The 115,343-nt window shown below is 45.4% G+C and carries 100 protein-coding genes, 1 tRNA gene and 2 rRNA genes (1 of these 103 running past the window's edge); 56 read left to right on the forward strand and 47 right to left on the reverse strand.

Annotated elements, in window-relative coordinates; translation table 11 throughout:
- Positions 1–114 (forward strand): 23S ribosomal RNA (locus G395_RS0121095); the annotation flags it as partial.
- A 96-nt stretch (positions 115–210) separates the two neighbouring features.
- Positions 211–322, forward strand: a 5S ribosomal RNA gene (gene rrf / locus G395_RS0121100).
- A 189-nt stretch (positions 323–511) separates the two neighbouring features.
- On the opposite strand, the gene G395_RS0121105 is transcribed toward rrf, so the two are convergent.
- The 3 genes from G395_RS0121105 to hpt all read right to left on the reverse strand — a co-directional run bounded on the left by G395_RS0121105 (position 512) and on the right by hpt (position 2,611).
- Positions 512–595: transfer RNA gene (locus G395_RS0121105), tRNA-Leu, on the reverse strand.
- A 73-nt stretch (positions 596–668) separates the two neighbouring features.
- Entirely contained in the window at positions 669–2,069 is a 1,401-nt protein-coding gene (locus G395_RS0121110) for an MBL fold metallo-hydrolase RNA specificity domain-containing protein (RefSeq protein WP_026631894.1), read from the reverse strand.
- 14 nt (positions 2,070–2,083) lie between these two features.
- Positions 2,084–2,611 carry a hypoxanthine phosphoribosyltransferase gene (gene hpt, locus G395_RS0121115; protein WP_026631895.1) on the reverse strand — a complete coding sequence of 176 codons (528 nt, stop codon included), beginning with the start codon at positions 2,609–2,611 and terminating at the stop codon, positions 2,084–2,086.
- 173 nt (positions 2,612–2,784) lie between these two features.
- On the opposite strand from hpt, the gene G395_RS0121120 reads away from it, so the two are divergent.
- The gene (locus G395_RS0121120) at positions 2,785–4,011 is read left to right on the forward strand and encodes a tetratricopeptide repeat protein (protein WP_026631896.1); all 1,227 of its coding nucleotides are present in this window, start codon (positions 2,785–2,787) and stop codon (positions 4,009–4,011) included.
- 65 nt (positions 4,012–4,076) lie between these two features.
- Here the strand turns inward: G395_RS0121120 and G395_RS0121125 are convergent, their stop codons facing one another.
- From G395_RS0121125 to G395_RS0121145, 5 genes are all read right to left on the reverse strand, one after another.
- On the reverse strand, positions 4,077–5,447 hold the full coding sequence (locus tag G395_RS0121125) for a dipeptidase (protein ID WP_026631897.1): 1,371 nt from the start codon (positions 5,445–5,447) through the stop codon (positions 4,077–4,079).
- Between the two features lie 104 nt (positions 5,448–5,551).
- On the reverse strand, positions 5,552–6,208 hold the full coding sequence (gene plsY / locus G395_RS0121130) for a glycerol-3-phosphate 1-O-acyltransferase PlsY (protein WP_026631898.1): 657 nt from the start codon (positions 6,206–6,208) through the stop codon (positions 5,552–5,554).
- 154 nt (positions 6,209–6,362) lie between these two features.
- Positions 6,363–11,045 (reverse strand): hypothetical protein, encoded by a 4,683-nt coding sequence (locus G395_RS0121135; protein WP_026631899.1) that lies wholly within the window; start codon positions 11,043–11,045, stop codon positions 6,363–6,365.
- Positions 11,046–11,055: 10 nt separating this feature from the next.
- Positions 11,056–11,886, reverse strand: coding sequence for a 50S ribosomal protein L11 methyltransferase (gene prmA, locus G395_RS0121140; protein WP_026631900.1), 831 nt, complete (start codon positions 11,884–11,886; stop codon positions 11,056–11,058).
- A 99-nt stretch (positions 11,887–11,985) separates the two neighbouring features.
- Positions 11,986–13,800, reverse strand: coding sequence for a glycosyltransferase family protein (locus G395_RS0121145; RefSeq protein ID WP_026631901.1), 1,815 nt, complete (start codon positions 13,798–13,800; stop codon positions 11,986–11,988).
- 380 nt (positions 13,801–14,180) lie between these two features.
- On the opposite strand from G395_RS0121145, the gene G395_RS0121150 reads away from it, so the two are divergent.
- Positions 14,181–15,698 carry a glycoside hydrolase family 10-like protein gene (locus tag G395_RS0121150; protein ID WP_051350293.1) on the forward strand — a complete coding sequence of 506 codons (1,518 nt, stop codon included), beginning with the start codon at positions 14,181–14,183 and terminating at the stop codon, positions 15,696–15,698.
- A gap of 3 nt (positions 15,699–15,701) precedes the next feature.
- Entirely contained in the window at positions 15,702–16,919 is a 1,218-nt protein-coding gene (locus G395_RS0121155) for an NADH-quinone oxidoreductase subunit D (RefSeq protein WP_026631903.1), read from the forward strand.
- Between the two features lie 137 nt (positions 16,920–17,056).
- Here G395_RS0121155 and G395_RS0121160 read toward each other — a convergent pair whose 3' ends face one another.
- Positions 17,057–18,067, reverse strand: a complete 1,011-nt coding sequence (locus G395_RS0121160; protein WP_026631904.1) for an aspartate-semialdehyde dehydrogenase — start codon at positions 18,065–18,067, stop codon at positions 17,057–17,059.
- A gap of 150 nt (positions 18,068–18,217) precedes the next feature.
- Positions 18,218–18,799 (reverse strand): 5-formyltetrahydrofolate cyclo-ligase, encoded by a 582-nt coding sequence (locus G395_RS0121165; RefSeq protein WP_229204246.1) that lies wholly within the window; start codon positions 18,797–18,799, stop codon positions 18,218–18,220.
- 156 nt (positions 18,800–18,955) lie between these two features.
- Here G395_RS0121165 and G395_RS0121170 point away from each other — a divergent pair, with 156 nt between their 5' ends.
- The 4 genes from G395_RS0121170 to G395_RS0121185 all read left to right on the forward strand — a co-directional run bounded on the left by G395_RS0121170 (position 18,956) and on the right by G395_RS0121185 (position 24,033).
- The gene (locus G395_RS0121170) at positions 18,956–20,167 is read left to right on the forward strand and encodes an NADP-dependent isocitrate dehydrogenase (RefSeq protein ID WP_026631906.1); all 1,212 of its coding nucleotides are present in this window, start codon (positions 18,956–18,958) and stop codon (positions 20,165–20,167) included.
- Between the two features lie 114 nt (positions 20,168–20,281).
- Entirely contained in the window at positions 20,282–21,523 is a 1,242-nt protein-coding gene (locus G395_RS0121175; RefSeq protein ID WP_026631907.1) for a BamA/TamA family outer membrane protein, read from the forward strand.
- 116 nt (positions 21,524–21,639) lie between these two features.
- The gene (locus G395_RS0121180) at positions 21,640–22,869 is read left to right on the forward strand and encodes a pyridoxal phosphate-dependent aminotransferase (RefSeq protein ID WP_026631908.1); all 1,230 of its coding nucleotides are present in this window, start codon (positions 21,640–21,642) and stop codon (positions 22,867–22,869) included.
- Positions 22,870–22,965: 96 nt separating this feature from the next.
- The gene (locus G395_RS0121185) at positions 22,966–24,033 is read left to right on the forward strand and encodes a ferredoxin--NADP reductase (RefSeq protein WP_026631909.1); all 1,068 of its coding nucleotides are present in this window, start codon (positions 22,966–22,968) and stop codon (positions 24,031–24,033) included.
- A 65-nt stretch (positions 24,034–24,098) separates the two neighbouring features.
- Here the strand turns inward: G395_RS0121185 and G395_RS31230 are convergent, their stop codons facing one another.
- The 6 genes from G395_RS31230 to G395_RS0121215 all read right to left on the reverse strand — a co-directional run bounded on the left by G395_RS31230 (position 24,099) and on the right by G395_RS0121215 (position 31,641).
- Positions 24,099–26,030 carry a M56 family metallopeptidase gene (locus G395_RS31230; RefSeq protein ID WP_026631910.1) on the reverse strand — a complete coding sequence of 644 codons (1,932 nt, stop codon included), beginning with the start codon at positions 26,028–26,030 and terminating at the stop codon, positions 24,099–24,101.
- 2 nt (positions 26,031–26,032) lie between these two features.
- Positions 26,033–26,407, reverse strand: a complete 375-nt coding sequence (locus tag G395_RS0121195; RefSeq protein ID WP_026631911.1) for a BlaI/MecI/CopY family transcriptional regulator — start codon at positions 26,405–26,407, stop codon at positions 26,033–26,035.
- A 253-nt stretch (positions 26,408–26,660) separates the two neighbouring features.
- Positions 26,661–27,785 (reverse strand): DNA polymerase III subunit beta, encoded by a 1,125-nt coding sequence (dnaN, locus tag G395_RS0121200; protein WP_026631912.1) that lies wholly within the window; start codon positions 27,783–27,785, stop codon positions 26,661–26,663.
- Positions 27,786–27,893: 108 nt separating this feature from the next.
- A complete protein-coding gene (gene gldG / locus G395_RS0121205) occupies positions 27,894–29,546 on the reverse strand; it encodes a gliding motility-associated ABC transporter substrate-binding protein GldG (protein WP_026631913.1) in 1,653 nt (550 codons plus the stop codon).
- A 109-nt stretch (positions 29,547–29,655) separates the two neighbouring features.
- Positions 29,656–30,663 carry a phytanoyl-CoA dioxygenase family protein gene (locus G395_RS29920; protein WP_051350288.1) on the reverse strand — a complete coding sequence of 336 codons (1,008 nt, stop codon included), beginning with the start codon at positions 30,661–30,663 and terminating at the stop codon, positions 29,656–29,658.
- An 84-nt stretch (positions 30,664–30,747) separates the two neighbouring features.
- Entirely contained in the window at positions 30,748–31,641 is an 894-nt protein-coding gene (locus tag G395_RS0121215; protein WP_026631914.1) for a 3-keto-disaccharide hydrolase, read from the reverse strand.
- 167 nt (positions 31,642–31,808) lie between these two features.
- Between G395_RS0121215 and G395_RS32190 the strand changes: the two genes are divergently transcribed.
- Positions 31,809–31,985 (forward strand): hypothetical protein, encoded by a 177-nt coding sequence (locus G395_RS32190; protein WP_157486766.1) that lies wholly within the window; start codon positions 31,809–31,811, stop codon positions 31,983–31,985.
- Entirely contained in the window at positions 31,982–32,200 is a 219-nt protein-coding gene (locus G395_RS0121225; RefSeq protein WP_026631915.1) for a hypothetical protein, read from the forward strand. The genes G395_RS32190 and G395_RS0121225 overlap by 4 nt, the downstream gene beginning before the upstream one ends.
- Here the strand turns inward: G395_RS0121225 and rnr are convergent, their stop codons facing one another.
- Genes rnr through lipB form a run of 4 tightly spaced genes read right to left on the reverse strand, consistent with a single transcriptional unit; the run spans position 32,201 to position 36,550 of the window.
- On the reverse strand, positions 32,201–34,594 hold the full coding sequence (rnr, locus tag G395_RS0121230; RefSeq protein WP_026631916.1) for a ribonuclease R: 2,394 nt from the start codon (positions 34,592–34,594) through the stop codon (positions 32,201–32,203).
- Between the two features lie 56 nt (positions 34,595–34,650).
- Positions 34,651–35,385: a 3'-5' exonuclease gene (locus G395_RS0121235; RefSeq protein ID WP_026631917.1), complete on the reverse strand. Its 735-nt coding sequence runs from the start codon at positions 35,383–35,385 to the stop codon at positions 34,651–34,653.
- A 27-nt stretch (positions 35,386–35,412) separates the two neighbouring features.
- A complete protein-coding gene (locus tag G395_RS0121240; protein WP_026631918.1) occupies positions 35,413–35,826 on the reverse strand; it encodes a hypothetical protein in 414 nt (137 codons plus the stop codon).
- Positions 35,827–35,836: 10 nt separating this feature from the next.
- A complete protein-coding gene (gene lipB / locus G395_RS0121245) occupies positions 35,837–36,550 on the reverse strand; it encodes a lipoyl(octanoyl) transferase LipB (RefSeq protein ID WP_026631919.1) in 714 nt (237 codons plus the stop codon).
- Between the two features lie 89 nt (positions 36,551–36,639).
- Here lipB and G395_RS0121250 point away from each other — a divergent pair, with 89 nt between their 5' ends.
- Positions 36,640–36,999 (forward strand): YraN family protein, encoded by a 360-nt coding sequence (locus tag G395_RS0121250; RefSeq protein WP_026631920.1) that lies wholly within the window; start codon positions 36,640–36,642, stop codon positions 36,997–36,999.
- A 19-nt stretch (positions 37,000–37,018) separates the two neighbouring features.
- On the opposite strand, the gene G395_RS0121255 is transcribed toward G395_RS0121250, so the two are convergent.
- Positions 37,019–37,888, reverse strand: a complete 870-nt coding sequence (locus tag G395_RS0121255) for an AraC family transcriptional regulator (RefSeq protein WP_051350289.1) — start codon at positions 37,886–37,888, stop codon at positions 37,019–37,021.
- Between the two features lie 136 nt (positions 37,889–38,024).
- On the opposite strand from G395_RS0121255, the gene G395_RS0121260 reads away from it, so the two are divergent.
- The 3 genes from G395_RS0121260 (at position 38,025) to G395_RS0121270 (ending at position 39,754) form a co-directional block, all read left to right on the forward strand.
- Positions 38,025–38,843 (forward strand): phytanoyl-CoA dioxygenase family protein, encoded by an 819-nt coding sequence (locus G395_RS0121260; RefSeq protein ID WP_026631922.1) that lies wholly within the window; start codon positions 38,025–38,027, stop codon positions 38,841–38,843.
- Between the two features lie 78 nt (positions 38,844–38,921).
- Complete coding sequence (gene rhaM / locus G395_RS0121265; protein WP_026631923.1) at positions 38,922–39,242, forward strand: L-rhamnose mutarotase; 321 nt, start codon at positions 38,922–38,924, stop codon at positions 39,240–39,242.
- Positions 39,243–39,307: 65 nt separating this feature from the next.
- Complete coding sequence (locus G395_RS0121270) at positions 39,308–39,754, forward strand: barstar family protein (RefSeq protein ID WP_026631924.1); 447 nt, start codon at positions 39,308–39,310, stop codon at positions 39,752–39,754.
- Here G395_RS0121270 and pnuC read toward each other — a convergent pair.
- A complete protein-coding gene (gene pnuC / locus G395_RS0121275) occupies positions 39,736–40,350 on the reverse strand; it encodes a nicotinamide riboside transporter PnuC (protein WP_026631925.1) in 615 nt (204 codons plus the stop codon). The two genes, G395_RS0121270 and pnuC, sit on opposite strands and share 19 nt — an antisense overlap.
- 52 nt (positions 40,351–40,402) lie before the next feature.
- Entirely contained in the window at positions 40,403–40,588 is a 186-nt protein-coding gene (locus tag G395_RS32195) for a hypothetical protein (RefSeq protein WP_157486767.1), read from the reverse strand.
- 42 nt (positions 40,589–40,630) lie between these two features.
- Here G395_RS32195 and mfd point away from each other — a divergent pair, with 42 nt between their 5' ends.
- Together mfd and G395_RS0121285 are read left to right on the forward strand one after the other, a co-directional pair.
- Entirely contained in the window at positions 40,631–43,984 is a 3,354-nt protein-coding gene (gene mfd / locus G395_RS0121280; RefSeq protein ID WP_026631926.1) for a transcription-repair coupling factor, read from the forward strand.
- A gap of 147 nt (positions 43,985–44,131) precedes the next feature.
- Positions 44,132–45,403, forward strand: a complete 1,272-nt coding sequence (locus G395_RS0121285) for an SUMF1/EgtB/PvdO family nonheme iron enzyme (RefSeq protein ID WP_026631927.1) — start codon at positions 44,132–44,134, stop codon at positions 45,401–45,403.
- Positions 45,404–45,458: 55 nt separating this feature from the next.
- Here the strand turns inward: G395_RS0121285 and G395_RS0121290 are convergent, their stop codons facing one another.
- Positions 45,459–46,151, reverse strand: a complete 693-nt coding sequence (locus tag G395_RS0121290) for a ComF family protein (protein WP_026631928.1) — start codon at positions 46,149–46,151, stop codon at positions 45,459–45,461.
- Positions 46,152–46,199: 48 nt separating this feature from the next.
- Here G395_RS0121290 and G395_RS0121295 point away from each other — a divergent pair, with 48 nt between their 5' ends.
- Positions 46,200–47,561, forward strand: coding sequence for a dihydroorotase (locus G395_RS0121295; RefSeq protein WP_026631929.1), 1,362 nt, complete (start codon positions 46,200–46,202; stop codon positions 47,559–47,561).
- Here the strand turns inward: G395_RS0121295 and G395_RS0121300 are convergent.
- The 3 genes from G395_RS0121300 to G395_RS0121310 all read right to left on the reverse strand — a co-directional run bounded on the left by G395_RS0121300 (position 47,544) and on the right by G395_RS0121310 (position 51,894).
- Complete coding sequence (locus G395_RS0121300) at positions 47,544–47,969, reverse strand: (deoxy)nucleoside triphosphate pyrophosphohydrolase (protein WP_026631930.1); 426 nt, start codon at positions 47,967–47,969, stop codon at positions 47,544–47,546. The two genes, G395_RS0121295 and G395_RS0121300, sit on opposite strands and share 18 nt — an antisense overlap.
- An 83-nt stretch (positions 47,970–48,052) precedes the next feature.
- Positions 48,053–49,078, reverse strand: a complete 1,026-nt coding sequence (gene ruvB / locus G395_RS0121305; protein ID WP_026631931.1) for a Holliday junction branch migration DNA helicase RuvB — start codon at positions 49,076–49,078, stop codon at positions 48,053–48,055.
- Between the two features lie 53 nt (positions 49,079–49,131).
- Entirely contained in the window at positions 49,132–51,894 is a 2,763-nt protein-coding gene (locus G395_RS0121310) for a PKD domain-containing protein (RefSeq protein WP_051350294.1), read from the reverse strand.
- Between the two features lie 332 nt (positions 51,895–52,226).
- On the opposite strand from G395_RS0121310, the gene G395_RS0121315 reads away from it, so the two are divergent.
- From G395_RS0121315 to G395_RS0121325, 3 genes are all read left to right on the forward strand, one after another.
- Positions 52,227–53,258 (forward strand): PorP/SprF family type IX secretion system membrane protein, encoded by a 1,032-nt coding sequence (locus tag G395_RS0121315; protein WP_026631933.1) that lies wholly within the window; start codon positions 52,227–52,229, stop codon positions 53,256–53,258.
- A gap of 99 nt (positions 53,259–53,357) precedes the next feature.
- On the forward strand, positions 53,358–54,149 hold the full coding sequence (locus G395_RS0121320) for an NIPSNAP family protein (RefSeq protein WP_035361854.1): 792 nt from the start codon (positions 53,358–53,360) through the stop codon (positions 54,147–54,149).
- Between the two features lie 12 nt (positions 54,150–54,161).
- A complete protein-coding gene (locus G395_RS0121325; RefSeq protein WP_026631935.1) occupies positions 54,162–55,172 on the forward strand; it encodes a zinc-binding dehydrogenase in 1,011 nt (336 codons plus the stop codon).
- 3 nt (positions 55,173–55,175) lie between these two features.
- On the opposite strand, the gene murQ is transcribed toward G395_RS0121325, so the two are convergent.
- Positions 55,176–55,979 carry an N-acetylmuramic acid 6-phosphate etherase gene (gene murQ, locus G395_RS0121330; RefSeq protein ID WP_026631936.1) on the reverse strand — a complete coding sequence of 268 codons (804 nt, stop codon included), beginning with the start codon at positions 55,977–55,979 and terminating at the stop codon, positions 55,176–55,178.
- A gap of 319 nt (positions 55,980–56,298) precedes the next feature.
- Between murQ and ilvD the strand changes: the two genes are divergently transcribed.
- The 14 genes from ilvD to G395_RS29935 all read left to right on the forward strand — a co-directional run bounded on the left by ilvD (position 56,299) and on the right by G395_RS29935 (position 71,245).
- A complete protein-coding gene (ilvD, locus tag G395_RS0121335) occupies positions 56,299–57,984 on the forward strand; it encodes a dihydroxy-acid dehydratase (protein WP_026631937.1) in 1,686 nt (561 codons plus the stop codon).
- Positions 57,985–58,205: 221 nt separating this feature from the next.
- Complete coding sequence (locus tag G395_RS32935; protein ID WP_262485400.1) at positions 58,206–58,340, forward strand: hypothetical protein; 135 nt, start codon at positions 58,206–58,208, stop codon at positions 58,338–58,340.
- A gap of 227 nt (positions 58,341–58,567) precedes the next feature.
- Complete coding sequence (ilvB, locus tag G395_RS0121355) at positions 58,568–60,328, forward strand: biosynthetic-type acetolactate synthase large subunit (RefSeq protein WP_026631939.1); 1,761 nt, start codon at positions 58,568–58,570, stop codon at positions 60,326–60,328.
- 18 nt (positions 60,329–60,346) lie between these two features.
- Complete coding sequence (gene ilvN / locus G395_RS0121360) at positions 60,347–60,880, forward strand: acetolactate synthase small subunit (protein ID WP_026631940.1); 534 nt, start codon at positions 60,347–60,349, stop codon at positions 60,878–60,880.
- Between the two features lie 61 nt (positions 60,881–60,941).
- Complete coding sequence (ilvC, locus tag G395_RS0121365; RefSeq protein WP_026631941.1) at positions 60,942–61,988, forward strand: ketol-acid reductoisomerase; 1,047 nt, start codon at positions 60,942–60,944, stop codon at positions 61,986–61,988.
- Positions 61,989–62,079: 91 nt separating this feature from the next.
- Complete coding sequence (ilvA, locus tag G395_RS0121370; RefSeq protein ID WP_026631942.1) at positions 62,080–63,336, forward strand: threonine ammonia-lyase; 1,257 nt, start codon at positions 62,080–62,082, stop codon at positions 63,334–63,336.
- 2 nt (positions 63,337–63,338) lie between these two features.
- Positions 63,339–64,187, forward strand: a complete 849-nt coding sequence (locus G395_RS0121375; RefSeq protein WP_026631943.1) for an AraC family transcriptional regulator — start codon at positions 63,339–63,341, stop codon at positions 64,185–64,187.
- A gap of 51 nt (positions 64,188–64,238) precedes the next feature.
- Positions 64,239–64,526 carry a nucleotidyltransferase family protein gene (locus tag G395_RS0121380; protein ID WP_035361856.1) on the forward strand — a complete coding sequence of 96 codons (288 nt, stop codon included), beginning with the start codon at positions 64,239–64,241 and terminating at the stop codon, positions 64,524–64,526.
- On the forward strand, positions 64,519–64,851 hold the full coding sequence (locus tag G395_RS0121385) for a HepT-like ribonuclease domain-containing protein (RefSeq protein WP_026631945.1): 333 nt from the start codon (positions 64,519–64,521) through the stop codon (positions 64,849–64,851). Before G395_RS0121380 ends, G395_RS0121385 begins: the two co-directional genes overlap by 8 nt.
- 199 nt (positions 64,852–65,050) lie before the next feature.
- Positions 65,051–66,454, forward strand: coding sequence for a 3-isopropylmalate dehydratase large subunit (leuC, locus tag G395_RS0121390; RefSeq protein ID WP_026631946.1), 1,404 nt, complete (start codon positions 65,051–65,053; stop codon positions 66,452–66,454).
- Positions 66,455–66,472: 18 nt separating this feature from the next.
- Positions 66,473–67,069: a 3-isopropylmalate dehydratase small subunit gene (gene leuD, locus G395_RS0121395; protein ID WP_026631947.1), complete on the forward strand. Its 597-nt coding sequence runs from the start codon at positions 66,473–66,475 to the stop codon at positions 67,067–67,069.
- Between the two features lie 23 nt (positions 67,070–67,092).
- Positions 67,093–68,664 (forward strand): hydroxymethylglutaryl-CoA lyase-like TIM-barrel protein, encoded by a 1,572-nt coding sequence (locus tag G395_RS29930; RefSeq protein ID WP_051350290.1) that lies wholly within the window; start codon positions 67,093–67,095, stop codon positions 68,662–68,664.
- Positions 68,665–68,753: 89 nt separating this feature from the next.
- On the forward strand, positions 68,754–69,824 hold the full coding sequence (gene leuB, locus G395_RS0121405) for a 3-isopropylmalate dehydrogenase (protein ID WP_026631948.1): 1,071 nt from the start codon (positions 68,754–68,756) through the stop codon (positions 69,822–69,824).
- Between the two features lie 263 nt (positions 69,825–70,087).
- Complete coding sequence (locus G395_RS29935; protein WP_084439757.1) at positions 70,088–71,245, forward strand: 2-isopropylmalate synthase; 1,158 nt, start codon at positions 70,088–70,090, stop codon at positions 71,243–71,245.
- 138 nt (positions 71,246–71,383) lie between these two features.
- Here the strand turns inward: G395_RS29935 and purU are convergent, their stop codons facing one another.
- Entirely contained in the window at positions 71,384–72,193 is an 810-nt protein-coding gene (purU, locus tag G395_RS0121415) for a formyltetrahydrofolate deformylase (protein ID WP_026631949.1), read from the reverse strand.
- 140 nt (positions 72,194–72,333) lie between these two features.
- Between purU and msrC the strand changes: the two genes are divergently transcribed.
- A complete protein-coding gene (gene msrC, locus G395_RS0121420; protein WP_026631950.1) occupies positions 72,334–72,819 on the forward strand; it encodes a free L-methionine (R)-S-oxide reductase MsrC in 486 nt (161 codons plus the stop codon).
- Positions 72,820–72,881: 62 nt separating this feature from the next.
- Here the strand turns inward: msrC and G395_RS0121425 are convergent, their stop codons facing one another.
- Positions 72,882–73,178 (reverse strand): muconolactone Delta-isomerase family protein, encoded by a 297-nt coding sequence (locus tag G395_RS0121425; RefSeq protein ID WP_026631951.1) that lies wholly within the window; start codon positions 73,176–73,178, stop codon positions 72,882–72,884.
- A 283-nt stretch (positions 73,179–73,461) separates the two neighbouring features.
- Here G395_RS0121425 and G395_RS0121435 point away from each other — a divergent pair, with 283 nt between their 5' ends.
- The 5 genes from G395_RS0121435 (at position 73,462) to G395_RS0121460 (ending at position 78,974) form a co-directional block, all read left to right on the forward strand.
- Positions 73,462–74,031 carry an RNA polymerase sigma factor gene (locus G395_RS0121435; RefSeq protein WP_026631952.1) on the forward strand — a complete coding sequence of 190 codons (570 nt, stop codon included), beginning with the start codon at positions 73,462–73,464 and terminating at the stop codon, positions 74,029–74,031.
- The gene (locus G395_RS0121440) at positions 74,000–75,559 is read left to right on the forward strand and encodes an outer membrane beta-barrel protein (protein ID WP_229204248.1); all 1,560 of its coding nucleotides are present in this window, start codon (positions 74,000–74,002) and stop codon (positions 75,557–75,559) included. Before G395_RS0121435 ends, G395_RS0121440 begins: the two co-directional genes overlap by 32 nt.
- Positions 75,560–75,637: 78 nt before the next feature.
- On the forward strand, positions 75,638–76,873 hold the full coding sequence (locus G395_RS0121450) for a serpin family protein (protein WP_026631954.1): 1,236 nt from the start codon (positions 75,638–75,640) through the stop codon (positions 76,871–76,873).
- 193 nt (positions 76,874–77,066) lie between these two features.
- A complete protein-coding gene (locus G395_RS0121455) occupies positions 77,067–78,362 on the forward strand; it encodes an LVIVD repeat-containing protein (RefSeq protein ID WP_026631955.1) in 1,296 nt (431 codons plus the stop codon).
- 24 nt (positions 78,363–78,386) lie between these two features.
- The gene (locus G395_RS0121460) at positions 78,387–78,974 is read left to right on the forward strand and encodes a hypothetical protein (RefSeq protein WP_026631956.1); all 588 of its coding nucleotides are present in this window, start codon (positions 78,387–78,389) and stop codon (positions 78,972–78,974) included.
- Here G395_RS0121460 and G395_RS0121465 read toward each other — a convergent pair.
- Both G395_RS0121465 and G395_RS0121470 read right to left on the reverse strand, forming a co-directional pair.
- Positions 78,971–80,083 carry a glycosyltransferase family protein gene (locus tag G395_RS0121465; RefSeq protein WP_026631957.1) on the reverse strand — a complete coding sequence of 371 codons (1,113 nt, stop codon included), beginning with the start codon at positions 80,081–80,083 and terminating at the stop codon, positions 78,971–78,973. The genes G395_RS0121460 and G395_RS0121465 overlap by 4 nt on opposite strands.
- Complete coding sequence (locus G395_RS0121470) at positions 80,080–80,952, reverse strand: UDP-2,3-diacylglucosamine diphosphatase (protein ID WP_026631958.1); 873 nt, start codon at positions 80,950–80,952, stop codon at positions 80,080–80,082. The genes G395_RS0121465 and G395_RS0121470 overlap by 4 nt, the downstream gene beginning before the upstream one ends.
- Positions 80,953–81,129: 177 nt before the next feature.
- On the opposite strand from G395_RS0121470, the gene G395_RS0121475 reads away from it, so the two are divergent.
- From G395_RS0121475 to G395_RS0121495, 5 genes are all read left to right on the forward strand, one after another.
- A complete protein-coding gene (locus G395_RS0121475) occupies positions 81,130–82,581 on the forward strand; it encodes an energy transducer TonB (protein WP_026631959.1) in 1,452 nt (483 codons plus the stop codon).
- A gap of 131 nt (positions 82,582–82,712) precedes the next feature.
- A complete protein-coding gene (locus G395_RS0121480) occupies positions 82,713–83,576 on the forward strand; it encodes an SPFH domain-containing protein (RefSeq protein ID WP_026631960.1) in 864 nt (287 codons plus the stop codon).
- A 1-nt stretch (position 83,577) separates the two neighbouring features.
- Complete coding sequence (locus tag G395_RS32200; RefSeq protein ID WP_157486768.1) at positions 83,578–83,736, forward strand: type II toxin-antitoxin system antitoxin; 159 nt, start codon at positions 83,578–83,580, stop codon at positions 83,734–83,736.
- Positions 83,737–83,813: 77 nt separating this feature from the next.
- Complete coding sequence (locus G395_RS0121490) at positions 83,814–85,994, forward strand: S9 family peptidase (protein WP_026631961.1); 2,181 nt, start codon at positions 83,814–83,816, stop codon at positions 85,992–85,994.
- Between the two features lie 31 nt (positions 85,995–86,025).
- A complete protein-coding gene (locus G395_RS0121495; RefSeq protein WP_035361857.1) occupies positions 86,026–86,763 on the forward strand; it encodes a hypothetical protein in 738 nt (245 codons plus the stop codon).
- 110 nt (positions 86,764–86,873) lie between these two features.
- On the opposite strand, the gene G395_RS0121500 is transcribed toward G395_RS0121495, so the two are convergent.
- The 3 genes from G395_RS0121500 to G395_RS0121510 form a co-directional block, all read right to left on the reverse strand.
- Positions 86,874–88,397, reverse strand: a complete 1,524-nt coding sequence (locus tag G395_RS0121500; protein ID WP_035361858.1) for a M28 family peptidase — start codon at positions 88,395–88,397, stop codon at positions 86,874–86,876.
- Positions 88,398–88,435: 38 nt separating this feature from the next.
- Complete coding sequence (hemB, locus tag G395_RS0121505) at positions 88,436–89,416, reverse strand: porphobilinogen synthase (protein ID WP_211237794.1); 981 nt, start codon at positions 89,414–89,416, stop codon at positions 88,436–88,438.
- 138 nt (positions 89,417–89,554) lie between these two features.
- Entirely contained in the window at positions 89,555–90,241 is a 687-nt protein-coding gene (locus G395_RS0121510; protein WP_026631965.1) for a response regulator transcription factor, read from the reverse strand.
- A 63-nt stretch (positions 90,242–90,304) separates the two neighbouring features.
- Between G395_RS0121510 and G395_RS0121515 the strand changes: the two genes are divergently transcribed.
- From G395_RS0121515 to G395_RS0121525, 3 genes are all read left to right on the forward strand, one after another.
- Positions 90,305–91,324, forward strand: a complete 1,020-nt coding sequence (locus G395_RS0121515) for an alpha/beta hydrolase (RefSeq protein ID WP_026631966.1) — start codon at positions 90,305–90,307, stop codon at positions 91,322–91,324.
- A 112-nt stretch (positions 91,325–91,436) separates the two neighbouring features.
- Entirely contained in the window at positions 91,437–92,258 is an 822-nt protein-coding gene (locus G395_RS0121520; protein WP_026631967.1) for an enoyl-ACP reductase FabI, read from the forward strand.
- A gap of 144 nt (positions 92,259–92,402) precedes the next feature.
- A complete protein-coding gene (locus tag G395_RS0121525; RefSeq protein WP_084439761.1) occupies positions 92,403–93,218 on the forward strand; it encodes a hypothetical protein in 816 nt (271 codons plus the stop codon).
- A gap of 6 nt (positions 93,219–93,224) precedes the next feature.
- Here G395_RS0121525 and G395_RS0121530 read toward each other — a convergent pair whose 3' ends face one another.
- From G395_RS0121530 to G395_RS0121545, 4 genes are all read right to left on the reverse strand, one after another.
- Positions 93,225–93,899 carry a Uma2 family endonuclease gene (locus tag G395_RS0121530; RefSeq protein ID WP_229204249.1) on the reverse strand — a complete coding sequence of 225 codons (675 nt, stop codon included), beginning with the start codon at positions 93,897–93,899 and terminating at the stop codon, positions 93,225–93,227.
- 41 nt (positions 93,900–93,940) lie between these two features.
- Complete coding sequence (locus tag G395_RS0121535) at positions 93,941–95,482, reverse strand: YifB family Mg chelatase-like AAA ATPase (protein WP_026631970.1); 1,542 nt, start codon at positions 95,480–95,482, stop codon at positions 93,941–93,943.
- A 93-nt stretch (positions 95,483–95,575) separates the two neighbouring features.
- Positions 95,576–96,424, reverse strand: a complete 849-nt coding sequence (locus G395_RS0121540; protein WP_026631971.1) for a TIGR01459 family HAD-type hydrolase — start codon at positions 96,422–96,424, stop codon at positions 95,576–95,578.
- A gap of 45 nt (positions 96,425–96,469) precedes the next feature.
- A complete protein-coding gene (locus G395_RS0121545) occupies positions 96,470–97,510 on the reverse strand; it encodes an aminoglycoside phosphotransferase/kinase family protein (protein ID WP_026631972.1) in 1,041 nt (346 codons plus the stop codon).
- A 149-nt stretch (positions 97,511–97,659) separates the two neighbouring features.
- Between G395_RS0121545 and G395_RS0121550 the strand changes: the two genes are divergently transcribed.
- Positions 97,660–98,634 (forward strand): 1-acyl-sn-glycerol-3-phosphate acyltransferase, encoded by a 975-nt coding sequence (locus G395_RS0121550; RefSeq protein WP_026631973.1) that lies wholly within the window; start codon positions 97,660–97,662, stop codon positions 98,632–98,634.
- Between the two features lie 42 nt (positions 98,635–98,676).
- Here G395_RS0121550 and G395_RS0121555 read toward each other — a convergent pair whose 3' ends face one another.
- Entirely contained in the window at positions 98,677–99,732 is a 1,056-nt protein-coding gene (locus G395_RS0121555; protein WP_026631974.1) for a VOC family protein, read from the reverse strand.
- Positions 99,733–100,027: 295 nt separating this feature from the next.
- On the opposite strand from G395_RS0121555, the gene aroB reads away from it, so the two are divergent.
- Both aroB and G395_RS0121570 read left to right on the forward strand, forming a co-directional pair.
- A complete protein-coding gene (aroB, locus tag G395_RS0121565; protein ID WP_026631975.1) occupies positions 100,028–101,062 on the forward strand; it encodes a 3-dehydroquinate synthase in 1,035 nt (344 codons plus the stop codon).
- A gap of 90 nt (positions 101,063–101,152) precedes the next feature.
- Positions 101,153–101,728, forward strand: coding sequence for a DUF4136 domain-containing protein (locus tag G395_RS0121570; RefSeq protein WP_026631976.1), 576 nt, complete (start codon positions 101,153–101,155; stop codon positions 101,726–101,728).
- An 89-nt stretch (positions 101,729–101,817) separates the two neighbouring features.
- On the opposite strand, the gene mraY is transcribed toward G395_RS0121570, so the two are convergent.
- The 5 genes from mraY to rsmH form a co-directional block, all read right to left on the reverse strand.
- Positions 101,818–103,032: a phospho-N-acetylmuramoyl-pentapeptide-transferase gene (mraY, locus tag G395_RS0121575; protein WP_026631977.1), complete on the reverse strand. Its 1,215-nt coding sequence runs from the start codon at positions 103,030–103,032 to the stop codon at positions 101,818–101,820.
- Positions 103,033–103,116: 84 nt separating this feature from the next.
- A complete protein-coding gene (locus G395_RS0121580; RefSeq protein ID WP_026631978.1) occupies positions 103,117–104,595 on the reverse strand; it encodes a UDP-N-acetylmuramoyl-L-alanyl-D-glutamate--2,6-diaminopimelate ligase in 1,479 nt (492 codons plus the stop codon).
- 7 nt (positions 104,596–104,602) lie between these two features.
- Entirely contained in the window at positions 104,603–106,747 is a 2,145-nt protein-coding gene (locus G395_RS0121585) for a PASTA domain-containing penicillin-binding protein (RefSeq protein ID WP_026631979.1), read from the reverse strand.
- Between the two features lie 60 nt (positions 106,748–106,807).
- The gene (locus tag G395_RS0121590) at positions 106,808–107,233 is read right to left on the reverse strand and encodes an FtsL-like putative cell division protein (RefSeq protein ID WP_026631980.1); all 426 of its coding nucleotides are present in this window, start codon (positions 107,231–107,233) and stop codon (positions 106,808–106,810) included.
- Positions 107,234–107,254: 21 nt separating this feature from the next.
- On the reverse strand, positions 107,255–108,172 hold the full coding sequence (rsmH, locus tag G395_RS0121595) for a 16S rRNA (cytosine(1402)-N(4))-methyltransferase RsmH (protein ID WP_035361860.1): 918 nt from the start codon (positions 108,170–108,172) through the stop codon (positions 107,255–107,257).
- A 139-nt stretch (positions 108,173–108,311) separates the two neighbouring features.
- Between rsmH and G395_RS0121600 the strand changes: the two genes are divergently transcribed.
- From G395_RS0121600 to G395_RS0121615, 4 genes are all read left to right on the forward strand, one after another.
- On the forward strand, positions 108,312–109,559 hold the full coding sequence (locus G395_RS0121600; RefSeq protein WP_026631982.1) for a peroxiredoxin family protein: 1,248 nt from the start codon (positions 108,312–108,314) through the stop codon (positions 109,557–109,559).
- Between the two features lie 148 nt (positions 109,560–109,707).
- Positions 109,708–110,172 (forward strand): MarR family winged helix-turn-helix transcriptional regulator, encoded by a 465-nt coding sequence (locus G395_RS0121605; RefSeq protein WP_026631983.1) that lies wholly within the window; start codon positions 109,708–109,710, stop codon positions 110,170–110,172.
- A 16-nt stretch (positions 110,173–110,188) separates the two neighbouring features.
- Complete coding sequence (locus tag G395_RS0121610) at positions 110,189–112,594, forward strand: 3-hydroxyacyl-CoA dehydrogenase/enoyl-CoA hydratase family protein (RefSeq protein WP_051350291.1); 2,406 nt, start codon at positions 110,189–110,191, stop codon at positions 112,592–112,594.
- A 181-nt stretch (positions 112,595–112,775) separates the two neighbouring features.
- A complete protein-coding gene (locus G395_RS0121615) occupies positions 112,776–113,225 on the forward strand; it encodes an RrF2 family transcriptional regulator (protein ID WP_026631985.1) in 450 nt (149 codons plus the stop codon).
- Here the strand turns inward: G395_RS0121615 and G395_RS0121620 are convergent.
- Positions 113,220–114,827 carry a hypothetical protein gene (locus G395_RS0121620; protein WP_026631986.1) on the reverse strand — a complete coding sequence of 536 codons (1,608 nt, stop codon included), beginning with the start codon at positions 114,825–114,827 and terminating at the stop codon, positions 113,220–113,222. The two genes, G395_RS0121615 and G395_RS0121620, sit on opposite strands and share 6 nt — an antisense overlap.
- A gap of 5 nt (positions 114,828–114,832) precedes the next feature.
- On the reverse strand, positions 114,833–115,343 hold the 3' portion of the coding sequence (locus G395_RS0121625; protein WP_026631987.1) for a glycosyltransferase. The gene runs 437 nt beyond the window's last position; only the last 511 of its 948 coding nucleotides appear in the window; its start codon lies beyond the right edge, outside the window; the stop codon is at positions 114,833–114,835.

The following is a 115,343-nucleotide window of genomic DNA, read 5'->3' on the forward strand; positions in this document are numbered from 1 at the left end:
AAGATGAATCTTCCACATAAGGGTCGTTGTAGACTACGACGTTGATAGGCTGCAGGTGTACGTGTAGAAATACATTCAGCTGAGCAGTACTAATTACCCAACAGCTTGCACATTAACATCTTAACACTTTTTGATCTCTTCTACTTCCAATATGACATTGATTATACACTCACCAAAATATTGTTGAAAACAAAGACCAACAACGACCTTGTTGGTGGCTATTGGCCTGGTGTTCACCTCTTCCCATCCCGAACAGAGAAGTTAAGCCCAGAACCGCCGATGATACTTGGATCAAACCTGGTAAAGTAGGTAGCCGCCACAATAACATTTAAAGACCATCTCATAAGGATGGTCTTTTTTTGTGCTTAAGAGCTAGCAGGAAACAGGAATGTCTTATAACAGATTTGAAGTTGCGGAACGAATAAGGCCTTCCTGTGTCAACAAGAACTTTTGCTTAGACACAAAAAAACCTCAACTCGCTATCATCTAGCTTATTGAGGTTCTAATATTGTGCCGAAGATGGGACTCGAACCCACACAGGGCAACCCCCACACGCCTCTGAAACGTGCGTGTCTACCAATTTCACCACTTCGGCATAAAAAACTGGTTGGCAAAAATAGTAATGTTTTCTTTTTAACCAGCTGGAAGTAGCTAAAAAATAGAAACTTTTATAGTTTGATATTCTCGAACTGAGCTGGAATCAGAATGTCTTTAAATCCTGCCGCTTGCAGCTTCAACTTGAAAGCAACCTGCGTTTCATATTCCCCGTGAACCAGAAAAACTTTCTTGACCCGCTCCGGTGTCTGGCAAGAAAGGAAGTCAAGCATTTCATTGTAATCGCCATGCCCGGAAAACGACTCCATGGATTTTACCTGACATTCCACCTCAAATTGCTGACCAAATATATTTACCTGCTTATCTCCTCTTTTCAACGCTCCTGCCAGTGTATTGCCAGACGCGTAGCCCACCAATAGAATGGTTGACCGGGCATCCCCAATGTTGTTTTTGATGTGATGCTTAATCCGCCCTGCTTCGGCCATTCCGGATGCAGAAATGATGATGCACGGTTCATCCTTATCGTTGAGCGCAATGGATTCATTGACGTCTGAAATGTATTTCAGATAAGGGAAAGCAAATGCATCGCCATCTTTCTCAATGTAGGCCAGGATTTCCGGATTGAAGCATTCGTCGTGCTCCTTCATAATCTTAGTCGCACGAATTGCCAGGGGGCTGTCGATGTAGACCGGGATCTGCGGCAATTTTCCTGAGCTTGATAATTGGTCTAATGCATATATCAGCTCCTGCGTGCGGTCAATGGCGAATGCGGGAATGATCAGTTTGCCTTTCCTTACCACACATGTCTCATGAACGATCTCCAAAAGATGGCCCTGCATGTCTGTCTGCTTCTCGTGTAGGCGGTCGCCGTAGGTTGATTCGCATATAATGAAATCTGCTTGCGGGAAAGCGTCGGGTTTACGGAGAATTCTGTCTTCGGGGCGTCCAATATCACCGGTGAATGTTACCTGCTTATATGTACCTGCGTCGGGAATGGTCATATGAACCGCGGCGCTGCCCAGCAAATGTGCGGCATCCGTTAATACAACTGCAACTTCTTTATCTTCTCCCAGATAGAATGTCTGGCCATACTGCACACTTTTAAACAAGCTTAGTGCATGCACGGCATCTTCGGTATTATAAAGCTCATCCAGCAACGGGCGGCCTTGTTTTTCCCTTCGCCGATTAATCCGCTCCAAATCTTTTTCCTGAATATGCGCGCTATCTAACAGCATAACCCTGCAAAGGTCTACCGTGGCAGCTGTACAATAAATAGGGCCTGAAAAACCTTGCTTGACCAGGCGTGGAATCAAACCTGAGTGATCAATGTGCGCGTGAGATAAAATCAGGTAATCCACCTCGGATGGCTTGAAGCCGAATTTCTCATTCAGCTCGTCGGTCTGGATGCCCTGAAACAGACCGCAATCCAGTAATATTTTAGTCCCTTTTTCAGTCGTGATCAGATGTTTGCTACCAGTTACGGTTCTTGCGGCTCCGAAAAATTGTATGTTCATAATATAATCTTAAATCAGGCTAAAACGTAAATAGCATCCAGATTGCGGCCCATGCCGTCATAATCGAGCCCATAGCCCACCACAAATTTATTATCAATGTTAAAACCTGTGTAACGGATGTCGACAGGTGTTTTCAATGCTTCTGGTTTATGCAGTAGTGTGGCAATGGCGATGGATGCGGGCGAAAGTTCATTGATTTGCCGCAGTAACTGCGCCATCGTTAATCCCGTATCTATAATGTCCTCAATAATGATAATGTCGCGGCCTTCAATACTGTCATTAAGACCTATAATTTCCCGCACAAAGCCGCTGGATTGTGTTTGTGAGTAAGATGCCAGCCGAATAAATGTAATTTCGCATGATAGAGGGATTCTTTTGACCAATTCACTTGCAAAAAGGAAAGCGCCATTCAGTACAACAATGAAAAGCGGACAGCGGCCTTGGTAATCCGTAGAAATCTCTTTCGCAAGCGCAGTAATGCGTGTTTCAATAGCTTCCGTGGTAATAAGAGGGACGAATTTTTTATCAAGAATATTGATCATATTAAGAGGTGTCGATTTTACCAAAACCCTTACAGGTGATGGAATACTTAAAAATGGTTTGTCAGAAACTGCGGAACGGTCTGAGGATCAATATTAACTCTTTTTTCAAAAACCCGACCTGTAGCAAACGTAAAATAAAATTCCCACGTTTATTAGTGAGATTTACCCCTGATATGAAAAGCCTACTCATCCATATAGCCACATACTGTTTCTTAACTGCATTTTCCATTCAATTTGCCTCAGCTCAATTGTATTCTTCGGCCGAACTGGACAAGAACTACGATATGATCCTGAAAAATCCCAGCGTTCAGATTGAGTCCACGGAGGCTATTAATATGCTTTATAATTACAAATTTGCGGAAGCAGACACGGAATTCCGCTGGCTCAAATATCGCTATCCAAAACATCCTATGCCGCATTTCCTGATGGGACTTGCCGAATGGTGGAAAATCGTGCCGAATACGGAAAATGAAGCGCACGACAAGGCTTTTCTGGCACAAATGGATTCGACCATTAACCTGGCCGAAGTGCTTTATGATAAAGAGAAAAACAAAGTAGAGCCGGCATTCTTCCTGGCTGCGGCTTATGCATTCAAAGGGCGGTTGTATGCCGAAAGAGAAAGCTGGACAAAAGCGGCCTTTGCAGGTAAGAAATCTTTAAAATATTTCGAGCAATGCAAAGGAAATGGCGATCTGACGCCGGAATTGCTCTTTGGCGACGGACTCTATAATTATTATGCAGAATGGGTCCCGAAAGAATATCCGATTTTAAAGCCCATCATGTCGCTTTTTCCAAAAGGCAACAAGAAGCTCGGTGAACAGCAATTGGAAAAAGTAGGAAACAATGCATTTTACACGCGTGTGGAAGCCCGTTACTTTCTCTTGCAGATTTACAGCATGGAGAATGAGTACAGCAAAGCATATGAAATGGCGAAATACATGTGGCAGACCTATCCTAACAATCCGTATTTCGAGCGTTATTTTTGCCGGACCGCATTTGTAACAGGCAAAATGGCCGAAGCCGAAAAGGCTGCGCAGAACATTATCGATAAAATAAGCAGCGGAATGCCGGGTTATGAAGGCGTAAGTGGCCGCAATGCAGCTTATGTGCTCGCTTATTACAACATGACGTATCATAAAAACTATGACGCGGCGTCCAAATATTATCAGAAAGCAATTGACTATTCTACCCAAACCAATTCAATGAACGCCGGTTACTACGTTTCATCGCTGATTGGATTGGGTAAAATAGCAGAAATTAAAAAAGAGTACGACGAAGCACTGCGCTACTACAAGCTGGCGGCTGACAAGGCTGACAAGAAAACCAGTCAGGACAAAGAAGCCAAAGCGGCCATTGCTAACCTTAAAAAGATGAAGCGCGACCAGCGAAGGAAGCGCTAAGATCTTACCACTAATCATTACAAAAACTACGATAAAACCTGGCAAGGTTTAAACTTGCCAGGTTTTTATGCCTTAGCAGCTTTTAACTCCGCATAATGTTTGAAAAACAGCGGAATCGTTTCAATGCCTTTGTAATAATTGAATAGCCCATAACTCTCGTTTGGTGAATGCAAAGCATCAATATCAAGTCCAAAGCCCATCAGAATGCTCTTACAGCCCAGTTCCTGCTCAAATAATGCAACAATAGGAATGCTTCCACCGCCGCGAGTTGGAATTGGTTTCTTACCAAAAGATTCTTCCATTGCCATTTCTGCGGCTTTATATTCCACAGAATCGGTTGGCGTGACATAAGGCAGACCGCCGTGATGTGGGGAGACCTTTACTTTTACAGATGCTGGCGCGATCGATTCGAAATGTTTGGTAAATAGCGCAAGGATTTCATCGTCCGTTTGGTTAGGCACCAGGCGCATGGAAATTTTCGCATTTGCCTTCGATGGAAGCACTGTTTTCGCACCTTCGCCGATATAACCGCCCCAGATTCCGTTCACATCCAATGTTGGCCGCACGGAAGTTCTTTCAATGGTCGAGTAACCTGCCTCTCCCATAATGTCGTCGATATGGAGATCTTTTTTGTATTCTTCCAAATCAAAAGGCGCTGCGTTTAATGCTGCCCGTTGCTCGGTGGTGAGCTCTTCCACATTGTCGTAAAACCCTGGAATGGTAATGTGGCCGTTTTCATCTTTGAGCGACGCAATCATTTCGCAAAGCACATTGATCGGGTTAGCTACGCCGCCGCCATAAACACCCGAATGCAGGTCACGGTTGGCGCCTACGACTTCCACTTCCACGTAAGTCAGTCCGCGCAGACCGGTTTCAATGGAAGGCACATCATTGGCGATAATGCTGGTGTCGGAAATCAGAATCGTGTCGCATTTAAGCATTTCTTTATGCGCGCTGACAAATGAACCCAGGTTGGAAGAGCCAATTTCTTCTTCGCCTTCTATCATGATTTTTACATTGCAAGTCAGGTTAGCGGTTGCGAGCATGGTTTCCAGTGCCTTAATGTGCATATAAAACTGGCCCTTATCATCGCAGGAACCTCTTGCATAAATGCGCTCATTTTTAATCACCGGCTCAAAAGGCGGTGAGTTCCAAAGCTCATAAGGATCAGCTGGCTGGACGTCATAATGTCCGTAAATAAGCACAGTAGGAAGTGTTGGATCAATGATCTTTTCGCCGTAAACAACCGGATGGCCAGCCGTTTCATAAATTTCAACACGATCCGCACCTGCTTCCGCAATCCGGTCACGTACGAATTCGGCTGCTTTGAGCATATCTGGTTTGAATTTCGAATCAGCACTTACGGAAGGGATCCTCAACAGATCCAGAAGCTCATTTAAGAATCGGTCGCGGTTTTTATCAATATAATCAAGCATGAGGTCAGAAGTTAGTGTTTAATGTGCGGCTGAACGGCCGGGCAAGATAAAAAAATAGCCTCTAAGGTCGATCCTTAGAGGCTATTTTTTGAAAATTATATCTGTTAGCGACCGTTGTTCGCTTTTGATTTGGCAAAAAGACTTACCCTGTTTTCATTGCCATTCATAAGCCTTACAATGTTCTTTTTGTGCGTAAAAACAACAAGCACAAACATCGTAAATCCAAAAACGATCAGCAACGGCTCCGGATGGCCAAAAACGCCCAGCCAGGAAAGCACCGGAAACGCAAGCGTCGCCAGAATAGAGCTTAATGAAACATATTGAGAAGCCAGTAATGTCAGAATAAAAATCGCGATGCAAACAGAAGCGAGCTCCGGCTGAATAGCGAGCACCATACCAAGCAATGTAGCAATTCCCTTACCGCCTTTGAATTTGACAAAAACCGGGAAAATATGACCGATGATAGCGATGATCCCAAAAATGATTTTGTACATCAAAAGCTCCGTCTCGCCGATCGCATTCATATAAAACAGCATCGACGCGAGGCATGTTGCTGTCCAACCTTTCAATACATCAATCAGCATCACAACCGTCCCTGCGCGTTTTCCCAAGATCCGGAAAGTGTTTGTCGCACCGGCATTTCCGCTGCCATGTTTTCTTACATCAATTCCAAAGTATCCTATTCCGTACCAAACTGAACTCGGGATTGACCCTAACAAATAGGCAGCGATAATCGTAGTTATTAATAAGGCAATACTCATATTGTACTATTCGCAGAAAATTTTAAACGTTGAAATGTTTTGTCCAAAAATACGACAGCGAGGGGATTTTACAAGCAAAAAGGATACAAAACTAACATTATACAAGCATTTTTTCAATTTGTAGCATTAACTATTGTCACCTTCTACAAAGACATCAAAATCCTTCGGTAGGTTCCACTTTCTTCTTTTTAACCTCTGCCGGAACCACTTTCTTCTTTGTTGTTTTGGCTGCTAACTTAGCTTTCTTGATCGCTGGCTGATAAAAATCATCGAAGCGGTTTACAAATGCATCCTTCTCCTCAGAACCGATCGACACCAGCGACATATCCTTCGATTTCACATTTTTCGACTTCGCCGTAATCTGATCGTTGAAGTCAACCTGCGACGAGACCACACCCAACTCGCCGAGTTTATAGTCAAAATAATACCACACATCCGGCGACGCCTGCAAATACAAACTAAATTCGTCGCCATCCACAGACCGCCTGATTTCCAGGACTCCTTCCATTTGCGCATTAATGTTGTTTCTGCCCAAATTCGCTACGCCAATCGGGCCCTGCGAATAATATGCCCCATGTGAGGCCGACCAGTTCAAGTTCACATTAGACAAAAGCATAGGCACATCCAGTGCTGGTGAGGCCTCAAAAAGCGGCTTATAACCCGCAGCCGTGAGCTTGGCATAAGCATCCGTTGCCTTCGGGCCGATTAATGCGGAAAGCTTATTATTCAATTGCTCCGCATCGTCATCAGCGGCCGTGCTGTTTTGCTCTTCCAGGTTAACTTCGACGATTTTGGCAGCTAAGGGTTGCGAGATCGGTTCCAGTGCCGGGAGTTTCATTAACAACATTGTATTGAATGAGAACCGGGCGCTATCCACCTGCGCTTCGCCCGTTCCTACGGCTTGCAGCCAGGTCGCGCCGGTCAGTTTCAGAGGGCCGGAAAATGTTGCCAAGCCGGTTTTATCATCAAAACGCAATGCATTAGCTTCATCGATAAGTCCATCAGCCCCTGGCGGAGGCATAACTTTAAAAGCCTTTTCGTCTTCATCGTAGTTCAAAGCACCCTGAGCAGAGTAAATGTCCTCATCGCCATCCGAATCCTTGGGCGACAGGAACGACATATACATGCCTTTTGCTTCATTATAATGCAAGCCTACCGAAAGCGGAATGTCATGCTCGTTTTTCAGGTCTTTATCGATTTTAATGGCCACCGTTTCGCCGGGCGCATCTTTGTATACTATCCACGAGCTCTGAAAATCCTTTCTGAATTTAATAACAGGCTTTACAAACCCATCCAACTGCAAGGAAGGCTCATAGGCAATCAGGTTGATTCCACCTTTATATTGAATGCGGGGCGATAAAAGCAGGTTTTCCGTTTCCTTAATGTCTGCACGCGCCGTTGTATAATATTTGACAGCAGCAGGAGCCTGGTTATCAGCACGTTTTTTCTTTCCTTCTTCCGCCGCGCCGATTTCCCTCAATTCAAAATTCTGCATCTTGATATTGAATGTGTCTTTCCGGGCCGTAATGTATTGATATGTGGCAGATCCTTCGAAATGGTTGCGGGAATCGATGCGGATGTCCGCGTCGCGCATTCTGTGTGAGGTGTTTAATGTATCAATTTCAATGCGTGCTTTTTTCAAAGGAGCAATTTTCCCTTTGCTATCCACGCTCACCAACCCGCCGTCCGGGATGATCTTCACGTCCGCAGTTTGAATAAAAGGAACGCCCTTGATGTTCAATGTTACTTTTTCGACGTCATAAATAGCCTCGGAACCATTGAATGTCAGCCCTTCCTGATCCGGGTCCATCGATGTGTACGAAGAGGTTTCGCCAAATCCTTTCATCAGGATCGTCTTCTTAGCCATATCCCACTTCGCGCTGCCGATCAGTGTTTTGTAGGAAGCCGTTGGAATTTCCATCCCTGAGGAATCAGTGCCGAAGCCCGTTTCGTCTGTCAGGAAGTTGGCGATGCCGGTTTTGAAGTTGAAATCAATGTTCACATTCTTCCCGGTAAGGAGCTTCTTTGTTGATTTTTGATCAACACTATTAATGGCAAATTCAGAGCGATTGGCCAGATAGCCGTCTTTATTAAATTTAATATCGGGCGAAGACAGCTCAGAATCGGCCCTTTTCAGCTTTCCGTTTCCATATAACCCCGTCGAGCGCAACAGCAGCCCGCCTTCCAGGCTCGTAGTTCCATTATAAAATGAGAAGGATTTACCCTGGGTGTTGATAAACATGCTGTCTGCATTGGGATACCATTTCAATGCATAATCCTTCAACTGAACGGCAGGGAAATAGCCTTTTCCAATGGTCGCTTCCTTGATGCTAGCCACTTCACCTGATGCCATTAATGAATCGGCGGTTAGCAGAACATTTTTGGCTGTCATCGAGGCCGACATGTATTTCAAAATTGCCTTGGAATGCAGACCCGTGTTGTCCATTGTCAGCGTGTCCGTAAACCTGGCCAGCGCTTTTCCGTCATACAATTTCATGTCCGTCACCGGCGGCTTATATTCAAAGCCAAGCGAGTTGTCGGGCATGCTTTTCAGGACCGTTTGAATGTTTGGGATAATGCCGTTTGCATTGAATGTTCCTTCAAAAATGACGTCACGCTCATCCAGACCGCCCATATCGATCTTTGGGATCTTGAAGTTGACTTCTCTCGGGTAAACGACCGTTCCGCGCTCAGGCTGATCGAAATAAACCATCATTCCATCCTCAACCACCAGTCGAGGCGACTTTTTGACGCCTTTTTGCAGCCCTGATTTGTTTTTTGGATCACTTAAATAGAATGTTCCACCCTTTTCATATTTCACGTGGCCGCCTACTTCGCCTTTCTGGCCTTTCGCAAATTTGTCACGTGGCGTAAATGTAATCGAGTCCGAAGGCGCCACATTCACAAAAAACTGATTGTAATCAAACTTAATGTTCTGCCCCCTGAACTGGTAATTCGAGGCAACCATTTGACCGTTTAATGTGAAATTCCTGTTTTTGCCAATGATCAGTTTTTTGTCTTGCGGAACAGCGTAGATTTTTAAAGAATCACTCACTACAAAACGCGAAACGCCCATAACGGTTAACATGGTGTCGGGCAGGTAAATCGTCGCGTTCGCCGTTTCGTCATTGGCTGTAAATTGAGAAGTGACCTGGAAGTTGTCATAATCAGCCTTATCCAGGTTCGCCAGCACAAACAGAATTCCCTTTTTGCTTAATGCAAATTCATCCGTTGCCTTATTGTAAACAAAATATTCTTCCAGGGTCAAGCGCTGCAATGTATTGCGCATGATTTCCGGCTTCTGCTTGAATTTCCTGGCCAGATCGTCGGATAGGAAAGCTTGTTTTTTCTCTGTTTGTGTGTAGTTCGCAGCCATAATCAGCGGCTGGAAGCCATATTCCTTGCTAATGTCCTTGAAACGCTCCTTTTTGAAATAATCAAGCGATTCCAGCTTCACAGGCGCAACCTGCTTGCCATTAATGCGAAAGAATTCTACCTTATCATTCGGAAACCGCCACCGCATCGCCTGCGACCAGATATTCATTTTGTGATAAGTGTCTTTATAAGGAAGCGGCGCATAATCCGTCCGTTCTACACGGCCCAGTTTAACCAACCCTTCGTCATCATTGTATTTGAATGTCACGCCCGGATGAAATAGCGAATCGCTGCCAAGCGGCATGGAATAAGTTGCAAATGAGGCTGCTATGACCGAATTTTTGAGCACAAACTTCTTGCTTTGCGCCGTGAAAGCAAGCTTATCCTTATATTTTACCTTGATCGTCGAGGGAAGATCGCTGAGGGACGAGCTGTACATTTCCGTCCCGATAAGCGCGAAACCGCCTTTGTAGTCAATGTTTTTACGCGTTTCCTTCAAGCGGGCGTCGATGCCGTTGGATACAAAACGCGGATAGGGAGCAGGCTGGCCTTTTATTTTCTTAACTCCACGATATTCTAATGTTCCTTTGATCGGCGCCGCCAGTTGTGAATCACTGTGCAATGTTACATTTTCCGCGACCAGCTTGGGTTGGGCAATATTGAAGGAATAACTGTCCAGATCGGCGTAAATCGATGAATCACCAGCTGCCTGCCAGTTGAACTTGCCATTTTTACCTACAAAAATCCCATCTTTCAAAGAAACACTGCCATTTGCCGGACCGAAAACAACCGAATCGCCAGCGGTAACCATGGCGAATGTTGCATTCTGCAAATCGAGCAGTGCTCCCGAAATAACGGGCAGGGGATTGGATTTGGGTGTGATTACAAAGTTGGAATCAACCGGCGTGTCCCAGCTGTCATTGGCAGCAGCCACATTGGCCTCGGCGTTGGCCGCAACCGCATTCGTGGTGTCGAAACGATATTTATAACTTCCTTCTAAAAGGTAAAGCGAGTTGTAGTTAGCAGCGTAAAGTTTCTTGGTTTCATTTACCGTCCTGACCGTTTCCAGCACTTTCTGCAATGTTTTACCATCATATTGCTGCCCCGAGCTGGTCGCCAGATCCAGAAACCCTTCCAGGTTTTCGGGCGATTGCTTGGCAAATGCATGCGTATTCCGGATCAGCAGGAACATAACCGGCCCTGCTTTCTGCCCTTTGGAAATCTGTGTTTTGACAATGTTGATAAACTTCGTCTGCTGGGAAGTATTCAGCGCCGACATCCACACGCTGTCTAGCTGCGCGGCGGAGCGAATGTATTGCGGGTTGCGGCTGCCGTCCATGAGCTTGCGCAATTGCACCATAAACTGTCCCGGATCATCCGAAAGTTTCAGGTTTTGCGCAGATGCAGTTTGACCTGCTAATGCCAGAATGCAGAAAAGTAAAGCAGTACGAAGTATCCTCATTGGTTTTGTTTCAACTTTTAAATACAATACAGGCCCATTGATTGCGCGTGTTAGAATTGATCTTTGTCAAACCATTTTCCGATGCACATTGCTCAATGTCAGCCTGATCCGTTTCATAAAATCCGCTGGTAACCAGCCAGCCGCCGGGCTGTAAATGTTTCACGTAAGCAGGGATCTCGCTTAATAGAATGTTCCGGTTAATGTTGGCCAATATTCCGCCAAACATTTGTCCTTCCGGCACTTCAGTGATTGTTCCCTGGAAAACCCCGGCCTCGGCAGCCAGATTATTCATTAAAAAATTCTCTTTTGTATTCTCAACAGCCCATTCGTCGATATCAAACCCCAACAACTGCACTGCGCCTAGTTTCGAAGCCAGAATGGACAAAATTCCCGTCCCGCAACCCACATCCATAACTGATATTCCCTGATGGGGCAAACTCAGCTGCTCGTTCATGACGAGCCACGTGGTTTCGTGATGTCCGGTGCCAAAAGACATTTTCGGTTGGATCAGCAAATCGTATTTAAATGCAGGGTCCGGCTCGTGAAAGGTGGCCCTCACCCGGATCTGGTCACCAACTTCTATTGGCTCGTAGCTTTTTTCCCACTCCTCATTCCAATTTCTTCTTTCTAACGATTTCCACGTGGCCGCTATTGTCGTTAATTCCAGGTATTTGGCAGTAAGATCCTGCAAGTTTTGCGCATCAAAATCATTTTCCTGAATATAAGCCAAAAGCCCCTCCTCCGTCTCCACAAAAGACTCAAACCCCACCTCCCCCAACTCCGCCATCAATATTTCAACAAAATCCGCGTCAATTTTAAGGTCAACTTCAATGTAGTTCATTCTATTCCGATTGTATATTGTTTATGGGTAAACTTACTCACAAAAAAAGCCCACTCAAATTTAACATTTGAAATGGGCTTCATTTAATTCTTTATCTGATCAAGGCTTTCTCCGCTTCGCTGCAAGATCATGCGCGGTGTCATAATAAGACCTTAAATTCATCCAGTCGAATACATCTGAGATGTTTTCGACGCGGTTTCTTTGCATGATGCGGTCGCGGCGTTGCATTCTTACGAATTTGAAGAGAATGTCGGCGAGCTGGTCGGCGGCTTGGGTGAATGTTTGGGATTTTCGGTTGATGACGTAAATGCCGCGGTTTTCGTAATCCCGCATGATTTGCATAATGTAGTCCCCGAAACCAGAAAGATCGCTTGTCACGGTTGGAACGCCTCTAACTACACATTCCAATGGTGTATAACCCCAGGGTTCATAGTAACTTGGGAACACGCCTAAGTGACAGCCACGAACAAATTGCCCGTAATCAAGTCCGAAAAGTGGGTTTGTAGAGGAAATAAAGTCTGGGTGATAGACGATTTTAACCCTATCCCGCTCATTGTTGACAAGATTTGCCGTTTTGCAAAACTCCGTGATGCCATCTTCTTCTTTCAGATCGTGCGTTACAAAGGCAGGTAACTTATCCGTTTTCCACGTTTGAATGGTTCTTCTGAGCCTTAGTCTCCAATATTCATCTACGAAATTATTCAGATCCGGCATTTTATGGTCAGCGCCAGAAGCTGCTGCCAGGAAAAGCTTTTCTCCTACTTCTTTCTCGATGGCTGTACAAGTTTCCTGCAACTCATTTAACACCGCCCTCGATTGCAGCACATCCGGATTGACAGAGTAGTAAGGCTGTTTGGTCACAATAAACATGACAACCGTCATATCCATATTCGCCTGGACCATCTTCCAGTTCAGGCGGGCCAATGCTTCCAGCGTGAGATCATAGCCTTTGTTACTGTATTCGTAACGGCCCGAAGTGAAGAAGTAAAGTGTTTTATCTAAATCAAATGAATAGCTTGGGAAGAAATGTCCCAGAACAAACTCATGAATGCGTTCCTTATGCTTTAAATGCAGGTTTTGGAATTCATGGACGGCCTGGAAACGCTGCACATTCAGTCCATTAGGCGTCACCAGATCAGGCATCCGGCCCAGGAAAACTTCGCATTCACGGGCAGTAACATCACTTACCGTCGTCAATACATGCGCACTTAACGCAGCCTGCCGTTCAACCGAACATTGCGCCAGGATCCCGTAATTTTTTGCTTCCTGTTCCCAATCGAAAAAGGGCAGCTTGCTGTAAAATCCGCTGACATTCTGCGCAAGATAACGGCCCAGCATAGTGGCATGGGTCGTAAAAGTGGTTGCTATCTTAACATTATCCCTTTTCAGGTCAGGCAATCCGCTGCTGGCCATCCACTCATGGAACTGCGCAAAGATTTCCTCGCGTTTTGCATTCTCTTCAGCATATTCTTTCAGGAAAAGCCTTACGAATTCTCCAAAGCAAAGGGTTTGATTCACCAGGTGTTCCACATTAATGGTGGGAATCCTGCTGCGTTCCCAAAGGTTGAATTTGATGGTATCCAGCTCATGCATGATGCTGTCCAGATCAAATAGAATGACGCGCGGCTTGCCCGTCACGAGCCAATAGCCATAAAATACATTGTAACCCATGTCGCGCATACGCTTCACGACACGGCCTGCCGGAGAATCCTCCAGATCACTGATTATTTCAAATTCGGATGAAGCTTTTTTATCAAAATATGGGCCCAGCAAGAAGTAGTTGTCTTCCCACCTTTCTACCATTGCGGGGACCTTGGTCCGTATTACAGTATAAATTCCTCCAACTTGATTACAAACCTCCCATGCAACTTCAAACAGGACGTTTTTCTTAGTGGTTTTGACAAATGGTTCCAATACGGGATGTAGGTTTAAACGTTACTAGCTGCATTTGCAAAGCTTGTTGTTTTCTTTATGTCACAAAAATCCTTGTAATTACACAATAAATATGCAGAAAAATTATTCACAATTACAACAATCCATGGTTTGTTTCTTTGTCCTCAAACAAAGTCGAATCTGCGCCTGGACGCCAGAAATATAATAAAGTCAAGAATACAGCTTATAGCAATCTTACTTTGAGTCAAGCCAAATGAAACCGTCATGACATGAATTTAAGACGGTTCTCGGCTAACTTTGTTCCAAATTACGTTACTTTGATTGGATTAACATTTTGTATTGGTTAGATAGTGAAAAAAATTAAAATAGTTGCGCTTTCCTTTACATTGCTTCTGTTTATAATGGAAAGTTGTATTGCCCAGACTGCCGATACTGAAGAAATTTTACCTCCAAAAAGGGAATTCAGGGCAGTATGGATCGCTACTGTTGATAATATAGACTGGCCAAGCAGCAAAAATCTTATACCAGAGCAACAGCAACAGGAGTTTTCCACTCTTCTTGATTTTCATAAAAGAGTAGGAATGAATGCCGTTTTCGTGCAAGTGCGCGCGGCGGGTGATGCATTTTATGCCAAAAGTCCTGAACCCTGGTCGGAATGGCTTACTGGTCGGCAGGGAAGGCAGCCTTACCCAATGTGGGACCCGTTGGATTATATGGTTACAGAGGCACACAAGCGCGGCCTTGAATTCCATGCTTGGCTGAATTTAAACCGCTTGGTGCATAAGTCTTCAACCAGCGTTTCGGCCGATAATGTCAGCAAAATACATCCCGAATGGATACTCAGTTATGATGGATACAAGCTATTCAATTTCGGCATTCCGGAGGTAAGGCAGTTTATCACGGATATGACAGTGAATGTGGCCAAAAATTATGATGTCGATGGCATTCACTTTGATGATTATTTCTATCCCTACGCGGCTCCCGGTCAGGTCATCCAGGATGAGGCAACATTCCAAAAGTACGGCGCAGGATTTGCCAATAAGGCCGATTGGAGAAGACACAACATTGACTTATTGGTAAAACAAATTCATGACGGCCTCGCAGCGGTTAAGCCGAAACTTAAATTCGGGATCAGTCCTTTCGGGGTTTGGAGAAATAAAGACCGTGATGCGGAAGGTTCTAAAACATTTGGTGCATTGGCTTCCTATGACGACCTTTTTGCCGACAGCAGGCGCTGGATCAAAGAAGGCTGGATCGATTACATTGCACCGCAGGTTTATTTCTCGTCTGGATTTTCACGTGTTCCATACAAGAACCTGGTTGATTGGTGGACCGAAAATTCATACGAAAGACATTTATATATAGGAATGGGCGCTTACCGCGTGGGTTATAGGGATAGAGACAAACATTGGTCTAATCCATTGGAAATTCCTAATCAGGTCCGGTACTTGCGGGAAAGCGAGACGGATGGGGCGATTTTTTTCAGTTCCCGTTCGCTGAAAGGCAACAGTCTTGGCTTTGTTGATTCACTCCGCCAGGATTTTTTCCGTTATCCCTCCCTGGTTCCTACAATGCCCTGGAAAGACCGCATTGCCCCATTGTCTCCAAGAAGTTTAAAAGCAACATTGCTGTCCAAAGGACTCGAACTGACCTGGGAACGCCCTGAGCCCGCTTCGGACGGAGATTTGGCTTGGTACTATGTCATTTACCGCTTTGCCCCCGAAGAAAAGGCTACGGCGCATGATCCACGGCGCATCATAGGCATGTGTTATGAGGGTGAAAAATATGTAGACATGACGGCCGAGGCAGGAAAAAGATACATATATTATGTTACGGCAGTGGACCGGTTGCATAACGAAGGACGCCCGATCGGGCCGTTAAAAGTGGAAGTCCATGATCAGAAGCTTGTGAGATTTTAGCATATGAGCAATACAATTCAATACGAGTATAAACCCGAGTATTTATCGGTTTCAGGCCCAACAAAATACAACTCCGAAACGCTTCGTAAAGAAGAAATGGTGTTGAATATGGGCCCGCAACATCCTAGTACTCACGGTGTTTTGCGATTGGAAGTGGTTACGGACGGGGAAATAATCGTAGATGTAGTCCCACATTTGGGTTACCTGCACCGGTGCTTCGAGAAGCACGCAGAATCACTGCCATTTAACCAGGTTATTCCTTATGTGGATCGCTTGGATTATGTGGCGTCGATGAATTCTGAACATGCCTATGTGATGGGTGTGGAAAGAATGCTCGGCATTGAAAATGATATTCCAAAACGCATTGAATATATCCGCGTAGTGGTTGCAGAGCTCAATCGGCTTGCTTCTCATTTTGTAGCATTAGGCACTTACGCCATGGACATTGGCGCATATACGCCATTCTTGTGGATGATGCGTGACCGCGAGCAGATCCTCCGCTTGCTCGAATGGACCTGCGGCGCGAGAATGCTTTACAATTACATTTGGATCGGAGGCTTGTTTTACGATCTGCCTGTGGGTTTTGAAGAACGCTGCCTGGAATTTATAAAATATCTGAAACCTAAGCTGACAGAATTGCAGCAACTTGTGGTTGATAACAAAATTTTCATCCAGCGCACGGCGAATGTGGGCGTATTGCCCTTGCGGGTCGCCATTAATTATGGTTGCACAGGCCCAATGCTTCGCGGCTCCGGATTGCGTTACGATTTGAGAAAAGTGGACGGCTATTCCGTTTATCCCGAGCTGGATTTTGAAATACCCATCGGCACAGGCGCCATGGGTACAACCGGCGATTGCTGGGACCGGACGTGGGTGCGTGTGATAGAATGCTGGGAATCAGTGAAATTAATCGAGCAAAGCCTTGAACAACTTACGGGAGACTACAAGCGAACCCGCGATTTCGATCCGCAGGCCATTGTTCCCAAGAAAATCCGCCCCAAAGCAATGGATTTCTACGTTCGTGGTGAAAGTCCGAAAGGCGAGCTAGGCTTCTTTTTCCGCTCCGACGGCCGTTCCGACGTTCCGTTTCGCTGCAGGGCGCGTTCTTGCTGTTTTCACAACCTTTCTGTGATCGGAGAAATTACAAAAGGCTCATTACTAGCTGATTTAGTAGCCGTGATCGGTTCTATTGACGTGGTAATGGGGGAAGTGGATCGATGACGTTGTACTTAGCCCCAAACCCCCGGGGGGGCTTTTGCTCCCTACTAGTAAACTGCAAAGTCCCCTTTAGGCGATTTAGGGGAAAAAAAGAAGCCGCCTTTCAGCAGCTCCTCATTTTCTCTTATTTTGTTCTAAACTTAAACAGCCTGCGCAACGCCTACCAAATCATGCTTGGCTAAAAACTCAGCAATCTGAACCGTGTTGGTCGCTGCTCCTTTACGAAGGTTATCTGCTACAATCCACAAATTCAATGTTTTAGGCTGAGATTCGTCGCGGCGGATGCGGCCTACGAATGTCTCGTCCTTGCCGTGTGCTGTTAATGGCATTGGATAAAGCGCGTTTTTAGGATCATCCTGTAAAATCACACCTTCCGCCTCGCTCAGGATCTGACGCACTTCATCCAGATCAAATTCATTTTCAAATTCAATGTTAACCGCCTCAGAGTGACCACCAATCGTAGGGATACGAACCGTTGTTGCAGTTACTGCAATGCTGTCGTCGCCCATAATTTTCTTCGTTTCATTGGTCATTTTCATTTCTTCCTTTGTGTAGCCGTTATCCAAGAACACGTCGATATGCGGCAATACATTCAGGTCGATCTGGTGCGGATATATTTTTCCGCGGCTGTGATCGCCGGCGCGCTCCGAGAAAAGCTGATCAACGGCCGCCTTACCCGTTCCCGTTACAGACTGGTAAGTGGAAACCACTACGCGTTTGATCTTATATTTTTGGTGCAAAGGGTTCAAAACCACCACCATTTGAATGGTTGAGCAGTTGGGGTTTGCAATAATTTTGTCTTCTTTAGTCAATTCGCCTGCATTGATTTCAGGAACAACCAGTTTTTTGGTCGGGTCCATTCTCCATGCCGAGGAATTATCGATAACTGTAATTCCGGCTTCTGCGAATCTTGGCGCAAGCTCCAATGACGTGCTGCCACCAGCCGAAAATATCGCTATTTCAGGTTTGGCTGCAATCGCGTCCTCAAATCCGATCACCTTTATCTGTTTACCCTTGAATGTAACTTCCTTACCAACAGATCTTTCTGATGCAACGGCTAATAATTCCGTCACCGGGAAATTACGCTCTTCGAGCACTTTGAGGATTTCGCCGCCTACCAAACCGGTAGCGCCTACTACTGCGATTTTCATTCTAGCATTAAGATAAAAAGTGGATAGAAATTTGATCCCTTTCAGCTGCCTGAGCAGTTGAAAAGTGCCGCAAATTTACGAGGAAATTTAGAATGAATGTGGATTTTTACATTTTATGCGCTGAATTTCAGCCAGGAAAACGAAAATCAGTTACCAAGTCCAGATTTTTTCAGGCGTTATGCAGGCATTCATCGGCATGTCGTAAGGATCGATGTCATCGATTTTAGAAACCGGCTCAAAAAAGGAAAGGCCTGTTTTAACAACGTCAGGACGACATTTAGCCAAAAAACGATCATAATAACCACCACCATAACCTACCCGGTAACCCCGTTCGTCGAAAGCCAGCAGCGGAATATAAACCCTGTCAATTTCCTCAACATTGACGCGCATGGAAGTCGCAGAATCGGGCTCCGGAATGCCCCATGGATTGTTGATCAGCTTTGTTTTTTTATCCAAAACATAATGTTCCATTTCTTTGGTGCCTGGAATGACGTAAGGCGCAACGATCCGGATTTGAGGAAATGAAGCTTGTAATTGATTGACTATCTGCCAGGTATCAATTTCTTTTTTATTGATTTGAGGCAAAAAAATATGAATCGTTTCTGGTCCGTATAATGTAAGTGCTGCAAACAGATTTTGGCAGATCAGATTATTTTTGACCAAAATCTCATCTTCCGTCAGCGACATTCTTTTAGAAAGGAAATCTTTACGCAGCGCGGCTTTGTCCATCATTGGTCGGTTTTTTTGCACCTGGCAATATCGAAATTTCGCGGAATGCTTTCAAACTTAACAGCCTAACAATGTTCTCCTTTTTTCGCCTTTTTACGCTATTGTTTGTACTTTCACGCTCGCATTTTAAATTCTTTAACCATAGTTTATAAACAAGACATGAGCAAAATTAAAGTTGCAAATCCCGTAGTGGAGCTTGACGGAGACGAAATGACCAGAATTATCTGGAAATTTATTAAGGAAAAACTTATTCTACCATATCTGGATCTGGATATCAAATATTACGATTTGGGCGTGGAATACCGCGACGAAACCAATGACCAGGTGACCATAGATGCAGCCAATGCGATTAAAGAATATGGTGTTGGTATCAAATGCGCAACGATTACACCTGACGAAGACCGCGTTAAGGAGTTCAATTTGAAGCAAATGTGGAAGTCGCCGAACGGAACAATCCGTAACATCCTGGATGGAACCGTTTTCCGCGAGCCGATCGTAATGAGCAATGTGCCTCGTTTGGTAACAAACTGGTCTGCACCGATTATCGTAGGTCGTCACGCGTTTGGAGATCAATATAAAGCAACGGATTTTGTTGTTCCTGGAAAAGGAAAGCTCACCATTAAGTTTGAAGGCGAAGATGGCAATGTGATCGAGCATGAGGTGTATCAGTTCAAAGGCCCGGGCGTTGCGATGGGAATGTACAACATCGACGAGTCGATCCGTGGATTTGCTTATGCTTGTTTCAATGTTGCATTAGACAAGGGATGGCCGCTTTACCTTTCCACAAAAAATACAATCCTTAAAAAATACGACGGACGCTTCAAGGATATTTTCCAGGAAGTTTACGAAAGCGATTATGCAGGAAAAGTACATTACGAGCACCGTCTAATCGACGACATGGTGGCTTCTGCATTGAAATGGGAAGGTAACTTTGTTTGGGCTTGTAAGAACTACGATGGTGACGTTCAGTCAGATACAGTTGCGCAAGGTTTTGGTTCACTTGGTTTGATGACTTCTGTGTTGGTAACACCGGATGGCAAAACAATGGAAGCAGAAGCAGCGCACGGAACGGTAACACGTCACTATCGCGAGCACCAGAAAGGAAAACCAACTTCGACAAATCCAATTGCATCCATTTTTGCCTGGACGCGTGGTTTGGCATTCCGTGGAAAGCTTGACGACAACCAGCCATTGATCGATTTCAGCCTTGCCCTTGAAAAAGTGTGTATCGAAACGGTTGAAAGCGGTAAAATGACGAAAGATCTTGCTGTGAACATTCACGGAAATGACGTGAAACACGGCGAGCATTATCTTTATACAGAAGAATTCCTTGATGCAATCGATGAAAATCTGAAAGCAGCATTGGCATAATTCATTTATAGTTGTTTACAAAAAGCCACTGATTCCTCGTGAATCGGTGGCTTTTTGCTTGGGTATCATTTTGGTATATGTTGATTTGATATACATGTTACCCCCATAAATAAATTGAAACGCAATTCTCTACGCATATGGCTGCTAGTGCTCTGCCTGTCGCTCACAGGTGTGGAAATGTATGGCCGACCTATGCAAATTCCGGACGATCAGCCCGTCGCAAAGGCGGATTCTGTTGAAAATATTGTTCTGCAAAAGGATATTATTGATGTGCTGAAAGGCTTGCGGAAAAAGCATCGCCAGGATTCGGTTAAGGTGGATACGGTCTTAAAAACGGGAAAAGTCTTGTTCTCGATCGTCCCTGCATTCGGCTACACATTAACCTCGGGCCTGATCGGTTCCATGAATGTCAATTCGGCATTTTATTCCAGTAATCCGCACAAAACGCGCTTATCAAGCATTACTGCCAATTTCATTTACACTCAATACAAGCAGATCACCATTCCGCTGCAAGCCAGCATCTGGACGCGGAACAACGACCTGAACATTCTCACCGACTGGCGCTACTTTAAATATCCGCAGGACACTTACGGACTTGGTCCAAACAGTGAAATAAAGGACGCCTCGCAGATTGATTACAGGCACATAAGGCTGCATCAAACAGTTCTGAAAAAGGTCACGGAATCATTCTATGCCGGTCTCGGATTTTTCTATGACTACCGCTGGAATATCCTGATGGAAGACACCAATGCCGACGTTACCAAATACGGCTTGACGCCAAAATCGGTCTCAGCAGGCCCGGTTGCCACATTGGTCTACGATAACCGCACCAATTCCATCAACCCGGAAAAGGGCTTTTACACCAGCATTCAATATCGATCCAGCCTGGAAAAACTAAATAGCACCAGCAACTGGAATTCAGTGGTTGTAGATATCCGAAAATATTTCAACCTCCCGCAAGGCAGCAGAAACACACTAGCTTTCTGGAACTATAACTGGCTAATAGTAAGCGGGAAAGCTCCGTACCTCGATCTCCCCAGCACCGGCTGGGACCCGGCCACAGCCATGGGGCGTGGCTACATCCAGGGCCGTTTCCGAAGTCCCAAACTACTCTATTTCGAAACAGAATACCGCATGTCCCTCACCCGCAACGGCCTGCTGGGAGCCGTAGTCTTCGGCAACGCCGAAAGCGTCTCCAACTGGCCCGCCAACAACTTCACCAAAATAGCACCCGGCGGGGGCGTAGGGCTTAGAATCAAAGTCAACAAAAAATCAAGGGCTAATGTGGCGATTGACTATGGATTCGGGATGAAGGGGTCGCGGGGGTTGTTTGTGAATTTGGGGGAAGTGTTTTAAGGAAACCACAAATCTTTCTTCGCATTACACAAAACAACTTCTAAAAAACACGTACCTTTGCGGGCAATTTGTTCATACAGATCGCAGTACCTTCTTTAACTAAATTATTTGTTGCAATGTCCGCAGTAGCAGAGCAAACCCAGGTTGCACCCCGGTTATTGGCCGACCGGATCAACGCACTCGAAGAATCTTCGACGCTTGCGATGACGAAAATGGCACGTGAATTGGCCGCAAAAGGTCACAAAGTAATCAGTCTGAGCGTTGGAGAGCCCGATTTTAAGACGCCCGCGCACATTTGCGAGGCTGCTAAGAAGGCCATTGATGATGGTTTTCATGGTTATTCTCCCGTTGCAGGTTATCCTGATCTGCGAAAGGCCATTGCTGATAAGTTAAAGCGCGACAATAATATAGATTGGAAACCTGAAAATATCGTGGTTTCAACAGGTGCCAAGCATTCTTTGGCTAATGTGATCCAGGTTTTGATCAACCCAGGCGATGAGGTTGTGATTTTTGCACCTTACTGGGTGAGCTATTCGGAAATGGTGAAATTAGCGGAGGGCAAATCGGTGATTATCGATGGGGCTTTTGACAATGATTTCAAAGTAACGGCGGCACAATTGGAAGCTGCGATTACGCCACGCACAAGAATTGTAATGTATGCTTCGCCAAACAATCCAACCGGCGCGGTTTACTCAGAACAAGAATTGAGAGAGATTGCAGCTGTGATTGAAAAACACGAAGACGTTTACGTTCTGGCTGACGAAATCTACGAATATATCAACTTCACGGACGAAGGACATTTCAGCATGGGATCAATTCCTGCTTTGAAAGAACGCGTGATTACGGTGAATGGTGTGGCAAAAGGTTACGCCATGACCGGATGGAGAATCGGGTTTACGGCTGCTGCGAAATGGATCGCGGATGGTGTTGAAAAATTGCAAGGCCAGGTAACTTCGGGAACCAACTCTATCGCTCAAAAAGCGGCAACGGCTGCTTTCAATGGCCCGATGGAGCCTTCAATTGAAATGACAAAAGCTTATGCACGTCGTCGCGACTTAGTTGTTGGTTTGCTGAGAGAAATTCCAGGATTTAAGGTAAATATGCCGCAGGGAGCGTTTTACGCATTCCCGGATGTAAGTTACTATTTCGGAAAATCGGACGGAACGACAACGATCAGCAACTCGGACGATTTTTCTAACTGGCTGCTTAACAACTCTTACGTGTCCACTGTGGCAGGTTCGGGATTTGGCGCACCGGATTGCATTCGTATCTCCACTGCGGCTGCTGACGAAGCGCTTGAGGAAGCGGTTCAACGCATTAAAGATGCTGTAGCGACTTTAAAATAACATAAATTGAAATCATAAAAGCCTCATGGGTGTTACCTGTGAGGTTTTTGTATTCCCAGACCAAGGGAATCGGCCGTTCATCGCAACATTTGAATAATGAGTAAGTATTATTTTTTGAAGGTTAAAGAAATAGAAAAGGAGACGGATGAGGCTTCGACACTGCATTTCTGGCATCCGCTGAATGAAGTGGTGGCTTACAGACCGGGGCAGTTTTTGACATTACTTTTGCCGGTTGATGATAAGAAAATCAGGCGTTCCTATTCCATGTCGAGTTCGCCTTATACGGATGTTTCCCTGGCGATCACGATCAAAAGGGTTCCGGGGGGGTATGCTTCTAATCTGCTTTTGGATACGATTAAAGTCGGCGATACATTGGAAGTGATGGAACCGATGGGCGCATTTTTTCCCAAGCAAAGTGATGACCAAACGCGGCAGGTTGTGTTTATAGGAGCCGGAAGCGGCGTGACACCATTGTTTTCTATTTTGAAATCTGTGTTGATGGTCGAGCCGGAAAGTGAAGTTTTCCTGATTTACGGCAGCCGGAATGAGGAAAGCATTATTTTTAAAAATAAGCTCGATGCATTACAGGCTAAATATGGCGAGCGCTTGAAAGTGGTGCATACTTTAAGTCAGCCGTCGGAAAGTTGGGAAGGGGAGAAGGGGCGTTTGAATAAAAGTCATTTGCTCAAAATCGTTGAAAAGCTGCCTGCATTGAATAAGGCCGAGGCCGAATTCTTTCTTTGCGGGCCGGAAGATATGATGGAGGAAGCACATCGGGCATTGGCGATTTTGGCTGTTCCGGAAAACAAAATCAGGAAAGAAAGCTTCTTGACCGCCACTGCCGCACAACCCGGCGAAGTGACTTTGGAGGAAGAAGACGATATCTTAAAAACGCGCGAAATCACATTATTCTATGAAGGCGCGGAATACAAATTGCCTGTAAAACCGCACGAAACAGTGCTCGAAGCAGCATTGAATATGGACATTGACCTGCCTTACTCGTGTCAGGCGGGCATGTGCACGGCTTGCTTGGGCAGATGTACTTCCGGAAAGGTGCATTTGGACGAAGAGGACGCACTTTCAGAGGCCGAATTGAATGAAGGATTTATACTCACTTGCGTAAGTCATCCCATGAGTGACGACGTGATTATTGAGGTAGAGTAAAATTGAGATATTCCAAAAAAGCCGGTTATACATTGCTGTAACCGGCTTTTTTGCATTCTGTCTAATTATTTTTCCGCTGGTGCTGCTGGTGCCGCAGGCGGAGCAGGAGCTTTTGGTGCTTTTGCCCTTGCAGGAGCGGGCGGTGGGGGTGGCGCTTGGCCGCTCCGGATAGAAGTAGCCTTTGCTGGTCGAGGAACACGTGCAACCCTGGCTCTTGGGATGGATCTGGCTTCGAAGCGCGCAAGTCCAAGTGATTCAACGCCCATTTTCTCACCGATCGATTCCATCTTTTCACGAAGGTCTTCCATTTCTTTTTCCAGATTTCGGATCGGCTCTTCTGCTTTTAATGTTTCTTTTCTCGTAGAAGCGATTTGGGCATTCAGCTCGGAAATCGTTTGCTCCTGTGCTTTGATCTGTTGTTCGAAATCAGCCAGTTGCTTTTCCAGTTCCTGTTCGTTAATCTTGGCATCATTGGATCGGGATTTTTCGAGAAGCGAGGATCTTTTTTCCATCAGATCTTCGCGCAGCTCCATAGCGCCCTCTTTTTTCCAATCGAGCTTCTCCATATTCCTTTCCACACGCTCCACCTCAAACCGGTATTTTTCCATTTCAAGATTAAGCTCCTCAATGCGCTGATTATATGGCTCCATTTCTGCCTGCAATGCTTGCAGCTTGCGGTGGATCTCGTTCATTTTCTTCTGCGTCGAGTCGTTCATGAAGGGAGCGTCAGCCATATCGGAGAAATCGATCTCAGGAATTTCAAACTCGGGAATTTCAATTGAAGGGATGTCAAAGTCTGGGATGCTTATTTCCGCAACATCATCTATGTGAATGTCAATCGGTTCGTTAGCAGCAATTTGGTATACATTACCCTCCTTAACTTTATAAGTGTGCTGCCTGTGCTTTTTGGTGACCGGTTTTGTGATCTTTTTTGCCTCCTTTTGCTTGTCACTTTTTTGGGCAACAGCATAAACGGAAACACCGATTGCCAAACTCAATGCAAAAAACATGATCGGGAGGTTACTAAGTGTTCTGGCAGGCTTAGGGCTTATGCCCAAAACACGCTGAACCCGTTGTAGAAGCAATGGTTTTTTAGAAGCAAAGGCCATCGCAAAACCGGGCGTTTGCTGCCATTCGGCTACTTTCACCAATGCGTGCGCCAGTGACATTTTGTCCCCGCAAACGCTCAGTGCAATGTCGTCACAGCAATGTTCACGTTCCGCGCGGATGCGGTCCGACAGCCACCAGATGGCAGGATGGAAAAAGAAAACGACTTCCACAAAGGATTGCAGCATATTGATCAGATAATCATTGCGACGGATATGCGCTAGTTCGTGTGCCAAAATTGCCTCCACTTGCGAAGTAGAAAATCCGGAAAGCAAACCAATGGGAATCAACACGACCGGGCTAAGGGCTCCAATGACCATAGGCGTTACGACTTTGGCTGACTCCCGGAATTCTACCGATTGGGTAATATTCATTTTCGCAATCATCACGCCAAATCTAGCGCGCCATTCTTTGTCCATAACAATGTTGGCTTTCGTGCGCAATCTTTCCGTAAAAATCCATCCACCTGCAAAACGCAATAGCAGAAAAGCAGCGCCGATGAGCCAGCATACAACCAGTTCGTTCAAATGGGCCGATAGCCAAAACTGAATCTTAAACGAAAGTGGAAGTTGTGTATCCATCGCACGGTTCATGGTGGAACTGGCCAAATGGATCATTTCATTGGATTTAGCGCCCACGCCTGCGCCAACTATTGCCGCTGAGGTTGCTTTAAAATAATAATAAATGAATGTGAGTCCGGATACGAAAACCTGAGCGGCCAAAAATCCGACGCCAATAACGTATTTTAGGTTGGCAGATTTGCGGCGAAGCAGGTAAAAGCCAGCAACGGCGATAACAGCGATTAATGTGCCTTGCCAGAGGGAATGAATCAAAGTCCATCCGAAGGAAGTGACGGCTTGGTCAGAAAGAAGGTTTTGGATTATTTTCATGGCTAACGATTGTTTTCAAGATTGTTTAATAACGCACGTATTTCATCTAATTCTTCTTTGGAGGTTGAATGGTTCCCCAGTGCCTGCATTACCATCTGCGCGGCTGATCCCTGAAATGCAGTTTCCACCAATTTGCCCAGCAAGTTTTGCTGCGTTTCCTCTTTCCCTAGCAACGCAACATAAATGTGTGAGCGACCCTGTTCGGTGCGATACAAAAGTCCTTTGTCATGCATAATCTGCATAAGCTTTAATGTGGTTGTGTAACCCACATCTTTGGTTACAGATAAGGCATCATGAACGGCACGCACGGTGCTCGGGCCTGCTTGCCAGAGGTAATTTAAAATTTCTAATTCGGAATCGGTTGGCTTGATGTACATGGCAGAAATGTTATACGATAATCTTCGTATCAAATGTCTACGAAAAAAATCGTACATGCAAGCCCTAACTACGATTTTTTTCGTAATAGTATGTTAAAATAAGTTAATTGATTGATTCGTAACGAGATAAAGCAAGAAAATCCAGCTGAGCGCAGCTGGATTTTCTTGAACGGGTAAAACCCTAAATCCCTAAAGGGGCTTTTCGGTTTCGCTTGGACATCTGTAAGCCCCTTTAAGGGGTTGGGGTAATTTGCTAAACGTAAGTGTTTAACATTACTGGCATCACCAGCATTAAGATATCTTCGTTCTCCTCCTGATCCACTGGAATGATCAAACCGGCGCGATTCGGAGCAGATAATTCGAATGTAATTGTCTTGCTGGAAAGGTTTCCTAACACCTCGATGAGGAACTTGGCATTGAAGCCGATCTCCATATCGTCGCCATTGTATTCACACATCAAGCGCTCATTAGCTTCATTGGAATAGTCAAGGTCCTCAGCGGAAATGACGAGGTCATTCAATGACATTTTCAAACGAACCTGATGTGTTGTTCTGTTTGAATAGATGGAAATACGTCTCAGCGAACTAAGGATTTCCATCCTGTTAATGGTCAGCGTATTTTGGTTGTTGGTCGGAATTGCATTTTCGTAATCCGGGAAACGCTCGTCAATCAGGCGGCATATCATGCGGATGTTTTCAAAGCTGAAGAAGGCATTGCTGGAAGTAAATTCAGCCTTAACCGGCAGGTCTTCGGAAGGCAAGCAAGATTTCAGCAAGTTCAATGCTTTCCGCTGAATGATCATCGATGTATCCACATCAGACTTAATATCCGTCCGGCGATATCTTACCAGGCGGTGACCGTCCGTCGCCACGAATGTTGCGTTTTCTGTCCCCATTTGAACGAAAACCCCGGTCATAGCAGGCCGAAGATCGTCTGTGCTGGTGGCGAACAATGTATTCGCTATAGCCGCACCCAATGCGGATGAAGAAAAATCAACGGATTGGCCGCGATTAACAGCCGGTGTCTTAGGGAAATCGATTGGATTTTCGCCTGAGAGCTTGTAGCGACCATTGTCAGAGATGATCTCTGTTCCGAATGTCTCACTATTCACCTGCAATGTGATAGGCTGCTCAGGCAGTCCGCGAAGCGTATCAAGCAATAATTTTGCAGGGATCGCAATGGCTCCTTTTTCAGAAGATTCAACCTCGATTTCAGTGATCATCACCGTTTGCAGGTCAGAAGCCGTCACGGTTAATGTATTGCCTTCCAATGATAAAAGGAAGTTCTCAAGAATAGGCACAATTGGGTTCGTTGAAACGACACCGTTTATAGCAGACAGCTGTTTGAGTAGAACTGATGACGAAACGACAAACTTCATAATTCGTGACGTAAGTGTTTAGATGATAAATTTATAGAATGACAGGTTTGAAAAAATCTGTCTTGTAGTGAACAAAAGTATAAAAAATTACCGACGAAGCAGCCCTTATCAGGTGAATTTTCGCATACGAAGATAGTAGCGCAACGCCCCAAAAATCCCGATCAGCGCGATGGGCAAGAGTAAATTGAGTGCCTGCCAGAATTTCTTATTTTCCTGGATCTGGATTTTGTCCAATGCCCGAATGTCTATCTGTTTATTACGTGCTTTGATCAGTCCGTTTGCGTCCGTCATGTAATCAAGCGCGTGCATCACGAAGTCCTTGTTTCCGAACGTCTGTTTCGTCACGCGGTCGTAACCGAGCGGAAGCGGTGCATTCCTTTTATAATCATAATCATTAACAATCAGGTCGCCGTCAGAACAAATGATCACTTTCGCCGGACTTCCCTTTGATTTGAATTTTGCAGCGCGTGGATCGCCGGGTAAAATCCTGTTGGCAAAAATAGAAGTGAATGACCCTTCCAAAAGGACACCCGCCAATTTTGCCCCATTATTATAAGTCGCCGGATCCGGATCCTTACGCGCTTCGTTGTAACCGACCAATGCGGGTGCATTGACGACCTGCGTGTAGCCGGAAGTCATTAGTAATGGTGTTTTATTGATTTCAGGAGCGCCGCCAACCGTGTCAATCGAGCTCAAAAATCGTGTGTAAACTGCATTGAGGTTCCTCGTGATCGTATGTGTGCCAAAGTTATTCAGCAAGGGAAAAAAGCGCCAGGGCATCGGCCGTATCTCCGGCTTGTCGCCCATATTGCCGACATTCAGCAGAATTTCGGCACAATTTAAGTCTTTCACAAGATTGGTATTAACACGAGCGCCCCATCTGAAGAACAGGTCATTCAGATTAAGACCCTGTGGCTGCGCATAATTCCCATCCAGACTAACGCTGTCGACACGCGCCCCATCAACAAAGAAAAGCGCCTTCCCGCCTCCCATAATGTATTGGTCAAGCTTAAATTTTTCATCATCCGAAAATGCGCTGTCGGGTTTCAGCACAAGCAATGCATCGAGTCCCTCATAGGATTCGGGATTGTTCATGTCCAGAAATACATCGTAGCTCTGCTGAATGGTCGCTATCAGGTCGCTCAATCGGGCAGGTGAGATTTTGGTATGACTTACCACCAGCCCGACTTTTTTATGCTCCTGACTGCCTAAAAGCCGGATAGCGGATGCAATTTCGAATTCTACACCCTCATATGACTGGTTAAGCTGCTCTTCCGGAGAGCTGGATCTGTTTCCTTTCAGGAGCTGCACCGGGACAGACATCGTATCCGCCTGAACAATTACTCCCGGAAAAATGATCTTTTCCGTTCGTTTGCCGTCTTCGTTTGCAAAGACATTGGTTGGGGTTAATCCCCGGTCTACAAGATTCAAATATTGCTTTTGCCTTTGCTCTTCACTTGATGCCTCGGATGGATCCGAATAATTGATGATCAGATGGCCGTTTGCGTAGGTTTTAAATTCTTCTAATGTTTCCCGCGTCGCACTTTCCAGCCTTTCAAAACCAGCGGGCAAATCGCCATTTAGGTAAACATTGACAATAATATCTTTGTCCAGATCACTTAAAAGCTGTTTTGTCGCCTGCGAAATGCTGTAACGCTTATCCTCCGTAAGGTCCCACCGAAAGAAAAATTGTGAGGCCAACCAGTTTACCCCGGCGAGCAAACCTATAATCAAGACTAACCGGAGTGTTGTGTTTTTCATTCAAAAAGATTGGCAAATGATATAAAACAAAAAATGGACGATGCTGTGTCCAGTATAAACGTCCATTTTTTGCAAAAATATAAAAAACCAAAAATGAATTGGTTATTAATTATTTCAATACATCCTCGGATTGGGGGAAAACAGGGTTGTTATAGATGTAAACGCCATTGAACTCCTGCTTAACAGGCTCCTGCGTCACAAAATTTCTGTGGTAAGGCAATGCCTGTTCAGTTGAATAATGGCAAACGAACGATTTTCTGGTTTGTTCCGGGTTGGTGATCATTGAACCTCCGTGCGCGAGCGCTGCGTGCCAGATCAGCACATCACCTTTTTTAATGAGCAATGTTTCCTTCGGATACTGATGCTCTGCACAGGTTTTGTCGAGATACTGAGCAAATTCGAGCGGTGATTTGGTTGAATCTTTTTTGAACAAAATACCGCTTCCGAAGTCAAATTTCGGCATTTTATGTGAGCCAATGTAGTAATAAAGCGGGCCTGAATCGATTTTAATGTCTTCCAAAGCGATCCACGCGGCTGCCAGATGGCTTGGGATTTTAGCTGTTACCCACGGAAAATCCTGATGTGTAGGCTGCTGGCTTCCATACATAAAGACGAGGCTTTGCATGACCACCACTTTTTGATTAAAAATCGCTTCCAGAAATGACACGATGGAAGGATGTGTCATCAGCTTTTTCCCTGCCACCGAAGAGTTGTGGAAATCATTGATCTTCACATATTTACCCAGCAAAGCTTCTTTTGGGAATTCCTTAATGTTCCGTTCCTGATTTGGTTTAAACTCATCCAGATCTATGCGGACAGAGAGATCATATTTGTCAGGATTCTGTACCAGCTCCTGGAAATCGCCCCAGAATTTATCGATCATTTCTTCCGGGATGACATTCTCGAGAATGGCGTAACCTTTCTGTTCCCAGTCTTCGAGCTTTTCTGCCATGTTATAAGGCACTTTGTAACGAGGTGGATGTTTTGCCAGAAAGTCGGCAATGTTGGCACCAGGCTTGTCAATCCAGGGGAGCGTAGAAGAGTCAAATTCTTTTAAAGGGAAATAATGGTCTTTAAGAGATTCGGCCTTGCGAATGACGCGCTGAACAATGCTCATGTTGTAATGGGTTAAAGAAAATGATGTTACCAAATATAATCAAAACTACTTGGCGTGACGGAGCAAATGCGTCACCGCTGGCTACTACTTATTAAACGTACAAGTGCTGTTGTCCGCGTATTGATAATAAGACTTATAGTTAGACGCTTTCGGATCCATACAACCCTTTAAATTGAGCAATTGAATGTTCCTGAAATCAATGGGATGGCTTTCGGCCTGAAGTGCGATGTAACCGCTTCCAAGCGGCGTATTGTCTTTGCGCACCCATTCCGCTTCGCTGCCTACTTTCCCATCTTTAAATGTATGATTTTTACCGACATAACCACCACCAATTTTTGGATTTGTAAAGACCAGGACGGTGTCGCCTTCGATCATATGGTAAACGATCGAGTCGCCCAATACAATCGCCTCGGCAGTTACCCACTGGTCTCCATTGTAAGTTTTTGAGCTGGAATTGATGCAATGCGCCTCATCCACTTTGCCATTGATCTCCACAATGGTTCCGGGTGTACAAAGGTTGCCCGTTGTGCGTTCACCTGCATTTAACCCGCCCAAATATTGCATTTCCAGAGAAATAGGGAAATCCTGGTCCAGACCCAAGCTCGCAGCAGACTGCGAATGAAGCATTATGCCGCTGTTTCTCACATTCCAGGAAGCCCCGCCGGGCACCTGATTGCCTGTGAAGCGATATTGGAGCCGGATTTTATAATGAGAAAAGGGCTTGTTGTAATACATATGCCCGTATTCGGTCGTAAACTTATCGTATTCCTTATAGTTCACCCGGATCATGTTGTTCTCAACAATGAAGGTGTTTTTGTAATTATCATTTACCTTATGCCCCGCAATCTTAATGTCCCAGCCCGTCAGGTCTTTCCCATTGAACAATGATTGCCATTCTTCCTTATCAGCGGCTTTTTGGGCTTGCGAGGTCAGGGACAGGATCAGTAAAAAAGCTATGGATTTTAATGTGTTGAGCATGCCGGGGATTGTAGTTTGTATTAACCACAAAGTCTACAACCCAGTCAATCTAACATCCATCCGAAAAATTTAACGGCTCCGATTTTCCGGCAGATAATCCGTTTGCCATTCTTTAAAACGTTTGTCTATATTGAACGAGAATTCAAACACGCACTAGTAAAAAGGAAATGTCGCCTATCGAAAAGAAAAATCTCGAACAAGAGATCATTGATTTGAAAAAATTACTTGATTTTTATGTTGGACTAGGAAGTGAGTTATCCAGTCTAAAAGGAGCAGAACTCGAAGCACATATTGATAGTATTCTTGATCGCCTGCAAGAACTTAAATCTTTATTAGATATATGAAAAACAAAAACTTAATTCCAAAACCGCTCCAAACCGCATTCCGCAAATTTGCAACACTTCAAACAGACGAAGAAAAAAACGAATTCTGGAAGGAAATGGCCCGGAACAAAGATCAGTTTGCTCCGGGAACATTAGATATGGAAGTCAAAAAAGGCTTACTAGCATTGTCTGAACGCGTTGATGAACTTTTGAAAACAACCAAACAAATAGCCTGACTATCTTCCTCTTCTCTTACTTTTAGGCTTTGCCGACGAAGAAGAAGATCGGGTCGATGACTTTGAAGAGCGTTCGCTCCGGCCCGAAGATTTCGATTCACGTGATTCACGCGATTCCCTGGGCCGCCTGTCCCGATCACCCGAGCCATTGTTATTTCTAGCAGGAGAGGGGATCGTCCCCGCCAGATAGAGATCCATGCTTCTCCTGGCAAGGTTCGTATCTTTTACCTTTACTTTCACCTTGTCGCCGAAAGTATAGATCTTCTTGGTCCGCTGACCCAGAAGCCGGTAGTTTTCCTTATCCAGCTCATAATAATCATCTCCAAGGTCAGTCATACGGATCAGGCCTTCGGAAGCGGTCTCCGTTATTTCGACGAAAATCCCGAATTCAGTTACGCCGGTAATAATCCCGTCAAACTCGCGGTCTTTGTCCATCATACTCATGTACTCAACCTGCTTGTATTTGATCGAAGCCCTTTCGGCCTCCGCGGCAAGCCTTTCTCTTTCAGAAGAATGCTTGGACGCCTCTTCGTAGCTTTCACTAGGCACAGAATTGCCACCATCCAGATAATGTTGCAACAGCCTGTGCGCCATCACGTCCGGGTAACGGCGAATGGGCGACGTAAAATGGGAATAGCGCTGAAAAGCCAATCCGAAATGGCCCAGATCATCAATACTATACCTTGCCTTTGCCATGGTTCGCACCGCAAGGGACTCGATCAGGTTTTGCTCCGGTTTGCCTTCCACTTTCGCGAGCATGCTGTTCATGGATTTGGCAATTTTATTTTCCTCCTCCACTTCCAGTTTATAGCCCAGCTTGCCAACAAAATTCGCAAAAGTCTGCAAGCGGTCTGTATCCGGAGCTTCATGGACCCGATACACCATTGTATTTTTATTTTCGCCTTTTGAAAGTGAAAACACATATTCCGCCACGCGTTTATTGGCAAGAAGCATGAATTCTTCGATCAGCTTGTTGGAATCGTGGCGTTCTTTGGTATAAATGCCCAGCGGTTTTCCTTGCTCGTCCAGCTTGAAACGAACTTCCGTTGTCTCAAAATTAATGGCGCCGTTTTTGAACCGCTCTTTCCTCAGAATTTTGCCCAGCGTATTCAATGTGTTTAGCTCGCGCGGATAATCTCCCTCTCCCGAGTCCAAAACGGCTTGCGCTTCTTCATAGGAGAATCGCCTGTCCGAATGTATGACCGTTCTACCAAACCATTCTTTAAGCACTTTTCCTTTCGGGCTTAGTTCAAAAATCGCTGAGAACGATAATTTATCCTCGTTAGGGCGAAGTGAACAAAGATTATTGGACAGTTTTTCAGGAAGCATCGGAACAGTCCGGTCTACCAGATAAACTGATGTAGCACGGCGGTAAGCCTCTTTTTCCAACTCGGTTCCGGGCAAAACATAGTGCGAAACGTCCGCAATGTGCACGCCAACCTCAACATTGCCTTCATCCAGATAACGCACAGAAAGCGCATCGTCGAAGTCTTTCGCATCAACCGGGTCAATTGTAAACGTCAGCACATCACGGATATCTTTCCGTTTTGCAATGTCCTTTTTTGAAATCTTATCCGGAATTCGCTGGGCTTCCGCTTCAACTGTTTCAGGAAAATGATAGGGAAGTCCGAACTCAGCAAGAATGGCATGCATTTCGACATCATTGTTCCCGGCTTTTCCAAGAACTTCAACGATCTCGCCCTCCGCCTGGCTTCTGCGCGTAGGCCATTGGGTAACTTTTACAATCACCTTATCACCATTCTCCGCGTCCTTAACCTCTTCCGGTTCAATGTAAATAGGGTCAAAAAGCTTTTTGTTATCCGGTTGGACAACTGCATAGCGGGACGTAATTTCTATCACCCCGACAATATCGGTGCCCGATCGTTCCACAATCTCCGCAACGCGTCCTTCCACACGGGTTTTGCCCGAATCATTGCGGCCGGATCTTGAATTCCGACTATTTTTTGTCAGTGGCTGAACCGTCACAATGTCGCCATCCCAGGCGCCGTTCAGCATTTCGGATTCTATATAAATGTCGTCTTCACGGCCCTCAATGATCACAAATGCAAACGACTTGTTAACACGGTCAACGCGGCCGGTCAGTCCTGTTTTAACTTCTTTATTCGGCCCGGCTGTGTAACCGCCGTTTTGATGCACAAGCCTTCCGGATTCTTCCAGCTCATGTATGATTTCATTGATAAGCGTCCTAACCTTCTTATCCTGAACGCCAAAATGGTCATGGATATCAAACGGCCGGAACGTCTGGTCGCTGTTCAGATCGAAGAAAGCCGCAATATCAGCCTTCAAATTATCGATGTAGGAAACGATATGATGAGGCGCTTTGGCCTCTTTCTTATCATTGCCCTGTTTATCTTTTATCTTTTTATCTCTCATTTATTCTTAATGTAATGCTTTTACATATGTAAAAGCGGATTGCTGGCTCCGTCCACTCATTCTATACGAATAATATTCTCCGGCGGGACGGTTTTGAAACAGTGTAATCTCAGATAAAGCTGTGCCAGTACGACAACATCTTCCCTGCAATATCGACAAATTTTGGCCAGATCTTTTTCTTCCCAATAAACCCGCGTTACCTGGTCGCCGCTCATTTCATTTTTACTGCCGGGAATATCGAAAACGGCTGCAAGCAAGTCCAGGGAAGTGTAACTTTTATAATCGCCAAATTTCCAAAGGTCCATTGTGTCCTGATGCAGGATTTCCCACGGTTTTTTACCCGAAATTTGCAAAACTTTTGGAATTTCAATACAATGGATCAGCATTCGGCGGCATAGGAAGGGGAAGTCGAATTCCTTGCCGTTGTGCGCGCACAAAATCAATTGATCGGCTGGATATTTCTCTATTAACGCTTTGAATTGAAGGAGAATATCTACTTCATTGTCTCCGGAAAAGCTGCTGACTTTGAACGAAATCTCATTGTTATCATTCCAGTAAAATGCACCAAAAGCGATGCATACAATCTTACCGAATTCCGAGTAAATCGCGCCGCGATCATAGAAATATTCCGCATTGGACAGCGTTTCGTCGCCTTTCCTGAAACTCAGGGTTTTTTTGTCCCAAAGCTTTTGCATCCGTTCGGGGAGTTGGTCATAGGATGCAAATGCAGAGACCGTTTCAATGTCAAGTAACAAGAAGTTCTTGGCACGCTTTCTAAATTCATCTGTCATAATGTGTGTTTGTATAAAAAATTCCCGCTACTCGTGCACTACTCCCTCCAGACCAAGCGGACTGATCTGGATCAGGTTATCTTCAATAATGCTGTCGGGCACGAAGATAAACTTTTTATCGTATATCTGATTTCCAATGAAATAGCTCACCCAAAATTCATTGTTAAGATGAAAAACATCTGGCATAATAGGCTCAACAACAGCATGTTCGCCTGCCTTTATCTCGGGGAAGAAATGTCTTAATGTAGAAGTGCGCTGGTCAGCATTTGTGCCTGATTCGCCGCTGCCGTAACCTTTTGACGTAACAAAAACGTTTGTGATCGGCTCGGCATTCCGGTTGATCACGATCACGTTCCATTCCTCTTCCTGCGCTTCACTGATACTCCTTACAATTGCAACTTGTATGCCCTGAACGGGGTGAAATATGATGTCTTTTTTCATTATTCTTTACTTACAGCTCCATCTGGAACAGTCCTGCTAAATGATTTTTTAATTTATCTGAAACTTCCTGCATATCCAAGTCCCTGCCCAACTCCGCTGCCATGGAAGTAACTGCCTTATCCTGAATGCCACAAGGCACAATGTTCCTAAAATAAGAAAGATCCGTATTTACATTCAAAGCAAAACCATGCATCGTAACCCACCGGCTCGATTTCACTCCTAACGCGCAGATTTTCCTAGGATTTTTTTGTTCTTCAAAATCAAACCAAACACCTGTGAGACCCTGAATGCGACCAGCACTCAACCCATAATCAGCTAATGTGAGGATAATCGCTTCCTCTAATGTTCTCATATAAAGGTGAATGTCGGTGAAAAAATTATCCAGATCAAAAATCGGGTAGCCAACGATCTGGCCGGGTCCGTGATATGTAATGTCGCCGCCGCGATTGATCTTATAATATTTCGCCTGTTTTTCCCCGAGTGCCTCCTCGTTCAAAAGCAAATGGTCCGCTTTGCCACTTTTCCCAAGCGTATAAACATGAGGATGCTGGCAAAAAAGCAAGTAGTTGGGTGTCAAAAGCTGCTCGTCCGTACCGAGATTCCGGTTCGCCGTCTTCACAGAGATCGTCTCCGCAAAGATTTTCTCCTGATAATCCCAAGCCTCCTGATAATCAATCAGCCCCAGATCCTGGAAATGAACGTGCTTGTTGATGAGGGTATTCATTTAAAAAATTTGTGACCAATTTATTTTCCAACGTCTTAATGTAGGAAGTGGTTTAATATCAAACACACATTAACACGTAAATTGTTCTCATGGCAGCACATAATGACCTTGGAAACTGGGGTGAAGATCAGGCAGCGGCGTTTTTGGCAAATAAAGGCTTTGAGATTGTTGAGAAAAACCATCGCAACCGATATTCGGAAATCGACCTCATTGTTACAAAAGACAAGATGCTAATCTTCGTCGAAGTCAAAACGCGCAGCAACACAGGTTTCGGCTTGCCCGAAGAATTTGTAAACGTGACCAAAGCCCGCCTGATCATGCGTGCAGCCGAACATTACATTTTCGACAAAGATTGGATGTTCGACATCCGCTTCGACGTCATCTCCATCCTCATCCAGCCAGACGGGAAGTCTGACATTTATCACATTGAGGATGCTTTTTGCAAATGAGCTCGTGTAAATAACCGACTCAAAGCCCCTTCTGAAAGCTTTTTCTATAATTAAGCGGGCTCATTTTCATGCGCCTTTTGAAGAGTTTATAAAAATGGGAGACGTCGCCGAAACCGCTGTCAAAGGAGATTTCGGAAACCGGCCGGTCTGTTGACAGCAACTGCTGAACGGCGAAATTGATGCGGTAATCGATTACTGTGTCCAGAAAAGTTTTGTTGGTAACCCTTTTGAAATATTTACAAAAAGCATTGGGCGACATATTCACAACCGCTGACACCTCATTCAGCACAATATCATTTCGGAAATTATCAATAATGTAGCCCAACGCGGCATTAATGCGATCCTTATTACTATTGATTTGAGTGGCGACAACACCGTCCTGGTCCAGCAGAACGAATTCTTTGGAATCGGCCAGATCTTCGAGAATGTCCAGTAACAGCAGCATTTTCTTCAAAGCATTTTCTTCCTGCGCCAAAACGCTCATTCTGGCGCCTATTTCCTTGGCAGTTTGTCCTGTGAAATGAATGCCGTGTGCGCTGATTTTTAGCAGGTTGCGAATGTTAGATAGTTCTGGTCTGTCAAAGAAGTCGGTTCCCAGAAAACTTTTGTCAAACTGCGCTACGATAGACTTGGCGTGAAAGCCAGGCGTTGAAATGCTTTCCGATTTCCAGGAATGCGGCAGATCCGAGCCCAATAATACAAGATCTCCGGCGTCAAAATCGGCCATTTGCTTGCCTACGTAGCGTTTTCCTTTCCCTTTCAGGATCAATGTAAGTTCAAATTCGGGATGAAAATGATAGGGGACGTTAAACTTTTCGAGATTGAATGAGTTAACCAGAAACGACGCATCCGATCCGGAATTAATTGTCTCAAATAGGGCCTTTATCATTGACTATTTTAATCGTAGTAGATTTGTTGAGGTAAAACTAGATAATATTAGCCACAAAATATCCATTATTAGCCTAACCGCCAACAACAAAAGAGCCGAAATTTGAAATTGATTATTCCTAAACTCTTAAAAAGTTATGACGACCAGAACTGCTCCCGATCTGGCTGATTTTAAGGCAATCTCTGAAACAGAAATCCATGCATTTAGAGAAAATGGTCATGTGCTAATCCCTGGCGTGCTGAATGAAGTGGAAGTGTCTCATTACAGGGACATTATCAACGCTGCTGCCACGAAGTTCAACACCGAAAAGCGGAAGCTGGAAGACAGGGACACGTACGGAAAAGCTTTTTTACAGATTACAAATTTGTGGGAAGTGGACAATAACGTGAAGAATTATGCATTGGCCAAACGCTTTGGAAAAATTGCGGCGGATCTTTTGGGAGTAGTGAACGTCAGAATTTACCACGACCAGGCTCTTTATAAGGAGCCTGGCGGTGGCTTCACCCCCTGGCACCAGGACCAATATTACTGGCCTGTCGATACCAACAACACCATTACTATGTGGATGCCGCTGATTGATATAGACGTCGATATGGGCATGCTTACATTTGCTTCGGGGTCTCACCAGGCCGGTTTTGTTGAGAATGTGCCCATTTCCGACGAATCGGAGGCTATGCTTGAAAAATTTATTCAGGATAAGGGTTTCAAAATTGCGCGTGCGCAAACCATGAAAGCGGGCGATGCCACATGGCATTATGGCTGGACGTTGCATTCGGCTCCGGGAAACAAATCGGCTGATACAATGCGTGAAGTAATGACCATTATTTTCGTAGCCGATGGCGCAAAAGTGACGGAGCCTAAAAATAAACACCAGGAAGCCGACCGGCAGCGCTGGATGTGCGGCCAGTCCGCTGGCGAAGTCCTTAATTCTTCACTGAATCCCTTGATCCTTTAAAAAAATCCGTCAGCACGGCATTAGAAAAGTGTTGGCACCTGGCTTAAACAGATTTAGGGTTTAACCAAAATCGCCTTAATGGAGCAGGACAGAATTTCAGCATTCCGGATGCAATTGAAGCCGGGTAATGAGGTAGAATATAAAAAACGCCACGATGAGATCTGGCCCGAGCTGGCGCAACTGCTTAAAGACGCGGGCATTAAGGAATATTATATCTTTCTGGACGAGATTACATTAGCCCTTTTTGCATTCCAAAAATTGGGAAGCAATGATCAGACCGCAGGTTTGGCATCATTGCCAATCATGAAAAAGTGGTGGGATTACATGGCCGATTTAATGGAGGTTAATGCAGACAATTCGCCGCAAACGGTTTCCTGCCCGGAGGTTTTCCGACTTTGACAGCTGATTTACGGTGTTGCAACTTTATTTTTTCTAACTTGCGGCTCTGTAATCCGCCGAAAAATATGAAGAACACACACTTCCTGATCGCCAGGGAGCAATCGGATGTCCGGACCTTGTTTCTGGGCGCATTCATCGCGCAAGTCGATGGCAGCAAAGCTACTTCACTCAAAGATTTTTACCAGGAAATTTCCACAGCCATGCATTTCCCTGAATATGACGGGAAAAATCTCGATGCGCTGGACGAAATGCTGAATGATCTGGAATGGATCAAAGAGCAAAAAGTGATCATTTACATTGAAAATTCGGCTGATTGGCTTGCCAGGGAAAAATCGGAGGAGAAACTGCTTTCGGTGATCGACATTCTGGATGCGACGGCGGAGGACTGGAAATGGATGGATGAGGAAGAAGAAGGAACGCCGAAAAAGGAATTGCAGATCGTTTTCCACGATTCGGAACGCATCCGCACATTGCTTGACGAGCAGGAAATTCCTTACTGGGTTTTGAGCTGAACCAAGTCACGCTTCCATTGTACATAGCCGCCTACTGCCAGCGCGAGAAAAACAGCATATAATATGGCCGTCAGATGCAGGTCTTTGTAAAAATACATGACCACGTAACAGGCATCTGCAATAATCCACAAGATCCAGTTTTCCAGATACTTACGCGCCATCATCCATTGCCCGATCAGGCTGGCGACAGTCAATGCGGAATCGGCATAAGTAAGGCTGGCATCTGTAAATTTGCCTAATAAAAATCCCCACGAAGCCGTTATAGCGATGAAAATCAAGCCGAAAACAGGGTACATCCGAATTGGCGTGCGGGTTACACTGATCCCGTCGTGATTTTTTCCTCCAAATTTCCATATCCACCAGCCATAAATGCTCGTCAGGAAGTAATAACCCTGTAAACCTGTATCGGCATAGAGCCGGACCTGCCAGAAAACGACCGCATACAATACTGCATTTACGATCCCGAAAAACCATCCCCAGACATTCTGCTGCGTATTTAAATAAACACAGATCGCCCCGGTAATAAAGCCCAGTATTTCAAGCCAGGTGGTGGCAATGCCCGCCAGAGAAATGGTTTGATTGAGCCAATCGGTCATATTTTCAGTGCTTTCAATGATTATTCGGCTAAATATATCAGCTCCGGGGCGATTAACAATTTTGTAATTTGCCGTGTTGTGCGTTTCCAGCTATTTTTGTGATAGATAGCACGGTAGGCAAACTGGCAGACATTTGAGATAAGCCGTTTGTGGCAAACATTTTGTGGCAAACATTTTGTATAAAACCGTTGTTATTTAAAATGCCGGTCAGGGAAAATCCTGAAACGGCTTTTTGCATTTACATTCACTTAGCGAACACCGCTTTATTTACGATACATAATTGGAAGTTAAAGACTTACTAACACTCTACAAAGGAGACAGTTATCTCGATATCCTGAGTACGCAAATTGCCTCAAAAGATCCCGAAGCGGCGCATGTACAGATCAAAGGATTGGTAGGGAGCCTGGATGCGGTTGTGGCCGCGTCTATCCAAGAAAAAAAGAAAAGCCCGGCCGTTTACATTTTGAGCGACAGGGAAGAGGCTGCTTATTTTCAGAACGACTTGCAGAATCTGATCGGCAAAACGGAAGTTTTGTTCTACCCGACCTCCTATAAACGCCCTTATCATTACGAGGAAGTGGATAATGCCAATGTCCTCATGCGCGGCGAAATTCTGAACAAGCTGAGCGGCAGCAAATCATTGCCCACCCAAATAGTCACTTATCCGGAAGCATTATTTGAAAAAGTGATCAATAAGCGGTCGCTGAAAGCAAACACATTTTCGGTGAAAGTGGGCGAGAAGCTTGATCCGTCTTTCTTGACAGAGTTTCTGACTAGTTATGGCTTCGAGATTACGGATTTTGTGTTTGAAGCAGGTCAGTTTTCAGTGCGTGGAGGGATTTTGGATGTGTTTTCATTTGCTAATGAGCATCCGTTCCGTATTGAATTGTTTGGCGATGAAGTGGAAAGCATCCGTTCTTTTGACCCGGATACACAGCTTTCAATCGAGAGTGCGAAGCAGATCAACATTGTTCCGGACATTCAGCAGAAATTGTCTCAGGAAACGCGGGAATCGTTCCTTAATTTCTTTGCGCCGGAGACCGTTCTCTGGTTTAAGGATGCCGAGCTGACATTGGAAATCATTGAAAGTTGTTTTGAGAAAGCAGAAAAAGCCTTGCATGAAGTGACCGGAGGCGGCATTCAGATCGTTTCCAATCCACAGGACCTTTTCGAAACGCGGAGGGGATTTCTGAACCAGGTTAAGAAGTTCAAAACCGTTGAATTTGGTAAAAAAGGTTATTTCAAAACAGAAAACAAGCTTCCCTATTCTTCCAAACCGCAGCCTTCATTTAATAAGGATTTCAAAAGACTGCTCGACGACCTTTCGGAAAATCAATCGAAAGGCTATGTCAACATTATCGTTGCTGAGCAGCCCAAGCAGCTCGACCGGCTCGAAAGGATTTTTGAAGACCTGGATCCATTTGTAAAATTCCGCCCGATGCACATTTCGCTGCGGGAAGGATTTGTGGATGATAACTTAAAGGTGGTTTGCTACACCGATCACCAGATTTTTGCGCGTTTTCACAAATACAGGCTCAAAGAAAAATTCAGCAAATCAAAAGCGATCACGCTCAAGGAGCTCAAATCGCTGCATCCGGGCGACTTTGTAACCCATGTGGATTATGGAATCGGCCGCTTCGCCGGCATGGAGCGTAAGGATGTGAATGGCAAGGAACAGGAAGCGATCCGGCTGATTTACAGGGATAATGATCTCCTTTATGTAAGTGTCCATAACCTACACAAGATCGCAAAATATACAGGTAAGGAAGGCACACCGCCTGCCATGAGCAAGCTAGGCTCAGGCGAGTGGGAAGCCAAAAAATCGAAGGTTAAGAAGCAGCTCAAAGACATTGCGCACGAGCTCATAGCGCTTTATGCCAAACGTCGCCAGGCACCGGGTTTCCCGTTCTCGCCAGACAATTATATGCAAGCGGAATTGGAATCGTCCTTTTTATACGAGGACACGCCCGACCAGGCCACGGCGACAGCCAATGTAAAAGAGGATATGGAAAAAGCGCATCCGATGGACCGGCTGGTTTGTGGGGATGTGGGTTTTGGTAAAACAGAAATTGCGATCCGTGCGGCATTCAAGTCGGTTTGCGACAGCAAGCAAGTGGCCGTTCTGGTTCCTACGACCATTTTGGCGATGCAACATTATAAGACATTCAGTGAGCGTCTGGCCGATTTCCCTGCGAAAGTGGGTTATATCAATCGTTTTAAATCGACGAAGGAAATTAAGGAAACATTAAAAGAAGCCGAAGAAGGCAAAATTGACATATTGATAGGCACGCACCGCATTCTAAATAAGGATGTGAAATTCAAGGATTTGGGACTTCTAATTGTTGATGAAGAACAGAAATTTGGGGTTAAAGCCAAAGACAGATTAAAGGAAATGCGTGTGAATGTGGACGTGCTGACCCTAACGGCAACGCCAATCCCGAGAACATTGCATTTCTCCCTTATGGGCGCTCGCGACCTTTCTGTTATCGCGACGCCACCTCCTAACCGTCAGCCGGTTACGACGGAAGTGCATACATTCAGTGAAGAATTTATCCGCGATGCGATCAGCTTTGAAGTGCAGCGCGGCGGACAGGTTTTCTTCGTCCATAATCGCGTGAATGACATTGAATCCATTGCTAACATTGTTTTACGCCTCGTTCCCGATGTGCGCATAGGCATCGCGCACGGGCAAATGGACGGTGATAAGCTCGAAAAAGTAATGGTCAATTTCATCGAAGGTGAATATGACGTGCTTGTTTCGACCAACATTATTGAGTCCGGGATTGACATTGCAAATGCTAACACGATCATTATCAATTCAGCGCATATGTTCGGTTTGTCGGATCTGCACCAGATGCGGGGACGTGTGGGACGTTCCAATAGAAAGGCATTTTGCTATTTGCTAACGCCTTCTGTTTCCACATTGGCAAGCGATTCGCGGAAGCGTTTGCAGACATTGGAAGAGTTTTCTGAGTTGGGAGACGGTTTCAAGGTGGCTATGCGCGATTTGGATATTCGCGGAGCAGGAAACTTGCTGGGTGCGGAGCAGAGCGGTTTTGTGAATGATCTGGGTTATGAGCTTTATCACAAAATGCTGGATGAAGCCGTTTCAGAATTGAAGAATAATGAGTTTAAGGATCTGTTCTCCAATGCCTTAGGCCTGCCTTCCAAGTTGGTTCCGGATTGCCAGATCGAAACCGATTTTGCGACACTGATTCCTGATGATTATGTCAAAAATATTTCAGAGAGATTGTCGTTATATACCCGCCTCGATAACATTTCGACGGAAGAGGAGCTTGCCAAATTCGAGAAAGAGATCCTCGACCGGTTTGGCCCGGTTCCTGGCGAAGTGGAAGATCTGTTGAAAACCGTTCGTTTGCGTTGGGAAGCAGAGCTTTTGCACTTCGAAAAATTAACTTTGAAAAGCAATACATTGAAAGGCTACTTCGTTACTTCGCAGAACGACGAATTCTTTCAGTCTCCGAAGTTCGGACAGGTGATTGATTACATTAAACAACACCCAAGAAAAATTGCTTTAAAAGACCAGAAAGGCAAGTTAATGCTTATTTGTGAAGACATTAAAAGCATTGAGCAAGCTCGGAAAGTCCTGATGGAGATGACCGGGTCACGCTGACCGGGTCACATTAAAGGGGTTATTTGATTAATACAAATGTGACCAATAATTGATTTTTAAAAATAATTTCTTTTCATTTCTTACATTTGCGATTTCGCATACTATAAAAATACCAAACACTTAAGTCACTTTAAAGCAATGATTTGCATGCATAAGATGGGTATCCGGTCGATCGCGTTGATTCTGATTGTGTTATTAGCGGCTACTGCCTGTAGTAAAAAGAAACGACCGACCAGTCTTAAACCTGGTAAAACAAGCTCTAAAACGGGTTTGGCTTACAATGGCAAAGACGGGTTCGAGGTTAAACAGTACAAAGCATTGCCAGCAGGCCCCGACCTTGTTTATATCGAAGGCGGCCGGTTTACAATGGGTTCTTTGGAAGAGGAAGTGATGGGAAGACGGGACAATCCAAAGCGTACTGTCAGTATCCAATCATTTTACATGGACCAGACAGAGGTGGCAAATGTCCATTATCTTGAATATCTAAACGCAGTTCAAAGAGATTCATCTGAGGAATTTTACAGTAAAGCATTGCCTGATACCAACGTTTGGTACAATGAATTATCATTCAACGATTCATATGTAACCATGTATTTGCGTCACCCGGGATTCCGTTTGTATCCGGTTGTGGGTGTGTCGTGGGTTCAGGCAAATGATTATTGTGCTTGGAGAACGGCGGCAGTGAGTCAGGCTAACAATACAGCCGGACAAGCAGCAGCGGGTCCTAAGAAGAAAAAAGGCTTCTCTTTTGGCAAGAAGAAAAAAGATGCAGCAGCGGCAGACGCGGCAGTTGCAGCGACGGATGCACCGGCACCACAGCTTAGAATTGAAAGTGGTTATGTAATGCCTCCTTACCGTCTTCCAACAGAAGCAGAATTTGAATATGCTGCGATTGCGATGATCGGGACACAGTATTCTGATGAAAACCAATCCAACCAGCGTATTTATCCATGGGACGGTTCCACAATGCGTCAGCCACGTGGCCGTAAGCAGGGAACAATGCTTGCCAACTTCAAACGTGGTCCCGGTGACTATGCAGGTATCGCAGGTAAATCCAATGACGGAGCGATCATTACACAAGAAATTCGCTCGTATCCTGCCAACGACAATGGTCTTTACGACATGGCTGGAAACGTAAGCGAATGGGTTTATGACGTTTATCGTCCGCTTTCAAACAGCGATGTAAATGATTTGAACTCTTTCCGTCGCGATGGATATCAGGATGAGGCTAAAAATTACGATAACAAAAACAGCAACTCCCTGGTTAACGATAACTTGAGAGTTTACAAAGGTGGTTCCTGGTCTGACGTTGCATACTGGTTATCCCCAGGAACACGTCGCTACATGGATCAGGATTCAGCAACAGCAATGGTAGGTTTCCGTTGCGCAATGATTGCCACTGGAAGTCGTAAAGAATAGGATTAGAGTTTATAAGGATATATAGGAAGGCGTTGCTTATCGAGCAACGCCTTTTTTAATGTTCCGCCAATGCAATGGTTAGGATTGTGAATGACTTGCAGCCTGCGAGTTTTAATGTCTGCACGCATTCTTCCAGCGTCGCGCCGGTGGTCAGCACATCGTCTATAATGACTACGTGTTTGTAATCAATGCGCTCTTTCACGGCGAAGACGCCTTTTACATTCTCCCGCCGTTCTGTTTTGCTTTTGCCCGTTTGCGTGGCGGTGTGTTTTGTTCGTTCCAAAATCGTTGCTGACCAGGGAATTCCCGTTGCCTTTGCGAAGCCTTCCGCTAGTAAATCGCTTTGATTATAACCTCTTGATTTCTTTTTCTTAGCATGTAAAGGCACGCTAATGATCATTTCGGCTTCTGGAAGCATTCCTGCTGTCATCATTTCCTGCCCAAACATAAATCCCAGCAGCAACCCCACATCTTGATTTCCTTTGTATTTCAATGCATGCAGCAGGCGCTGCACTTTTCCTTTTTTGGTAAAAAGTAAGAATGAATGCGTTAAAGCCACTTCGGGAACATTTACAAATTTGTAATGAATGACATCCTGATGCAGACCTTTCAGATGAATCCTGGGTAGGGAAATCATGCAGGATGTGCAAATAATGGCTTCGTTACCGACGAGCGAGCTGTCGCAGGCTTCGCAGCATCTGGGGAAAATGAGGTCGGTGAAATCACTTAAAAATTTTTTCAGATTCATTTTTGTTTGTTTTAAATAACTTTGCATCACATCAAAATTCACCCCCGAATGACCACGCTGATCGTAAATGCACAAGTTGTCAATGAGAATGAGATCCATGAGTTTGACGTAATTATTGAAAATGGTCACATTCAAAGGATCGGAAAAGATTTACAGCACATTGCGACGGATCAGGTCATTGATGCAAAAGGGCAGTATCTGATGCCTGGGGTGATCGACGATCAGGTGCATTTCCGGGAGCCGGGGCTGACTTACAAGGCGAATATTTACACTGAATCCAAAGCAGCCGTTGCAGGCGGCGTGACGTCGTTTATGGAAATGCCGAATACGGTTCCCAACACGCTTACGCAGGCGCTTCTGGCAGATAAATACAAGATCGGCGCGGATACTTCACTGGCCAATTATTCCTTTTTCATGGGCGCTTCCAATGATAATTATGAGGAAGTAATGAAGACCAATCCGGCCGAAGTTTGCGGGATCAAGATCTTTATGGGCTCGTCAACGGGCAATATGCTTGTGGATGCGCCGGAGGTTTTGGAAAAAATATTTGCAAACGCGCCCTGCATCATCGCCACGCATTGTGAAGACGAGCCAACCGTGCGGCAGCGGATGGAGCATTTCAAAGAAAAATACGGCGAGAATGTGCCTTACAACATTCACGCATTGATAAGAAACGAGGAAGCGTGTCTGAAATCATCCACATTCGCGAGCGGACTGGCGCATAAGCACGGCACGAAGCTGCACATCCTGCACATTTCGACGGGTGACGAGGTCGTCCTTTTTGAACCGGGAATCAGGAAAAACGGACAGATCCTGCTCAGTGACGGAACGCCAAAATTAGTAACAGCCGAAGCCTGCGTGCATCATTTATGGTTTGATGCGGAGGATTATCACACATTAGGAAACAAAATCAAATGCAACCCCGCCATCAAGGCACCGCATCATAAGGAAGCGATTCTACAAGCTGTTTTGGACAACCGCATCGATGTAATCGCAACGGACCACGCGCCGCACACGATTGAAGAAAAGGCGCAAGGTTACTGGCAAGCGCCATCGGGCTTGCCTTTGGTGCAGCATACATTGAATGTCATGCTGGAATTGAATAAAGCCGGAAAAATTTCGATTGAAAGAATTGCTGAAAAAATGAGCCACGCCGTTGCCGACTTATTCCAGATCAGCAAACGCGGTTATATACGTGAAGGTTACTGGGCAGACTTGATTTTGGTGGACACAAATGCGCAAACGACCGTGGAGCCGGGCAACATTTATTCAAAATGCGGCTGGTCGCCTTTTGAAGGCGTGAATTTTCAGTCCAAGGTGACCCATACATTCGTGTCGGGGAACCTGGTTTACGAAAACGGGAAATTTAATGAAGGTCAAAAGGGGCAGCGATTACTTTTCAATCGCTAGGTAGTTGTAATAATTGTCAATCACATTCAAGTCGGCTTCCGTCCAGTCGAGCGCAGGTAGTTCGGCTGGTGTAAGCCATAGGATCTGTTCGTGCTCGGTTAATGTGATATCAAGTGTTTTGAGTTTGCAAACGAAAGGAACGAGGATAATTTCGCGCCAGCCCTGATCTTTGGAAGTTTCGGGCAGCCGGTCAATTATTTCAATTTCAACATTAAGCTCTTCGATAATTTCGCGGGCGAGTGTTTCTTCGTCCGTTTCGCCTTTCTCCTGCTTGCCGCCGGGGAATTCCCATTGCAAAGGGAAAGATAATGCAGCGCTACGTTGTCCAGCCAGTACTTTTCCATTATGTTCAATCACAGCACAGGGCACTCTCACAACCAATTTTTCGGAAACCAGTACTTCAATCATAGAGGCGGGTAGTAATTTACCGCAAAAATACTACTTTCAATGTTAATTCGCGATTAATTCTTAAAACTTCGCGGAGTATTTAATTAAAAAAGTTCGCCTGAACGATACGTAGGCAGAATCCCTAAGTGCTTGTAAGCCTTCTCCGTAACCTCCCGTCCGCGCGAAGTCCGTTTCATATAACCTTCCTTGATCAGGAATGGCTCGTACACTTCCTCAATCGTCTCCGCTTCCTCGCCGCAAGCCGTCGCGATGGTGGAAATTCCAACCGGTCCGCCTTTGAACTTTTGAATGATGGTTGATAAAATCCGGTTATCCATTTCATCCAGCCCATTCTGGTCCACATCCAGGGCAAGCAAGGCGATTTCCGCGATTTCAACAGTCACGCGGCCATTGCCTTTCACCTGTGCAAAATCACGTGTACGACGCAAAAGATTGTTGGCAATACGAGGCGTTCCGCGGCTGCGGCGGGCGATCTCATAAGCAGCATCTTCTTCCAATGGCGTGCCGAGAATGGCGGCAGAGCGTTTTAAAATGGTGGATAAAAGCTGCGCATCGTAATATTCAAGGCGTGCATTGATGCCAAATCTTGCTCGTAAGGGCGAAGTTAGCATGCCGGCACGTGTGGTGGCGCCGATTAATGTAAAGGGGTTTAATCCAATCTGAATGCTGCGTGCATTAGGCCCGCTATCGAGCATAATGTCGATTTTGTAATCCTCCATGGCTGAATAAAGATATTCTTCAACGATGGGATTCAGTCGGTGGATTTCATCAATGAACAGGACGTCGTGCTCCTGCAAGTTGGTTAGTAAGCCTGCCAAATCGCTGGGTTTGTCCAGAACCGGGCCGGAAGTGATCTTGATTCCTGCGCCAAGCTCGTTGGCTACAATGTTGGACAAGGTTGTTTTTCCCAATCCCGGAGGGCCGTGCAGCAGAACGTGATCGAGCGCATCGCCACGCTGACGAGCGGCCTGTACAAAGATTTTAAGGTTTTCGAGTATTTTGTCCTGACCCGTAAAGTCATCAAAAGTAAGCGGACGCAATGCCCGCTCGATTTCTTTTTCAGTATTGGAAAGATTTTCTTTATCTCCGGACAAATAATCCTGACGCATAATAATCGGCTAAATAAACAAAAAAATACTCGTTTTAATCTGCAAAAAGAAGCTTACCGGATGATCATTACCGACCCGCGCTTCACATTTGGGGCGCGCTCGGGATAGTAAAGCGCTTCGTAGGAGATCACATAAGGATAGGCTCCTGGCTGCACTTTTTGGCCTTTATAGGTTCCGTCCCAGCGGTCTTCAATGTTCGTAGAAGCATAAATCACTTCACCCCAGCGGTTGTAAATGCGGATTGAGAAATTGGTATAATAGGCCCCGAAAATTTCCAGGATCTCATTGTGACCTTCCCCATCCGGTGTGAATGCATCCGGAATGAAGAACCTTGGCTCGCAACGATCCACAACTTCCGTTGTTTGTTGCGCTACGCAACCTTCTTTATTCACAGCGATAACCGTGTAAATTCCTTCCGCGCCCACTGTCACCGTGCGCGTGGTGTCGCCGGAATGCGGCCATTCGTAGGATTGCACCCCCTGCCCATTCGCATCCAGGATAACAGACTGCCCATCCGGAATACAGATCGCATATTCAGGCAAAAGATTTAAAATCGGTGAAGGACGCTCGCCAACCTGGATGGTGTCGGAGTTATAGCAATCATTGCGGTCTTTTACGATCACAAAATAAGAACCTGGCTGGGCCACTGTAATGTCGCGCGTATCCTCGCCAGTGCTCCAATTAAACTCGATCCACCTTTCACTTGGCACAGTTAGGACGATGGAACTGTCGCGGCATAATGTCGTGTCGGGTCCGATGCTCACTGCTGGCGGGCGGCGTAATGTGATTTCAATGGTGTCGGCAGAGAAACATTCGCCTTGCGGGCCGTTGAAGGCCACGGCGATGTAACGTCCGGTTGTAGTTGCGTTGTAAGTTTTTCCACGTCCTACCACTCTTCCTCGGTTGATCCAGGCATAAACCTCAGCCTGAACGCCCATATCCAAAGGCACAAATGCACCGCAAGTGTCTTTATCAGCACCCAGATTAATTGGAGGGGGCGTTTCGAAAATTACCACTTCCTGCACAATCGTCGTATCCTTACATTTGTTGGTCGCACGCATGCGGACCATGTAAGTGCCTGGCTTCGTGTACGTGTAAGTTGCTTTTTGTTCTTTGGATGGTGCAGTGAAGCTTCCGTCTCCCAGGAAATCCCATTGATAAGTGTCTTCTATCGGATCGCAAATCGGGCTAGCTTCGAATGTGGTAGGTTCGTTCGTACAAAAACCATTTGCCTCAAAACCAGGTCCCGACGATTCCTGCGTGAAATCCTGCACCATATTCGGCAAGCCCAGCTGACTTTTTTTGCCGCCCAAACTCACGCCATCCCGCTCATATTCAACGCCCGTTAGTGAATTTCCCTCCGGCTCGCCTATGACCGCCAGATATTCGCTGCCCTCAATGGCCATATAAATCCTGCCATCCGGCCCGAACTGCAATGCGCCGAACTTTCGATTGGCGGAACTGTCAATGGTGATGGCGGTTTCCGTCAGCAAACTGTCGGGCAAAGTGAGGTCATACTGCTTCAGATAAGAACTGGTGCCGTTTTCACCCGAAAACGAAATGTACATCTTCTCCCCGCTGGGCGAAAATTCGATTCCATACGCTATGGGCGGCGCGACTCCCAGATCCACCGTTTTATCATAGGTTAATGTGCCCGTTGAGTCATTGAAACTGAACAATTCAACATAATTTTTAGGCGGACCGGGAATGATCACAGCCAGTCGGCGCTGCCCTGTCGCACTGTCGGGCGATGAGAATTTCATATAACCTTCGGCTTTTCCGAGGCTGTCATGCTTCATTCCCAACTCAGGTGCGCTGGATTCGATCAAACCACCGGTTGTGGCGTGGAAAATGCGGAATTTGTTGGTGCCGTAATCGTGGGAAATCACCCAGTAAGTGCTGTCGCGGTCATTACGGGCAGACACTATACGTTCGGTCGTAGGCTGCTGTAATAATGTATTGGTTTCAATAATCGCGCCCAGGCCATTGTTCCGGCGCATATCCACAACGCTTTTCGTCAGCAGCTTTTCACCGTTGATATCAGAAGTTGTAAACACATTGAACAAGTATTCACAACCCTTACAAGTGGGCTGAGGGACAATGAGGACGGATTGCGTGGAATTCGGACTTCCTTTCAACGGCGGACAATTGGGCTGTTCGAAACAGGGCATAGGGTCGCCATTCTTGTTCCAGACCGTTATACCATCGGAATAAAACAGCAATTGACCTTTGGAATTGGCTATGGATGAGGTTCCTTCTGGTGTATTCAGCTTACCATCGGTGATCGGCGTGGGCGGTGTATTTGAGAAATCAAGGCCTGCATTGCCACCAAAAAACCATTTCGCGCCTTCCTGGTTTGATGGCTCCATACAGATCTTGACATTGATCCGGTCCTGGATTTTACAGCCATTGGGCAAAATCACTTCCACCGAATAACAGCCTGAACTATCGACATTTAAGGTCTGTGTCGTGTCGCCTTTTGGATACCAGACATATCGGGCGCCATCGGGTGCGCCGTTGGGATAGGGATCAAGTATTAATGTGTCGCCCGGGCAAATCGTTGTATCTGTTTTCCATTGCTGAAAAGCAGGCGGTAATTCACCGATCTGTACGACTTTGGAAACCGTTTGCTGAGCGCCGCCTCTCAATGTTCTTAACAATGTAACTGTGTAAGAGCCAGGGGCTAAGTAGGAATGTTGTGCAATGCGCCGCGTGTCTGTTGCACCGCCTTCGCCAAAAGTCCATTGCCACGCAACGGCCGTGCTGAGCGTATCGCTGAATGTAGTCGAGTCGGCTTCGCAATCAGGATTCTGCATGCATTGTCCGTCGACTACGAACTGTGCATTAGCACACACTGTGGTCAGCAGGAGCAGAAAAAATGTTAAATAAAATATTTGTTGGTACTTATTATAAAATCGCCCCATGTTTCGTTACTAGTTCAAACACCCCACGCCACCACAATTAATATTCGGATTACCTGACACTACTAACGAAAATAAAATGTTAAAATTTTGTGCGGTAATGTCGTAAAAACCACTCTAATTTGAATATTAATACGCAATTTGATGATATTTTGTGAATTTAATTTTGTATTTTTTTTGAGCCTGTTTTCCTCCCGCTTTTAAACTTGCGGCAATAAGAAATATTTATGACAAAGCGTTTACTTCTCCTTTTTGTACTGACACTGCTTTGCCTGAAAGGTTGGAGCCAGGACCCCCAGTTTTCTCAATTTTATGCCAATCCGTTATATCTGAACCCTGCTTTGGCAGGTGGTGCGCTCGCGCCGCGTGCGACGATCAATTACAGGAACCAATGGCCGTCACTTTCAGCTAATTTCGTGACAACCTCTTTTGGTGCAGATGTATTTTTGCCTAACTACAACAGCGGTTTGGGCGTTTTGGTAACGATGGACAGCCAGGGTTTGGGTAATTTAAAATCAACCGACATTGCGCTTCAATATTCCTATCAGATCCAATTGAATGATGTTACTTCATTAAGATTGGGAATTCAGGGCGGATTTGTTTCCCGAAAACTGGATTATTTCGGACTGACTTTCGGAGATCAATATGACAATGGTGGGCTTACGGGTCGCCCTTCGGATGACCCATTCGCCTTAGGCGGTCCTAACGTGAATTATGCTGATTTTGGGTCTGGGTTAATGTTGTATTCAGATTGGTATTGGGCAGGCATTTCGGCGCACCATTTGAACCGTCCTAACCAGGCATTTTCATCGCTGACCGAAGCAAGGCTGCCAATGAAAACCAGTTTCCAGGCCGGATTAAGGATTCCTTTCGCTGGTTATACATTCCTTGGGGATGAAATTGATAAGGAAAAAACAATTTCGCCTGCCATTATGTACAAAAAGCAAGGCAAATATGATCAGTTTGATGCCGGCTTATATGCGACCATTGAGCCGTTGGTTTTAGGGGTTTGGTATCGCGGCATTCCTTTCAAAAAATACGAGCAGAACATTAATAATCATGAATCGCTGGTGTTCTTGGCAGGATATCGCCAGGACAAATTTTCAATCGGTTATAGTTACGACTTAACCATTTCTACATTAGGCGCTAGCAGTGGTGGTGCGCATGAGATTTCGCTCTCGTATGTGTTTGATCCTATCGAGTCTAAACCCAGAAGGAGTAAGAGCAGCAAACGGCAGCTTTCTTGTCCGAAGTTCTAAAACAGGTTGTTGGTAAATTATTTTCGTGGCGTATAGCGGTAGAAAGCATTTTAGTAGACTTTTTCCTACAATTATCCACCTATTACCTTTACCAAAACGATGATAAGTTACTTGAAGAGCGGTTTTTTTACCGCAGTATTTTTGTTGGCAGCCGTATTAAGCATTGCAGCTGCTCCTCCCAAAAGAGAATTTTACGAGATTAGAATTTATCAACTCAAAAACGCTGAACAAGGAACGCGTGTTGAAAATTATCTCAAAGACGCTTACATTCCTGCCATGCACCGCGCCGGAATTAAAAATGTGGGTGTGTTCAAGCCAGTTGCTTCTGATACAGCTGCCGCTGGGAAACTGATCTACGTTTTCACACCTTTGAAATCCCTGGAACAACTGCTTGAACTGCCTAAAACGCTTGCCAAAGATGCAGCCTACGCATCTGCCGGAAAGGACTACATTGATGCTGATTACAAGAATGCGCCTTACGCTCGTTATGAAACAATTGTGCTGCAAGCATTTACAGGAATGCCGATGCACAAGAAGCCAGGCTTAACCGGCCCAAAAGCAGACCGCGTTTATGAACTGCGCAGCTACGAAGGTCACACAGAAAAAATTTATCAGAACAAAGTAAAAATGTTCAATGACGGCGGCGAAGTGCCTCTTTTTGAGCGACTTGGTTTTAATGCGGTTTTCTATGCGGAAGTAATTGCCGGAAGTCACCAGCCGAATTTGATGTACATGACCACATTTGAGAACAAAGCTTCCCGTGACGAACATTGGAAAGCGTTCAGTGCCGATGCAGAGTGGAACAAGTTGAAAGTGAACCCGGAATATCAAAACAACGTTTCGAAGAATACTAGCTTTTTCCTGACGCCAACGGATTACTCTGACATTTAAAATCCCGAATGAATGAAAGCTGCTGTCATTAAAAATCTTCACGAGCCTTTGGTTATAGAAGAAGTTGAAAAACCACAGGCTGGTTCGGGCGAGGTGATAGTTCAATTAAAAGCAGCTTCATTAAATCACCGCGACGTCTGGATCCAAAAAGGACTTTATCCCAAAATCACGACACCCATCATCCCCGGTTCCGATGGCGCTGGTATTGTAAGTGAAGTGGGCGAAGGTGTTGATCCGGCATGGATCGGCAAGGAAGTGCTTATTAACCCATCGCATAATTGGGGTGATAATCCGGCTTTTTACGGAGCGGATCATAAAATATTAGGCTTGCCGGATAACGGGACTTTTGCTGAGTTTGTCAAAGTAGAGGCCCGTTATCTGGTCAAAAAGCCAGCTTATCTTTCTTTTGAGCATGCCGCAACATTGCCGCTTGGCGCGTTGACGGCGTGGCGTGCGCTGCATACACGCGCGAATTTTCAGTCGGGCGATAAAGTTTTGGTGACGGGTGCGGGCGGAGGCGTTGCACTTTTTGTCATTCAGTTCGCCATTGCGGCAGGAGCGGAGGTTTGGGTTACTTCCGGTTCAGATCAAAAAATTCAAAAAGCGATTGAATTGGGCGCCAAAGGCGGGATCAACTATAAAAATCCAACCTGGTTCAGAGATTTGTTAGTCAAAGCAAGGGGTCCGAAGCTGGGCTATTTTAATGTTATTATCGACAGCGCAGGCGGTGCAGGATTTGCGAAATTAATTGACATTGCCGCTCCCGGCGCCAGAATTTGCTTCTATGGCGGCGGAACCGGCAACATTACCGACATTGTTCCAGCGAAAGTTTTTTTCAAACAACTCAACATTCTTGGCACAACCATCGGAACCGAATCCGAATTCAATGACATGATCCAGTTTGTCGAAGAAAAACAAATAATCCCCATCATAGACACTATTTTCGCATTAGACGAAGCCGAAAAGGCATTGCGCTTAATGGATTCCGGGCAGCAGTTTGGAAAAATTGTCTTAAAAATCTAGCATTTATTTTTGCACAGATTCAATTGCCCCGCGAACGCTTCCGTATTGATTCAACAACTTCTCAGCTTCCGCAGCATCGACATTCAACTCGTCAATGATCATTTGCTGCGCGCGATTCACCAGTTTTTCATTGGTAAGCTGCATGTCGATCATTTTATTGCCTTTCACTTTGCCTAAGCGGATCATTACTGCCGTTGAAATCATGTTTAGAACCAATTTCTGAGCGGTTCCAGATTTCATACGTGTGCTTCCGGTTAAAAACTCAGGGCCTACAACCACTTCCACGGGAAATTCCGCCGCTTTGGCAACGGGTGAGCCATCATTGCAAACTACGCATCCGGTTAGCAAACCCGCTTTTTGCGCCTCATTCAAGCCACCAATTACATATGGCGTGCGGCCAGAAGCTGCTATGCCTATTAATGTGTCATTTTCATTCAATTGATAAGGCGCCAGATCCAGCCATGCCTGGTTCCAGTCATCTTCTGCATTTTCAACCGCTTTGCGAATCGCTTTATCGCCGCCCGCAATGATTCCTACCACCAGATCAAACGGAACACCGAATGTAGGCGGGCATTCCGACGCATCTACAACGCCTAAGCGGCCGCTCGTGCCTGCGCCGATGTAAAATAATCGTCCGCCCCGCTGCATACGCGGCACAATTTGCGATACCAGCGCTTCAATTTGCGGGATGGCTTTTTCAACTGCATTCGGGACTGTTTTATCTTCCTTATTGATAGAAAACAAAATATCCTGAACGCTCATTTTTTCGAGATCCTGGTAATTGGAAGACGATTCGGTGGTTAGCATAGTTATGGATTTTACGATGGTCAAAATTAAATATTTTCCTGAAACATCCTTCACCAAACATTAATTTGGTATTTATCTCAGAATATCTTCAAAAAATCGCGTGAATGTTTGGAAAATAGAAAGATACGCTTCTAATTTGTACCACAAACAAAAAATCAGCGAAATTTCGCTAGACTTGATAGTTACGCTAATGAAATTCATTTTAATCGTCCCAGTTCTAATTCTAGTCACGCGTTAGCGTGAGTGAGGACGATTGCATAAAACCTGGCACCTCACTCACCGCACTGAATGAGGTGTTTTTATTTACAACATATTCACCATGGCAACAGAACTGAACAGATTTTCTAAAACCCTTACACAAGAAGTAACTAATCCGGCAGCGCAGGCTATGCTTTACGGCATTGGGTTGAAAGAAGAAGATTTTGCGAAACCACAAATCGGGATTGCGAGCACAGGTTATGAAGGAAACCCTTGTAATATGCACTTGAACGGGCTTTCCGTTTATGTGAAACAAGGGGTTACTGCCAATGATATGGTGGGTTTGATCTTCAACACAATCGGTGTTTCCGACGGAATGACGAACGGAAATGATGGGATGCGTTATTCATTGCCAAGCCGTGACATTATTGCGGATTCAATTGAAACCGTGGTTTCTGCGCAATGGTATGACGGTGTGATTGCGGTTGTGGGTTGTGACAAAAATATGCCCGGGGCCGTGATGGCGATGGCGCGTATTGATCGCCCTGCGATTATGGTTTACGGCGGAACAATCCGTTCAGGACATTATAAAGGACAAAAACTGGATATCGTTTCTGCATTTGAAGCGCTTGGAAAGAAGTTTGCGAACAACATTTCGGACGAAGATTTCAAAGGCGTTATCCAAAATTCAATTCCTGGTCAGGGCGCTTGTGGTGGCATGTACACGGCAAACACGATGGCGGCTTCGATTGAGGCAATGGGAATGAGCTTGCCATTCAGCAGTTCTTACCCGGCTACGCACGAAGGAAAGCAGGAAGAATGCAAGAAAATCGGCGCGGCGATGAAAAAGCTTTTGGAGCTGAACATTACACCAAAAGAAATCATCACTAAAAAGTCGCTCGAAAACGCATTAACCGTGGTTATGGCGCTTGGTGGTTCTACCAACGCAGCATTACACTTCCTGGCAATCGCCCGTTCTGCGGGTCTGTGGTTGACATTAGACGACATTCAGGCGATTTCAGATCGCACACCGTTTATCGCAGATTTGAAGCCAAGCGGTAAATATTATATGGAAGATATTTTGGCGATCGGCGGGGTGCCTGCGATTACTAAATATTTGTATTCCAAAGGCTTGATCCACGGAGATTGCATTACAGTAACCGGTAAAACAGTTGCAGAAAACCTCGCAGAAGCGCCAGATCTTGATTTTGATACACAAAAAATGGTTTTCCCATTAGAGCAAGCCATCAAATCAAGCGGTCACATACAGATCATGTATGGTAACCTGACGCCAACAGGCGCGGTTGCGAAGATTACTGGAAAAGAAGGAATGACCTTCGACGGCGAAGCAAAGGTTTGCGAGCACGAATCGGAGATCATTACCATGCTTTCACAAGGTGAAATTAAAGAAGGACACGTGGTTGTAATTCGCAATGCCGGTCCGAAAGGCGGCCCGGGCATGTCGGAAATGTTGAAACCAACATCGGCTGTAATGGGAGCAGGACTTGGCGACAAGATCGCATTAATTACAGACGGTCGTTTCTCCGGCGGAACACACGGATTCGTAGTGGGCCACATTACACCGGAAGCATTCGACGGCGGACCGATCGCGTTAGTAAAAGACGGCGACCGCATTTCCATCGACGCCAACACACGCCAGCTAACCTTGCACATTTCCGACGAAGAAATGGCAGCCCGCAAAGCGGCTTGGGTGCAGCCTGCTCCGAAGTTTACAAAAGGAATGCTGGGAAGATACATCAGAACCGTAAAATCCGCCGCCGAAGGCTGCGTAACGGACGAAGCGTAAACGAATTAGCTTATGGAAAGCGAATTTAAATTAGACAGGACAGCATTTCACGCGGGATCTCATCAGGAAACCGAAGCGTATTATGCTAAAAATCAGCCAAAAACGTCGAAGGAGAGGTTACAAGCTGCCAATTACCTGAATAGTGTCGCTTTTCGGTTTGATATAAATAATCCGCCGAGAATCGACAGAACAACCTTCTCTATGCGGAAACACACATTATAATGGCAAATATCTTCAATGATGATTTTCATGACTTTTTGAAATCATTAAATGAATGTCAGGTCGAATACATAGTAGGAGGTTATTCGGTTATCGTTCATGGTTATTCCAGAACCACTGGTGACATGGATATTTAGGTTAACAAAACAAAAGATAACTACTCGAGAATAACAAAGGCGTTCGGGAAGTTTGGAATGCTAATGTTCGATATGACTGAAGACAATTTCTTGTCAAACCCAAGATTCGATGTTTTCACTTTTGGAAGAGCACCTGTTTCGATAGACATCATTACCAATTTGAAAGGCCTGGAATTCAATTGTGCCTTTCAAAATGCATCGGATCACATTAAATAAATAGAGGAGTCATGGGATTTAATGAAAATCAAACACAAACAATGCAGGTGATCGAGCCGGTGGCTTCGATTGCTAAGCCGGAGTTGATCAATGGTTCACATGCGGTGATCCAGTCGCTGATCGCGGAAGGGGTTGAGACCATCTTCGGTTATCCAGGTGGAGCGATCATGCCGGTGTACGACGCGATTTATGATTATCAGGAGCACATTAACCACATCCTGGTGCGCCACGAGCAAGGTGCGGCACACGCAGCAGAAGGTTTTGCGCGCATCACAGGAGAAGTGGGCGTCTGTCTGGTAACATCCGGCCCAGGTGCAACGAATCTCGTAACCGGAATCGCTGACGCAATAATCGATTCAACACCAATGGTTTGCATTGTAGGTCAGGTGGCTTCTCATTTGCTCGGAACGGATGCATTCCAGGAAACGGATGTGATGGGCGTTACCATTCCGATCACGAAATGGAATTACCAGATTACCAATGCGGACGAGGTTCCTGAAATCATAGCAAAAGCATTTTATATAGCAAAATCCGGCCGTCCAGGACCTGTCCTGATCGACATTACCAAGGATGCGCAGCAGAAATTGATGACCAGACCATTTGTTCACAAAAAATGTGAAAAATTGGTAAGTTACCATCCACGTCTGTCTCCTAAGGATGAGCAGGTTGCGGCGGCTGCGAAATTGATTAATCAGGCAAAACGCCCGTTCCTGTTTTTCGGACACGGCGTGCAGATTGCTAATGCAGAGGCTGAATTGATCCAATTCATTGAAAAAACAGATATTCCAGCGGCTTCTACATTGCTGGGACTCTCTTCTGTTTCTTGCGACCATCCTAATTATGTGGGTTGGCTGGGAATGCATGGAAACTACGGAACCAATGTGTTGACCAATCAATGCGACGTCATCATTGCAGTGGGCATGCGCTTTGATGACCGCGTTACGGGGGATTTGAGCCGTTATGCGAAGCAGGCGAAAGTCGTTCACATTGAAATCGATCCTGCGGAAATTGATAAAATCGTCAAAGCCGACGCACCGGTTGTTGGTGACGCCAAAAGAGCGTTGGAAATGTTGCTTCCATTGGTGAAGGAAAACAAACATGAAGCATGGCGCGAGGAATTCAAACGTTACGATGCCATTGAGGATCAGAAAATTACGCAGCCCGAACTTGCTCCGACAACGGAAAAGATCAAAATGGCTGAGGTGATCCGCACGCTTTCTAATAAAACAAAAGGCGAAGCGGTGATTGTTGCGGATGTGGGTCAGCACCAGATGATGACGGCGCGTTACTATCAGTTCAAAAAAGCGAACTCTTTCATCACTTCCGGCGGATTGGGAACAATGGGTTTTGCATTGCCAGCATCCTTCGGAGCAAAAGTAGGAGCGCCTGACCGTGAGGTTGTTGCCATTATTGGAGACGGTTGTTTCCAAATGACAATCCAGGAATTGGGAACCATTGCACAAAGCGGCCTTCCGGTTAAGATCATTATTTTAAATAACAATTTCCTGGGGATGGTGCGCCAGTGGCAACAGCTTTTCCATCAGAAACGCTATTCATTTGTTGAGCTGCAAAATCCTGACTTTATCACCATTGCAAAAGGTTTTGGTATAGATGGCCACACTTGCGATGCCAGGGAAAACCTGAACGATTCGCTGGACAAAATGCTGGCTTCCGATAAGCCTTATTTATTGGAAGTTTTGGTAGAAAAAGAAGAAAATGTGTTCCCGATGGTTCCAACCGGAGCTTGCGTGGCAGATATCAGATTGGAATAATATAGACATTAATTGATCATGACAACATACACCATTTGTGTTTTTACAGAAAATACGATTGGTATTCTGAACAAGATTACCACCATTCTGACACGCAGACGCATTAATATTGATAGTCTTACAGTTTCCGAAACGGAGCGTAAGGGCATTTCAAGGTTTACCATCGTCATTCGCCATGAGTCGCGTGATGCAGTTGAAAAGCTCGTCCGCCAGATCCGTAAAGTGATTGAGGTGCTGGCTGTTTTTGGTTATCTCAATGACGATATCGCTTATAATGAGATCGCATTGTTTAAAATCTCAACGCCAATCGGCGCCAAACCGCTTGACATTGAGACCATTAATAAAACTTATAAAGCGTGGGTCGTTTACTGGCATCTGACTTATGTGATCATCCAAAAAACGGGCACGGAAGAAGAGATTTTTGAATTCTTTGACTATATCAAACCACATGAAATCCTGGAATTTGTAAGATCCGGCCGTGTTGCGGTTAGTAAATCGCCTCAAACGCTTGTGGATTACCTTCCTGAGGCTGAGTGGGAGTATTATCAGTAACCGGTCAACTTTACCTAATATTGTTTTTAAATCGAGTAATCAATAATCCAATCAATAATCAATGGCAAAATTAAATTTCGGCGGGGTCGAAGAAGAAGTAGTAACCCGTGAAGAATTTCCTCTTGAAAAGGCACGTGAAGTACTTTCTAATGAAACCATAGCTGTAATTGGTTACGGCGTACAAGGCCCAGGCCAAAGCTTGAACATGCGTGACAACGGATTCAATGTGATCGTTGGACAACGTAAAGGAGGTAAGTCGTGGGACAAAGCCGTTGCTGACGGATGGGTGCCTGGCGAAACACTTTTCGAATTGGAAGAAGCATTGGCAAAAGGAACAATCATTTGTTACCTGCTTTCTGACGCCGCTCAAATTGAATTATGGCCGACTGTTAAGGCAAACCTTACTGCTGGAAAATCGTTGTATTTCTCACACGGTTTTGGTGTGACTTACAAAGATCAAACCGGAATTATCCCTCCTGCTGACGTAGACGTATATTTGGTTGCTCCAAAAGGATCAGGAACTTCACTTCGCCGCTTGTTCGTAGAAGGAAAAGGCTTGAACTCTTCCTTTGCAATATTCCAGGATGCAACGGGTAAAGCGCGTGAGAAATGTATCGCAATGGGAATCGGTGTTGGTTCAGGATATTTGTTCGAAACTGATTTCTACCGTGAAGTTACGTCTGACCTTACAGGCGAGCGCGGAACATTGATGGGTGCGATCCAGGGAATTTTCGCAGCACAATATGAAGTGTTGCGTTCGAATGGTCACTCACCATCAGAAGCATTCAACGAAACAGTTGAAGAATTGACGCAATCATTGATGCCCCTTGTTGCTGAAAACGGAATGGACTGGATGTATGCAAACTGCTCTACAACAGCTCAACGCGGTGCATTGGACTGGTGGAAACCATTCCGTGACGCTACTAAGCCTGTTTTTGAACAACTTTACAACTCTGTAAAAAGCGGCGAACAAGCAAACATCTCTATTACACGGAACTCACAGTCTGACTACCGTGTGAAACTGGAAGAAGAATTGGCTGAGCTTCGTGAATCAGAAATGTGGAGAGCCGGCAAAACAGTTCGCAGCCTGCGCCCTGAGAATAATTAATTAAATTCTTTGCCGGGGGCTTAAGCCCCCGGCAATTGTTGAAAATAGATATGAAGCTTTGCGGCATGCAAGGCTTTTTTCATTAACAGTAATGGATACAGCTCACTCCGCCCCAACATTAGATAATATTTTCCTCGCCGCTGAAAGGCTCCGGGGCATCATTAATCACACGCCTATCTTTTATAATGCGCATCTTTCTGAGCAATATCAGGCCAACATTTATCTCAAAAGGGAAGATTTGCAAACTGTTCGCTCCTACAAAATCCGCGGTGCTTATAACAAAATGGCCAGCATGTCCGCGGAGGCACTTGCGGGCGGGGTCGTGTGTGCGAGCGCAGGCAACCATGCACAAGGCGTAGCATATGCGTGCAGGAAAATGCAGGTGAAAGGAGCGATTTTCATGCCTACAACCACGCCGGCGCAGAAAGTAAAACAAGTTAGATTGTTTGGTCAGGAATGGATCGAAATCCACTTGGTAGGTGATACTTATGACGATGCTTATTATGCCTCCAAAGAATATCAAACCTTGAATAATGCCGTCTTTGTGCATCCATTTGATGATTTGCAGGTGATTGAAGGGCAAGGAACGGTGGGTTTAGAAATTTTCAAAGATGCTGATTTCAAAATCGATTATTTGCTGATGGCGATTGGCGGCGGAGGCCTTGCATCCGGCATTTCAACCGTTTTCAAGCAACTTTCACCTAAAACAAAGCTGATAGGCGTGGAGCCGGAAGGCTCGCCGACCATGTATCAGTCGATGCAAGACGGGCACGTTGTTACTTTGGAGCACATTGATAAATTTGTCGATGGCGCGGCAGTGCGCAGGGCCGGTGACATTACATTCGAGATTTGCAGTAAAAGTCTGGACAAGGTAATTCTGGTTCCGGAAGGCAAAGTTTGCTCATCCATTTTGCAGCTTTACAACGAAGAAGCCATTGTTGCCGAACCTGCAGGAGCACTTACTGTTGCCGCATTGGATCTGATAAAAGATGAAATCAAAGGCAAAAACGTTGTTGCACTCATCAGCGGAGGCAATAATGACATTACCCGGACCGAAGAAATCAAAGAGCGCTCGTTGCTTTACGAAGGCCTGAAACATTACTTCATCATCCGCTTCCCCCAACGCTCCGGCGCATTCCGGGAATTCCTAAACGTCCTCGGCCCAAACGACGACATAGCCCGTTTCGAATACGTAAAAAAAACCAACCGCGAACAAGGCCCCGCATTAGTTGGCATTGAGCTGAAAAATCGGGAAGACTTCGCACCATTAATCGAACGAATGGATGCTAATCGGATTGTTTACGAGTATTTGAATGATCAGCCGGATTTGTTTCAGTTTATGGTTTAGCTATGCTTCGCGTTCCATCCGATATCAGCTCGCAGGAATTTGAATCTTTGAAGATTCAGGATATGACTTTTGTTGCTTATCGCAATGAGGTTTATCCGTCGAAGTATGACGTGTTTTTTGAGGAACATGCAGTGATTGTGGTTTTGGAGGGGGAGAAGAAGTTTACGAGTCCGACGCAGGAGGTGCATGTCGAGAAAGGGGACATTCTGTTTGTTCAGCGTGGTTTTTACCTGATGTCAGAGTCGATTAACGAGGCTTATAAGAGTTTGGTTTTCTTTTTTGATGAGAAGCTTTTGAAGGAGTTTGTTAGCCTGCATCCTGAGCTCTTCAATCCGGCTAAGGCTACACCAGTTCTAGAAAACCCTATTTTGCTGTTGAAATCAGATGATAATTTCGAGAAGTTTATTCAATCGGTTTTCCCTTATTTCCGATCACGGACTGAATTAAAGAATCATTTTCTACGATTAAAGTTTCAGGAGTTACTGCTGCATTTGTTGGAACTGGACAATTCAAAACAACTCCGCGCGATTCTTTACAGCCTGTACAAAGGAGAAAAAGCCGATTTGTCGTTCCTGATGAACAGTTATTATCTTAAACCACTCACACTAAACGAACTAGCACGTCTTTCAGGACGCAGCCTATCCGCATTCAAAAGAGATTTCCAAGACGAATTCAACACCTCCCCAGCGCTTTGGCTTAAAAACAAAAGAATCGATTACGCCGATTTTCTATTGAGAAACAGCACTAAAAACGTTTCGGAAATCAGCACGGAGATCGGCTACGAAAGCGTTTCCCATTTTATAAAGACTTATAAGGAGAAGTTCGGTAGGACGCCGAAGAAGCAGGCGTAATTTGGGATTGTGTTTTGAAAAGCCTAGCTTCATTGTCATAATGTGCTTGCCATGACTACACAGACCGTATTAGATAAATTGAGCAAATCAAAAGGCTATTTTTTCAAGAAATATCCTTTAAAATCAATGGCACTTTTCGGCTCCTATGCACGAAATGATGCCAATGCTAGCAGTGATGTGGACATTCTCGTCGAGTTCTCGGCCCCTGTCGGTTTTGAATTCATTGATCTTGCTATTGAACTGGAAGATGTTCTTCAAACGAAGGTAGACCTTGTAAGCAAAAAAGGATTGAAAGCCCCACTACTGCCTTTTATCGAAAAAAGTTTAATCTATGTCTGAGCGGGCGCCTTCTATATTATTTCTGGATTCGGTTGAAACGGTTCTGGAATATACATTGGGCATGAGCTTTGATGATTTCTTGGCAGATCGGAAAACGCGGGATGCGGTGATTAGGAACATTCAAGTCTTGGGTGAAGCCGCCAATCGCGTTCCAAAAGACATTCGTGAGCAATATCCGGAGATTGAATGGATGCGGATCATTAGATCAAGACATATTCTGGTGCATGATTATGCCGGAATTGATTACGAAATCGTCTGGCGCATCATCGAAATCCATTTGCCTCCTTTGAAAGATGTGCTGCTTAAAATGACCGTCGGGCGCTAAGTCGTAACCGCCAATAACAATTTCCGCTCAAACTTATCTGAAAAACCAAAATCACTATTTTTTGAACCTTTAACGTTATCGTTATTCGGTTGAATTTGTGGTAATTTGTAATCTCAGTTCTCCTTTTGAGAAAAGGGCGGTTTGGATCGCAATTTCTTAGAAGTCAGTCTTGAAGAGGCGAAATTTTAATAATAAAACAATGAGTAATCAAGCAAGTACCCTTTTCGACAAGGTGTGGGACGCACACGTTGTACGCAAAATTGAAGATGGTCCGGATGTGTTCTTCATCGACCGTCACTTTATCCACGAAGTAACCAGCCCGGTTGCGTTCCTGGGTCTGGAAAGCAGAAATATTGGTGTAATGTATCCTGAAAGAACATTCGCAACTGCCGACCACAATACACCGACAATCAATCAACACCTTCCGGTTCAGGATGCGCTTTCTGCAAATCAATTGAAAGCACTGGAAACCAACTCATTAAAATACGGAATTTCACACTGGGGCCTTGGCCATGCCAGAAACGGAATTGTGCACGTGGTGGGCCCAGAAAATGGAATTACACTTCCCGGCATGACGATCGTTTGCGGGGATTCACATACATCTACACACGGCGCTTTTGGCGCAATTGCCTTCGGTATAGGCACTTCTGAGGTTGAAATGGTGCTTTCGTCGCAATGCATCATGCAGCCGAAACCTAAGAAAATGCGTGTGAATGTTAACGGAACATTAGGAAAAGGAGTGACGCCGAAAGACGTGACGCTTTATGTTATTTCCAAACTGACAACAGCCGGCGCAACGGGTTATTTCGTTGAATATGCAGGAGACGTTTTCAGAAATATGAGCATGGAAGGCCGTATGACGGTTTGTAACATGAGCATTGAAATGGGTGCGCGCGGCGGTATGATCGCTCCGGACGAAACGACTTTTGCATACATTAATGGCCGTGACCAAGCTCCAAAAGGAGAGAAGTGGGACGAGGCGCTTGCTTACTGGAAAACACTGAAAACAGACGAAGGTGCTGTTTTTGACAAAGAATATACTTTCGACGCTGCCGACATTGAGCCCATGATCACTTACGGAACGAATCCGGGAATGGGTCAGGGAATTTCCAGGAATATTCCGACTTCGGAACAAGTTGAAGGCGGAAAATCTACCTACGATAAGTCGTTAGCTTACATGGGTTTTCATGAAAATGAATCCATGTTGGGCAAGAAAATAGATTATGTTTTCATCGGAAGCTGCACCAATGGGCGCATTGAAGATTTCCGGGCATTTGCTTCGATCGTAAAAGGTCGTAAAAAGGCTGATAATGTGACGGCTTGGGTTGTTCCGGGTTCACACATTGTGGAGGCTCAGATTAAAGAAGAAGGGATTTTGGACATTCTTACCGAAGCTGGATTTGAGCTTCGTCAGCCAGGATGTTCGGCTTGTCTGGCGATGAATGATGACAAAATTCCGGCTGGAAAATATGCTGTCAGCACGTCAAACCGCAATTTCGAAGGTCGCCAAGGCCCGGGCGCGAGAACGCTTCTCGCTAGCCCGTTGGTGGCTGCGGCTGCGGCAGTGACCGGCGTTGTTACAGACCCACGTGATCTTCTTTAATTCAAACCAGACATTAACATGGCTTACGATAAATTCACAGTTTTAAAAAGTACGGCAGTTCCTTTGCCGATAGAAAATGTTGACACTGACCAGATTATCCCTGCGCGTTTTCTGAAAGCGACCAAGCGCGAAGGATTTGGCGACAATCTTTTCCGCGACTGGCGTTACAATGGCGATGATACGCCGAAGACGGATTTCGTCTTGAACAATCCAATTTACAAAGGAAAAATCCTGGTAGGCGGGCACAATTTCGGAAGCGGATCGAGCCGGGAGCATGCTGCCTGGGCGATTTATGATTATGGTTTCCGTTGCGTCGTTTCCAGCTTTTTTGCAGATATTTTTAAAGGTAACTCATTGAATATCGGTATTTTGCCTGTTCAGGTGAGTGCAGAATTCCTGGATAAAATTTTCCAAGCTATTGAGGCTGATCCGAATGCAGAATTCGAGGTGAACCTTGATGCGCAGACGATCACGATCGTGGGCTCCGGCGAATCTGAATCTTTCGACATCAATGGTTATAAAAAACATAACATGATGAATGGCTTCGACGATATCGACTATCTGCAAGCCATGAAAGGGGAAATTAAGGAGTTTGAAGCACAGAGAATTTATTAATAGCCGACGGCCGCACGCCTCCTATGAACAGCCGCTATATTGAAATAATGGACACGACACTCCGCGACGGTGAGCAAACCAGCGGCGTGTCGTTTTCCGCATCAGAAAAGTTGACGATTGCCCAGATCCTGTTGCAGGAAGTGAAGGTGGATCGCATTGAAATCGCTTCTGCCCGGGTTTCGGAAGGGGAATTTCAGGCGGTTCAGAAAATCACGGAATGGGCGAAAGTTTATGGTTTTCTGGATAAAATTGAAGTCCTGACGTTTGTAGACGGTGACGCTTCCATTAATTGGATGCTGCAATCGGGTGCGCGGGTGATGAATCTTTTGACCAAAGGTTCGCTGAATCATTTAAAACATCAGCTCAAAAAATCACCTCAGGAGCATTTTGAAGACATTCGAAAGGTAATTGAGCTGGCTGAAAACAGCGGTATAGATTGTAATGTCTATCTCGAAGATTGGAGCAATGGCATGCGGAATTCGCCCGAATATGTGTTCCAATCGCTTGATTTCCTAGTTACCCAGCCGGTAAAACGGATTTTGCTACCTGATACGCTGGGCATTTTAACGCCTTCGGAATCCTATACTTTTGTAAAGTCCATCGTTGACCGTTATCCAAACAGCCATTTCGAATTCCACGCGCATAACGACTATGACCTGAGCATTGCGAATGTCATGGAAGCATTGCGAGCTGGGGCGCACGGGCTGCATTTGACGGTGAATGGCATGGGTGAAAGAACGGGCAACGCCCCGCTGGCGAGCACGATTGCCGTGATCAATGACCTCATGCCGGAGTTCAAAACGTCTGTCAATGAGCGCTCATTATACACGGTTAGCAAGCTGGTTGAAACATTTTCTGGTGTCCGGATCCCATCTAATAAGCCAATTGTCGGTGAAAGCGTTTTTACCCAGACTGCTGGCATCCACGCCGATGGTGACAAAAAGAACAATCTGTATTTCAGTAAGTTAATGCCTGAGCGTTTTGGTCGTCAGCGGCTTTATGCTTTGGGCAAAACTTCCGGAAAAGCGAACATTGAGAACAATCTGAGAGATCTGGGAATTTCACTTTCAGACTCAGATCTTAAAAAAGTAACGCAGCGAATCATCGAACTGGGCGACCGCAAAGAAGCGGTGACGCCAGAGGATTTGCCCTATATCATTTCTGATATTCTGGCCAGTAATGCTATTGAGGAGAAGGTTGTCATTGTCAATTACGTGCTCACGCATTCTAAAAATTTAAAGCCTTCTGCCACATTGCAAATCAGGTTTGAAGAAGAAATTTTCGAAGAAAATGCCCAAGGCGACGGTCAGTATGACGCCTTTATGAATGCGTTGAAGAAAATATATTGCCGTAAAGGAATCAGTTTGCCCATGCTGACGGATTATGCAGTGCGCATCCCACCCGGTGGAAAAACAGATGCCCTTTGCGAAACGATCATTACTTGGGAAATCAACGGCAAAGAGGTAAAAACCAGAGGATTAGACTCCGACCAAACCGTCTCAGCCATCATGGCCACGCAAAAAATGCTAAACCTAATAGGCATTCCCGCTGGCCCGGAACTAATCGGCGAGATTCCGCTGGTTAGCGTAATTTGAAGTTTTGTTATAGATCAAATATAAGATTTGCCGCCGCTTTTGGCGAAAATGAAAATGTTTAAATAATTGATTATCAATTCAAACAATTAATGAAGAAAAATATTCTAATCGTTCCGGGGGATGGAATCGGACAAGAAGTTACAGAAGTTGGAAAAAGTGTTTTGGTGAAAATTGCTGAGAAGTTCGGACATGAATTCAGCTACGACGAGGCATTGATGGGCCACGTTGCGATTGAAGCAACCGGAAATCCGCTTCCTGACGAAACCCTCGAAAAAATGCGCAACTCGGACGCGATCCTTTTCGGCGCCGTGGGCCATCCTAAATATGACAACGATCCGACCGCCAAAGTTCGTCCGGAGCAGGGCTTGCTGAAAATGCGTAAGGAGCTTGGTTTGTATGCCAATTTGCGCCCTATCAAGTTGTTTGATGAGCTTTTGAGTGCGTCTTCGATTAAGCCTGAAATCCTGAAAGGTTCGGATATTCTTTTCTTCCGTGAGCTTACGGGTGACATTTATTTCGGTGAAAAAGGCCGTAAAAACGATAATAACACTGCCTACGACATTGCGGAATACAGCAGATACGAAGTAGAGCGCATTGGCCGCAAGGCATTTGAAGCGGCGCGCACGCGTGGCAAAAGATTAATGTCAGTTGATAAAGCTAACGTTTTGGAAACAAGCCGTTTGTGGAGAGAAGTGATCCAGGCGATTGCTCCTGAATATCCGGATGTTACGGTTGAACACCAGTTTGTGGATTCAGCGGCAATGTTGCTGATCAAAGATCCAAGACGCTTTGACGTTGTGGTAACGGCCAATTTGTTCGGAGACATTCTGACGGATGAAGCGAGCCAGATTGCAGGTTCAATGGGCATGCTCGCATCGGCTTCGGTAGGAGATAGCACGGGCGTTTACGAGCCTATCCACGGTTCTGCGCACGACATCACGGGAAAAGGCATTGCTAATCCGCTGGCCTCTGTTCTTTCTGCTGCATTGTTGCTGGACATTTCATTTGGCTTGAAAGAAGAATCGGATGCGATTATCGCAGCGGTTGATAAGCTTTTGAAAGATGGTTTCCGTACAAAAGATATTTCTGATGCTTCAACGCCTGCGCATTTGCTTTTGAACACGCAATCAGCTGGTGCTGAGCTTTTGAAAAGAATCTGATATAAAAGAAGTTTTGCCAAATAATATTTGTTTGAAGGAAAACTTATGTTTTATTTGCAGAACAAAATGTTGTTAGCGAATTTTCGCAACCTGATATCATGAACGCACTCGCATTGAACCTTAATCTCCTGAATTTGCTGATACCGTAAATACGGGAAAGGTTATGTTTTGATTCGTTTGAAACCCTTTCTCTAATCCGGAAAGGGTTTTATATTGTTTGAAATTTATTAAATTCGTATCCATTAAAATTTTAATACCCACCAATGAGTAATCGAGTCCAGATCTTCGACACAACTTTGCGAGACGGCGAGCAGGTTCCAGGCAGCCAATTAACGACAGAAGAAAAGGTTGTTGTAGCCAAGCAGCTCGAAAAACTCGGTGTAGACATTATCGAAGCCGGCTTCCCGGTTTCAAGCCCTGGAGATTTTAATTCTGTTGTCGAAATATCCAAAGCAGTGCGCGAGCCTATCATTTGCGCGCTTTCGCGGGCGGTGCCGGGCGACATTGATGCAGCTGCTAATGCATTGCAATATGCACGTCGCGGACGCATTCACACGGGCATCGGTTCTTCGGACATTCACATTCAGCACAAATTCAATACGACACGCGAAAAGATCCTCGAAAGAGCGATTACGGCCACGAAATATGCAAAGACCAAGGTTGAGGACGTGGAGTTTTATTGCGAAGATGCAGGACGTGCGGATCTGGTTTTCCTTGCGCAACTTGTTGAAGCTGTCATTGGTGCAGGCGCGACGGTGGTGAACATTCCGGATACGACGGGATATTGCCTTCCGGACGAGTATGGTTCCAAAATCAAATACATTTTCGAGAACGTTTCGAACATTCATAAAGCTGTTATTTCCATTCACTGCCATAATGATCTTGGCCTTGCAACGGCGAACTCAATTGCCGGCATAAGCCAGGGCGCGCGCCAGGTGGAAGTTACAATCAATGGAATTGGTGAAAGAGCCGGAAACACTTCTTTGGAAGAAGTTGTGATGGCATTAACCGTTCATAAGGAGCTTGGTTTGGAAACGGGAGTAAATACACAATTTATTTATCCAACGAGCCAGCTGGTTTCCAAAATGATGCGCATGCCGGTTCAAGCAAATAAGGCGATTGTAGGACGTAACGCGTTCGCACATTCATCCGGAATTCATCAGGACGGTTTCTTGAAACACCAATTGACATATGAAATCATGAACCCGCAGGATGTGGGCGTGGACAAATCAGACATCGTGCTTACAGCCCGCAGCGGTAGACATGCTTTGAAGCACCGCCTCGAATTACTTGGATTCAGCTTCGACAAGCCAGCATTGGACGAATTGTATACAAGATTCCTTGAAGTGGCCGATTTGAAGAAGGAGGTGAACGACGCAGATCTGGTTGATTTAGCACGTACAGCCATCCCTGTGGAATAATTAGAAAATCATTAAAAAGCATAACCCATTGAATCTGAATTTGATGTTTTAAAGAATTATTTGTAACATTACATATTCAATAACATCCATCAGATTGCAAAAAGCCCTCGGTGATTCTGACTAAGGGCTTTTTTCTTGTTACAGGATAATGGTTCGGTTGCCGTGAATGAACACGCGATCATTGAAAACCAGCTTCAACGCCTTCGACAAAACGCCCTTTTCCGTGTCCCTTCCCAATGTAGCCATATCCGACGCAGTTTGCCGGTGATCCACTGATTTTACGTCTTGCGCAATGATGGGCCCTTCGTCCAGATCGTTGTTTACAAAATGCGCCGTGGCCCCAATAATTTTGACACCACGCTCGTATGCTTGCCTGTAAGGATTAGCGCCGATAAATGCCGGAAGAAACGAATGGTGAATGTTGATGATCTTATCCGGGAATTGATTGACAAAATTTGGCGTGATAACGCGCATGTATTTGGCCAAAACCAGATATTCCGGCCGGTAAATGTCCAGTGTTCTCAAAATAGCTTCTTCGTGCTCTTCCCGCGTGCGGTTTTCGTGGGAAATGAAGTGAAAAGGAATGCCAAATTTGCCTACGAGCGGCTGTAATGTGTTGTAATTGCTGATTACGGCCAAAATTGTGGCATCCAGCTCGTCAAATGCGTATCTGATCAAAAGTTCGCCTAAGCAATGGTGCTCCTTAGTCACCATAAGCACAATGTCCTTTTTCTTTTTAGGATTGATGCGAAGGTTCAGGCCGGCAGGCAAGTCAGATTTCAGAACGTCCATTAACTTATCAATGTCCGTCTCGCCCTCAAACTCCGTCCGCATAAAGAAATATTTGGATGGGCTTACATATTCATCATTGCGGATAATGTTCTGATTATGAGCAAAAAGGATGCGGGTAACCTGGTAAATCAAGCCCTTGTGATCGGGGCCGTCCATTAATAGGATATGTCTTTGGATCATTCGTTTTAAACTAAATGGACTTAAAATTAGTATTTAACCCGTTATCTTTTCCAAAGGTCACGGTAACTAATCGTCTTCCAGGCCTGTTTCAATAATTGACAAAGATATTTACCAATATGGCAGAAGAACTAATAGTACCCACAAGCACAGACAGAGCGACGGTTTACAGAGCCCTGTTTCCACAAATTGAAGCATTAGTAACAACAGAAAGTGACCTCATCGCCAATCTGGCTAATGTTGCTGCGGCGTTGAAGGAAGCATTCGGCTTCTTTTGGGTTGGATTTTATATCGTAAAAGAAGGCCAATTAGTGCTCGGGCCATTTCAGGGCCCGATCGCCTGCACGCGCATTGCATTCGACAAGGGTGTTTGCGGAGCCAGTTACTCCCAGAAAAAAACATTAATAGTGCCTGACGTTGAAGAATTCCCGGGCCACATTGCCTGTAATTCCGCTTCCAAATCAGAGATCGTTTTACCCGTTTTTCACCGGAATGGAACTGTGGCTATGGTGCTGGATGTGGATAGTGATGAATTAAATGATTTCAGTGAGGTCGATGCCGAAGAATTAGGCAAGATTATCAGACTTATCGAGCGAAAACTATAATTGATTTAAAGCAAAAAGCCCTGCTACGGTCTCGTAACAGGGCTTTTTGTATGGTCTTTGGCCTAGTTCAAAGAAAACATCGGCAACCTCAGTGCAACCACATTGTTGAACATGAGTTTGGAAATTTTTGGATCCATATAATCAATCAGCGGGAATTCAGACACAAGTGACATTACTTCAAACTCGCTGTCTGCTCTTACCACGCACCAAAGTCTGGAGTAATCTTCCGAAAGGGCATAGGACATCAGCCGTCCCTGCTCCATCATTTCATTAATCTTTTTTCTTTGAGCAGGTATTTTCGCTGTAAAATCTTCCGACATAACAGCCGGAAGTTGAATTTCAACCATGTATTGGCTCATAGGTGATAGAAGTTAGGTGTACAGAAATACCTTAGCGTTTACTTCACTTGTAATAAAAGGATATGTATCAATGATTAGTTCCTGCATGTAATGTAGCAAACATTATCAAAAAACCTTTTTTACTTTTTCCAACCATTTCAATGTGCATCGTGTCAAACCTAATACGAATTGCCCTGGTCAGAATTGTGCAATGCGTTAGCCATGAAGCAGTATTCATCTATCTTTGGGATAGCGGTGCTGATTTTTATAACAATAAACCGAACGAAGCACCCCTAAACTTCGGATGACCTTTAACGAACAGGAATTAGTGCAAGGCTGCAAGCAGCGCAACCGGTCTGCCCAAAGACAACTTTATGATGTCTTCGGGGGCAAGCTGTTTGCTATATGCCTGCGTTACACTAAAAACCGGACTGATGCTGAGGATGTTTTACAGGATGCTTTTATTAAAATTTATGAAAATATAGATTCATTCAGAAACGATAGTCCATTAGAGTATTGGCTCCGTTCTGTAGTAGTGAACACAGCATTGAACCATCTGAGGCAGCAGAAATATCTGAAAGACCTCGATGACATTGATTTATACCATAATGGCATTGCTGATAGGGAAGTAACATTGGGGGATTTTCAGTTGAAACAACTTTTGGAAGTCATAAAAGAGTTGCCAACCGGATGTCAGACCATATTTAACCTGTATGCCATTGAAGGTTATCAGCACAATGAAATAGCCCAAAAGCTGGGCATATCAGAAGGAACCTCAAAGTCGCAATATGCGCGGGCGAGAGGGCTTCTTCAACAAAAATTGAACAAAGAAAAAAGATTTAATGATGGATCCGTCCGAGATAAACAACTTTGAAGATCAGTGGCGAAAGGCTTTGAAAGAAGCCTCCGAGGCTCCTCCTCAATCAGTTTGGGAGGGCATAGAAGCGCGTCTCGATCAGCAGGATAAAGGAATGATATTGCCGCTTTGGTGGCAGTCATCGAAGATATGGTATGCCGCAGCCTCTATTGTAGCACTGTTGCTGGTAGGCGGTGGGATTTGGTATTCCAATTCAGGAATGAGCGAAAATAAAATCAATACTGAAATTGCTGCCAAACAAAATGCAAAAGAGACTGTAACGACTGACAAGCAGACGCCGGAGGCTGGAACAGGAGAGGCTGAAACAAGCGCAGATGCAAAAGCCAATCCACAAGCCGAGACAAGTGCTCCAACTGAGAAAAGTCAACAAACTGAAACAAGCGCAGATGCCGGTCAAGAGCAACTGGCAGTTGTGAAAAGCAAGAAGGGAAGCTCAACAGCTATTCGTAAGCCTGCCATCAGCAATGCAAATCAGACATTAGCATTTGAAAGATCGACAGAAAGCGCCGCTTCGACGTCAGCCGAAAAACCAGCTTTTACGGACACTAAGACACCGGCGGCTTCGGTCATAGATAACAATGCAGGCGTTGCTAATGGTGTGGCAGATGTTGCTAATGCTCCGGCAAATGTTGCGAATGCTCCGGCCGAATCCACAATGGCGCTCGCATTATTGCCTACAACGCCTTACAGCGACCTGGACATTCACATGCAGAAGCGCTATGTGTTTTTCCAGCCTGACGTTATCAAGGAAGAGCCTCTTGCACCAGCAAAACAAACCGAATATTACGCTGGGCTAAGCCTTATGCCGGCTTCTTTCAATCCTAATCTTACTATAAAGGAAGCCCCTGTGGGCTTTTCAGGACAATCATTATCCATGCGGAGAGCTGTTTCCGGAACGAGCGAAGCAGGTGCCTCTTATGCCGTACAAACACAAGGTGGGATGAAAATTTCCAAGCATTGGTCCCTGGAAATGGGTGTGAGTTATCTGAAAGGCAATTCGACTTATGAAGGCGGCGGCTATGTTTTGAATGCATTCAGCAACAAGTCTGCGAATGTTTTGGAGAATGCCTATGCAGGCGTAGCGCCGGGTTATGCAGGATTGAATGGGGATAAAGCCGCGGATTTTGTTAATAACGGCGCACTTTATATTGATGTGGACAAAGCAGTAAGTAACAATTATCAATATTTGCAGCTGCCCGTCCAGGCCGGATTTACGATTTATCCGGAGAAAAAGTTTAACGCTTCTATTTTGGGCGGTATGATGGCTAATTTCTTCCTCAGCAATGAGCTGGAATCAGCGTCAGGTGAAATTATCACTACCAAGGCCAGCGATGAGATTTACAGAAGCATGAACTGGGCAGCCACAACCGGCCTGCGGTTTAATTACAGGCTTTCCCCGCGCTGGAATGCAAACCTGACTGGGTCGTACCAGAAATCGGTAACCTCTGGTTTCCGGTCTACGCAGAGCTTGGATTCACGCCCGTATCTGTACGGCGTTTCATGGGGAATGCGCTATTCTTTTTGAAATAAATCCAAATCAGTTCCAACCATTTTTTGATTTTGAGTTTCTAGGATAATGTAGATTAAAAACAATCTATTAGCCATGAACAAGATTCTTAAAACATTACTAATCCCAGGAATCATTGCCGGTACGATCATCAGTTGTACCAATGACAATCCGGGTCCGGATAATTTACCGGACCCGATTTATCCGGTTCAGGTTCCGTCCCGCATTTCAGCAGGGACAAATGAATTTTCATTTCAATTCTTTCACACCTTACAGCAGACAGAGGCTTCGGACAAAAACCTGTTCGTATCACCGCTGAGCCTGCATATGGCATTGGGCATGCTGCTCAATGGCGCCGAGAAGGAAACAGCCGACGAAATACTGAAAAGCCTGCAAATGGAAGGCGTTTCGCTCACAGATCTTAATAATGCTTACAAAACGCTGCTGAACGATCTGCCCATTGCAGATTCGAAAGTGAGCCTTGGCCTGGCAAATTCCCTTTGGTATAAAAGCGGTTTTAATGTACAGCCCGACTTTCAATCTGTTTTGAAGAATTCCTTCAATGCAGAGGCAACCGGTCTTCCGTTCGATGATGCAGCCAAAGACAAGATTAACCAATGGGCAAGCGACAAAACGAATGGTAAGATCAAAAAAGTGATAGAAGAGATCAAGCCTGAGCACGTCATGTTCCTGCTGAACGCATTGTATTTCAAAGGAGACTGGAAATATCAGTTTGACGCCAAGAATACCAGAGAAGAAACATTTAAGCTGGAAAACGGAAGCGGTAAGCCAGTTAAAATGATGTTTACCAAATCAAAATTTAAAACAACCAGCACCGAAACTTATTCGGCGGTCCAGCTTCCTTATGGAAACGGGCAGTACAATATGACATTACTCGTTCCGAGAGGACAAAATACGGTGGATAAAATGCTCACAAGCTTCAGTGCAAGCGACTGGGACCGGATTCGCACAGGAATGCCGGAAGCGAACATTGAGGTAGGCTTACCCAGGTTTACATTAGAATATTCGGCGCAGCTGAAAGAAACTTTGAAAGAAATGGGCATTCAAAAAGCATTTACTACCGAGGCCGAACTGGGCAAAATAAATCCGAAAGCGGACCTGTTTGTGGATTTCGTGAAGCAAGACGCCTACTTAGGCGTTGATGAAAAAGGAACAGAAGCTGCGGCGGTGACTTCGATCGGCGTGGGCCTTACATCAGTTGGCCCGAACCAACAGGTGCTTTGTGATCGTCCGTTTGCATTGATCATCAGCGAAAATACATCGAATACGATACTTTTCATGGGCAGGATCAAGAACCCGGAAAGCAAATAGCAGGGTCTTTCAGCTATTAAGATATTTAAGATAAAAAATGCCGGTAGTCCTGGCATTTTCGGGGTGCGTTATCGTCCGGAGGCCTTGCTTTCGGACGATTTTGTTTTGTATTACAACCAATTACAAAATCAGCGTGTCATGCAATAAGTTAAGTTTAAATGTAATTATTGCTGGCCTCTATAATCTAACTGCTATGAAACCTAATCCTTTACTCTTGTTATTATTTCTTGCTGCAATGTGCTGGTCATGCAACGACCAATGCAAGGAAACGCGTATTACCAGGCGTTTTACCAATGTTACACACTCTCTTTTGGAGCTGCGGACCATGGTTAAGAACGAATCACCGAGAGCGCTGGAACGGCCGGGTAAAATGTACATTAAGGGCGATTATCTTTTTGTAAATGAGATCAAATCAGGCATTCACATCATCAATAACAAAGACAAATCGCACCCCGAATTTATAACCTTCATTCGTATCCCGGGAAACGGTGATATGGCTGTTCGTGACAACATTCTGTATGCCGACAGTTTTTCGGATCTCCTCGCGATTGACATTAGCGACCCTGCGAATCCAAAAGAAATGCAACGGATTAAAAATGTGTTCAAAAACGGCCTTTTCGATGGGGGCACCTGGACATTAAACGAAACAACAGGCGCTATCAACGATCAGAATGTAGATTTTGTCACTGAAACGGTGACTGTAAATTGCGAGGAAGGTGTAAATCCCGGCTGGTGGGGCGGATGGATGAATGACACCTTTGCCCAGTCTTCGTTTTCCGGAGCATCGTCATCGTCATCGGCGCCCAGTTCTGGCGGAAGCAGCGGGAAAGCAGGCTCTATGGCGCGGTTTGCGCTGCATCAGAACTTCCTTTATACAGTGACGCAAAACAGCCTGCATCTTTTTGACGTTGCTATCCCCTCGAAACCAAAAGACTTCTCAACCATAAACTTCGGATGGGGCATTGAGACCATTTTCCCGCACGACAACAAGCTTTTCATCGGCTCCAACACCGGAATGTTCATTTTTGACAACAGCAATCCGGCCGAGCCAAAACAACTCTCCACATTCCAGCATGGCCGCGCGTGCGATCCGGTGGTGGTGCAGGATAACATTGCCTATGTAACGATCAGGACCGGAACATTTTGCCAGGGATCGCAGAATCAGCTGGACCTTGTAGATGTAAGCAATCCTTCCTCGCCGCAGCTTATCAAAAGCTATCAAATGGAAAATCCGCATGGTTTGAGCATTGACTCGCCCATATTGTTCCTTTGCGAAGGCAAGCATGGGCTTAAAGTTTTTGATGTAAAGGATAAATTCAAAATCGACAAAAATCTGCTCGCTCACTTCAAGGATATGGACGCCTTTGATGTGATCTCATTGGGAAAAACATTGCTGCTAATCGGAAAGGACGGGTTTTATCAATACGATTCCAGCAATCCGAAGGATCTGCGAATGCTTAGTAAAATTCCGGTCGGCAAAGCGATCTAGGCATTCCTCCTCAAAACGATCCTGATGAAAAAGTTAGCATTTCTAATAATGGCAAGCTCCTTGCTCATGGCGAGCAGTTTGCATGCGCAGAACAACATTCCGCTGAAATACACGAACCATACCGAATTTGGCGGCCTGTTTGGCAGGGTAAAATATGCCTTTCAAGGCAACCCCGGCCAGAACCAGGTGGATAACAGGTTAAATCTGACATTACAGACATTCAACGGAGTCATGCTGAGCAAACGCCTCGCCGCCGGTGTGACTGTGGGGATAGATTGGTATAAAACAGCGCTGCTGAATCCTATCTCAGCAGGAGTCAGATATGATCTGACGAACAAAGGTGACGTAAAGCTATTCGCAACTGCCGATGCGGGTTACGGCTTTGCATGGTTTCAGGATGACTCGGACGGTTTCGGAACCACCGGCGGGCTCATGTTGAATCCCGGCCTGGGCCTTCGCATGGGCAAGCCGGGCGGCACGGCAGTTACATTCACAATGAGCTATAAACGGCAGGAAGCGCATATTACCAAAGTCCCTCAATGGAATCAGCTGGAACGCTGGGAAGACAGGGTTTACAACCGCTTAGCGCTTAGGTTGGGAATCAGTTTTTAGATCTGGGCAACAGCTGCTTTACTTTTTATGTCGAAAGACTCAATTTCTCTCAAAAACATCGCTTCACCACGGTGATACCAGGCGCGGAATTTTTGCGCCTGGTCCAGGTGTTTAGGTAAATAGTCGAGGATAACAGACAGGTCAAACGATCTCGAAGTGACACCTGCACCGGAAATGACGCCGTCCATGGCATTACATTCCTGTTCAAAATGATTGGGAACGGGCACCATCATTACCGGCTTGCCCAGATACATCGCCTCGCAAACCGATTCAAAACCCGCCGTCGTCACCAGCGCAGTGCAGCTTGCCAGCATTTGGAGGTATTTTTTGCTGTTAATGCGATGAAAAGTTAATGTTTCATCATAAACAAATTCATCGGAAACCTCCGCATTATCCCAAAAACAATGCAATCGCACCTCAGGATGCGCCAGGTGCCATTGGATAATTTGCTTGCTAAGGCTGTGATGTGTCATGTAAACCAGGAAGAAATTCTCCTTAACCGTCTGCATTTGAACCACTTCCTTGCGTAGTAATGGTGGCACAACCGTTATTTTCAGATCATTTCTCGATTCGATCTCCCTGAACGACAACGCAAGGCGCTTGACAGCAAGCCAGGACGTAAGTTTTGAATTGAAATTGATAATCAGCTGATTAACCTTGCTGTTTTTCGGAAAAATGAATTTTGGATGCAGCAAAAGATATTGATGCGCCACACAGACCATTGGAATCTTGGACCGATACAGCAAATTATACAAGCCACTGAACGTCTCGTAAAAACTAATGATCAGATCGGGCTTAATGTCCTGAATAGTGTGATGGATCAGGCGCAGCCCGGCTAAATAGGCGCTATGATTTTTAAGCAAGTTATAAACAGTGGCTTTTAAATTAATCCCCTCAGCCTGGCTGTTATAAACAATGTTAGGTGCAGAGAAATGAAAAACCGGTGCAGCAACCTGTTCCTCAAAAAAAAACGGAATGACGCGTCCGGGCGATACGCCGACCATAGCAGCTGCAACTTCATGTCCGGCATGGCGCAGAATTTGGCTCATTGAAATGGCTTGCGTCAAATGTCCGCGTCCTTCTCCCTGGACCAAGAAAAGGATTTTCATAGGAACCGCTGGTTTTTCCCTGGAAGCAAACTTGAAAATGCAACCTGCTTATCCATGCTAGCCGGGAAGTTTTCAATGATTGTTTTGTCCGCCGATTTTTTAGAAAAACCTTTCTCCTGAACCGTATGCTGGTCATAATATAGCAGGCTCCAGTTTCCTTCAAAATCTTCAACCAATGCACTTAATGTTTCCACCCAGTCGCCGGAATTCATGTACATAATGCCGTCGATTTCGCGGATTGCCGGGTGATGGATGTGCCCGCAGATCACGCCGTCGCAATTTCTGGAACGGGCCAGCTCGGTAAGCTTCTCTTCAAAATCGGTCATATAGTTCACCGCCATTTTCACAGACTGCTTAATGCGCTGTGACAATGAATAATACGATAACCCCCGCCATTCGCGATATCGGTTATAGAGCTTGTTTACCCATAAAAGAAATGTATAACCCATATCGCCCAGGTAAGCGAGCCATTTCAGGTGTGTGGTAATCGAGTCAAAAACGTCGCCGTGTGTAATGTAATATCGTTGAGAACCTGACGTGAGAATGTAATCTTTCCGGATCTGGAAGTGCTTTCCAAGCCTCAGGGGGATGATCTGATCCAGGAAATCGTCATGATTTCCGCGGATGTAAATCACCTTGGTTTTGTTTTCCTCGATCATCTTCAAAACCCGCTTGAAAAACATGGTATGCTTCCGTTTCCAGACCCCATATTTTTTCAATTGCCAGGCATCAATGATGTCGCCGTTCAGGATAAGCTTTTTGCAGGAATAGCTTTTCAAAAAATTAGTAACCTCTTCCGCCTTCGAACCACCTGCTCCGAGGTGTAAGTCAGAAATGATGATTGTTCTGAAGTGAGTTGTATCTCCCATATTACAAATATTCTCATTTAACATTACCTGGATGTTACTGGCAGGTTATCAGATGGTTAAGAATTTGGCTACAAACTCTTAAAACCCGCTTGTAGAAGTATTTAGGCGTTATTTGCGGTTACATATGAACTTGAAAAGAATACTTTTTTTATATTTGATTGAACATTATTAAAAAATATGAACAGACTTCTTCTCTTGCTATGCTTACTCAGCACACCCGTTTGCGGACAAAAAGTCTACCTTCCATATGAAGTCGAAAAGGGCCCGGAGCCAATGGGCGGCATTGCTTATTTAAGCCAATTTATTGCGTCCAATTTGCAGATTCCATTTTTAAGCGGGGTGAAGGGAATCAATGGCCGCGTTTATGTGAAAGGAATTGTTGAACCGGATGGAAGCATGTCGCAGCTCGAAATATCAAAAGGACTGGATTCCCTGACCAATAAAGAAGCCCTCCGCCTGATGAGCCTGTATAAAGCCTGGAAACCGGCGACAGTGAATGGAGAGAAAGTGCGGCAATCCATGATTTATCCCATTGCTTTTAAAACACCTCCCAATGCTGCGTTCGACAGTACCAGATCTGCGCTCATAAATTATTTCGATGGCCGTTTCAGGGTTGCAAAAGATCCCAAAAAGTATGAATACAGGAGTGTAATGGCCGTTAATGATCAGGGTTATATCAACAATGATGTGATCTATGAGCAATTGAAGGGATCTAAATGGAAAGAGGTTGCCCGTGTTCCTTTTAAGAAGAGAGAAATTTGGTATCACCCAGATTTTCAGCAAAGTGAAATTGACTCCGTGCAAGCTTACCAGATTATTGCCAGGGATGATAATGGGGCCAGTCACTCGTCAGAAGCCACATTTCAGATGAACGGAAAACTGCTCGCTTACACCGAATACGGTCCTGGCAACAAAGCATCATTGATCAAAAAGTATTACCTGAATGGTATGGTAAGGGATATCACCATTGTTGGTGATAGCGCAAGCCTGCAATTGTCCTGGTATGACAATGGGCAGATCTGCACAGTTACGGAAGTCCCGGCCACGAAAGACAATGAATATCGTGAGCGCATGTTTGCCGATGCCTGGAACAGGGATGGGACTCAGATTGTAAAGGATGGTGAGGGTTATTGGAAGTCAATTACCAGAATCAGCGCATCCAAAGTGCTCATTGAAGAAGGCCCGGTTACAAAGCGTCGGAAAAGTGGAAAATGGTCTGGCAAATGGACAGACGGAACGCTGCATTACGAGGAAACATATGATGATAAGGGAAATCTGCAACAGGGGATCGCTTACGAAGATGGAGAAAAACGGACTTACGATAACGCGATCGTGCAGCCGCAGTTCAAGGGCGGGCTTCCTAAAATGTACAGGTTTTTAGGCGAGAACATCCGTTATCCCATGGACGCATCGCAACGGGGCGTCACCGGCCGTGTATATCTGTCGTTTGTCGTTTGCGAAGACGGCAGCATGTGTGAGTACAAGGTCGAAAGCGGCGTAGGGTTCGGGCTCGACGATGAAGCGTTGCGTGTAGTAAAGAAAATGAGCGGAATGTGGGAGCCTGGCATGATGCGCGGGAAGATTGTCAGGGTCAGATACAATTTGCCAATCAATTTTCAGATGAATTGAATCACCCAATCCGCCACTTATCCAATTCCAAAGCCGGTCAAAAGCTTTGGAATTTTTTTGTACTAAAAATTAACAGAATCTGATCCTGATTCGATAATATTGTGATATCACTTTACTATCATAATATGACCATGAATGAGAAAGAATTACGATCGTCCTCAGGTTATGCGCTCTTTGGGCTGGGCCTGCTTTTAATGTTTGGTGGCGTTGGTCTTGTTGCGGCAGCCGGGACTGTGCTTGGCGGTGGCCTGGTTTTCGGAATAGGGTTTATAATTTTGATTGGCCTCACAGTCATTAACCCCAATGAAGCCGTTGTGACCACCTTTTTCGGTGACTATATGGGCACCATGAAACAAAGCGGCTTGCGCTGGGTTAACCCACTGTTTCGGAGGAAAAAAATCAGCCTTCGCGCTAGAAACCTCAATGGCCAGAAATTAAAGGTAAACGACAAGCTTGGTAACCCCATCGAAATTGCCGCCGTGGTGGTATGGCGCGTGGGTGACACCGCAAAGGCATCTTTTGAAGTGGACGATTATGTAAAATATGTTGAAATCCAGTCGGAAGCAGCGGTAAGGCATCTTGCCGGAGTGTATGCATATGACACGATGGAAGATGAAGACCTGCAGATTCAGGAAGTAACATTACGCGATGGAAGCGGGAAAATCAATGAAATGCTGGAAGCCGAGCTGACCGAACGTTTGAGCCGCGCAGGCATTGATGTCCTGGAATCACGCATTAGCCACCTTGCTTATGCCCCTGAAATTGCGGGCGCCATGTTACAGCGCCAGCAAGCGTCGGCCGTTGTGGCAGCACGCAGGCAGATTGTGAACGGAGCGGTAGGTATGGTGGATATGGCTTTGGCCATGCTTTCCGAAAAAGGGATTGTCCAGCTCGATGAAGAGCGGAAAGCGGCTATGGTAAGCAATTTGCTTGTTGTACTTTGCGGTGAAAAAGCGGCAACCCCGATCCTGAACGCGGGCACTTTGTATCCTTAATATGGCAGAAAAAAAAGCATTTGTTTTACGCGTAAATCCTGATATGCTCAAAGAACTCGAAGCTTGGGCACAGCAGGATTTTCGTAGTTTGAATGGTCAGATCGAATTTTTGCTGAGCGAGGCGCTGAAAAAACAGAAGCGCTCCAAGGCAAAAGAGTAAAAATCGGATCGTTCGGATCAAATATATTAAGTTTGTGTAACTTAGTTGTCGTACTATCTATTTACCAAAATTTTCAGATGAAGCACTTTGTCAGCACATTAATCTTAATACTGCTTACTTTTCAAATTCAAGCCCAAATTCCTGATACATTTCAATGGCTCCCCGACGGGACTGGCTATCGGGATGTTACCGAGCAGGGAATTGTAGAAACTACATTGCCGTCCCGACAAGAGAAAGTGATCGTAGCACAGGATTTACTTAAAAAAGCAGATGGGTCTCCAATGGAAATCAGGAGTTATACCATGAGCCAGGCTGGTGATAAAGTGTTGATATACACCAATACGAAGCGCGTATGGCGTTATCAGACGCGTGGGGATTATTGGGTTTTTGATGTTGCTGGTAAAACATTGAAACAGCTCGGCAAAGGATTGCCCGCATCGTCGTTAATGTTTGCCAAGTTTTCCCCGGATGGGAAAAAAGCAGCTTATGTAAGCAAGCATAATGTATATGCGGAAGACATTCAAAGTGGTGAAGTAAAACAACTTACCACCGACGGCACCGACCGCGTCATTAACGGAACATTTGACTGGGCTTACGAAGAGGAATTTGATTGCCGCGATGGTTTCCGGTGGAGCGGCGACAGCAAATCCATTGCTTACTGGCAACTGGACGCGCGCAAAATTCGCAACTTCCTGATGATCAACACCACAGATTCTATTTACTCATTTAATGTTCCTGTGGAATATCCGAAAGTGGGTGAAACGCCTTCTCCGTATAAGATTGGCGTTGTAGACATTGCAACCGCGCAAACCAAATGGATGAACATCCCAGGCGATCCGCAAAACACTTATGTGCCTAGAATGGAGTGGTCGGGCATGCCCAATGAGCTGGTAATCCAGCAATTGAACCGCAAGCAAAACGAAAGTACACTGTTATACATTAACACAACCGACGGCAGTGCAAAACCATTTTACACAGAAAAAGACGCCGCCTGGATCGATATAAAAAGCCGCTGGGAAAATGACCCGATGGGCTGGGATTGGATTAACAATGGCAAGGAGTTCCTTTGGGTAAGTGAAAAAGATGGCTGGCGTCACACCTATCGCGTGAGCCGTGATGGGAAAAAAGAGACATTGATCACCATCGGAAACTTCGATATGATCAATCCCGTGCGCATTAATGAGAAAAACAATGTCTATTACTTCACCGCATCGCCCGACAATGCTACGCAGACATATTTGTATAAAATTTCATTGGACGGAAAAGGCAAAGCGGAGCGCATAACGCCTGCTAACCAGTCGGGAACACATAGTTATGAGATTTCTCCGGGCGGAAAATTTGCCAGACATCAGTTTTCCAACGCCAAAACGGCCCCATTACAGGAGTGGATATCTTTGCCCAAGCACGTGTCAATCGACCCGGCAAACTCCATTGCACAGTCCACCGACAAGATCAACGCCGCAAAGCTGAACATTGAGTTTTTCAAGGTAAAAACAGCGGAAGGAGTTGAAATAGACGCCTGGATGGTGAAGCCAACCAACTTTGACCCTGCTAAAAAATATCCGATCGTGTTCATGGTTTATGGCGAGCCCGCAGGGAGCACCGTTAAAGACACCTATGGCACTGGCCGCAACCGCCTTTATTCAGGAAGTATGGCTGATGATGGTTACATTTATGCCTCTGTTGACAACCGCGGAACGCCGTCGCCAAAAGGAGCTGCCTGGCGGAAAGCGATTTATAAAAACATCGGAACGATCAACATTAAGGATATCGACGGTGCCGCAACGGCCATGTTCAAGCAATATGCGTTCATCGACACCAGCCGCGTTGCCGTGCATGGATGGAGCGGTGGCGGCTCGTCCACATTGAATTTGTTATTCCAATATCCGCAGCATTTCAAAACCGGCATCGCAGTAGCCGCTGTGGCCAATCAGCTGACTTACGACAACATTTATCAGGAGCGTTACATGGGTGTTCCGCAGGAGAACCGCGAAGATTTTGTAAACGGCTCACCGATTACGCATGCCAAAAATCTTAGAGGAAACCTGCTTTACATTCATGGAACAGGGGATGATAACGTGCATTATCAAAATGCTGAAATGCTTGTCAACGAGCTGATTAAGCACGATAAAGTATTCCAATTCATGCCTTACCCCAACCGCTCGCACGGGATTTCGGAAGGCGAAGGGACATCAAAGCATTTAAGAAGCTTATTCACGGATTATCTTAAAAAGAATTGCCCTCCGGGAGCAAGATAATGTTGAACTGCAAGCCAAAAGTTTGACCCAGATGAGATATTTTCTAAGCATACTAGCAGCGCTGACATGTTCTGTCGGCGCTGTAAAAGCACAACTGAGCGAAGGAACAAAAGTAGGCGTAGCAACCGGAAAAGGCCTTAATACGGACCGTTCCGGTGTTTTTTGGTCATCCCCGACCGAATCCTCAAACGTGATTGGCGACTTTTACATTGACTCATTATGGCACGAAGGATCCGTTAAGCTCAATGCGCCCATGACCCAGTTCGGTGGCATGGAATCAGATAGTCTGGCGGGCATAACCATTCGCTATAACGTCCTGAACGATGAGTTGGAAGTGCTGGCCAAAAAGAATGACGTCCGGGTCATTAAATCCAGTTATTTAAAGAGTTTTGAAACCAAAAATAACGGGACGTCACAACGCTTCGTCAGCGTCAAATCTCTAACTACCGATACGGATCTCAAAGGCGTTTGCGAAGTCCTCAGCTCCGGCAAACTAACCTTGATAAAACACTACAAACCCAGAATCACAAAACCCAACTACAACCCAGGCTTCGGAACCGGCCAGAAAAACACGATTGTGCGGCTGGACAGTGATTATTATGTGATTTCAAACAGCAAGCCAGAGAAGTTTAATGCTGGTAAGAAGGCTGTTTTGGCTTTAATGAGTGATAAAGGGAAGGACGTAGAAGCTTATCTAAAGGAAAACAAGGCCACCCTGAGGAGCGACCTTGATTTGAAAAATGTGTTTGATTATTATAATCAGAAGTAGATCGTTACCTAGCCTGTCACACTGAGCGTAGCCGAAGTGCGTTTACTGCTAGCAGTAAACGCACTTCGGCTACGCTCAGTGTGACAGATAATGGCCTCACGGATAACGAGTTACTTGCCATACAACTTCTTTGCAGCCGCTTCATACTTGTCGCCTGCACTCCATTGCGGAGCCACTTTTCGATCCGCAATTAAGCGAGTTGCATAAGCATAAGCTTGGCTGAATTTCAGTAAATAATTAAAATCAATCGTCTCGGGATTATCCGTAACCTGGTGGTAATTTTTCATGATATCACCATTGAATTCTTTAAAACCAGGCGTGAATGTCGGCGCAGGGATTCCTTCCTTTGCAAAATTCACATTATCCGAACGGTCAAATAAGCCTTGTTCGGGCGAAGGGTCGGCAAAAATGCCCAGGCCGAATGCTTTGCAAGCCGCCTCGATCTCAGCCCGCGCTCCGGTCCGGTCTAAGCCCATTACGGAAACAATGGTCGTGTCATTGTAACCCGCGCCGTCCGAGTTGATGTTAAAAATACATTTGTTCAAAGGCATTAGCGGATGAGAAGCATAATATTTGCTTCCTAGCAAGCCAATTTCCTCGCCTGTCAATGCGACAATCAGCACGGAGCGCTTCGGTGGGTTTTTGGTAAGTGCCTCGGCAGCAGTGAGTAAAGCAACAGTTCCAAAAGCATTGTCCCGCGCTCCATTGAAAATGCTGTCTTCCGCTGTGTAAGCTTGTCCGCCTTGCTTTCCTATGCCAATGTGGTCATAATGAGCGCTTAGCAGCACATATTCTTCTTTCAATTTGGGGTCGGTCCCAGCAATGTAACCTACGACATTATAACTATTTACAGTCTGTGATTTCCGACCGGAGGTTTTGAATTCCACTTCCTTCGCAGCCCTCAATGCGCGCGCATATTTGGCTTCTTTACCATTGATCCAAACGTGCGGAATAGATTTTTCAGCTCCCGTTCCCTCGATCAACGACAATTTTTCACTGGAAAAATTTTTGGTAACTACATTCCACGGGATAGGTGCATTGAACAATTCGATCACCGCAATAGCGCCCTTATCCATCGCCGTTTTCCGCTTTTCATTTGATGTGTTGATGATTTCACGCGGCGTCTGCGTCTCTGCCGTGCCACTTTCCACGAGCACAATCTTGCCTTTCACATCCAGATCTTTATAATCATCCTGATTTTTCGCAGCATTAACCAAACCAAAGCTCGCATAAACGATAGGCGCCTTAACAGTCATCTCATCGCCATTCATCAGGATCCAGTCCACGCCACTTTTCATCACCTCCGCATCCGCAATGATCTCCCCACTTCCATTAGCGCCCATTTTTTCAAAAGGCACATTCTGAAAATAAGTCGAATTGTTTGTCCCATTCCCCGGAACCGGCACCACGCCCAGCTTCCTGAACTGCTCAGCAATGTATCGCGCCGCCACCAGATTCCCCTGCTCCCCAGTCCTGCGCCCCAACAATTCATCCGCCGCCAAAAACCGCATATGGGCTTCTGTGTCAGACTTTTTGATCTGGAATTCGGGAAGTGAGTTAGTTTTCTTTTGAGCGTAGGCTGAATAGGAGGTTAGGCAGGCGAAAAGCGCCGCCGACAATAATATTTTTTTCATGGACAGAGTTTGGTGTTTTATCAACTTGAAGATAGCGATTATCTGTTCAAAATCACCGCAGCTTCCTTCGCGAAGTAGGTTAATATGCATTTTGCGCCGGCTCGGCGGATGCTGGTGAGAACTTCCATCATGGCCCGGTCGCCGTCGAGCCAGCCGTTTGCTGCGGCGGCTTTGATCATGGCGTATTCGCCTGAGACGTTGTAGGCTGCGATGGGAATGTCGAAGTTTTCGTCCAGTTGACGGATAATGTCGAGATAGGACAATGCGGGCTTAACCATCAGCATATCAGCGCCTTCGTCAAAGTCCAGCTGTGCTTCGAGCAATGCTTCGCGCTTGTTGGCGGGATTCATTTGGTAGGTTTTTTTATCCCCGAACTTAGGAGCGGATTCCAGTGCATCGCGGAAAGGTCCGTAGAATGCGCTGGCGTATTTGGCTGAGTAGGACATAATGCTAACGTCCGTAAAGCCATGATCGTCGAGATGTTTACGAATGTATCCAACGCGCCCGTCCATCATATCGCTCGGGCCGAGAATGTCGGCACCGGCTTTTGCTTGCGCGAGCGACATGTTGCCCAGGATTTCCAATGTTGCGTCATTCAGGATTTTACCGTTTTCAACCAAACCGTCGTGACCATCGGAGCTGTAAGGGTCCATGGCAACGTCCGTCATGATGACCATTTCAGGGAATTTTTCCTTGATGGCGGTGATCGCTTTGAGATAAAATGTATGCTCCTGATGGCTTTCAGAGGCAAAACGATCTTTTTTGCTTTCGGGATAATTAGGGAAAAGATCAATGGCGCGGATGCCCAGGTCTGTGACTTCTTTCAGTTCTTCCAGCAAATTATCCAGCGAATAACGGTGGATGCCGGGCATGGATTTCACCTCGATTTTGAGGTTTGCGCCTTCCTGAACGAACATCGGATAAATAAAATCAGAAACCTGAAGCGTCGTTTCCTGAACCAAATCCCTGATGGCAGAAGATTTTCTATTGCGTCGCGGACGACGGGATATATTGATCATGATTGATTGGCTTGCGGCGATCAGCGGTCGGCTGTCGGCATTTTTACTATGTGACTAGGTAAAGAACCATCCGGAAAATGTTAGAGTTTCCGGCGAAAACGTTTTTTGAAATTCTTTACCCAAAATGAGAGGCCTGAATCAGCCCACCATCAACTTGAAACCCTCGCCGTGCAGGTTCATGATCTGGATAGAAGTGTCCTCACGCAGGTATTTTCGCAATTTGGTAATGTAAACATCCATGCTCCGCGCATTGAAATAGGAATCATCGCCCCAAATGGTCTTCAAAGCAAAACTGCGGCTGATCGGCTGATTGAGATTTTGGCAAAACAATTTTAACAATTCCGACTCCTTACTCGTCAACCGCACCGATTTATCATTTGCAGAAAGTTGCTGATGGTCATAATCAAACGTATACTGACCCACCTGAAATGTCTTCGCTTCTTCCGGCGCGTCGGGCTGTTTTTTATAGCGGCGTAAAATGGCCTCAATGCGCAGCAACAGCTCTTCGCGGTCAAACGGTTTGGTTACATAATCATCTGCGCCCACCCGAAAACCTTGCATTGTGTCCTCTTTCATGGACTTTGCCGTCAGAAAGATAATGGGCACGTCGCGACCGGTCATTCGAACTTCCTTAGCAAGAGAAAATCCATCTTTTTTAGGCATCATCACATCGAAAATGCAGAGGTCGTAGGTTTTGTCTACAAACGATTGCCAGCCTTTTTGCCCATCAGTAGCTAAATCGGTAGGAAAGCCTTTATCGATCAAATATTCCTGAAGCAAAGATCCCAGGTTGGCATCGTCCTCGACGAGTAAAAGATTCGGCATGGGGAAGGATAATTAAATTATGTTTGCAAGATAATATTGATAAACCTTCTTAACTCATAAAAAATGTTAAAATTCCTACTTTGGATTGTTGGAATCATCGCGGTCCTGGGCATCGTTTACCTCGTCGGACCGAAAGTTCCGGAAGCTGAACTCACGCCTGTTTTGCCTGCGGTAACCAGTAATTTGACCGCATTGGAAGAAGAAATTAACCAAACCGAAAAGGCCACACCCAACATTAAACCCGACAATGAAGCCCGCATTATCTGGGCCGATTCGTCCGAAAAGCAGAAAACACCTTATAGCGTTGTCTACATTCACGGCTTTGGCGCCAGCTGGGCGGAGGGTGATCCTATTCACAAGGATTTAGCCAAAAAATATGGCGCGAACCTATACGTGGCGCGTATGCACGACGCCGGCATTGCGGATACGAACGCATTGAAGGATCTTACGCCTGAAAATTTCCTGGAAGGGGCAAAACGCGCTTTGGCGATCGGTAAAGTGCTGGGAGACAGCGTGATCATGATCGGAACATCTGCGGGAGGCTTACTAACCACTTATCTGGCTGCTACACATCCTGAGATCAAAGGCGTTGTGCTTTACTCGCCTTGTATTGAAGTCAAAAACTCAACATTGAAGCTCATTACGCGTCCCTGGGGCAAGCAGATTTTGCATAAAGCCATCGGTGAATACAGCAAGTCACGGGACAGCATTCCAGAGCGTGCGCAATTCTGGTTGCAGGGCTATCATACCAATGGCCTCATTACATTACAGCAAATGATGGATGCGATTTCCCGGCCGGAGGTTTTCCAGAAAATCAAGATGCCGATTTTTGTAGGTTATTATTACAAAAATGAAGAAGAGCAGGATCAGGTGGTTTCTGTAAAAGCCATTGAAAAAATGTTCCCGGAGCTGGGCACGCCCGATAATCAGAAAGTTTTGAAAGCATTTCCCGAAAGTGGCGACCACGTGATTGCATCCCGGTTGCGCTCGAAGGATCTGAAAAGCGTGTATGACGCCACAGATCAGTTTTTTCAGCAAAAGCTGCACCTTAAACCAGTAGAAAATAGCGTTTTACAGCCTTGATTTAAGGGCTTTCGAAAAGCGGATCGGGCAAAGAATCTGGTTTAGGAAACCAAAAATGCTTTACTTTGCCGCCTTAAACGGACTATCCTATTAATCATTATAAAAGGAAAACATGGCTTACGGTTTATTAAAAGGAAAAAGAGGAATTATCTCAGGTGCATTGGACGAAAATTCCATTGCCTGGAAAGTCGCACTGAAAGCGAAAGAGGAAGGAGCCACATTCACATTGACCAACGCCCCGATTGCCATGCGAATGGGCGCAATCAACGATCTGGCTAAACAATGCGACGCACAGATTATTCCCGCCGATGCCACTTCTGTTGAGGATATCGAAAATCTTTATACACAATCCATGGAAATTCTGGGCGGAAAAATCGATTTCGTCCTGCATTCGATAGGAATGTCTGTCAATGTTCGTAAAGGAAAATCCTATGGCGACCTGAACTACGAATGGATGCAAAAAGGCATTGATATTTCTGCAATTTCCCTGCATAAATTTTTACAGGTTGGCGAAAAGCTGGACGCGATCAATGAGTGGGGATCGGTTGTAGCATTATCCTACATTGCAGCACAGCGCACGTATTCTTTTTATAGTGATATGGCGGAGGCCAAAGCGATGTTGGAAAGCATTGCACGCAGCTATGGTTACCGTTACGGAAAAGCAAAGAATGTTCGCGTAAACACCATTTCTCAGTCTCCTACCAAAACCAAAGCGGGATCAGGAATCGAAGGTTTTGACGCATTTTATGACTTTGCAGAGAAAATGAGCCCCTTAGGAAACGCAACAGCTGACGATTGCGCGAATTATGCGATCACACTGTTCTCCGATCTGACGAAATTTGTAACAATGCAAAATCTCTATCACGACGGTGGTTATTCGTCAACCGGGATCTCGGAAGAGCTGGTTACAATGATCCAGAATCAGCACAAATAACATTTCACAAAATACATTGCAAAAACCCTTCAAGGCACACGTTTTGAGGGGTTTCTGTTTTTATATAAAATAATGCAGCCGATCGTCCGTTTCGCGTTGTGTAATATTTGTGAACCAGTTAGTTTCGCTCAACAATTTAACCCTATGGATTTAAAGGTGACTATGCCTGTTTGGAAGACTTTCAATGCACAGTGGAAGCTGCTGTTGCTATCCGTTATAATGCTTTCGCTGGCTTCTTGCGGAGGTGATAAAGAACAAGAAAAACCCGCCGCCCCGGATGCGCCGATGTACACATTGGTTTTTTTGGACAAAACGCAAAGCGTACATGTAGACAAGGCCTATGTCAATGATAAATATCGCCAGGCGCTGACCGATATCATTGAAAATAACATGAAGAACAAAGGTGATAAGCTGGAAGTCTATTTTATACACGAAAACACATCCAAAGCCCGCGCATTATCGCTTACTGTAAGAAGTGAAAAAGATAATGTAGAAGGCGTTAATGCCACAGACCGCGAAGGCATTGAAACCGCATTTCAGCTTTCGTTGCAAAAAGAAAAGGGAATTTACCTGAGACAATTGCTGGCCAAGCTTAATCAGCAAAATACAGGTGCATCTAACCAATCAACCGACATTTGGGCGAGTTTGCCCGTCATTGCCAAAGCAGGCGAAAGCGGTTCGGAAGTAAAAGTCTACTATTTCAGCGACATGGTAGAAAGCGTAAAAGGCGCCGACCGCCGCGATTTCCACATCAAACCCCCAAAATCCGACTCCGAAGCCGAGCAGGACGCAAAAGAAGACGTGAAACAACTGGAAAAATACACCATCGGCTCACCGCAGGTAACAATTGTCTCACCTTTCGAAGCCACCGCATCAAGCAAAGAAAACAATCCCCACGTAACACACTACTGGCAAACGTTGTTTCAGGAAATGGGCGGGGTAAGTGTAGAGGAACTTTGAGTAGTATCAGATGTTACGCATCGCTTTTACGTTTTCTGCTTTATTGAAAATGGCTGCTATGGGAATCTTAAATCCTTCCACTACGAAACTTTCGATAAAACCTTGTGAAGAGTTTAGTACAAGTGAATACTCCTCGCCAACTAAATGATATTGTTCAATGGTTTGGTTTTCAGGATCGGCGATCCAATATTCTTCCACCTGATGCGCTTCGTAGTCTTTGAATTTAATTCCTCTGTCCCTGCATTCTGTTGATGGAGAAATGACTTCAATAATTAAATCGGGTGCAGGAAAAAGTATTTGATGCTCTTTGAATAGATCAGCCTTTTCGGGTTTAAAATAACAAATATCCGGCTCATAATCGTTGCGAGTCAGGGTGATCATCATTTTCTCGGCTCCCACAAATCCCAAATCATGTTCTATTGAATAAATGTTGAGAAGTTGTGCAAGCAACAGCATTGCGCGGTTGTGTTGCAGCTTAGCAGGGGAGTGCACAACAATTTCTCCATTAATGAACTCAACCTTTTCTTGTTCAGTAATGGCATTATAAAAATTAATCCGTTGTTCCTGCTCTTCGTTCAGCATAGCAGTAATGGCTTTAATGATGAAAAACGCATTTGGCTCATTGAGAATCTCGGATGCAATGCGTTTTTCTTTCACTGTTTTTAGCATCAGTGTTTCCAAATTTAACAAAATTTAAGTGTAAAAAGGTTGATTCCACGAGGTTACCCAGCCCAATTCTCCCTATCCAGACTCCTATACTGAATGGCTTCGGCTAAGTGCTGCACTTGAATGTCGGGGCTGTCGGCCAGGTCGGCGATGGTGCGGGAGACTTTTAGGATGCGGTCGTAGGCGCGGGCGGAGAGGCCTAGGCGTTCCATGGCGGTGCGTAGGAGGGCTTTTCCCGGGTCGGAAATAATGCAGATTTCCTTGACCATTTCGGGCGACATCATGGCATTGGAATAAATTTCCTTATTATTCCTGAACCGCTCCGTCTGCATTTCGCGCGCTTTGATCACGCGGGCGCGGATCTGCTCGCTGCTCTCGGATTTGCGTGTAGAGGCAATCTGATCAAAGGAAACGGGTGTAACTTCGACGTGAAGATCAATGCGGTCCAGGAGCGGGCCGCTGATTTTGTTGAGATATTTTTGAACAACTCCCGTTCCGCAAACACATTGCTTTTCAGGGTGATTGTAGTAGCCGCAGGGGCAAGGGTTCATGCTGGCGATAAGCATGAAATTGGCTGGAAACTCAACCGTCATTTTGGCTCTCGAAATCGTTACTTTCCGTTCTTCCAAGGGTTGCCGCATCACTTCCAGCACCGAGCGTTTGAATTCGGGCAGCTCATCCAGGAACAGCACGCCATTATGTGAAAGGGATATTTCTCCTGGCTGCGGAAAGCTCCCGCCGCCAACCAGCGCAACATCGCTGATAGAATGGTGCGGTGCCCGGAAAGGCCGCCTGGAAACCAGCGTAGCGCTTTTTCCAAGCTTACCGGCAACGGAGTGGATTTTTGTTGTTTCCAAAGCTTCGGGCAAGCTCAGTGGCGGCAGAATGCTCGGGATACGCTTTGCTAACATTGTTTTCCCGGCTCCGGGCGGGCCGATCATAATTGCATTGTGGCCGCCAGCGGCGGTGATTTCCAGCGCCCGCTTAATATTCTCCTGCCCTTGAACATGCTCGAAATCAGCATCATACTCATTTTGTGATGTAAAAAACAGATCGCGCGTGTCGACAACAATGGGCTGAACATTGGATTTACCTTCAAAAAAAGCAATGGCGTCCGCGAGGGTTTCTACGGGAATAACGTCAACATTGTTGACAATTGCGGCCTCATGCGCATTCTCGGCCGGTAGAATAAACCCTTTATAGCCCTGCTTGCGTGCTTCAATGGCTATCGGCAAGACACCTTTGATGGGCCTCAAAATTCCATCCAGGGAAAGCTCTCCCAGGATAATGTAGTCTTCGAGATTGTGCTGGCAATTTAGCTGTTCCGAAGATTGGAGAATGCAGAGTGCGATGGGCAGGTCATAGGCAGAGCCTTCTTTGCGGATGTCGGCCGGGGCGAGGTTAACCACCAATTTTTGCCGCGGCATTTTGTAGCCATAATATTTGAGCGAGGCTTCAACGCGCTGCTGGCTTTCCTTTACAGAACTATCGGCCAGCCCGACCATATAAAAGCCCATTCCCTGGGCCACATTCACTTCGATCGTAGTGATCGTCGCATCCACGCCGTAAACGGCACTTCCGTAAGTTTTGGCAAGCATGTGTGTGTAGTTTAGTTTTTGGCAAAAATAGCAGGAAATCGGAAAAAGAAATCATTAATCCAATAATGCTTGCCAAAAACTGATAACCACTTGTTACTCAACGACAGCTGAAACGCAAATGTAAGTTGGGATAATTCCGGTGGCCCTTATACGGACTTCGGCATCTTCCGCTTGCGTATTGCCAGTGAGGACCAGGGCAGTGTCTAAACCAAATTTATTACCACCCAAAATATCCGTATGCAATGTATCGCCCACCATCAGAATGTTCTGCTTGCTGACATTCGGGTAATTCTTAATATGCTGGTAAGCAAAAATAAACATCTGAGGATCAGGCTTCCCGAAGCGGATGAATTGCCGGCCAATGGTGTCCTCAATCATTTTAGCCAAGGCGCCAACAGCGATAGATAAGCGGCTTTTTGAAGCAGGGTAAGTCTTGTCCGTATTGGCTACAATCACGGGAATGTTGCGTTTCCGAAGCAAATTTAATGTTTTGGTTAAATCTGTATTCCAGTCGAAACCTTCATCGTCCAGGAAAACCAAGGCATTCACATCTTGCACAGCATTGAGATCCAATTCTCTGATTGACAGGGTTTTCAGGTCTGTTGATCCTATGTAATGAGCGGAGTTGTCCGTTCCCAAATACGCTACCACTCCCTTTCTTACCTTCAATTCAAGATATTCTCTCGCCAACATTCCCGAAGAAATGATACGGTCGGGCGTAACGTCGTCAATGCCCAGTTTAACATAGGATTCCGCCAGCTGCTCAGGGCTCCGCGATGCGTCATTGGTAACCACATAAAAGTCCTTACCCGTCTCGCGCAGGTAAGCAAATGTGTTCTCAATGCCCGGAATAAGGCCATTATAAGTTTTAAGAACGCCAAAAGCATCAAAGAAAATTACTTCATATTTTGAGATTACAGACTTAAAATTGTCAAGGATCATTCTGGTGGTGTCTTAGGAGTGAATAAATTGCGAGCGAAAATCAGGCTATAAATTAAGCGCTCTCAGGATTTTGTCTTCGTCAAAACCTTCGATGGAGGGGAAATAAAGTTCGTATGCTTCCTTTTGTAATTTCGTGCAATAGGACCTGTGGAAGAAATATTTACCATATTTAATCACATAATTTAGAATGAAAAAGCGGTATGCTTCTTTCATAAACCGCACTTCATTGACCGTCAGTGGGTAAACCTGGTGGTATTCTTTCAAAAAAATCATAAAACGGTCCTCCATCAATGGCCCCAGGAGATAACTGAAAACCGTCCTGTCGCCCACATTGGAACAAACCCGGGCAAAAAAGTAAAAGTCCATGATCCTGGAAGAAACGCGGAACCAGTCGTAATCCCATCGCGAATAGAGCTTCAAATCATCGGTTACTGAAAAGTTGCCAATATTCCAGTCGACAAAAACGGGCATTTTATCAAATGAGCTGACGTTCAGGCGCTGGATATTTTTCATAAAAATATCGCATTGCTTGCGCAGGAGCTGGATATAGCCGCGATGTTCATACTGACCGGTGTCTGTATCCAAAATTTCCAGCAAATGCTGAATGTCCGTGCGCAGGTTTTTTGAGGACTTTGGCGTTGATTTTCCTGCCCTCAAACAGGCAAGGTGAAATCTGGCCGTTTCGTTTCCCAACTTCTTGATCTGCTCTTCATTAAGCCTTTTAGGAAGCCGGTTCATGGCTCGGATCGGGTTGTAAAAGACCACCCAGGTATCGACAAAATCTTCCTGATAGCGGTAAGTATAAACCTGGTTATTTTTCACAAGTGACCGCGCGAGCACATTCTCAAACGGATAAAGCAAATTATTGGCAAGCGCCTGAATGATCCTATGGTCTTCTTTGAAATGCTCATATTTGCCAAAATAGGACAGTTTGGCAACAACAATATCGTCGTTATCAAGCGTCACACGAAAGACGTGATTCGTTGACACTTTGGCACTTATATCTTCAACAAACTTAACTCCAATCGAATTATCAAACCCTGCCCAGGCCTTCCGGATAATTTCAGGATAATCTTTTAAACGCATTTATTCTATTATTTGGGCATTGCAAAATGTTGATGCTATGCTCTTTAAGAGCTCAATTCAATGTCAAAGTTAGCAACTTCGGGGGAGCGGACACGAGGCATATATCGAAACTTTGAATAATTTTGCAGGTCAATTTTACCGTATACATTTTGTTCTTCTACTTCTCCCGTTTCCTGGTCCGACTAGCGCTGCCGATTTATTTAAAAAAGCTTTGTGTAACAGGCTTCGAAAAGCTGCATAAGGGGCCGTTGCTCATTGCATCCAATCATTCCGGCTCTTTTTTCGACGCTGTTGTGATCGGTTCAATTTTGCGTCACCCCATTCATACCCTGACGCGCGGTGATGTTTTCAAGAAAAAGGCGGCAGCATTCTGGCTCAGGCAAATCAAACTTATTCCAGTGTTCAGGGGCTCAGAAGGTCGGCAGCATGTGAAAAACCATGACGTTACCGTGCAGGAAGGTCATGATGCGATGAAAGGAGGCGGTGCGGTGGTTGTCTTTTCAGAAGGAATCTGTGTCAATGAATGGAATTTGCGTCCGTTGGGAAAAGGTACAGCGAGAATGGCTTACCAAACCTGGTATGGCGATGATCCGCTTAAAAATATGGGTGTTGTACCAACAGGTGTAAACTACGAACACTTTCGTGGGCCTGGAAAACGGGTCTCTCTGCGCTTTGGAGACGCTATTTTGATTAATGACATCGCAACAGACCCTCAGGAGTACGAAAAATGGCTGCGGGAATTTAACGATATCCTGGAACGGAAAATGAGTAGGGAAGTTTGGTCGATCCCAGCCGACATTTCAAAAGCGGAACGTACACAGCGATTGAATGCATTATTCGGCGATTGTCCGCTTCCACCTAATGGTAATGCGATTCAGAAAGCCATCGGATGGTTCGGGCGCGCAATTCATCGCCCTTTATATCATTTTTTTGAAAGGAAAACTGCCAAGTTAACCGCTAGGTCGGTGTTTTATGACTCGGTTCTGTTTGGTTTGTTAATGTATTTGTATCCAGCGATTGTGGTTTTGCTTTCGCTGATCACAGGATTAATTGCAGGTTGGCCAGCAGCATTGGCATTGTTTTTCCTGCTGCCGATACTAGCCTGGTTTGCAGCCAGATACTAAACTTTCCAAGTTTATAAACATGGAAAGTCTATGGCATGTCGGTCAATCCTTCACCCGGCTCAAACCCATCAGTTTCAGCATCCAATCTGGTAACGGTTTTTGATGTTTTCTCTTCTGAATGTCCAGGAACCAGCCTATTTTCTTCAAAATGGGCAATTTATGCGTTTCCACCAATTCAATCAATGTGCCGTCCGGATCTTCCAGGTAGGCGAAGCGACCCGCAGCCGATTCCATACCGAATGATCTTTCGCTGTCGATGGTGAATGGATATCCTTGTGATTGCAGTTTGGATTTTAATGTATCCATATCAATTGTATCAAAGCACAAATGGATAAAGCCGCAATCACCCCAGAACCGGTTTTCGAAGATTATCTTAGGCGTACGGTCCAGCGCCTGAACAAGTTCGATCTGAACGTTACCCAGCAAACGGCTGAATGCACCGTGCGGCGTAAACTTTTTTCTTAATAACACCCTTCTGAAACGCTGTCCCTTAACCGATGCAGGAATGTCTTCAAAAACACCCGTTTCATCATAAACAACTTCCAGCGGTTGAAGTAAATTTTTATAAAAAACGAGCGATTGATCCATGTCAGAAACGCCCACAACAACGCCGGAAACGCCACCAACTGGTTTTTCGGTTTTTTGAAACCACGTTTCGTCGCTTGTAATCTGAAATGTATTTCCATAAGGATCATTCGCCCAGAATCCCTGTCCTTCCGGCAGCGAAACCAATGGACCCGCATTCTCTTTGGATTGGCTTTTTAACCATTCATGTGCTTTTTTAACATCGGGCGCCTTAAAACGAATGGCATTGATGCCGAGATCTCCGATTTCAATCTTGAAATTCGCAGGCTGCGACTTTCTGCTCGTAAATGACCAGATTTCCAGTCCGCCTCCACCAGCCAGGTTAATAGCCAAAACGGCATGTCTTTGATGCACTTCTCCGCCCGTATAAGGCGTCATCAGCGGCGCTTCGGCCTTTTCATCAAACACCGGCACATCAAAACAAAGCATCTTACGATACCATTTCCATGCGTCCGGCACATTCTGAACACCAATTCCTACCTGTTGAATCCCTGAAATCAGCGGAGTACTCATTCGTTGAAAATTATGATTAGTTAAAGGCTTGATATTTCAATTCCGGGGTTAAGCGGACGACAATTTTACAAAATAAAACGCAAACCAGGCAGCGGTAAGCGCAATTGAGATGAAAATGTGGAGTGTGGAAAAATTTTCTTGGGATACAGAACCTGATTGCATATTTGGTAAACATAATAATTCATATCTTTAAATTAGATTTCCAGAATATTATTTCTAAAAACCTGGATATCAACGCATCCATTATGGTGCCTTCGTCGTATGTGTTACGAGCGCTGTCTCACAAAATAGTAGAATGAACGATTCCGTAGTCATTGCCCCAGTTAGTGAAAGTTTAAGTGAATTTTTGAGTTCGTCTGAGTATTCCAAAGTTTTTGTAATTGCGGATAACAATACGAAGAAGCATTGTTACCCATATTTTAAGGCGGTTTTACCGGTGCATAGCATTGTAAATGTGCCCAGCGGAGAGTCGAATAAATTGTTGTCGACCTGTGAAAAAATATGGGACGCAATGACAAAAGAAGCTTTGGACAGGCATGCTTTGGTGATCAATGTGGGCGGCGGAGTGATTGGGGATATGGGTGGTTTTTGTGCGGCAGTTTACAAACGTGGAATAGATTTTATACAGGTGCCGACGACTTTGCTTTCGCAGGTCGATGCGAGTGTCGGAGGTAAATTGGGGATTGATTTTCAGGGTTTTAAAAATCACTTAGGTGTTTTTACACTGCCTCGAAAAGTGCTGATAGACCCTGTTTTTTTGAAAACCTTACCGGAAAGGGAAATCAGGTCCGGGTTTGCAGAAATTATCAAGCATTGCCTGATTGCAGATGCAGCGAAATGGGAGGAAATCAGGTCAAAGGATTTTGAAGAACAAAACTGGACAGATCTGATCGCACATTCTGTAAAGATTAAGCAGTCAGTTGTAGATGAGGACCCTACGGAGAAGGGTTTGCGCAAAATATTGAATTTCGGACACACGCTCGGGCATGCAGTAGAGACTTATTTTCTTAACAAACCTGCAAACCAGAGGTTGTATCACGGAGAAGCGATTGCAGTGGGAATGATCATGGAAAGTTATCTTTCCTTTTCACGAAAAATGATTGACCAGCAGACGCTTACAAATATTGAAGAGTTTCTTTTTGCTACTTATGGCAAAGTGGACATTAAGGCAGAAGACGTTGAAGAAATCATAAACCTGACCCGTCAGGATAAGAAAAATAAAGGAAAAGAAGTGCGGTTTTCATTGCTAAGGGGAGCAGGGCAATGTGCGTTTGATATAGTGGTTTCTGCTTCTGAAATGCGTAAATCAATAGCTTATTATTTGGGATAATTTTTTAAAATACCTGGCATAAGCTGTTGGTTTTGATGGATTTGTATAAATACATGCTTGATACATATTTTCATAAACCTGACAAATTAAATGCTTATGCTAAGGTCAATTTTTACTTATGCCGCTTTACTCCTAGTCATCATTATAGCGGGCTGTTCCAGTGGTCGGAAAGTTTTTGTGGAGCATGATTACAGCTACGAGACCAACTTCAAGGATTATTCTTCCTATACTTTCCTGGAATGCGAACGCGACACCAACAATCTCTGCACAGAGATTTATGAAGCGATCCGTCGTCAAATGCAAGTGAGAGGCTACAAGCTCACAGCAGAAAAGCCCACACTACTAGTTAATTACGGTATTTTTTATGATAACCTGCGTTATCAGGGTTATATGCAGCCAGTTATCAAAAACTGGGTCGATACAGAAAACGACGGCTTCCGTTACGAACCGATTAAATACGCATTGGATAAAGGAACACTTATCGTTTCACTGATCGACGCCGAAAGTGACCAGGTCGTATGGAGAGGCTATGCATCCGGGATTTTCAAAGGCGTAGAAACCTCAAATAACCATTACAGAAGCGTTGTAAGAAGGATTTTTGACCAATATCCACTCTTTGCAAAGGGCTATGACCCGAGACGTTATAGCGAGGCAGTAGGGCGGTAAACCTACATTGTCACACTGAGCGGAGTCGAAGTGCTTGCACGACGTACCAGCACTTCGACTCCGCTCAGGCTGACAGGGGCATCAACAACCTACCGCAACTTCAAAGTTGCCAGCGTCAAAATCGCCAAAATAATTCCAACAATCCAGAACCTGGTTACAATTTTCGATTCGTGGATGCCTTTTTTCTGGTAATGGTGGTGCAGAGGCGACATTAATAGCACCCTTCGGCCTTCGCCGTATTTTCGTTTAGTCCACTTGAAATAGCTGACTTGAACGATTACGGACAGGTTTTCGGCGATGAAAATTCCGCACATGAAAGGGATAAGCCATTCTTTGCGGATTGCTAATGCTATGACGGCGATAACTCCACCGAGCATCAAGCTTCCGGTGTCGCCCATGAAAACCTGGGCGGGATAAGCATTATACCAGAGGAACCCGACGCAGGCGCCTATAAATGCGGCGCAAAAGATCACCAGCTCACCTGAATTTGGGATATACATGATGTTCAGATATTGCGAGAACTTTGTATTTCCGGATAAATAGGCCAGAACGCCCAGCGTAAGCGCAATGATCCCCGAAACACCTGCGGCTAAACCGTCGATTCCGTCGGTAATGTTGGCTCCGTTGGAAACGGCGGTGATGATGAAAATAGCGATGATCGTGTAAATAACCCAAGTATATTCTTCTGGTAACCAGCCAAATAGTAGGGCTTTATAGTCAAATTCGTTGTTTTTGATAAATGGGATTGTCGTTACTGTCGGGTGGATAATGTCGCGGTAACGCTGGATTTCGCCCAGATTGGAGCTTAGCAACGGTTGCTCGTAAATCCTGATTCTGACATTGTCATTAAAAGAAAGCGTCAGACCCACAATCACGCCTAATCCAACCTGCCCTACAATCTTAAATCGCCCGTGAAGGCCATCTTTGTTGTTTTTGAATTTTTTCAGATAATCATCCACAAACCCGATCATTCCGGTCCAGAGCGCAGTAATGATGAGCAGGACAATATAAACGTTGGTCAGTTTTGCGAACAGCAGTACTGGAATGAGCAAAGAGGCGAGAATAATAAACCCACCCATAGTCGGAGTTCCTGCTTTTTCCATCTGACCGGCCAATCCCAAATCCCGGATAGTCTCGCCCATTTGCTTCTTTCTCAGAAAGTTAATGATGGTTTTTCCATAAGTGGCGGCGATGAAAAGGGATAAAACCGTGGCTCCCAGTGCCCTGAATGAAATATATTGGAAAACACCGGCTCCCGGGATATTGAAGTGCTTGTCGAGATAATCGAATAAGTAATAGAGCATGAATAATGTATTGGGGATGACTTTGCAAAGTTGGTTCTTTTCAAAGACTACGCAAAAAGGCAAATGTGATTTTTAGCACCGATATCAGGAATAACGTTTGGCAAAAGCTTCCAGCAAAACCTCCTTATCATCGAAATGATGCTTAACGCCTTTGATTTCCTGATAATTTTCATGGCCTTTCCCGGCAATTAAAATAATGTCTTCCGGATTCGCCTCTTCAAAAGCCCTGTGAATTGCCTCGTACCGATCCTCAATAACCGATGTTTTTTTGTAGTCCAATGGCGGAACACCTTTTCGCATTTGTTCCAGAATATCCATAGGCTCTTCGTAGCGCGGGTTATCCGATGTTAAAATGACCCGGTTGCTCAGTTTACAAGCAATAGCAGCCATTTTGGGCCGTTTTTCCGCATCCCGGTTTCCCCCACAGCCTACAACCGTAATTACTTTCTCATTTCCGCTCCGCAAATGATTGATGGTTTCCAGCACATTTTCCAAAGCATCCGGCGTATGCGCATAATCTACAATTCCGACAATGTTATGAGCAGAATGAAACTGCTCAAAACGCCCGGGAGGGCTTTTCAGGTTCGAAAGTTCGGTCAGGACAGATTCTGGTTTCTCACCCAACAGAACGGACGCGCCATAAACAGAAAGCAAATTATAAGCATTAAACCGGCCAATTACCCGAAACCAGACTTCCTGATTATTGACCTCCATATGCATGCCCGCCAGCGTATCAGAAATAATTTTCCCTTTAAAACTGGCAAGCGTCTGTAAAGAATAGGTTTCGACTTTCGCTTTTGTGTTCTGGACCATGACGGCGCCGCGGCGATCGTCGACATTCACGAGCGCAAAGGCAGTTTTAGGAAGCTGGTCGAAGAATCCTTTTTTTGCTTTGATATAATTGTCAAACGTCTTGTGAAAGTCGAGGTGATCGTGGGTGATGTTGGTGAAAATGCCTCCTGCGAAATGCAAACCCGTAATTCTGTGTTGTGCAACAGCATGAGAGCTTACCTCCATAAAAACGTGGCTGCATTTGTTTTTCTGCATTTGAGCAAGCAAATCGTTCAGCGCAACAGCATCGGGGGTCGTGTGTGTAGAAGGGATAACTTCATCCTCGATCTGGTTCTGAACCGTAGAAATCAGGCCGCAGCGATAGCCGAGTGCCCTGAAAAGCTGGAAGAGAAATGTAGCAACCGATGTTTTACCATTTGTGCCCGTAACACCCACCAATGTGACCTTTTGAGAAGGATGGTCATAAAATGCAGCGGCAATAAGCCCCATCGCTTCCGCCGAATCCGGAACCTGAATGTAAGTAACATTGTCACTGATTTTTTCAGGAAGTTCTTCACAAAGGATAGCAGTTGCTCCAAGCTCCGTTGCAGTGCCAATGTACTGATGACCATCCGTTTGCGTTCCCCTGAGCGCTACGAACAGGCTTCCGGGCATAACCCTTCGGGAATCCAGAATGATGCTTTTAATTATTACTATATCAGAGCCGGTAACATTAGCGCCGACCACGCCGATCAGGATATCGCTTAAAATTTTTTCTGGGGTGCTCTCCATGAAGGAATTACTGTAATGTTAATAGGATCGTTTTGTTGCCGGCGGCGCTGGTTCCGGGTGGCAGGGATTGCTCCACCACTTTGCCCGAACCTTTAAATGTGACATTGAATCCTTTATTTTCCAAAATATACAACGCATCACGCATGGCCATGCCCTGTAAATCAGGCACATCCCTGGAACTCATATTACGTGTCTGCCAGTTGGTTTTTCCCTTTTTCAGAAGCGATGCAGCTGCATATTCGCTGCCTTCAGGAACGGGTGTCAGTCTAAGTTCCTTGCTGATAATGTTCAGATCAGCCGATCTTCCCGCCCATTTCACGTCTTTCGAAGTTTCAGGCAATGTGTCTTTGATCGGTTTTTGAATGCTAACATCGTAGGCGTAAATCCGGTCGGCAACTTCCTTGAAAACTGGCGCAGCAACGCTTCCTGCGTACAATGTATAGTTGGCGCCCGAGCCCTGAGGCGTATCAATGATCACAATCGCGCTGTATTTGGGCTTATCGGCAGGGAAATAGCCTGCAAATGACGTGTAATATTTTCCGGGGGTATAAATGCCGTTGACTAGCTTCTGTGCCGTTCCTGTCTTTCCTGCGATCTGGTAAAGTTCCGAACTGATATTTTTGGCAGAGCCTGCTTTTACAACGCCTTCCAACATCGTCTTTACTTTTTTAATCGTTTCAGGCGAAGCGATCGGCTTGTCTTCAACATACGGTGGAATTTTATCTTCCACACCTTCCGCATTCCTGATCTCGCGCACAATCATGGGCCTGACCCAATAACCATCATTCGCAACGGCATTGTAGAGCGCCAGCGTTTGCAGCGGAGTCATGGACATTTCGTAGCCATAAGACATGAATGTAAGCGAATAAGCGCTCCATTGCTTCGATGTGCGGTCTTTAATGTAAGGCGGCTTTTCACCCTTCATATGAATTCCCGTTGGCGTGGTCAGGTGGAATTTCTTCAAATAGGACAGGTAAGTATCCGGTTTTGACAAAAAATAGCGCTGCATGAGCATATGCACGCCAATGTTGGACGACTTTTCAAAAACCTGAGTCGCCGTTAAAACACCGTGACCGCCTCTTTTGGAATCATTGATAGAAGTCCCGCGGAAGCGAACCGAGCCTGCGCCAGTATTCACCGTAATCTGATCGGGGTTCATTTTTGTTTCTTCCAAAAGCGCCATCATTGTCGGCAGCTTGAACGTTGAGCCAGGATCGGCGCCACCCGCGACGGCGTAATTGAAAACTTCTTCGTATTTGCCTTCTCCGCGTTTTGTCAGATTAGCCATAGCGCGGATTTCGCCCGTTGCCACCTCCATAATGATCACGCAGCCATAATTGGCTTTACTTTCAATGAGTTTTCTGCGCAAAGCAATTTCCGCCCTGTCCTGAAAATTCATATCCAGCGTGGTATAAATGTCCCTTCCAGCTTCCGGCTGCACATTCAATGCGTCGCCCACGGGAATTTTCATGCCGCCTTCCACCATTTCAACCCATCCTATACCCGCTTTTCCTTCCAGATTTTTGTCAAAGCTGGCTTCGAGGCCAATGTATCCGCGCCCGCTTTTAGGATCAATGCCTCCAATAGTCCGGTCTGCCATGGGACTGAAAGGCTTATAGCGTCTGTAAATCGTCTCAAACTTGCCGCCACCGCCTTTTCTGTTTTTTACAAAGAATGGCCATTTCTTAATCTTTTCCCGGTCCAAATGGCTGATCTGGCGAGATTTAAGCCTCAAATAGCGCTTGCTTTTACTCACGCGATAACGCATGATCTTGTTTTTGTAACCAGCCGCAGTATGCTCGCCAAAACTTTTGGCCAATAGAGACGACAGCTCATCAATGTTATTCCTGAAATAAGCCGAATCAGCTACTTTCGTATCCAAACCCACATAGTAGTAAGGCAGCGAAGTGGCCAGCAGGCGGTCGTCCACAGAATAAATGTTTCCGCGCATCGCCGGAATGGTGTCGATCTTCAGGTCGTTTTTTGCCGAATATTCTGCCCAGGTCTTGCCTTTGAATTCGTCATAATACTGCACGCGGATCAGTTTACCAAAAACCGCTATGGCCAGTAAAAACAAAAGCCACCCCACAGTTCTGGCACGGGCAATCAGCGCTTTCTTATTATTCTGACCGCTTTCAACGTCGTTCTTCATTACTTTTCAGAAGAAAATTAAGCTTATAAAGATTGAGTATTTTTTATTTGTCAGCATCGACTAATCGTCTTCTTCCGACTTGATAATGATCTTTTTGGGAGGGGTTAGGTTTTCTTCGAGACCTTCGGATTTTACTTTTTCAATGATCACAGACTGTAATCCGCTTTTCATATATTCGGCATGAATGGACGTGTACTCGGCCCGAAGATCATCCACTTCTTTTTTAAGCTTAATGCTATTCCGCACATATTGTTCAGACTGGAAACCAATGCGTTCGTAAGCCACGAGCAGGATGACGATCCAGCCGAAATAGTAGAAATATTTAACCGGAAGCCGCTCTTCCTTGCCTGGCGCTTTTTCACCGAAGACTTTGTCCAGTGGTAAAAACTTGTTCAGCCAGTTGAATAAATGATATTCCCGCTTGCGCTTCGCTGGTTTTGGAGGCTTAGGCGGAATGGGCTTAGGTCTTCGTTTATTTTCCGACATCTCTCAAGTGGGGATTAAAAACTATATTTTTTCTGCGATCCTGAGCTTTGCGCTTCTGGCCCGTGGATTTCGTGCAACTTCTTCGGGAGTTGCTTCCACCGGCTTTCTGGTAACGCTGCTAAGGGGCCGAATCGCATTTCCGTAGAAGTCCTTTTCTAATTCTCCGTCAAATTTTCCTTTTAAAATAAAATTTTTGACCAAACGATCTTCCAGCGAATGATAGGACATGACCACCAATCGCCCCCCGGGATTTAGCACTTCGGGGACTTGGGTCAGAAACTCTTCCAGAACCGCCAACTCATCATTCACTTCGATCCTTAATGCCTGGAACACCTGGGCGAAATACTTGTTTTCACGATGCTTAGGGGCATATTTGAGTAAAATCCCTTTCAAATCCGCGACCGTATCGATTGGTGTGCTGTGCCTTGAAGTAAATATGGCTTCGGCAGCCGTGCGGGCATTGGTAACCTCGCCATACATGCCCAGTATGCGCTGTAATTCGGCGCTGGACCTGGAATTGATGACTTCCCGGGCTGTTTTTTCAATGTTCGGGTTCATGCGCATATCCAGATCGGCATCAAACCTTGTGGAAAAACCGCGTTCAGGCGTATTGATCTGGTGCGAGGAAACGCCCAGGTCGCCCAGAATTCCGTCCACTTTTTCGGCCTTGTGCAGTTTCAGGTAACGTTTCAAATGCCTGAAATTGGCCGCTATAAATGTAAATCGCTTGTCATCTTTAAATTCCGCTGCATTGGCCGCAGCGTCCGGATCCTGATCGAAAACGAGCAGCCTGCCCGTCGTTAATTTTTTCAAAATGGCGCGGGAATGGCCGCCGCCGCCAAAAGTCACATCCACGTAAACACCTTCCGGTTGAATGTTAAGCCCTTCCAGGCATTCGGACAACATGACAGGCTCGTGATATGTACTTTGTAAATCCATTTGTTAAAAGCAACGTAATAGGAACTTATTCTTGCCAGGAGGCAGTTACAAACTTAGCAATTTTCAAGCGTACGAATCGCTGTCAGCAAAGGATTTAATTTCGGCAGCATTTGGTTAATTTAATAACAATCCCCTGTATATGAGACTATTCAATCAGATTGCTACGGTCCTGATTTTATTTGCATTGATAAGTTGCAATTCTTCTGCGCAAACCGACCTGAAAACCGGCACCTGGCGCGCAACGCTGAGCCGGGAGGCAAACCGGATCCCGTTTATTATGGATGTATCCAAAAACCCGGATGGGAAAACTTATTCCGTTGTTGTAATCAATGACACGGAAAGGCTCAAAATGGACACCGCGTTCTTCCAGAACGATTCGCTGGTGATTCCGATGGAGCTTTTTGACATGAAAATCATCGCAAAAGCAGAAGGAGAAAAGCTGAAAGGCACTTACTACCGGTATGCAAAAGGCAAAGTGGCCGGCTCGATCCCTTTTGAGGCAGAGTTTGGTAAGGATTATAAGTTTTTCAAACCCGGCGAAGCAAAAAGCACCAAAACCGTTGCCGGGAAGTGGGACGCAACATTCATTACGGAAGCTACGGGTGACACAACGCAGTCGGTAGGGACTTTTTCACAAAATGGAACGGACGTAAAAGGCTCTATATTGACCACAACGGGCGATTACCGCTTTCTTACGGGCAATGTGCACGGCGATAGTTTGTTTTTATCCACATTTGATGGCTCCAATGCCAAGCTTTTCAAAGCGGCTATTCAAAGCGACGGCTCGCTGAAAGGTTCGATGTGGTCGGGCGTGAAGAGCTTGCGGAGCTTTACTGCCAAGCCTAATGATAAAGCGAAATTGCCCGATGCGGCAAGTCTTACCTACTTAAAGCCGGGTTTCGAAACGGTTGATTTTACATTCCCTGATTCAGACGGCAAGCCGGTTTCTCTAAAAGATCCGAGATTTAAAGACAAAGTTGTGATCATTCAGATCATGGGCTCGTGGTGCCCGAATTGTATGGACGAAACCAATTTCATAGCGCCCTGGTATAAAAAGAATAAGGACCGCGGTGTTGAAATTGTCGGTTTGTCCTTTGAACGATCGGATGATCCCAAAGTTTCGAATCCAAAGATAAAACGCATGATCGAGCGCATGGGAATCGATTACCCGATCCTCTTGGCCGGAACCAATACCGATGAAGCGACTGCAAAAGCATTACCCATGTTGAATAAGGTAATGTCTTACCCCACCACCATTTTCATAGACAGAAAAGGAAAAGTCCGGGAGATTCATACAGGTTTCTCAGGCCAGGGAACAGGCGCTTATTTCGATGAATTTGTAACCGATTTCAATGGCTTAATGGATAAGCTGATTGCTGAAAAATAGATTTTAACAGGGTTTTGAAGAACGCATTGTCCGGCTCCGGGCGATGCGTTTTTTAATTAAACTAAAATTAGTATGCTTGCATAATAGTGGGCTGATTTCTTACATTTGTGGAAAGGGGCACTCCTGACACTACTCAGAATTTTTAACGATGCGTAAGGAAAAAACAATTGATTTCCAGATAAAATGGGCATGGCATTCGATTTCCAGAATGTACAATGCCTACGCCGCACGTTTTGATACAACCATGGCCGTAGGCTATGTTCTGCTCAACATTGACATTGAAAACGGAACGCCGGCAACCAAAATAGCCCCGTTGCTGGGCATGGAACCCCGAAGCCTCGTGCGGATGCTCAAAAACCTGGAAGAACGCGGACTCATCAAGCGCGAGGTCAGCGAGCAGGACAAGCGGTTTGTGCGGATTGTGCTCACTGATTTAGGAAAAGAAAAACGGGAACTGGCGCGGGAAGGCGTTATTTCATTCAATACGATGATCAGGGACAAGATTCCGCTGGATAAGCTGGTCGTTTTTTTCGATGTAATTAAGGATATCAACAAACTGGTAGAAGAGGAGAATCAAAAACTCAAAGCCGGCGAAATAGAAGAAGAGCTTTAAACCAAACCTTTAAATAATGAATCGTTCAATTCGTAAAGTAGCCGTTTTGGGCTCGGGCATTATGGGATCGCGCATTGCTTGCCACTTTGCCAATATTGGTGTGGAAGTGTTGTTGCTTGACATCGTCCCTAAGGAGCTTAATGACGCTGAAAAGGCCAAAGGAATGACCAGCGAACACCCGGCATTCCGTAACCGGATCGTGAATGATGCCTTGCAGCAGGCCATAAAATCGTCCCCGGCGCCACTTTACAGCCCGGCTTTTGCTTCACGCATTAAAACAGGAAACTTTGAAGATAACCTGGCTGACATAAAAAATTACGATTGGGTGATGGAAGTCGTTGTGGAACGGCTCGATATTAAGAAAAGCATTTTCGAAAAAGTGGATGCCCTGCGCAAGCCGGGAACGCTCGTAACTTCCAACACGTCCGGAATCCCGATCCATTTGATGGCGGAAGGCCGCAGCGAGGATTTCCGCAAGCATTTCTGCGGAACGCACTTTTTCAACCCGCCCAGATATTTACGCTTACTGGAAATAATCCCAACCTCAGAAACCGATCAGGAAATTGTTGATTTTCTGATGCATTACGGAGATCTTTTTCTGGGCAAAACCACTGTTTTAGCAAAAGATACGCCTGGTTTCATTGCTAACAGGCTGGGAATTTATGCATTAATCCAAACCATCCGGGTCGCTGCTGAAATCGGTTTGAGCGTGGATGAAGTGGACAAGCTTACCGGCCCAGTTGTAGGACGCCCTAAGTCAGGGACTTATCGCCTTTCAGATGTTGTAGGCCTGGATACAACCGTTCATGTCGCGAACAATTTGTATGCTTCCGGAGAGGGGAAAGATGAATCGAGGGACGCATTTGTGGTGCCTGAGGTGATGCAGAAGTTGTACGATAACAAATGGTTAGGGGATAAAACCGGACAGGGTTTTTATAAAAAAATAAAGGATGAGAAAGGCAAATCTGTCATTCTTGCACTGGATTTCAATACATTAGAATATAAGCCTTCTGAAAAAGTTAAGTTTGAAACATTAGAAGGAACCAAGGCCATCAGCGACGTTTCCAAACGTTTTGGCGTGCTGGTTGGCGGCAGGGACAAGGCTGGTGAATTTTACAGAAAGACGTTCGCTGACATTTTCAGATACGCATCCTTGCGAATTCCAGAGATCTCGGATGAAATTTTCCGGATCGATCAGGCCATTGCCGCAGGATTTGGCTGGCAATATGGGCCATTTGAAACCTGGGATGCCATTGGTGTGAAAAACATGCTTTCGATCATGGAAAGCCTGGATATGAAACCTGCGGAATGGGTTTATGAAATGATCGCAGCCGGAACCGAATCTTTTTATAAGGTTGAAAATGGTAAGCGTTCTTACTATGATATTGTTTCAAAAACCTATAAAAAAATCCCTGGACAGGAGAGCTTTATTCTTCTGAGCAATCTTTCAAACAACATTGTCTGGAAAAACGCCGGGGCGAATCTGTATGACATCGGCGACGGAATCCTGAACCTTGAATTCAAGTCAAAGATGAACACGATGGGTTCCGAAGTGATTGAAGGGATTAATAAAGGAATCAGTTTGGCAGAAAAGGACTTTCGGGGATTGGTGATCGGCAACGAATCATCCGAGGCGTTTTCCGCCGGTGCGAACCTGGCTATGTTGTTTATGTTTGCCATCGAGCAGGAATTCGATGAGATCAATATGGTGATTGCACAGTTCCAGCAAACCATGATGCGCGCGCGTTATTCTTCCATTCCGGTAGTAACCGCACCTCATTCGCTGGCATTAGGCGGTGGCTGTGAGCTGAATTTACATGCCGACAAAGTTGTGGCGCATGCTGAAACTTACATCGGCCTAGTAGAGTTTGGCGTCGGGATCATTCCCGCAGGTGGCGGAACGAAGGAAATGGCGCTTCGGTGCTCGGATATGTATCACGCAGGCGATACGGAATTGAACATTCTTCAAACTGCATTCATGAACATTGCGCAAGCGAAAGTGTCGACCTCGGCACAGGAAGCGCGTGAGATGAATTATTTACAGGATAAAGATCAGATCGTGCTCAATCGTTCAAGACTTATTGTGGAGGCGAAACAGGCAGCGATGGATCTGGCGGATAACGGTTATACGCAGCCGAAGCAGCGAAATGACATTAAGGTTCAGGGTAAAACCGGGATTGCGCTCTTTATGGCAGGCATTGCGCAGATGCGACTGGCCAATTATATTTCAGATCACGACGCTAAAATTGCCAACAAACTGGCTTATGTGATCAACGGCGGAGATTTGAGTTATGCTCAGAATGTTACCGAACAATATTTACTCGATTTGGAAAGAGAAGCATTCCTTTCTCTTTGCGGCGAAAAGAAGACGCTTGAAAGAATGCAAGGCTTGCTGAACGGCGGTAAGCCGCCTAGAAACTAGCACTTAGACACTGCAATTTCTTCGTAAATTTTCAAGGGAATTATTGTTTAACCAATTAATGTTCTGCATTTAGCAGGATATTTGGTGAAATGTTCGATATTTAGAACTGATCATCCGTTAATCCGGGATGAAAAAGATTCGCCCTGTATGCTAAATTGACTAAAAGTACATTTGAGCAAAAATGATTTCTAAAAAAGCAAAATACGCGCTTAAAGCCTTAAAAGTTTTAGCAGAACAATACGGGAAAGGGCCGGTCTTGATTTCCTACATTGCTGAAAAAGAGAAGATTCCAAAGAAATTTTTGGAGGCGATACTACTTGACTTGCGTAACAACGGAGTTTTACAAAGTCAAAAGGGAAAAGGAGGCGGCTATTTGCTGCGCATTCCGCCAGGTGAGGTCAATTTTTCAAAAGTATTGCGGATCATCGACGGTCCGATCGCGCCGGCACTTTGTGTTTCGATGTTCTTTTACGGCCGTTGCGACGATTGTAAAGATGAAGAAACATGCAGCCTGCGCTCCGTGCTGGAAAGATGGCGAGACGCTAACCTCGCTGTATTGGACCAAACTACATTAAACGACTTGCTTCAAGCTGAAAACGCACAGCAAACAGACGTTTTGACACAATTATAGGCGGTCGTTGCGCACAAACAAACGTGTGTCATCGAAGTTGCCGATCAGTTTGTAATTAGCTTTAACATATTCCGAAAGCGCAGGGTAACTTTCAATTCCCTGGGCTTTTTTGTTTTGCACCCACATGCTGTTTTTCCCCACCGCATCCAGGACAATAGCAGGCTTAGTTCGCTCAATGTCAGCCATATAGCGGCTCTTGTATTTATCCTGCATCGGATGAAGGAAAATGGAACGCTCTGAGTGGTTTTCGGCGGTGGCCTGTAATAATTGGGCTTCTACATAATAAGCACATTGCCAGCCCCAAACGGCCATGTAATCATCAGGTTTGCTGTATTTTTTTAAAGCAATTACAACAGGACTTTGCGCCAGCGTTCGCGCATTTACAGAATTAAAAGCGTTCAACCGACGCTCTTTGACATAGTAATACGCGTCATTGGAAGCAAACCAGAGCAAAACGATAACAGGGAAGGCAACTGACCATTTTTCAATTTTAGATAAACCATAACCCGCCAGCAATGTGCAGGGGATAATGCAGAAATTGAGATAGTGGATAAAATCGTTACCTGACTTGGTAACCGCGTAAATACTTGAAAACAACAGCAATAGAATGGACACCGGAATAATGGGCTTCATTTTGCCCATACTCGGTCTACGAAATATCTGGTAAAATGCAATGCATATCGGTAAGATCAATGCTAATGTAAATATTTGGAAATCAGAGCTTAATCTGAAAATTGTAATGAACTGGCTTGGGATGTCGAGAAATCCTTTTCCGCCCGCATAAATTACGTTTCCTAAAATATAGAAGAAAATCAGATCAGAAAAGACATTGAAAATCAATGTACAAATGAGTGTCAGGATAGGAAATGTAACACCTCCTAACAAGAGAAACAGAACCGGCTTGAACTCCTTTTTTGTTTTAAAACATTGGTAACCAACCCATAAGCCAGCCGCAGCAAGAACCAGCGCCTGTGGAACGGCTTGCAGCTTGGCAAAAGGGACGGCACCTGCGGCTAGTCCAAGGAAATATAAGTTAGTCTTGTCATTTCCAAGGCCCTGCGTCGCTCTTGAAAGTAACCAGACACAAATAGAAAGCAAGAGGACGGGAAGCTGTTCGCTGGAATAATGGACAAAGTCAATCTCCTGTGTAAAAGCCAGAAACAGCAGCGGAACCAGGGAGATTTTACGGGCAACGGACGCTCCAAACCAGTTTTTAAGAGCATAGAACAGCATTACCAGCGCACCCGCCGCACAAATGAGGCCCATCACCCGGCCGGATGTGTAGTTGATCTCGAAGCCCAGTAACCTTGGGATAACCAGCAAATAATTGTCAAGCGGACCGATTGTGGTGCCGTCCACCGAGCGCCAATAAATGGGATCTTTGAATAAAGTAATCGCGTGGCTCAGCATCTGGCTTTCATCAGGATTGAGCTCCCGGTTGAAAACGATAACTGGTAAACGCATGAAAATCAGGAGGGTAATTGCTGATATGAGATAGCCTTTGGTGGGAATGGATTTATAAGAACCCGAAAAGATTACAAACGCCGCCAGCACGTATCCAATAAGCCAATATACAGGCGGAGAATTGTCAAAAGTGAGCATGCGGTCTAGCTAAAAGTGTCCACTTTCTCAACGAAATCGCGGTAATGAACCGCTGGAATGAAATGTTGTTGAGAACGGTATTGCAATACCATAAAGACCAAAAATAGCGAAATTAGGAAGGATTGCAACATCAGGATCATAAGCGTGCTGCCTAATGTGGATGCCCAGCCGGGCGTTGCATTGCCAATGAGTTTCAGAAAAATGATGAAGATGATAAAAGCAATGGCGATGCCCGACATGAAAATCGAGAATATCAAAATGCGGACCGCAGTGGTGTCCACCAGCACAGAAATGGCGCTTAACCCATGCAAAACCAGCGAAACGAAGTTCATTTTACTTTCTCCGGCCAGCCTTTTAGCACGGTTTGTGAGCACGGAATCATAAGGGATTCTCGACCGGATAATGCCGCCCGGATAGTTATTCCAGATCTCCGAAACCCGAACGAGATTTTGCAACCGGTTTTGCGGCACAAGACTGAAATTGCCAAATGTGATCACTTTTCCGGTCAGCAGCTTG

This window comes from Dyadobacter alkalitolerans DSM 23607 (assembly GCF_000428845.1).
GTDB lineage: Bacteria > Bacteroidota > Bacteroidia > Cytophagales > Spirosomataceae > Dyadobacter > Dyadobacter alkalitolerans.

Coding starts and splice junctions, on each gene's coding strand:
- hemB (WP_211237794.1), bottom strand. CDS start 89,416: ATGATCAATATATCCCGTCGTCCGCGACGCAATAGAAAATCTTCTGCC.
- G395_RS0121600 (WP_026631982.1), top strand. CDS start 108,312: ATGAGACTATTCAATCAGATTGCTACGGTCCTGATTTTATTTGCATTG.
- G395_RS0121570 (WP_026631976.1), top strand. CDS start 101,153: ATGCTTATGCTAAGGTCAATTTTTACTTATGCCGCTTTACTCCTAGTC.
- G395_RS0121300 (WP_026631930.1), bottom strand. CDS start 47,969: ATGATTGAAGTACTGGTTTCCGAAAAATTGGTTGTGAGAGTGCCCTGT.
- G395_RS0121385 (WP_026631945.1), top strand. CDS start 64,519: ATGTCTGAGCGGGCGCCTTCTATATTATTTCTGGATTCGGTTGAAACG.
- rsmH (WP_035361860.1), bottom strand. CDS start 108,172: ATGGATTTACAAAGTACATATCACGAGCCTGTCATGTTGTCCGAATGC.
- ilvD (WP_026631937.1), top strand. CDS start 56,299: ATGGCAACAGAACTGAACAGATTTTCTAAAACCCTTACACAAGAAGTA.
- G395_RS0121450 (WP_026631954.1), top strand. CDS start 75,638: ATGAACAAGATTCTTAAAACATTACTAATCCCAGGAATCATTGCCGGT.
- G395_RS0121490 (WP_026631961.1), top strand. CDS start 83,814: ATGAAGCACTTTGTCAGCACATTAATCTTAATACTGCTTACTTTTCAA.
- G395_RS29920 (WP_051350288.1), bottom strand. CDS start 30,663: ATGAGCATTGTTCAGCGCGTCATTCGCAAGGCCGAATCTCTTAAAGAC.
- G395_RS32200 (WP_157486768.1), top strand. CDS start 83,578: ATGGCAGAAAAAAAAGCATTTGTTTTACGCGTAAATCCTGATATGCTC.
- G395_RS0121480 (WP_026631960.1), top strand. CDS start 82,713: ATGAATGAGAAAGAATTACGATCGTCCTCAGGTTATGCGCTCTTTGGG.
- lipB (WP_026631919.1), bottom strand. CDS start 36,550: ATGAATACCCTCATCAACAAGCACGTTCATTTCCAGGATCTGGGGCTG.
- ilvB (WP_026631939.1), top strand. CDS start 58,568: ATGGGATTTAATGAAAATCAAACACAAACAATGCAGGTGATCGAGCCG.
- G395_RS0121620 (WP_026631986.1), bottom strand. CDS start 114,827: ATGCTCACTTTTGACAATTCTCCGCCTGTATATTGGCTTATTGGATAC.
- G395_RS0121295 (WP_026631929.1), top strand. CDS start 46,200: ATGACCACGCTGATCGTAAATGCACAAGTTGTCAATGAGAATGAGATC.
- G395_RS0121165 (WP_229204246.1), bottom strand. CDS start 18,799: ATGATGGACAAAGCCGCGCTGCGTAAAGATTTCCTTTCTAAAAGAATG.
- G395_RS0121545 (WP_026631972.1), bottom strand. CDS start 97,510: ATGCGTTTAAAAGATTATCCTGAAATTATCCGGAAGGCCTGGGCAGGG.
- pnuC (WP_026631925.1), bottom strand. CDS start 40,350: ATGACCGATTGGCTCAATCAAACCATTTCTCTGGCGGGCATTGCCACC.
- G395_RS0121520 (WP_026631967.1), top strand. CDS start 91,437: ATGGCTTACGGTTTATTAAAAGGAAAAAGAGGAATTATCTCAGGTGCA.
- G395_RS0121540 (WP_026631971.1), bottom strand. CDS start 96,424: ATGATCCTTGACAATTTTAAGTCTGTAATCTCAAAATATGAAGTAATT.
- G395_RS0121250 (WP_026631920.1), top strand. CDS start 36,640: ATGGCAGCACATAATGACCTTGGAAACTGGGGTGAAGATCAGGCAGCG.
- G395_RS0121615 (WP_026631985.1), top strand. CDS start 112,776: ATGATTTCTAAAAAAGCAAAATACGCGCTTAAAGCCTTAAAAGTTTTA.
- G395_RS0121435 (WP_026631952.1), top strand. CDS start 73,462: ATGACCTTTAACGAACAGGAATTAGTGCAAGGCTGCAAGCAGCGCAAC.
- ruvB (WP_026631931.1), bottom strand. CDS start 49,078: ATGCGTCAGGATTATTTGTCCGGAGATAAAGAAAATCTTTCCAATACT.
- rhaM (WP_026631923.1), top strand. CDS start 38,922: ATGGAGCAGGACAGAATTTCAGCATTCCGGATGCAATTGAAGCCGGGT.
- purU (WP_026631949.1), bottom strand. CDS start 72,193: ATGGACGGCCCCGATCACAAGGGCTTGATTTACCAGGTTACCCGCATC.
- G395_RS0121315 (WP_026631933.1), top strand. CDS start 52,227: ATGACAAAGCGTTTACTTCTCCTTTTTGTACTGACACTGCTTTGCCTG.
- G395_RS0121325 (WP_026631935.1), top strand. CDS start 54,162: ATGAAAGCTGCTGTCATTAAAAATCTTCACGAGCCTTTGGTTATAGAA.
- G395_RS0121510 (WP_026631965.1), bottom strand. CDS start 90,241: ATGCCGAATCTTTTACTCGTCGAGGACGATGCCAACCTGGGATCTTTG.
- G395_RS0121465 (WP_026631957.1), bottom strand. CDS start 80,083: ATGAAAATCCTTTTCTTGGTCCAGGGAGAAGGACGCGGACATTTGACG.
- G395_RS0121155 (WP_026631903.1), top strand. CDS start 15,702: ATGAGCAATACAATTCAATACGAGTATAAACCCGAGTATTTATCGGTT.
- aroB (WP_026631975.1), top strand. CDS start 100,028: ATGAACGATTCCGTAGTCATTGCCCCAGTTAGTGAAAGTTTAAGTGAA.
- G395_RS32190 (WP_157486766.1), top strand. CDS start 31,809: ATGTCGCCTATCGAAAAGAAAAATCTCGAACAAGAGATCATTGATTTG.
- prmA (WP_026631900.1), bottom strand. CDS start 11,886: ATGAACTACATTGAAGTTGACCTTAAAATTGACGCGGATTTTGTTGAA.
- G395_RS0121495 (WP_035361857.1), top strand. CDS start 86,026: ATGAGATATTTTCTAAGCATACTAGCAGCGCTGACATGTTCTGTCGGC.
- G395_RS0121185 (WP_026631909.1), top strand. CDS start 22,966: ATGAGTAAGTATTATTTTTTGAAGGTTAAAGAAATAGAAAAGGAGACG.
- G395_RS0121590 (WP_026631980.1), bottom strand. CDS start 107,233: ATGTCGGAAAATAAACGAAGACCTAAGCCCATTCCGCCTAAGCCTCCA.
- G395_RS0121475 (WP_026631959.1), top strand. CDS start 81,130: ATGAACAGACTTCTTCTCTTGCTATGCTTACTCAGCACACCCGTTTGC.
- G395_RS32935 (WP_262485400.1), top strand. CDS start 58,206: ATGGCAAATATCTTCAATGATGATTTTCATGACTTTTTGAAATCATTA.
- G395_RS0121320 (WP_035361854.1), top strand. CDS start 53,358: ATGATAAGTTACTTGAAGAGCGGTTTTTTTACCGCAGTATTTTTGTTG.
- G395_RS0121310 (WP_051350294.1), bottom strand. CDS start 51,894: ATGCAGAATCCTGATTGCGAAGCCGACTCGACTACATTCAGCGATACG.
- G395_RS32195 (WP_157486767.1), bottom strand. CDS start 40,588: ATGCAAAAAGCCGTTTCAGGATTTTCCCTGACCGGCATTTTAAATAAC.
- G395_RS31230 (WP_026631910.1), bottom strand. CDS start 26,030: ATGAAAATAATCCAAAACCTTCTTTCTGACCAAGCCGTCACTTCCTTC.
- G395_RS0121270 (WP_026631924.1), top strand. CDS start 39,308: ATGAAGAACACACACTTCCTGATCGCCAGGGAGCAATCGGATGTCCGG.
- ilvA (WP_026631942.1), top strand. CDS start 62,080: ATGGATACAGCTCACTCCGCCCCAACATTAGATAATATTTTCCTCGCC.
- G395_RS0121225 (WP_026631915.1), top strand. CDS start 31,982: ATGAAAAACAAAAACTTAATTCCAAAACCGCTCCAAACCGCATTCCGC.
- G395_RS0121535 (WP_026631970.1), bottom strand. CDS start 95,482: ATGCTTGCCAAAACTTACGGAAGTGCCGTTTACGGCGTGGATGCGACG.
- G395_RS0121515 (WP_026631966.1), top strand. CDS start 90,305: ATGTTAAAATTCCTACTTTGGATTGTTGGAATCATCGCGGTCCTGGGC.
- G395_RS0121500 (WP_035361858.1), bottom strand. CDS start 88,397: ATGAAAAAAATATTATTGTCGGCGGCGCTTTTCGCCTGCCTAACCTCC.
- G395_RS0121525 (WP_084439761.1), top strand. CDS start 92,403: ATGGATTTAAAGGTGACTATGCCTGTTTGGAAGACTTTCAATGCACAG.
- murQ (WP_026631936.1), bottom strand. CDS start 55,979: ATGCTAACCACCGAATCGTCTTCCAATTACCAGGATCTCGAAAAAATG.
- leuC (WP_026631946.1), top strand. CDS start 65,051: ATGAGTAATCAAGCAAGTACCCTTTTCGACAAGGTGTGGGACGCACAC.
- G395_RS0121235 (WP_026631917.1), bottom strand. CDS start 35,385: ATGACAGATGAATTTAGAAAGCGTGCCAAGAACTTCTTGTTACTTGAC.
- G395_RS0121240 (WP_026631918.1), bottom strand. CDS start 35,826: ATGAAAAAAGACATCATATTTCACCCCGTTCAGGGCATACAAGTTGCA.
- dnaN (WP_026631912.1), bottom strand. CDS start 27,785: ATGAAGTTTGTCGTTTCGTCATCAGTTCTACTCAAACAGCTGTCTGCT.
- G395_RS0121290 (WP_026631928.1), bottom strand. CDS start 46,151: ATGAATCTGAAAAAATTTTTAAGTGATTTCACCGACCTCATTTTCCCC.
- G395_RS29935 (WP_084439757.1), top strand. CDS start 70,088: ATGAGTAATCGAGTCCAGATCTTCGACACAACTTTGCGAGACGGCGAG.
- leuD (WP_026631947.1), top strand. CDS start 66,473: ATGGCTTACGATAAATTCACAGTTTTAAAAAGTACGGCAGTTCCTTTG.
- rnr (WP_026631916.1), bottom strand. CDS start 34,594: ATGAGAGATAAAAAGATAAAAGATAAACAGGGCAATGATAAGAAAGAG.
- G395_RS29930 (WP_051350290.1), top strand. CDS start 67,093: ATGAACAGCCGCTATATTGAAATAATGGACACGACACTCCGCGACGGT.
- G395_RS0121375 (WP_026631943.1), top strand. CDS start 63,339: ATGCTTCGCGTTCCATCCGATATCAGCTCGCAGGAATTTGAATCTTTG.
- G395_RS0121425 (WP_026631951.1), bottom strand. CDS start 73,178: ATGAGCCAATACATGGTTGAAATTCAACTTCCGGCTGTTATGTCGGAA.
- G395_RS0121455 (WP_026631955.1), top strand. CDS start 77,067: ATGAAACCTAATCCTTTACTCTTGTTATTATTTCTTGCTGCAATGTGC.
- G395_RS0121580 (WP_026631978.1), bottom strand. CDS start 104,595: ATGGAGAGCACCCCAGAAAAAATTTTAAGCGATATCCTGATCGGCGTG.
- hpt (WP_026631895.1), bottom strand. CDS start 2,611: ATGATCAATATTCTTGATAAAAAATTCGTCCCTCTTATTACCACGGAA.
- mraY (WP_026631977.1), bottom strand. CDS start 103,032: ATGCTCTATTACTTATTCGATTATCTCGACAAGCACTTCAATATCCCG.
- G395_RS0121285 (WP_026631927.1), top strand. CDS start 44,132: ATGCATAAGATGGGTATCCGGTCGATCGCGTTGATTCTGATTGTGTTA.
- G395_RS0121470 (WP_026631958.1), bottom strand. CDS start 80,952: ATGGGAGATACAACTCACTTCAGAACAATCATCATTTCTGACTTACAC.
- G395_RS0121125 (WP_026631897.1), bottom strand. CDS start 5,447: ATGCTTGATTATATTGATAAAAACCGCGACCGATTCTTAAATGAGCTT.
- G395_RS0121195 (WP_026631911.1), bottom strand. CDS start 26,407: ATGTACATCAAGCCAACCGATTCCGAATTAGAAATTTTAAATTACCTC.
- plsY (WP_026631898.1), bottom strand. CDS start 6,208: ATGAGTATTGCCTTATTAATAACTACGATTATCGCTGCCTATTTGTTA.
- G395_RS0121120 (WP_026631896.1), top strand. CDS start 2,785: ATGAAAAGCCTACTCATCCATATAGCCACATACTGTTTCTTAACTGCA.
- gldG (WP_026631913.1), bottom strand. CDS start 29,546: ATGAAAAACACAACACTCCGGTTAGTCTTGATTATAGGTTTGCTCGCC.
- leuB (WP_026631948.1), top strand. CDS start 68,754: ATGAAGAAAAATATTCTAATCGTTCCGGGGGATGGAATCGGACAAGAA.
- G395_RS0121555 (WP_026631974.1), bottom strand. CDS start 99,732: ATGAGTACTCCGCTGATTTCAGGGATTCAACAGGTAGGAATTGGTGTT.
- G395_RS0121610 (WP_051350291.1), top strand. CDS start 110,189: ATGAATCGTTCAATTCGTAAAGTAGCCGTTTTGGGCTCGGGCATTATG.
- G395_RS0121110 (WP_026631894.1), bottom strand. CDS start 2,069: ATGAACATACAATTTTTCGGAGCCGCAAGAACCGTAACTGGTAGCAAA.
- G395_RS0121215 (WP_026631914.1), bottom strand. CDS start 31,641: ATGCTCAACACATTAAAATCCATAGCTTTTTTACTGATCCTGTCCCTG.
- G395_RS0121260 (WP_026631922.1), top strand. CDS start 38,025: ATGACGACCAGAACTGCTCCCGATCTGGCTGATTTTAAGGCAATCTCT.
- G395_RS0121585 (WP_026631979.1), bottom strand. CDS start 106,747: ATGAAGAACGACGTTGAAAGCGGTCAGAATAATAAGAAAGCGCTGATT.
- G395_RS0121170 (WP_026631906.1), top strand. CDS start 18,956: ATGAGCAAAATTAAAGTTGCAAATCCCGTAGTGGAGCTTGACGGAGAC.
- G395_RS0121180 (WP_026631908.1), top strand. CDS start 21,640: ATGTCCGCAGTAGCAGAGCAAACCCAGGTTGCACCCCGGTTATTGGCC.
- G395_RS0121460 (WP_026631956.1), top strand. CDS start 78,387: ATGAAAAAGTTAGCATTTCTAATAATGGCAAGCTCCTTGCTCATGGCG.
- ilvN (WP_026631940.1), top strand. CDS start 60,347: ATGACAACATACACCATTTGTGTTTTTACAGAAAATACGATTGGTATT.
- G395_RS0121380 (WP_035361856.1), top strand. CDS start 64,239: ATGACTACACAGACCGTATTAGATAAATTGAGCAAATCAAAAGGCTAT.
- msrC (WP_026631950.1), top strand. CDS start 72,334: ATGGCAGAAGAACTAATAGTACCCACAAGCACAGACAGAGCGACGGTT.
- G395_RS0121440 (WP_229204248.1), top strand. CDS start 74,000: ATGATGGATCCGTCCGAGATAAACAACTTTGAAGATCAGTGGCGAAAG.
- G395_RS0121605 (WP_026631983.1), top strand. CDS start 109,708: ATGCGTAAGGAAAAAACAATTGATTTCCAGATAAAATGGGCATGGCAT.
- G395_RS0121160 (WP_026631904.1), bottom strand. CDS start 18,067: ATGAAAATCGCAGTAGTAGGCGCTACCGGTTTGGTAGGCGGCGAAATC.
- ilvC (WP_026631941.1), top strand. CDS start 60,942: ATGGCAAAATTAAATTTCGGCGGGGTCGAAGAAGAAGTAGTAACCCGT.
- G395_RS0121135 (WP_026631899.1), bottom strand. CDS start 11,045: ATGAGGATACTTCGTACTGCTTTACTTTTCTGCATTCTGGCATTAGCA.
- G395_RS0121255 (WP_051350289.1), bottom strand. CDS start 37,888: ATGATAAAGGCCCTATTTGAGACAATTAATTCCGGATCGGATGCGTCG.
- G395_RS0121150 (WP_051350293.1), top strand. CDS start 14,181: ATGGAAAGTTGTATTGCCCAGACTGCCGATACTGAAGAAATTTTACCT.